The sequence below is a fragment of the Actinopolymorpha rutila genome, from assembly GCF_013407855.1.
Lineage (GTDB): Bacteria > Actinomycetota > Actinomycetes > Propionibacteriales > Actinopolymorphaceae > Actinopolymorpha > Actinopolymorpha rutila.
On sequence record NZ_JACBZH010000001.1, the window covers coordinates 4,646,334 to 4,761,676 of the forward strand.

General features: G+C 71.4%; 101 protein-coding genes, 1 other RNA gene and 2 pseudogenes (2 of these 104 cut by a window edge). 42 read left to right on the top strand and 62 right to left on the bottom strand.

Annotated features, from left to right (window positions below; genetic code table 11):
* Window positions 1–204, top strand: partial view of a sulfatase-like hydrolase/transferase gene (locus F4554_RS20725; RefSeq protein WP_179789105.1) — the 3' end only. 1,569 nt of this gene lie to the left of the window's left edge; only the last 204 of its 1,773 coding nucleotides appear in the window; the start codon falls outside the window, past its left edge; the stop codon is at window positions 202–204.
* Window positions 205–251: 47 nt separating this feature from the next.
* Here the strand turns inward: F4554_RS20725 and F4554_RS20730 are convergent, their stop codons facing one another.
* Window positions 252–1,484 (bottom strand): esterase-like activity of phytase family protein, encoded by a 1,233-nt coding sequence (locus tag F4554_RS20730; protein ID WP_179789106.1) that lies wholly within the window; start codon window positions 1,482–1,484, stop codon window positions 252–254.
* Window positions 1,485–1,802: 318 nt separating this feature from the next.
* Here F4554_RS20730 and F4554_RS31570 point away from each other — a divergent pair, with 318 nt between their 5' ends.
* Both F4554_RS31570 and F4554_RS20740 read left to right on the top strand, forming a co-directional pair.
* Window positions 1,803–3,095: an RNA-guided endonuclease InsQ/TnpB family protein gene (locus F4554_RS31570; protein WP_202889395.1), complete on the top strand. Its 1,293-nt coding sequence runs from the start codon at window positions 1,803–1,805 to the stop codon at window positions 3,093–3,095.
* Window positions 3,096–3,380: 285 nt separating this feature from the next.
* Window positions 3,381–4,022, top strand: coding sequence for an HdeD family acid-resistance protein (locus F4554_RS20740; protein ID WP_179789107.1), 642 nt, complete (start codon window positions 3,381–3,383; stop codon window positions 4,020–4,022).
* A 37-nt stretch (window positions 4,023–4,059) separates the two neighbouring features.
* Here F4554_RS20740 and F4554_RS20745 read toward each other — a convergent pair whose 3' ends face one another.
* Together F4554_RS20745 and F4554_RS20750 are read right to left on the bottom strand one after the other, a co-directional pair.
* A complete protein-coding gene (locus tag F4554_RS20745; RefSeq protein WP_179789108.1) occupies window positions 4,060–4,563 on the bottom strand; it encodes a hypothetical protein in 504 nt (167 codons plus the stop codon).
* Window positions 4,541–5,560, bottom strand: a complete 1,020-nt coding sequence (locus tag F4554_RS20750) for a DUF308 domain-containing protein (RefSeq protein WP_179789109.1) — start codon at window positions 5,558–5,560, stop codon at window positions 4,541–4,543. The genes F4554_RS20745 and F4554_RS20750 overlap by 23 nt, the downstream gene beginning before the upstream one ends.
* A 159-nt stretch (window positions 5,561–5,719) precedes the next feature.
* Between F4554_RS20750 and F4554_RS20755 the strand changes: the two genes are divergently transcribed.
* The 3 genes from F4554_RS20755 to F4554_RS20765 all read left to right on the top strand — a co-directional run bounded on the left by F4554_RS20755 (window position 5,720) and on the right by F4554_RS20765 (window position 7,496).
* Complete coding sequence (locus tag F4554_RS20755) at window positions 5,720–6,280, top strand: flavodoxin domain-containing protein (RefSeq protein WP_179789110.1); 561 nt, start codon at window positions 5,720–5,722, stop codon at window positions 6,278–6,280.
* Window positions 6,281–6,317: 37 nt separating this feature from the next.
* Window positions 6,318–6,839, top strand: a complete 522-nt coding sequence (locus F4554_RS20760) for a flavodoxin domain-containing protein (RefSeq protein ID WP_179789111.1) — start codon at window positions 6,318–6,320, stop codon at window positions 6,837–6,839.
* A 120-nt stretch (window positions 6,840–6,959) separates the two neighbouring features.
* The gene (locus tag F4554_RS20765; protein WP_179789112.1) at window positions 6,960–7,496 is read left to right on the top strand and encodes a dihydrofolate reductase family protein; all 537 of its coding nucleotides are present in this window, start codon (window positions 6,960–6,962) and stop codon (window positions 7,494–7,496) included.
* A gap of 44 nt (window positions 7,497–7,540) precedes the next feature.
* Here F4554_RS20765 and F4554_RS20770 read toward each other — a convergent pair whose 3' ends face one another.
* The gene (locus F4554_RS20770) at window positions 7,541–8,122 is read right to left on the bottom strand and encodes a hypothetical protein (RefSeq protein WP_179789113.1); all 582 of its coding nucleotides are present in this window, start codon (window positions 8,120–8,122) and stop codon (window positions 7,541–7,543) included.
* A gap of 138 nt (window positions 8,123–8,260) precedes the next feature.
* Between F4554_RS20770 and F4554_RS20775 the strand changes: the two genes are divergently transcribed.
* Window positions 8,261–8,848, top strand: a complete 588-nt coding sequence (locus tag F4554_RS20775) for a TetR/AcrR family transcriptional regulator (RefSeq protein WP_179789114.1) — start codon at window positions 8,261–8,263, stop codon at window positions 8,846–8,848.
* A 38-nt stretch (window positions 8,849–8,886) separates the two neighbouring features.
* Here the strand turns inward: F4554_RS20775 and F4554_RS20780 are convergent, their stop codons facing one another.
* Entirely contained in the window at window positions 8,887–9,789 is a 903-nt protein-coding gene (locus F4554_RS20780) for an MBL fold metallo-hydrolase (protein WP_179789115.1), read from the bottom strand.
* Window positions 9,790–9,868: 79 nt separating this feature from the next.
* On the opposite strand from F4554_RS20780, the gene F4554_RS20785 reads away from it, so the two are divergent.
* The 3 genes from F4554_RS20785 to F4554_RS20795 are packed head-to-tail and all read left to right on the top strand — an operon-like array spanning window position 9,869 to window position 10,753.
* A complete protein-coding gene (locus F4554_RS20785; protein WP_179789116.1) occupies window positions 9,869–10,300 on the top strand; it encodes a MarR family winged helix-turn-helix transcriptional regulator in 432 nt (143 codons plus the stop codon).
* Between the two features lie 23 nt (window positions 10,301–10,323).
* The gene (locus F4554_RS20790; RefSeq protein WP_272956112.1) at window positions 10,324–10,542 is read left to right on the top strand and encodes a mycothiol transferase; all 219 of its coding nucleotides are present in this window, start codon (window positions 10,324–10,326) and stop codon (window positions 10,540–10,542) included.
* Between the two features lie 49 nt (window positions 10,543–10,591).
* Window positions 10,592–10,753: a hypothetical protein gene (locus tag F4554_RS20795; protein ID WP_179789117.1), complete on the top strand. Its 162-nt coding sequence runs from the start codon at window positions 10,592–10,594 to the stop codon at window positions 10,751–10,753.
* Window positions 10,754–10,784: 31 nt separating this feature from the next.
* On the opposite strand, the gene F4554_RS20800 is transcribed toward F4554_RS20795, so the two are convergent.
* The 5 genes from F4554_RS20800 to ssrA form a co-directional block, all read right to left on the bottom strand.
* On the bottom strand, window positions 10,785–11,546 hold the full coding sequence (locus F4554_RS20800; RefSeq protein WP_179789118.1) for a GAF domain-containing protein: 762 nt from the start codon (window positions 11,544–11,546) through the stop codon (window positions 10,785–10,787).
* 123 nt (window positions 11,547–11,669) lie between these two features.
* Window positions 11,670–12,689, bottom strand: coding sequence for an MASE1 domain-containing protein (locus F4554_RS20805; protein ID WP_202889396.1), 1,020 nt, complete (start codon window positions 12,687–12,689; stop codon window positions 11,670–11,672).
* 168 nt (window positions 12,690–12,857) lie between these two features.
* Entirely contained in the window at window positions 12,858–13,253 is a 396-nt protein-coding gene (locus tag F4554_RS20810) for a (R)-mandelonitrile lyase (RefSeq protein ID WP_179789119.1), read from the bottom strand.
* Between the two features lie 272 nt (window positions 13,254–13,525).
* Window positions 13,526–14,146: a histidine phosphatase family protein gene (locus F4554_RS20815; protein ID WP_179789120.1), complete on the bottom strand. Its 621-nt coding sequence runs from the start codon at window positions 14,144–14,146 to the stop codon at window positions 13,526–13,528.
* Window positions 14,147–14,498: 352 nt separating this feature from the next.
* Window positions 14,499–14,869, bottom strand: a transfer-messenger RNA (tmRNA) gene (ssrA, locus tag F4554_RS20820).
* A 232-nt stretch (window positions 14,870–15,101) separates the two neighbouring features.
* Here ssrA and F4554_RS20825 point away from each other — a divergent pair.
* From F4554_RS20825 to F4554_RS20835, 3 genes are all read left to right on the top strand, one after another.
* On the top strand, window positions 15,102–16,034 hold the full coding sequence (locus F4554_RS20825) for a phosphatase PAP2 family protein (protein WP_179789121.1): 933 nt from the start codon (window positions 15,102–15,104) through the stop codon (window positions 16,032–16,034).
* A 208-nt stretch (window positions 16,035–16,242) separates the two neighbouring features.
* Window positions 16,243–18,162: an acyl-CoA dehydrogenase family protein gene (locus F4554_RS20830; protein WP_179789122.1), complete on the top strand. Its 1,920-nt coding sequence runs from the start codon at window positions 16,243–16,245 to the stop codon at window positions 18,160–18,162.
* 85 nt (window positions 18,163–18,247) lie between these two features.
* Window positions 18,248–19,264 carry a LacI family DNA-binding transcriptional regulator gene (locus F4554_RS20835; protein WP_179789123.1) on the top strand — a complete coding sequence of 339 codons (1,017 nt, stop codon included), beginning with the start codon at window positions 18,248–18,250 and terminating at the stop codon, window positions 19,262–19,264.
* A 38-nt stretch (window positions 19,265–19,302) separates the two neighbouring features.
* Here F4554_RS20835 and F4554_RS20840 read toward each other — a convergent pair whose 3' ends face one another.
* On the bottom strand, window positions 19,303–20,295 hold the full coding sequence (locus F4554_RS20840) for a GlxA family transcriptional regulator (RefSeq protein ID WP_202889397.1): 993 nt from the start codon (window positions 20,293–20,295) through the stop codon (window positions 19,303–19,305).
* A gap of 131 nt (window positions 20,296–20,426) precedes the next feature.
* On the opposite strand from F4554_RS20840, the gene F4554_RS20845 reads away from it, so the two are divergent.
* Window positions 20,427–21,764, top strand: coding sequence for an MFS transporter (locus F4554_RS20845; protein WP_337796132.1), 1,338 nt, complete (start codon window positions 20,427–20,429; stop codon window positions 21,762–21,764).
* Here F4554_RS20845 and F4554_RS32425 read toward each other — a convergent pair.
* Window positions 21,750–22,889, bottom strand: a pseudogene (locus F4554_RS32425) (MFS transporter); the annotation flags it as partial. The gene F4554_RS20845 and the pseudogene F4554_RS32425 sit on opposite strands and share 15 nt — an antisense overlap.
* A gap of 149 nt (window positions 22,890–23,038) precedes the next feature.
* On the opposite strand from F4554_RS32425, the gene serA reads away from it, so the two are divergent.
* Window positions 23,039–24,259, top strand: a complete 1,221-nt coding sequence (gene serA / locus F4554_RS20850) for a phosphoglycerate dehydrogenase (protein ID WP_179789125.1) — start codon at window positions 23,039–23,041, stop codon at window positions 24,257–24,259.
* A 55-nt stretch (window positions 24,260–24,314) separates the two neighbouring features.
* On the opposite strand, the gene F4554_RS20855 is transcribed toward serA, so the two are convergent.
* The 3 genes from F4554_RS20855 to F4554_RS20865 are packed head-to-tail and all read right to left on the bottom strand — an operon-like array spanning window position 24,315 to window position 29,030.
* On the bottom strand, window positions 24,315–26,804 hold the full coding sequence (locus F4554_RS20855; RefSeq protein WP_179789126.1) for a glycoside hydrolase family 31 protein: 2,490 nt from the start codon (window positions 26,802–26,804) through the stop codon (window positions 24,315–24,317).
* A 32-nt stretch (window positions 26,805–26,836) separates the two neighbouring features.
* Window positions 26,837–28,018 carry an acyl-CoA dehydrogenase family protein gene (locus F4554_RS20860; protein WP_179789127.1) on the bottom strand — a complete coding sequence of 394 codons (1,182 nt, stop codon included), beginning with the start codon at window positions 28,016–28,018 and terminating at the stop codon, window positions 26,837–26,839.
* A gap of 31 nt (window positions 28,019–28,049) precedes the next feature.
* The gene (locus F4554_RS20865) at window positions 28,050–29,030 is read right to left on the bottom strand and encodes a hypothetical protein (protein WP_179789128.1); all 981 of its coding nucleotides are present in this window, start codon (window positions 29,028–29,030) and stop codon (window positions 28,050–28,052) included.
* Window positions 29,031–29,227: 197 nt separating this feature from the next.
* Between F4554_RS20865 and F4554_RS20870 the strand changes: the two genes are divergently transcribed.
* Complete coding sequence (locus F4554_RS20870; protein WP_179789129.1) at window positions 29,228–30,193, top strand: zinc-binding dehydrogenase; 966 nt, start codon at window positions 29,228–29,230, stop codon at window positions 30,191–30,193.
* Between the two features lie 63 nt (window positions 30,194–30,256).
* On the opposite strand, the gene smpB is transcribed toward F4554_RS20870, so the two are convergent.
* The 13 genes from smpB to F4554_RS20935 all read right to left on the bottom strand — a co-directional run bounded on the left by smpB (window position 30,257) and on the right by F4554_RS20935 (window position 45,254).
* Window positions 30,257–30,733 carry an SsrA-binding protein SmpB gene (gene smpB, locus F4554_RS20875; RefSeq protein ID WP_179789130.1) on the bottom strand — a complete coding sequence of 159 codons (477 nt, stop codon included), beginning with the start codon at window positions 30,731–30,733 and terminating at the stop codon, window positions 30,257–30,259.
* Between the two features lie 54 nt (window positions 30,734–30,787).
* Entirely contained in the window at window positions 30,788–32,194 is a 1,407-nt protein-coding gene (locus F4554_RS20880; RefSeq protein ID WP_179789131.1) for a peptidoglycan DD-metalloendopeptidase family protein, read from the bottom strand.
* A 48-nt stretch (window positions 32,195–32,242) separates the two neighbouring features.
* Entirely contained in the window at window positions 32,243–33,142 is a 900-nt protein-coding gene (gene ftsX, locus F4554_RS20885) for a permease-like cell division protein FtsX (RefSeq protein WP_179789132.1), read from the bottom strand.
* A 43-nt stretch (window positions 33,143–33,185) separates the two neighbouring features.
* Entirely contained in the window at window positions 33,186–33,875 is a 690-nt protein-coding gene (ftsE, locus tag F4554_RS20890) for a cell division ATP-binding protein FtsE (RefSeq protein ID WP_179789133.1), read from the bottom strand.
* Window positions 33,876–34,218: 343 nt separating this feature from the next.
* Window positions 34,219–35,340 carry a peptide chain release factor 2 gene (gene prfB, locus F4554_RS20895; RefSeq protein WP_179789134.1) on the bottom strand — a complete coding sequence of 374 codons (1,122 nt, stop codon included), beginning with the start codon at window positions 35,338–35,340 and terminating at the stop codon, window positions 34,219–34,221.
* Between the two features lie 90 nt (window positions 35,341–35,430).
* Window positions 35,431–35,883 (bottom strand): pilus assembly protein TadG-related protein, encoded by a 453-nt coding sequence (locus F4554_RS20900; protein ID WP_179789135.1) that lies wholly within the window; start codon window positions 35,881–35,883, stop codon window positions 35,431–35,433.
* A 5-nt stretch (window positions 35,884–35,888) separates the two neighbouring features.
* Window positions 35,889–36,380 (bottom strand): hypothetical protein, encoded by a 492-nt coding sequence (locus F4554_RS20905; protein ID WP_179789136.1) that lies wholly within the window; start codon window positions 36,378–36,380, stop codon window positions 35,889–35,891.
* Window positions 36,377–36,802, bottom strand: a complete 426-nt coding sequence (locus tag F4554_RS20910) for a TadE/TadG family type IV pilus assembly protein (protein ID WP_179789137.1) — start codon at window positions 36,800–36,802, stop codon at window positions 36,377–36,379. The genes F4554_RS20905 and F4554_RS20910 overlap by 4 nt, the downstream gene beginning before the upstream one ends.
* Window positions 36,799–37,014, bottom strand: a complete 216-nt coding sequence (locus tag F4554_RS20915) for a hypothetical protein (protein WP_179789138.1) — start codon at window positions 37,012–37,014, stop codon at window positions 36,799–36,801. The genes F4554_RS20910 and F4554_RS20915 overlap by 4 nt, the downstream gene beginning before the upstream one ends.
* Before the next feature lie 13 nt (window positions 37,015–37,027).
* Window positions 37,028–37,966, bottom strand: coding sequence for a type II secretion system F family protein (locus tag F4554_RS20920; RefSeq protein ID WP_179789139.1), 939 nt, complete (start codon window positions 37,964–37,966; stop codon window positions 37,028–37,030).
* On the bottom strand, window positions 37,963–38,826 hold the full coding sequence (locus tag F4554_RS20925) for a type II secretion system F family protein (protein ID WP_179789140.1): 864 nt from the start codon (window positions 38,824–38,826) through the stop codon (window positions 37,963–37,965). The genes F4554_RS20920 and F4554_RS20925 overlap by 4 nt, the downstream gene beginning before the upstream one ends.
* Window positions 38,826–40,064 (bottom strand): TadA family conjugal transfer-associated ATPase, encoded by a 1,239-nt coding sequence (locus tag F4554_RS20930; RefSeq protein ID WP_179789141.1) that lies wholly within the window; start codon window positions 40,062–40,064, stop codon window positions 38,826–38,828. Before F4554_RS20930 ends, F4554_RS20925 begins: the two co-directional genes overlap by 1 nt.
* Before the next feature lie 291 nt (window positions 40,065–40,355).
* Window positions 40,356–45,254 carry an NAD-glutamate dehydrogenase gene (locus tag F4554_RS20935; RefSeq protein ID WP_179789142.1) on the bottom strand — a complete coding sequence of 1,633 codons (4,899 nt, stop codon included), beginning with the start codon at window positions 45,252–45,254 and terminating at the stop codon, window positions 40,356–40,358.
* 275 nt (window positions 45,255–45,529) lie between these two features.
* On the opposite strand from F4554_RS20935, the gene F4554_RS20940 reads away from it, so the two are divergent.
* The 3 genes from F4554_RS20940 to F4554_RS20950 all read left to right on the top strand — a co-directional run bounded on the left by F4554_RS20940 (window position 45,530) and on the right by F4554_RS20950 (window position 47,003).
* Window positions 45,530–46,033, top strand: coding sequence for a DUF2505 domain-containing protein (locus tag F4554_RS20940; RefSeq protein ID WP_179789143.1), 504 nt, complete (start codon window positions 45,530–45,532; stop codon window positions 46,031–46,033).
* Window positions 46,030–46,629 carry a DUF402 domain-containing protein gene (locus F4554_RS33730; protein ID WP_179789144.1) on the top strand — a complete coding sequence of 200 codons (600 nt, stop codon included), beginning with the start codon at window positions 46,030–46,032 and terminating at the stop codon, window positions 46,627–46,629. Before F4554_RS20940 ends, F4554_RS33730 begins: the two co-directional genes overlap by 4 nt.
* 155 nt (window positions 46,630–46,784) lie before the next feature.
* A complete protein-coding gene (locus tag F4554_RS20950; RefSeq protein WP_179789145.1) occupies window positions 46,785–47,003 on the top strand; it encodes a hypothetical protein in 219 nt (72 codons plus the stop codon).
* A gap of 19 nt (window positions 47,004–47,022) precedes the next feature.
* Here F4554_RS20950 and pruA read toward each other — a convergent pair whose 3' ends face one another.
* Window positions 47,023–48,648 (bottom strand): L-glutamate gamma-semialdehyde dehydrogenase, encoded by a 1,626-nt coding sequence (gene pruA, locus F4554_RS20955; RefSeq protein ID WP_179789146.1) that lies wholly within the window; start codon window positions 48,646–48,648, stop codon window positions 47,023–47,025.
* Between the two features lie 205 nt (window positions 48,649–48,853).
* Between pruA and F4554_RS20960 the strand changes: the two genes are divergently transcribed.
* Window positions 48,854–50,134, top strand: a complete 1,281-nt coding sequence (locus F4554_RS20960; protein ID WP_179789147.1) for an APC family permease — start codon at window positions 48,854–48,856, stop codon at window positions 50,132–50,134.
* Window positions 50,135–50,183: 49 nt separating this feature from the next.
* Here F4554_RS20960 and ku read toward each other — a convergent pair whose 3' ends face one another.
* The 7 genes from ku to F4554_RS32440 form a co-directional block, all read right to left on the bottom strand.
* The gene (gene ku / locus F4554_RS20965; protein ID WP_337796133.1) at window positions 50,184–51,212 is read right to left on the bottom strand and encodes a non-homologous end joining protein Ku; all 1,029 of its coding nucleotides are present in this window, start codon (window positions 51,210–51,212) and stop codon (window positions 50,184–50,186) included.
* A 48-nt stretch (window positions 51,213–51,260) separates the two neighbouring features.
* Window positions 51,261–52,223 carry an N-acetylmuramic acid 6-phosphate etherase gene (murQ, locus tag F4554_RS20970; RefSeq protein WP_179789149.1) on the bottom strand — a complete coding sequence of 321 codons (963 nt, stop codon included), beginning with the start codon at window positions 52,221–52,223 and terminating at the stop codon, window positions 51,261–51,263.
* Window positions 52,223–53,146: a MurR/RpiR family transcriptional regulator gene (locus F4554_RS20975; protein WP_179789150.1), complete on the bottom strand. Its 924-nt coding sequence runs from the start codon at window positions 53,144–53,146 to the stop codon at window positions 52,223–52,225. The genes murQ and F4554_RS20975 overlap by 1 nt, the downstream gene beginning before the upstream one ends.
* Window positions 53,147–53,379: 233 nt before the next feature.
* Window positions 53,380–55,116, bottom strand: coding sequence for a serine hydrolase domain-containing protein (locus F4554_RS20980; RefSeq protein WP_337796134.1), 1,737 nt, complete (start codon window positions 55,114–55,116; stop codon window positions 53,380–53,382).
* 46 nt (window positions 55,117–55,162) lie between these two features.
* Window positions 55,163–56,545: an exo-beta-N-acetylmuramidase NamZ family protein gene (locus F4554_RS20985; RefSeq protein WP_179789152.1), complete on the bottom strand. Its 1,383-nt coding sequence runs from the start codon at window positions 56,543–56,545 to the stop codon at window positions 55,163–55,165.
* 65 nt (window positions 56,546–56,610) lie between these two features.
* Window positions 56,611–57,624 (bottom strand): glycoside hydrolase family 3 N-terminal domain-containing protein, encoded by a 1,014-nt coding sequence (locus tag F4554_RS33175; protein ID WP_337796135.1) that lies wholly within the window; start codon window positions 57,622–57,624, stop codon window positions 56,611–56,613.
* Complete coding sequence (locus F4554_RS32440) at window positions 57,588–58,460, bottom strand: glycoside hydrolase family 3 N-terminal domain-containing protein (protein ID WP_272955899.1); 873 nt, start codon at window positions 58,458–58,460, stop codon at window positions 57,588–57,590. The genes F4554_RS33175 and F4554_RS32440 overlap by 37 nt, the downstream gene beginning before the upstream one ends.
* A 356-nt stretch (window positions 58,461–58,816) precedes the next feature.
* Here F4554_RS32440 and F4554_RS20995 point away from each other — a divergent pair, with 356 nt between their 5' ends.
* Both F4554_RS20995 and F4554_RS21000 read left to right on the top strand, forming a co-directional pair.
* On the top strand, window positions 58,817–59,242 hold the full coding sequence (locus tag F4554_RS20995) for a response regulator (protein WP_179789153.1): 426 nt from the start codon (window positions 58,817–58,819) through the stop codon (window positions 59,240–59,242).
* A 55-nt stretch (window positions 59,243–59,297) separates the two neighbouring features.
* Window positions 59,298–60,464 (top strand): glycoside hydrolase family 5 protein, encoded by a 1,167-nt coding sequence (locus tag F4554_RS21000; protein WP_337796136.1) that lies wholly within the window; start codon window positions 59,298–59,300, stop codon window positions 60,462–60,464.
* A gap of 269 nt (window positions 60,465–60,733) precedes the next feature.
* Here the strand turns inward: F4554_RS21000 and F4554_RS21005 are convergent, their stop codons facing one another.
* Together F4554_RS21005 and F4554_RS21010 are read right to left on the bottom strand one after the other, a co-directional pair.
* Window positions 60,734–62,422 carry a histidine kinase gene (locus tag F4554_RS21005; protein ID WP_179789155.1) on the bottom strand — a complete coding sequence of 563 codons (1,689 nt, stop codon included), beginning with the start codon at window positions 62,420–62,422 and terminating at the stop codon, window positions 60,734–60,736.
* Window positions 62,419–63,066, bottom strand: coding sequence for a response regulator (locus F4554_RS21010; protein ID WP_092654211.1), 648 nt, complete (start codon window positions 63,064–63,066; stop codon window positions 62,419–62,421). Before F4554_RS21010 ends, F4554_RS21005 begins: the two co-directional genes overlap by 4 nt.
* A 448-nt stretch (window positions 63,067–63,514) precedes the next feature.
* Between F4554_RS21010 and F4554_RS34110 the strand changes: the two are divergent.
* The 7 genes and pseudogenes from F4554_RS34110 to F4554_RS33735 form a co-directional block, all read left to right on the top strand.
* Window positions 63,515–63,931 (top strand): annotated as a pseudogene (locus F4554_RS34110) (GtrA family protein); the annotation flags it as partial.
* A 13-nt stretch (window positions 63,932–63,944) separates the two neighbouring features.
* Window positions 63,945–65,366, top strand: a complete 1,422-nt coding sequence (locus tag F4554_RS21015; RefSeq protein ID WP_337796137.1) for a glycosyltransferase — start codon at window positions 63,945–63,947, stop codon at window positions 65,364–65,366.
* The gene (locus tag F4554_RS21020) at window positions 65,353–66,954 is read left to right on the top strand and encodes an ArnT family glycosyltransferase (RefSeq protein ID WP_337796138.1); all 1,602 of its coding nucleotides are present in this window, start codon (window positions 65,353–65,355) and stop codon (window positions 66,952–66,954) included. Before F4554_RS21015 ends, F4554_RS21020 begins: the two co-directional genes overlap by 14 nt.
* 44 nt (window positions 66,955–66,998) lie before the next feature.
* Window positions 66,999–68,429, top strand: coding sequence for a hypothetical protein (locus tag F4554_RS21025; RefSeq protein WP_179789157.1), 1,431 nt, complete (start codon window positions 66,999–67,001; stop codon window positions 68,427–68,429).
* A gap of 90 nt (window positions 68,430–68,519) precedes the next feature.
* Window positions 68,520–68,963 carry a hypothetical protein gene (locus tag F4554_RS21030; RefSeq protein ID WP_179789158.1) on the top strand — a complete coding sequence of 148 codons (444 nt, stop codon included), beginning with the start codon at window positions 68,520–68,522 and terminating at the stop codon, window positions 68,961–68,963.
* Complete coding sequence (locus tag F4554_RS21035; protein ID WP_179789159.1) at window positions 68,956–70,869, top strand: PAS domain S-box protein; 1,914 nt, start codon at window positions 68,956–68,958, stop codon at window positions 70,867–70,869. The genes F4554_RS21030 and F4554_RS21035 overlap by 8 nt, the downstream gene beginning before the upstream one ends.
* A gap of 58 nt (window positions 70,870–70,927) precedes the next feature.
* A complete protein-coding gene (locus tag F4554_RS33735) occupies window positions 70,928–71,632 on the top strand; it encodes a response regulator (protein ID WP_179789160.1) in 705 nt (234 codons plus the stop codon).
* Window positions 71,633–71,677: 45 nt separating this feature from the next.
* On the opposite strand, the gene F4554_RS21045 is transcribed toward F4554_RS33735, so the two are convergent.
* The 5 genes from F4554_RS21045 to F4554_RS21065 all read right to left on the bottom strand — a co-directional run bounded on the left by F4554_RS21045 (window position 71,678) and on the right by F4554_RS21065 (window position 76,926).
* A complete protein-coding gene (locus tag F4554_RS21045) occupies window positions 71,678–72,172 on the bottom strand; it encodes a DUF6912 family protein (protein ID WP_179789161.1) in 495 nt (164 codons plus the stop codon).
* Between the two features lie 118 nt (window positions 72,173–72,290).
* Window positions 72,291–73,325 carry a patatin-like phospholipase family protein gene (locus F4554_RS21050; RefSeq protein ID WP_179789162.1) on the bottom strand — a complete coding sequence of 345 codons (1,035 nt, stop codon included), beginning with the start codon at window positions 73,323–73,325 and terminating at the stop codon, window positions 72,291–72,293.
* A 36-nt stretch (window positions 73,326–73,361) separates the two neighbouring features.
* The gene (locus tag F4554_RS21055; protein ID WP_179789163.1) at window positions 73,362–74,804 is read right to left on the bottom strand and encodes a WS/DGAT/MGAT family O-acyltransferase; all 1,443 of its coding nucleotides are present in this window, start codon (window positions 74,802–74,804) and stop codon (window positions 73,362–73,364) included.
* Between the two features lie 141 nt (window positions 74,805–74,945).
* Window positions 74,946–76,250, bottom strand: a complete 1,305-nt coding sequence (locus F4554_RS21060) for a CpaE/TadZ family protein (protein ID WP_179789164.1) — start codon at window positions 76,248–76,250, stop codon at window positions 74,946–74,948.
* A gap of 4 nt (window positions 76,251–76,254) precedes the next feature.
* Entirely contained in the window at window positions 76,255–76,926 is a 672-nt protein-coding gene (locus F4554_RS21065) for a hypothetical protein (RefSeq protein WP_179789165.1), read from the bottom strand.
* 358 nt (window positions 76,927–77,284) lie between these two features.
* Here F4554_RS21065 and F4554_RS21070 point away from each other — a divergent pair, with 358 nt between their 5' ends.
* Window positions 77,285–77,518: a helix-turn-helix domain-containing protein gene (locus F4554_RS21070; RefSeq protein WP_238341371.1), complete on the top strand. Its 234-nt coding sequence runs from the start codon at window positions 77,285–77,287 to the stop codon at window positions 77,516–77,518.
* A gap of 80 nt (window positions 77,519–77,598) precedes the next feature.
* Here the strand turns inward: F4554_RS21070 and F4554_RS21075 are convergent, their stop codons facing one another.
* A complete protein-coding gene (locus F4554_RS21075; protein ID WP_179789167.1) occupies window positions 77,599–78,153 on the bottom strand; it encodes a hypothetical protein in 555 nt (184 codons plus the stop codon).
* A gap of 389 nt (window positions 78,154–78,542) precedes the next feature.
* Between F4554_RS21075 and F4554_RS21080 the strand changes: the two genes are divergently transcribed.
* Both F4554_RS21080 and F4554_RS21085 read left to right on the top strand, forming a co-directional pair.
* Window positions 78,543–79,367: a LysM peptidoglycan-binding domain-containing protein gene (locus F4554_RS21080; RefSeq protein WP_179789168.1), complete on the top strand. Its 825-nt coding sequence runs from the start codon at window positions 78,543–78,545 to the stop codon at window positions 79,365–79,367.
* A 46-nt stretch (window positions 79,368–79,413) separates the two neighbouring features.
* Window positions 79,414–80,022 carry an Rv3235 family protein gene (locus F4554_RS21085; protein ID WP_179789169.1) on the top strand — a complete coding sequence of 203 codons (609 nt, stop codon included), beginning with the start codon at window positions 79,414–79,416 and terminating at the stop codon, window positions 80,020–80,022.
* 259 nt (window positions 80,023–80,281) lie between these two features.
* On the opposite strand, the gene secA is transcribed toward F4554_RS21085, so the two are convergent.
* On the bottom strand, window positions 80,282–83,110 hold the full coding sequence (secA, locus tag F4554_RS21090) for a preprotein translocase subunit SecA (RefSeq protein WP_179789170.1): 2,829 nt from the start codon (window positions 83,108–83,110) through the stop codon (window positions 80,282–80,284).
* A 230-nt stretch (window positions 83,111–83,340) separates the two neighbouring features.
* Here secA and F4554_RS21095 point away from each other — a divergent pair, with 230 nt between their 5' ends.
* A complete protein-coding gene (locus F4554_RS21095; RefSeq protein WP_179789171.1) occupies window positions 83,341–84,468 on the top strand; it encodes a GNAT family N-acetyltransferase in 1,128 nt (375 codons plus the stop codon).
* Between the two features lie 295 nt (window positions 84,469–84,763).
* Here the strand turns inward: F4554_RS21095 and F4554_RS21100 are convergent, their stop codons facing one another.
* The 7 genes from F4554_RS21100 to mtrA all read right to left on the bottom strand — a co-directional run bounded on the left by F4554_RS21100 (window position 84,764) and on the right by mtrA (window position 93,152).
* Window positions 84,764–85,966: a DNA glycosylase AlkZ-like family protein gene (locus F4554_RS21100; RefSeq protein ID WP_179789172.1), complete on the bottom strand. Its 1,203-nt coding sequence runs from the start codon at window positions 85,964–85,966 to the stop codon at window positions 84,764–84,766.
* Between the two features lie 74 nt (window positions 85,967–86,040).
* Entirely contained in the window at window positions 86,041–86,463 is a 423-nt protein-coding gene (locus F4554_RS21105; RefSeq protein ID WP_179789173.1) for a response regulator transcription factor, read from the bottom strand.
* A 200-nt stretch (window positions 86,464–86,663) separates the two neighbouring features.
* Window positions 86,664–87,407: a ribosome hibernation-promoting factor, HPF/YfiA family gene (gene hpf, locus F4554_RS21110; protein ID WP_179789174.1), complete on the bottom strand. Its 744-nt coding sequence runs from the start codon at window positions 87,405–87,407 to the stop codon at window positions 86,664–86,666.
* A gap of 564 nt (window positions 87,408–87,971) precedes the next feature.
* Window positions 87,972–88,721 (bottom strand): ComF family protein, encoded by a 750-nt coding sequence (locus F4554_RS21115; protein WP_179789175.1) that lies wholly within the window; start codon window positions 88,719–88,721, stop codon window positions 87,972–87,974.
* Window positions 88,718–90,508 (bottom strand): LpqB family beta-propeller domain-containing protein, encoded by a 1,791-nt coding sequence (locus tag F4554_RS21120; protein WP_179789176.1) that lies wholly within the window; start codon window positions 90,506–90,508, stop codon window positions 88,718–88,720. The genes F4554_RS21115 and F4554_RS21120 overlap by 4 nt, the downstream gene beginning before the upstream one ends.
* Window positions 90,505–92,262 (bottom strand): MtrAB system histidine kinase MtrB, encoded by a 1,758-nt coding sequence (gene mtrB / locus F4554_RS21125; protein ID WP_238341372.1) that lies wholly within the window; start codon window positions 92,260–92,262, stop codon window positions 90,505–90,507. Before mtrB ends, F4554_RS21120 begins: the two co-directional genes overlap by 4 nt.
* Window positions 92,263–92,474: 212 nt before the next feature.
* Window positions 92,475–93,152 carry an MtrAB system response regulator MtrA gene (gene mtrA, locus F4554_RS21130; RefSeq protein WP_179789177.1) on the bottom strand — a complete coding sequence of 226 codons (678 nt, stop codon included), beginning with the start codon at window positions 93,150–93,152 and terminating at the stop codon, window positions 92,475–92,477.
* 76 nt (window positions 93,153–93,228) lie between these two features.
* Between mtrA and F4554_RS21135 the strand changes: the two genes are divergently transcribed.
* Genes F4554_RS21135 through F4554_RS21155 form a run of 5 tightly spaced genes read left to right on the top strand, consistent with a single transcriptional unit; the run spans window position 93,229 to window position 98,917 of the window.
* Window positions 93,229–94,461, top strand: coding sequence for a DUF7847 domain-containing protein (locus tag F4554_RS21135; RefSeq protein ID WP_179789178.1), 1,233 nt, complete (start codon window positions 93,229–93,231; stop codon window positions 94,459–94,461).
* Between the two features lie 37 nt (window positions 94,462–94,498).
* Window positions 94,499–95,191, top strand: coding sequence for a DUF4129 domain-containing protein (locus F4554_RS21140; protein WP_179789179.1), 693 nt, complete (start codon window positions 94,499–94,501; stop codon window positions 95,189–95,191).
* Complete coding sequence (locus tag F4554_RS21145; RefSeq protein ID WP_179789180.1) at window positions 95,188–96,534, top strand: DUF4350 domain-containing protein; 1,347 nt, start codon at window positions 95,188–95,190, stop codon at window positions 96,532–96,534. The genes F4554_RS21140 and F4554_RS21145 overlap by 4 nt, the downstream gene beginning before the upstream one ends.
* Window positions 96,531–97,568 (top strand): AAA family ATPase, encoded by a 1,038-nt coding sequence (locus F4554_RS21150; protein WP_337796139.1) that lies wholly within the window; start codon window positions 96,531–96,533, stop codon window positions 97,566–97,568. Before F4554_RS21145 ends, F4554_RS21150 begins: the two co-directional genes overlap by 4 nt.
* 8 nt (window positions 97,569–97,576) lie before the next feature.
* Complete coding sequence (locus F4554_RS21155) at window positions 97,577–98,917, top strand: DUF58 domain-containing protein (protein WP_179789181.1); 1,341 nt, start codon at window positions 97,577–97,579, stop codon at window positions 98,915–98,917.
* A 34-nt stretch (window positions 98,918–98,951) separates the two neighbouring features.
* Here the strand turns inward: F4554_RS21155 and F4554_RS21160 are convergent, their stop codons facing one another.
* Window positions 98,952–99,953: a stage II sporulation protein M gene (locus tag F4554_RS21160; protein ID WP_179789182.1), complete on the bottom strand. Its 1,002-nt coding sequence runs from the start codon at window positions 99,951–99,953 to the stop codon at window positions 98,952–98,954.
* A 38-nt stretch (window positions 99,954–99,991) separates the two neighbouring features.
* Here F4554_RS21160 and F4554_RS21165 point away from each other — a divergent pair, with 38 nt between their 5' ends.
* On the top strand, window positions 99,992–100,918 hold the full coding sequence (locus F4554_RS21165) for an RDD family protein (protein WP_179789183.1): 927 nt from the start codon (window positions 99,992–99,994) through the stop codon (window positions 100,916–100,918).
* A gap of 134 nt (window positions 100,919–101,052) precedes the next feature.
* Here F4554_RS21165 and ahcY read toward each other — a convergent pair whose 3' ends face one another.
* Complete coding sequence (ahcY, locus tag F4554_RS21170; protein WP_179789184.1) at window positions 101,053–102,501, bottom strand: adenosylhomocysteinase; 1,449 nt, start codon at window positions 102,499–102,501, stop codon at window positions 101,053–101,055.
* 115 nt (window positions 102,502–102,616) lie between these two features.
* Between ahcY and F4554_RS32445 the strand changes: the two genes are divergently transcribed.
* The gene (locus F4554_RS32445) at window positions 102,617–103,141 is read left to right on the top strand and encodes a MerR family transcriptional regulator (RefSeq protein WP_238341373.1); all 525 of its coding nucleotides are present in this window, start codon (window positions 102,617–102,619) and stop codon (window positions 103,139–103,141) included.
* Here the strand turns inward: F4554_RS32445 and F4554_RS21180 are convergent, their stop codons facing one another.
* Window positions 103,142–104,089, bottom strand: coding sequence for a cation diffusion facilitator family transporter (locus F4554_RS21180; protein ID WP_179789185.1), 948 nt, complete (start codon window positions 104,087–104,089; stop codon window positions 103,142–103,144). It lies immediately after the preceding gene.
* A gap of 145 nt (window positions 104,090–104,234) precedes the next feature.
* Here F4554_RS21180 and F4554_RS21185 point away from each other — a divergent pair, with 145 nt between their 5' ends.
* Window positions 104,235–105,596 carry a class-II fumarase/aspartase family protein gene (locus F4554_RS21185; protein ID WP_179789186.1) on the top strand — a complete coding sequence of 454 codons (1,362 nt, stop codon included), beginning with the start codon at window positions 104,235–104,237 and terminating at the stop codon, window positions 105,594–105,596.
* A gap of 3 nt (window positions 105,597–105,599) precedes the next feature.
* Here F4554_RS21185 and manA read toward each other — a convergent pair whose 3' ends face one another.
* From manA to F4554_RS21210, 5 genes are all read right to left on the bottom strand, one after another.
* Window positions 105,600–106,763 (bottom strand): mannose-6-phosphate isomerase, class I, encoded by a 1,164-nt coding sequence (gene manA / locus F4554_RS21190; protein WP_179789187.1) that lies wholly within the window; start codon window positions 106,761–106,763, stop codon window positions 105,600–105,602.
* Window positions 106,764–106,807: 44 nt separating this feature from the next.
* The gene (locus F4554_RS21195; RefSeq protein ID WP_179789188.1) at window positions 106,808–107,857 is read right to left on the bottom strand and encodes an SIS domain-containing protein; all 1,050 of its coding nucleotides are present in this window, start codon (window positions 107,855–107,857) and stop codon (window positions 106,808–106,810) included.
* 6 nt (window positions 107,858–107,863) lie between these two features.
* Window positions 107,864–108,121: a Trm112 family protein gene (locus F4554_RS21200; RefSeq protein WP_179789189.1), complete on the bottom strand. Its 258-nt coding sequence runs from the start codon at window positions 108,119–108,121 to the stop codon at window positions 107,864–107,866.
* 25 nt (window positions 108,122–108,146) lie between these two features.
* Entirely contained in the window at window positions 108,147–109,535 is a 1,389-nt protein-coding gene (locus tag F4554_RS21205; RefSeq protein ID WP_179789190.1) for a phosphomannomutase/phosphoglucomutase, read from the bottom strand.
* Between the two features lie 94 nt (window positions 109,536–109,629).
* The gene (locus tag F4554_RS21210; protein WP_337796140.1) at window positions 109,630–109,983 is read right to left on the bottom strand and encodes a DUF3499 domain-containing protein; all 354 of its coding nucleotides are present in this window, start codon (window positions 109,981–109,983) and stop codon (window positions 109,630–109,632) included.
* Window positions 109,984–110,217: 234 nt separating this feature from the next.
* Between F4554_RS21210 and F4554_RS21215 the strand changes: the two genes are divergently transcribed.
* The gene (locus F4554_RS21215; protein ID WP_337796141.1) at window positions 110,218–110,778 is read left to right on the top strand and encodes a metallopeptidase family protein; all 561 of its coding nucleotides are present in this window, start codon (window positions 110,218–110,220) and stop codon (window positions 110,776–110,778) included.
* A gap of 56 nt (window positions 110,779–110,834) precedes the next feature.
* On the opposite strand, the gene F4554_RS21220 is transcribed toward F4554_RS21215, so the two are convergent.
* Together F4554_RS21220 and F4554_RS21225 are read right to left on the bottom strand one after the other, a co-directional pair.
* Entirely contained in the window at window positions 110,835–112,376 is a 1,542-nt protein-coding gene (locus F4554_RS21220; RefSeq protein ID WP_179789192.1) for a DUF5719 family protein, read from the bottom strand.
* Window positions 112,373–115,343, bottom strand: partial view of a glycosyltransferase family 2 protein gene (locus F4554_RS21225; protein WP_179789193.1) — the 3' portion only. It continues 356 nt past the right edge of the window; only the last 2,971 of its 3,327 coding nucleotides appear in the window; its start codon lies beyond the right edge, outside the window; it ends in the stop codon at window positions 112,373–112,375. Before F4554_RS21225 ends, F4554_RS21220 begins: the two co-directional genes overlap by 4 nt.

A 115,343-nucleotide genomic window follows, 5' to 3' on the forward strand; every position in this document is an offset into this window, starting at 1 on the left:
CACACGCTCACCACGCCGGTGGCCGAGCTGCTGGCCGACCCCGGCGCTGTGGCCTCGATGGAGTCCGCCGTACCCGGCCTGTTGGACAACCCGCGGGTCGCCACCCTCGGCCACCTGTCGCTGCGCGAGCTCGCCGCGGTGGCCCCCGGTGTGCTCGACGGCGAACGCCTGCGGCGGCTGGCGCACGCACTCGCGGCCGGCTGACGTCCCGCAGGGTCAGCGCGGGGTGGCGCAGGGTCCAGTGGGCGGGGTCAGTGGACTGCAAGCGCCACCACCTGGGTTACCTGCGTGGGGTTGAAGTTGTCGTCGGAGACGAACACCAGCGTCCGCTCACCGCTCGGCAGCCGGGGCCCCCAGGCCATCGCCTCCAGGTTGTCCACGTGCGGGAGGCCGGTGCCGGCGAAGTCGGCGAAGTCGACCACCAGGCGCTTGCGCACCGGCCGGTAACCGCCGTCGGCCAGGCTCTGCCGGTGGAGCACGTTCGTCGCGCCGCGGTCGTCGATCTCGTACAACCGGATGCTGTTGCCCACGCCGGACGCGTAGGAGCGTTCCAGGACGAGATAGTGGTGCCGGTCGACGGCCAGGAGCTCGCTGACCCCGTTGTCGGCGGAGCCGGTCGATGGGTTCGGCGCCACCGGGATCGGGTCGAGGGGGTACGCCAGCTGCCGGAACGCCCGGCCGGTGCGCTTGTCGTACCACGTCAGCCGGTTGGCCGCGCCGTGGTCGACGGTCGGCAGCGGGCCGTCCTGGTAGAGCGGACCCTCCATCGACGTCACCAGCCGGCGCCCGTCGGTGGTGAGGGTCATTCCCTCGAACGTCGCGTTCGCCCGGGGCCCCACCTCGCCGACGCTCATCGCCAGGTCGGCCGGGCCGGTGAACTGGCGTACGTACTTCCCTGCCGTTGTCGCCTGGCGTACCCACGGGTCGATCAGCGCGGGCGCGGACCCGTCGGCGGGCACCACCCGCTTGCCCTCGCTGGTCCAGTACAGGCTGCCGTCGCGGGGGTCGACGCGGATCGACTCCGGGTCGGCCACCTCCGGGTCGTCGCCGGCGAACGGCGGGAAGACCGAGCCGTCGGTGCGTTCGAGCGCGGTGGCGCCGGTGAACCGGATCTCCCCCACGCCTGCGCCGGAGACGTCGAACCGGGCGGTGAACATGCGCACCGGGCCGTCCTCGGAGTCGTCGGACAGCAGATACCACTCACCGGTACGCGGGTCGCGGTCGAGGCCGGAGAGCTCGCCGACGGACAGGCCGCCGACGACCAGCCCCTTCGGAACGGTTCGCACACCGAGCAGTCGCGGCGTACCGACTGCCGGGTCGTTGCGGCCGGCACGAACGCCATGAACGACGGCCGCGGACACCACGGGCGGCCGAGCGCCGGCCGCGGTGTTCGGTGCCGCGGCGGCGGGGCCGGTGGTGAGCGCGACGCCGAGCAGCGGCGTGACCAACGCGGCGGACAGGACGAGTGCGGTGGACCTACCCATGCGCGCCATCCAACTCGATCCCATCCGGCCCGGCCATTTGCCACGCCTTCCGATCTCTGTCGACGGCGCAAGTTGGCCAGAAGTTCGCCGTCGGTACGCGGATGCCTTCACTGGTCGCTGACCGCGATCGCTCCTTTCAACCAGCGCACGAGTTCGCCGATCAACACCTGTGGCGCGTACCGGACGGGCGGGTGCACGTGGTCGGGTTCGTCACGGACACCGGATGGGCGTACGACAGGGAGACGCTGTGGCCCTGGTGCTGGTAGTCCGGTCGCGGCGTACCCAAGGCTGTCGGTCCTTTCGTCTACGGTCGGCTGGGTGAGTATTCGGCAGCGTCTCTACCCCGAGCCCGGCCAGGTGGTCGGGTTGGTGGAGCACTGCCATCACGCGCGGTTCGTGTACAACATCGGGCTGGAGCAGCGCGCCATGTGGCGCCGCGACAAGCACGTGCGCGGCGACCGGTCCGCGGCCAAGGTCACCACGAGCACGCAGATGCGGGAGTTGGCCCAACTCCGCGGCGAACTGGACTGGCTACGCGCGGGGTCATCCTCGGTACAGCAGGCTGCGCTACGCGACCTCGACCGCGCCTTCACCAACTTCTACGCCGGACGTGCCAGGTATCCACAGTTCAAGGAGCGCAACGATCGGGAGGGCGGGTTCGTGATCCGCGACCTCACCGTCCACCGCCTGAACCGCAAGTGGGGAGTGGTCACCGTCCCGAAGGTCGGGGCGGTGCGGTTCCGGATCTCCCGGCTCTGGGCCGACGTCGAGGCGGCCAGCAGTGCGCGGGTCACCCGTCGCAACGGCCGCTGGCACATCGCGTTCACCACCCCCACTGCGCCGAAGATCAAGGCGAGCACGGGTGCGGTGGTCGGGATCGACCGGGGCGTGAAGAACACCCTCGCGACGAGCGAGGGCCGGATGGTGCAGGCACCGTCCCTCACGGCTGCCGAGCAGGCCCGGTTCCTGGCGCTGCAACAGCACCTGACCCGCCAGCGAAATGGTTCCCGGCGACGGAGACGGACGCTGGACAGGTTGGCGGTACTGCGCCGCCGTCTGGAGGACCGGCGCACGGACTGGGTCGAGCAGACCACCACCGACCTGGCCCACACCTACGACTTGCTCGCGGTCGAAGATCTGCGTGTGCCGAACATGGTGCGCCGACCGGTGCCGAAGCCAGATCCCGCCCAGCCGGGCGTCTTCGTCCCGAACGGGGCACGGGCGAAAGCAACCCTGAACAGGGCGATCCTGGCCTCTGTGTGGGGCCGGTTCCTCACCCGGCTCGAACACAAGATGCCCGAGGGGGCAGTGGTCCGCGTGGACCCGAAGAACACCAGTTGTACGTGTGCGGCCTGCGGGCACTGCGCACCCGGGAACCGCGAGAGCCAAGCGGCCTTCGAGTGCGAAGCCTGCGGACATCAGGCACACGCCGACACCAACGCCGCCGTCAACATCCTGGCGCGCGGCCTCTCAACCATTCCCGAGGAGTCGGGATATACGGCAGGACACGAGGCGAGGCAACAACCCTCGGGCCGAAAGGCAGCCGTGAACGGGCGTATCAGTCCAACAGCCACATCCGCTGCTGGCAACGCCAACCAACCGGCCGCGTGAGCGGTACGGGAATCCCCAGACTTCAGTCCAGGGAGGATGTCAATTCACCCGATCAGGATGAGCCGCGGACAGATCGCGGGAGACATCGTTCACCTGTACGCCGGAATGGCGTGCGCGAAGCGGAAGGCCGTCCAGGTGTGTGCCGCGGCACAGCCGGACCCGACCCAAGGGGTGGCGATGTCAGGCGAATCCCCAGAGACCCCCCAGCGTCCGCAGCGCGGGACTCCCACGGCACAGGGCGCACAGATTCCGGAACAGACACCACAAGGAACCCGTGCCGAGGAGATGCCCACCAGGGAGGCCCGGATGGGCGGCGAGGCGCCGGGGATGGAGATTGCGGAGTCGGTCAGCAAGCTGTGGTGGGTCTACCTCGCCGTCGGCGTCCTGTGGACGTTGTACGGCATGTTCGTACTGAGCCTGCGCCCGGCGGCGATCGTGACGCTGGCCATCCTCGTCGGCATCGCGTTCATCCTCGGCGGGATCTCGCAGTTCATGCACGCCTCACGCGCCGACAACTGGCGGTGGCTGTGGATCGTGGGTGGCGTCCTGGGGGTCGCGGCCGGGGTCGCGACCTTCGTGTGGCCGGGGATGACGTTGTTCGTGCTCTCGGTGTTCGTGGCGTGGTACCTCGTGCTGAGCGGGATCTTCACGCTCATCGCCAGCCTGGCCTCGGTCCGGCGGCCCCTGTGGTGGGCAGGCCTCATCCTCGGTGCGCTGGAGATCGTGCTGGGCATGTGGGCGATCAGCTCGCCCGGTCGCGAGGTGCTGCTCCTGGTCAACCTGGTCGGGATCGGCATGATCCTGTACGGCGTCACGGAGATCTTCGCGGCGTTCACCGTCCGCAAGCTCCCCGAACTCGTCGGACAGGCCCAGGCCTCCAGCGGCCGGGGCCGCATTCCGGGGCAGGGCCGGTCGGCACCTGTCTGAGCCGAGCGGAGACGAGGAGCCTGATCCTGCGCTGAACTCAGTGCAGGATCAGGCTCTTCACACCGATGATGGCCAGGCCCAGGACGAGGTTGACGAACCCCGACAGCACGATCACGGAGCGGCTCGCGCCGGCCTGGGCGGTGGCGAACACCGCCCAGCCGACTCCGCCGGTGACCGCGACCACGAGCGCCAGCCAGCTTGCGACGTTCGCCGGCCAGCCCAGCAGAGCGCCGGCGAAGGCCAGCGCCGCCGGCGGGAACGCCGCCTGCACGATCGGCCACTCATGCCTCGCCACGGCGCGGATGCGCGCCATGGGCAGGTCCGGCTGGTCGGTGCTGCCCATGAGACGCGCGTAGACGTGCGCCAGCCAGAACACCACGCCGGTGGCCAGTACGGCGACGCCGAGGTCCAGCGGGGCAAGTGGGTGGTCGCCCGCCCCGGCGCCGGCCACGACCGAGCCGGCGAGCAGGGAGCCGTACACCGCGCCGGCGTAGTCGGCCCGCGGTGTACGAGCCGGTTCAGCCGCCTGCCGCGACGCCATGGTCGGCCCGGTCCCGATGCGCCGGCCGGTGGGCCGCCGCGTTCCGGACCTGGAACGCCTGCACGATGGTCAGGACGCCGAGGACGACCGCATATCCGCCGAGGACGTCGGCGGCCACGGTGAGCGAGGCCTCGGGGTACGCCAGCACCGCGATGCTCGCCGCGATCGCCAGCAGGCCGCCCAGCATGGCCGGGCCGCGCCCGGGCCGGGCCCGCCCCACGAACTCCGACAGGGCCGCGATCACCCCCGCCACCAGCCAGAACAGCCCGGCCACCAGGCCGAGCGTGGCCACGGTGCCACCGACGCCACGGACCAGCAGGACGCCCACGACCAGCGCCTCGATGCCGAGCAGTGCCACCAGTACGCGGCGGCCGCCGTCCACGTCCGGCGCCGCCATCGCCCGGAGCAGGTGGCACAGGCCGTACAGCAGGATCTGTGCGCCGAGCAGGACGCCGATCGTCCTCGTGGTGGGGTTCGGCCAGCCGGCCGGCGTCACGTGGATCCACGCGACCACGGCAGCGCCGAGCAGGAGGCTCGCACAGCCGAGGAACAGGACGGCGCCCCAACTGTCCCCCAGGGCGAGCAGGACGGTGGCCACGCCACGGCTGCTGCTGGTGCTGCCGGTACCGCGCCGGCCTCGACCGCGGTGCGGAGTGGATCGCGCGCCGTCACCCGCCTGGGGCGACGGGAGGTCTGGCACCGGGGCGGGAACCTCCGGCGGTTCCAGCGCCTGCGGCGGTTCCAGCGTCTGCGGGGGTTCCGGGATCGGCGACGATTCAGGAGCCGGTGGCTCGGAGGTGTGCGGTGACTCGGAGGTGTGCGGTGACTCGGGAGTCTGCGGTGGCTCGGGATTCTGCGGTGGTTCGGGTGCCTGTGGCGAGCCGTTGGGGGCGGAGCCGGCGGCGCTCGGGTCGGACGGCATCACTGCACTCCCCTCGGCCGGGCCGGACTGGTCCCGCATCAGCAGGCTGACCAGTGAGGTCTGCCTCGACACCACCCGCCGGGGATGAACCCACGCCGTCCGGGTCGTGCCGTAACGGGCCGCCGACGGGACCTCCGCCCCTGTCCCGGTCGTACAGGCGCGGGGTCCGATGGTCGAAGGCGCCGAGGTACGCGGGTGTGCCGGGCGTGCGGGAGTTGACGTGCGGGGAGGTGCATGGTGACGACGCGCGTGCTCGTGGCGTACGCGACCAGGAACCGCGCGACCGCCGGCATCGCCGAGCGGATCGGTGCGGACCTGATCTCGGCCGGGCTGGACGTACAGGTCGCCCCGGCGAAGGCGGTGCACACCGTCAAGGGATACGACGCCTGTGTGCTCGGCAGCGCGATCTACGCCGGGCGCTGGGAACACGACGCCCGCCAGTTCGCCGACCGCTTCGGGGACGAGCTGGCCGGCCATCCGGTGTGGCTGTTCAGCAGCGGACCACTGGACCGGTCGGCTGAGGAACGCGAGATCCCACCGGTGGACACCGCCCGCGCCGCGGCGCAGAAGGTGCACGCGCGCGGCCACCGGACGTTCGGCGGCCGCCTGCGCGAGGACGCGCGCGGCTTCTTCGGCCTGGCCCGGCGGATGGGGCGCCGCGGGGCCGCCGACTACCGCGACGAGCAGGCGATCGACTCGTGGGCGCACGAACTTGCCCGCGAGCTCGGCGCCGACGGGTCACCGACCGACGGGTCACCGACCGGCCGGCCGCCGTCCGACGAGCCTTCGTCCTGACCAGCCCTGCGCAGCTCGGGGATCGGGGGTACGCACCATGGCTGTGGTCCTGATGGCGTACGCGAGCAGGAACGGCTCGACCCGCGGCATCGCCGAGCGGATCGCGGCGAGCCTGGACGAGTACGGCAACCAGGTCGAGGTGCACCAGGTGGGCCGGGCACCGGAGGCCGGCGGTTACGACGCGGCCGTGTTCGGGTGCGGGTTGTACGGCGGCGCCTGGCCGACCGAGGCCCAGGCGTACGTACGACGTAACCAGGCCACGCTGCTGCGCCGGCCGGTGTGGTTGTTCAGCGTGGGTATCGGCGCGGCCGCCGTGGAGCAGGGCTTCCGGTTCGCCGGCATGCTCGCGGGTGAGGGTCCCAAGGTGGTCGGGCAGTTCCAGGACACGATCGGGCCGCGCGACCACCACGTCTTCGCCGGCGCGATCGAGCCGGCGCACCTGTCGCGGGTCGGCCGGCTGCTCTACCGGGGAATTCGCGGGAAGTACGGCGACTTCCGCGACTGGAAGGACGTCGACGCCTGGTCGGACACCATCGCCCGCCAGCTCGCCGACGACTAGCCGACGACCGGGCGACGACCAGCCAACCACCAGCCGAGGCTCACCCGCCTCAGTACCGATGAGTTCCGGTCGCGCGCCTAGTCCATGGAGCAGGGTCCACGTCCATCGGAGGTGCTGAAGGTGCGCAAGGTCGTCGTTTACGAACTGTTGTCCCTCGACGGAGTCGCGGAGAGCCCCGACGGGTTCTTCGCCGACTGGGACGACGCGATGGAGGCCGACCTCGCTGCCGTCATCAAGGCGCAGGACGCGGTCATCCTCGGCCGGCGTAGCTACGAGGAGTGGGCCGGGTTCTGGCCGGGCAGCGACATCGAGCCGTTCGCGACGTTCATCAACGGGGTCGCGAAGTACGTCGCCTCCTCCACGCCACTCGATCGGAACTGGGCCAACGCGACTGTGGTCGAAGGGGACCTGGTCGACTTCGTGCGGGAGCTGAAGAACCAGCCCGGAGCCGACATCGGCGTGCATGCAAGCATCTCGGTCGCCCGGGCACTGCTCGCCGCCGGCGTCGTGGACGAGCTCAGGCTGGTGATCGCACCGGCGATCGCCGGTAGCGGCCGGAAGCTCCTCGAAGGCTTGCCGGCAGTTCGGCTCGAGTCGATCCGAAGCACGACCTCACCGACCGGCAGCCTGCTCGTCGACTACCGGGTCGTCGCTTAGGCGTGCAGCCCGCGCGGACGACCGAGCGGCGCCGCACTCTTCCGTCACGCGCGCCGGCGAGCCCGGCCGGTCAGTGCCTGGCTTCGTGCGGTGCGCTCGGCGAGGCTGGCGAGGTTGCGCAGCTGGGCCCGCATCATCACCAGATCACCCCAACCCAGCAGGGACTGCCGTAGCCGGGCGGCGGGGTGGCGTACCTCCGGCAGGACGAGCTTGACCACCAGCCGGGTCTCCTCCTCACCCGGCCTCGCGTGCTCGTTCGGGCGAACCGCGTACGTTCCCGCCAGCTCGCCGAACATCCGCCGGGCCGCCAGGTCGGTCGACACCAACGTGATGTCGCGATCGTAGGTGAAGTCGGCCAGGGTGAAGATCATGAACGACTGGCCGACCTCCAGGTGCTCGAGCCCTGCCGTGAGCTGACGCGGGCTGCGCCGCCCGGCGTTGTCCACCAGGTCGTAGCTGTACGGCGCAACTTTCAGTTGACACAGCCAGCGGAAGACCGTGGGCACGTCGGCCCGCACAGTGACCGCCCGGAACAACGCCGTCGTGCGACCGGTCATGTATCCGTCGCACGGATAGTCGGCGGTCAGCTCCTCCGGCCGGGCGCCCCACACCTCCGGCAGCCTCATGTGACCCCTCCAACGCTCGGCGTGTTTTGGAGAGCGTACTCCAAAACACGAATGCACTGGAGAGATGTCTCCAAAATCGTCGCCGACTCTCGGCCTGCTCGCGCACGGGGTCAGGTCCAGGCCCTTACACTCACCCGCATGGGCAGACCACCTCGGCACGACGTCGACGGGTTACTGGACGCCGCGGCCACCCTGGTCGCCGACGCGGGGCCGCGCGCGGTCACAGTGGCCGCGGTCGCACGGGCGGCCGGAGCACCCAGCGGTTCGGTCTACCACCGCTTCCCCAGTCGCCCGGCACTCCTTGCCGCGCTGTGGTTGCGTTCGCTGGAAAGGTTCCAGGAGAGCTTCCTGGTCGCGGTCGAGCAGGACACGCCGCTCGCCGCCGCACAGGCCGCCGCCCGGCACGTCGTCGCCTGGAGCCGGGCGAACCCCGCGGACGCGGCGATCCTGCTGTACGCCGCCGCTGACTTCGACGCGCCGGAGTGGCCCGAGGAGGACCGCGACCGGCACCGCCGCGACAACCGCCGGGTGACTCGCGCCGTCGGCGAGATCGGCCGCGGGCTGGGCCGGACCTCCGACCGGGACAAGGAGTTGGTCCGGATGGCGATCGTGGACCTGCCGTACTCCGTCGTACGCCGGCACTACCGTTCCGGGCAGCGAATCCCCCGCCACGCCGAGGATCTCGCCGCCGACTGCGCTGCCACCCTCCTCCGCGACGCCTCCTGATTCGAGCAACGCGACACATCCCGCTGCCCGCGGTCAGGTCACCACTCCACGGTGGGCACTGGCCGCCACGTCGCCTGGCCACCGTCGGATTCGACCCGGCCGAACACCACGTCGGCGAAGTGGTTGCCGTAGCCGATGGTGCCGGGTCGGGTCAGTTCGGCAACGAGGTCGCGACGGCGTTGTACGCCGACCTCGCGATCGTGGTCGTTGACTGCGGACCACTGCGGGTGCGCGACCTGGATCGACGAGTGCATGGCGTCGCCGAACGCCACGACCCGGTGTTCGCCGGCGTTGATGACGTACACCGTGTGGCCGGCGGTGTGCCCGCCGGCCACACGTGCGAGTACGCCGGGAAAGATCTCCTCGCCGTCGGCCACGGTCCGCACCTGCGGCGCCAGGACGGCAAGGATCCCAGCGGTGGTGCCGTCCGCCTCGACCTCGTCGCGCCGACTCCACTCCGTTTCGGCGACGAGGTATGCGGATCCGGCGAGCGCGGGAGTGTCGCCAGCACCCGGCGCAGCCTGCCAGGCCCAGCCGAGATGGTCGGTGTGCAGGTGGGTGAACGCCACCGCCTCGACCGAGGTCGGGTCGCGTCCGATCGTCGCGAGGTTGTCCAGCAGGGCGCCGGAGGTGATGGCACCGATCGGGCTGCCCGGTGTAGCCGGTAGCGAGTGCGGGCCGAATCCCGCATCGATCAGCAGAGCGCGCCCGTCGCGTTCGACCAACAGCGCGCCGAGGCTGGCGACGAGGTTGCCGGAGTCGTCGAGGTGTTCGGGATGGGCCGCCCACACTTCGTCGGTCGTGTCGGGCAGCCAGCCGCGGGGACGCAGTTGCGCCGTCCCGTCCGGCACGTAGGTCAGGGTCGTGTCGCCGAGCCGCAGCGACCGGAGCCGGGCCGGTCGGTGAAGACGGTCGCAGTCGACGGGAAGTGTGTTCGCCATGATCTCGACGCTAAGCTTCTAGTTAGAAACATTCAAGCTCGAATTATGCGGGTTCTACGCAGCTGGCTAGGGTGGCTCCATGAAGTCGACGCCCACCGACCAACAGTCCGTCGCCGAGCGGGAGTTGTGCGGGTTGGTGAACGGCCTGGCCCACCAGATCAGCGAGCACGTACGCGAACGCGCGGTCAGGCTGGGCCTCACCGCGGCACAGGCAACCGCGTTGCGGGAGCTGGCCGGACCCATGACCATGCGCGACCTCGCCGAGCGGATGAGCTGTGAGCCGTCCAACGCGACGTTCGTCGTCGACAAGCTGGAGAAGCAGGGGCTGATCGAACGCCGCCCGCACCCGACCGACCGCCGCGCCAAGCAACTGGGACTCACCACCAAGGGCGGAAAGCTGCGCGAGCAACTGCTGGAACTCCTCGTGGAGGACTCGCCGCTCGCCGGACTCTCTCCCAAACAGCAGGGCACCCTGCACGATCTCCTGGAACGCGCCCTCACCCGCCGCTGACCTGCGCCACCAACAACCTGGACCTGGCCGACACCGGGACACGCTGGTCCGGAGAGACCATCTCCCTGGGGTACGCGCTCACCACGATGGTCGGGGAGACTGCGCGCCACGCCGGGCATGCCGACATCGTTCGGGAACTCCTCGACGGAACCATCGGCGCCTTCCGCGAGCAGCCGTACGCTGACGGCAGCGCCACGGAGTTCTGGCGGGACTACCTCGCCCGCATGCAAAGCAGCGGTTGACAGAGGCGACTATTCAGCTGGGAGCGGATCGCGTCGCTACCAGTCGTGGATGGATCCACCAGCAGGGCATGCGTACGCCCTGAGGTTCGGGCGTCCGCAGGACAACCCCACCCGGGTGTCTGTCGGGATGCTCGCGCTGAACCTCGCCCTGTTCTCGGCAGGCGTCGCCGTTGTCAGGTTGGGAGCCCGCCGCCTTCGATCCCACCTGTGACCGGTTGGCCAACTGGTCAGGTGGTGCCGGCTCAGGGCATGTGTCGTTGCAGGGCCCAGGCGGCCGCACTGGCCACGACATGGAGCAAGGGCGCCACGCGGCTCGTCAGCGTGCGGTCGGCGCGATAGTGGCAGGAGAAGACCCCGAGGAGTTGCTTGGTGGAGCTGAGCAGAGGAATCGACTGCACCGCGCAGATTCGGGCGTCGAGGATCACCCGCCTGCTCGCGTCGTCGAACAGCGGGCTGTGCAGGACGTTGGGAACGACGACCGCCGCGCGCTCGGCAGCCGCGACCGCGCAGGCCGAACCATCGCCGTCGACCCACTCGAAGTAGTCGAGGAAGGGGCGTTCGAATCCTCGGTGGGCGGCTATGTACAGGCCTTTCCGGTTCGGATCCACCAGTTGTGCGTTGGCCGCGTCGGCACGGCAGTGAGTCAGTGCGGCGTCCACCAGCGTGCCGAGCAACGTCTGCTGGTCCGCCGTGGTGAGAAATTCGCGGTTCAGAATGTCCGGCTTGACCGACCGACGCGGATCGTTCGACTCGCCCAGTGGCTCGACCGGCAACTCGCGTGCGTTTGCCGAACGCTCCCGCAGCCAGGCCCCGCACCGACGGCACCGCGGCGGATGCCAGAATCCGTCGAGGGTGGAGGAATCGGCGCGATCCAGCCGTCGACGGACCACCTGGTCGATTTCATTGGCTCGCGAGACATGGGGACCGGCGTACCGAGGCAGGTTGGCCTTGGAACGGCACACGGCACAAAAGCCGTCGATCTCGCTCTGCGGGCCCTGCATCATCTCGCCTCCGGCTCCGGCACCTTCCCGCAACACACTCGCCTGGCAAGCGTGTACGACACTACGCCGCTCGCCGGCTCCCCACGCCGATGAATGGCGCACGTGACCGGCCGGTGCGGAAGTGGGTCAGGATCGGCCCTTCGGAGCGGCTTGTTTCTCCTCCGCCCAGTGCCGGAGAGGGGACGCCCTGTCCGGTCGCATGGCGCGGTCGATGTGCTCGATGACGTCTCCGAGTCTGGCGCAGGTGCGTTCGAGTTCCACGCGCGTGCGGTTGCGTTCGGTGATGGCTACCGACAGCAGGAGCCCGGTCAGGGCGATCGATCCGTTGAAGGTCTGCAGTATCAGCATCTTGTAGAGCAGGTCGTGGCCGGCGAACGAGCCCGTTCCGTACACCGCGGCATGAATGGCCACGGCAGAGACGAGTAGGCCGACCGGGGCCGCGCCCGGCAGTTGGAAACGCCACGCGGCCAGGACCAGCAGCGGGAACGCCAGAAACGACACTCCCAGCACTTTCTCGCCAACCAGCATGATTCCGACGGAACCCACCATCAGGAGCGCGATCTCCATGAGCCGTTCGGAGTCGACGTAGCGATATCGGCGCCACGGAAGCTTGATCAGGGTCAGCAGTAGAGGGGTCACGATGAGCACACCCATGACGTCCCCGGTCCACCAGGTCAGCCAGACGGGAACGGCGGAGCCGAGGGACACTTGGCCGCTGAGGAGCATCAGCGCGACGCCGACCGTGGAACTGACGAGCATCGCGCCGAACGCGGCGAGGAACACCAGCGCGAGCGCATCGTTCAGGCGGTCCAGCTCGACCCGGAAGCCGATCCGGCGCAGCGCCCAGTACGCGGTCAGGCAGGCCAACGTCGTACCTGCCGCGGTGGGAACCGCCGTAGCGGCGGGGCCGGTGAACACGTTGACGATCCCCGAACCGAGCAGGATCCCGGGCCACATCTCAGCCCCCAGCACAAGCACGGCGGCCACGGCGATCCCGGTGGGTGGCCAGAACGGGCTGATGGGCCCGCGCTCCAACCCGATCACGAGGCCGATCTGCGCAGACCCGTACAAGACGGCCGCCAACCCAAGGTTGAGCAGGACCACCAACAGTGGGCGTCGGAGCAGTCGCCCCTCGTAACGGTCCACCAGACCGACGCTAGGACGGCCCCCCGAAAGTCCAAAACGCCCCAGGGCTCTCACAGGCAGGTCGACCTACGCGAACGTACGCCGAAGTCAGTTCTCAACCATGCGCTCGGGCTTGACCGGCCTGGGAATGTCTCCTCGACATTGGTGCCCGTCCTCGGGTCGCCAGCGTCAGGCGCGGTACTCCTCGTCCGTGACGTGCTCCAGCCAGGTCACGACCTGTCCGTTCTCGTCGGCCTCCTGCATGGCGATGTGTGCCATGTACCGATCGGGGGTCGCACCGTGCCAGTGCTCCTCACCCGGCTCGATGTAGACGACGTCGCCGGGACGGATCTCCTGAACACCGCCGTCGCGAGTGGCGACCAGGCCGATTCCGTCGGTGACATAGAGGGTTTGGCCCTTGGGGTGGTGGTGCCATGCGGTGCGGGCGCCCGGTGAGAACCGCACGTGCGCGCAGCCGATTGCCGACTGCTCGTCGGGGTTGCGGACGCCGTCGACCTGGACGGTACCGGTGAACTGGGCACGCGGTCCGGCAACCGTCTGGCCGCCGCTCCGGGTGTACCTCATCGTGATTCTCCTTTGGTTGTTGGCCTTGGTGACGTCTGGGGTCGCGGCAGCCGACTGCCTGCGATCGTGGCGACCAGCAGCACTGCCGCGGCGAGCAGCAGGCCGTCGCGCAGGCCGTTCATGAAGGAAAGCGCCCGCTTCGGGGTCGACCGGCCACGTCCATGCCCCGATCAGGCGTGACGAATGCGCTCGGCCGGCCCGTTACTCGGCCGGCGTCCACAGTCTCCAGCGGCTATCGCCGGCGATAACTGAACCGTAAGCCAACTTCGGGGCTAGTTCAGATGGCTGGTCTCGTTCAATCGGGTGATCTGATGGCTGTAGATGCGGTCGTCCCTGCGAAGGTGGGTGATGCCGCCGGATGAGACCCGGAAGTGTACGCGGCCGGTTGCTTCCAGGGGCATGCCGATCCACGCTGCCAGGAGGAAGGTAGTCGTGCCACCGTGCGTGACAACCACCTGGTTCTCCATGGCAGAGGCTTGGATCCGCTTCATCGCTGCATACGCCCTCACAGCAAGGTCCATCCACGTCTCGCCGTTGACACCCTCGTTGTGACGTAGCCGATCGCCGAACTCCGGATGGGGAATGCGGTGTTTCTCCAGCCAGGCTTGGGGCCGGCCACCCGCCTCGCCGTACGATCGCTCCCGGAGATCCGGGTCAAGCACCAGATCGCCACCGAGTCGTTCGACGATGATCTCCGCGGTCCGTTGCGTGCGGCTCAGATCGGATGAAATCGTCTCGACGGCAGCCCCGTTCAGGCGTTCTGACAGTGCCATCGCAATCGCTTCGGCCTGCCCTATGCCCCGGTCGGTCAGCTCGGAGTCGAACCATCCACCGACCAGGCCGTCGATGTGATGCGTTGCCTCAGGGTGCGTGACGACGTAGATGTTCTTCACTGGATCGTGAGCTCCTTCGCCTCGGGGCCCGCGGGGGCATCCTGAACCTCGCGGCGTAGGCCGTCGTGGATGGACTCGTCGAGTTCGCGGATGCCGCGGGTGGTTCCCGGTGACCGTTGTCGCGCCGTCGGATGGCCAGGACCCGTCCAGGCGGGTCGAGGACGGCGGCCGCGACGCGCGGCGTCGCCTCGGCAGAGGCTGCGAAGGTGCTGCGGCGATGAGGTTGACGGCTCCCGGACGCTCGCTGCCGTACGTGTCCGGGATGCGACCGACCGTACGTAAAGTGGTCGTAAGGTGGTCGCGCGCATGCGAAAGCCCCTGGTCAGATGGCTCTGACCAGGGGCTCTGCTGTTGGTGGAGGTGGCGGGAATCGAACCCGCGTCCTTCGTCGATGTTTCAGGGCTTCTCCGGGCGCATCCTGCTAGACGTTCTACTCGGCCCCGGCGCTCTCACAGGCAAGTCGCCGACGGGCCCAGCCACCGTTCATTTCCCCGTACGGCCCAGTGGCCAGTCCGTACAGGTGAGCCCTCTTGATGAGATCAGGACCCGGGCCGAAGGCACTCCCGGGCTGACCCTTCGTCAGCTCGCCTCAGGCGGCGAGAGCGAAGTTAGTGCGCTTGGAATCGGCACTTATTGGTTTCCAGGGATCGTTAACGAGACGACCCTGGGTCCTCGGCCCGCTTCACCTGAAGCGATCGCACGAAGTCGAAACCGTTCACCCCCATGTTGAGTTGTCAAGGTTGTACCGCTCGCGCCGGATCGGGGCGTACCCGACCGACCGCGACCACTGTACTGCCCAACGCCCGCGTAGGTCATCCGCATTCCGCGGGCAGCTCCGGCGCCCGTTATGTGAGACATGCCCGGGACGCTCCGGCGGGAAGCCGGCCACCGTCCGTTGGGGATGAGGCCGCTGGGATGCAGTCGGCCACCCAGGGTGAGCAGTTACCGTGACCGCATGCCGAGCCGCTCCCGTGGAGTCACCGCGTCCTGGCTGTTCACCCTGACCCTCGCCTATGTCGTCGCACTGGGGGCCGTGTGGTGGATCTTCATCCACACCCACCACGGCCAGTTGCTGGACTCGGTGGCGCTCGCGGGCAACGTGGTCGGCCAGACCCATGTGCACACGCTGGTGACCCGGGTGCTGGACGTGGTCTCGGTGGCGTCCCTCGCGGCCGCGACCCTGCTGATCGGGTTCATCGCGCTGGCCAGACGTCGGGTGCTGCTCGCACTGGTGGCCACGCTGGTGGTCGCCGGCGCCAACCTCACCACCCAGGTGCTCAAGCACCTCGTGATCCAGCGCCCCGACCTCGGCATCCAGGGTGAGACGGCGGCCGGGCTGAACAGCCTGCCGAGCGGGCACACCACGGTGGCCGCGTCGGTGGCGGTCGCGTTCGTCCTGGTGCTGCCGCCCGCCCTGCGCGGCACGGCGGCCGTGCTCGGCGCCGGCTACTCCGCACTGACGGCGGTGGCCACGCTGTCCGCCGGCTGGCACCGCCCCAGCGACGCCGTGGCGGCGCTGCTGATCGTCGGCGGCTGGGCGGCCGGTGGTGGGTTCTGCCTGGTCCTCGCCCAGTCCCGGTTCGCCCGGGCCACCACCCGCGAGGCACATCCGTACGCCGTCTCGCTGCTCGCGGTGGCCGGTGTCGTCCTGGTGGCCGGCGGCGTGCTCGCCGTCGCGGTCGCCGATCCCGGGCTGTACGCGAACATCGACGGGCTGACCCGGCGTCGGCTGTTCGTGGCGTACGCCGGAAGTGCGGCCGGGATCTGTGGCACCGCGTGCCTGGTGATGGCGCTGACCCTGGCGACGGTGCACCGCGTGGTGCCGCGCATGGAGCGGCCCCTTCCGCCGTGGTCGCCGAGCCGGGAATGGACGTCAACCGACGCCTGACAGGCTCCAAAGCTCGGCCTGACAGGTCGCCTCCGCAGGCTTTCCCCTGCGTACACAGGCTTCGTGGACCGTCCGCGATCCGCACCAACCGCTGTCAACGGCAACTTTCGGACCACTCGCCCAAGCTGTCGGTCCCTTTTCCGGTTCCCCTGGCACGTCTCTTACTGGCGAGTAACACTGGCCGGTAGTACCGGCGAAAGGGTGAGCCATGAGCCAGACCGGCCGCGTCACCGAAGTGGAGGCTCGCGCTGTCGCCGAGGCGGCCCGCGAAGCTTCCTGGGTCAAGCCGAGCTTCGCCAAGGACCTCTACCTCGGGCAGCTCCGCCTCGACCTGATCCACCCCGCCCCGCGTCCTCCCGCCGACAAGATCCTCCGTGGCCGGGAGTTCCTGGGCCGCCTGCGCGCCTACTGCGAGACGCTGGACGGCCAGGTCATCGAACGCGAGTCCCGCATCCCCGACGAGTACGCGAAGGGCTTCGCCGCCCTTGGCGCGTTCGGGATGAAGATCCCGCAGGAGTACGGCGGCCTCGGCCTGTCGATGGCCGACTACGGCGCCGGGCTGATGCTGGCCAGCTCGGTCCACCCGAGCATCGGCGCGCTGCTCTCGGCGCACCAGTCGATCGGTGTGCCCGAACCGGTGCGGATGTTCGGCACCGAGGAGCAGAAACGGGAGTACCTCCCCCGCTGTGCCCGCGGCGCCATCAGCGCGTTCCTGCTCACCGAACCGGACGTCGGCTCCGACCCGGCCCGGCTGGGGATGGCCGCCGTGCCGAGCGCGGACGGCTCGGAGTACGTCCTGGACGGCGTCAAGTTGTGGACGACGAACGGCGTCGTGGCCGAGCTCGTGGTGGTGATGGCGCGGGTACCGCGCTCGGAGGGCCACCGCGGCGGCATCACCGCGTTCGTGGTCGAGGCCGACAGTCCCGGCATCACGGTCGAGAACCGCAACTCCTTCATGGGTCTGCGCGGTATCGAGAACGGCGTCACCCGCTTCCACCAGGTCCGGGTCCCGGCGGCGAACCGGCTCGCCGAAGAAGGCATGGGCCTGAAGATCGCGCTGACGACGCTGAACGCCGGACGGCTGTCGATCCCCGCGATGTGCGCGGGCGCGGGCAAGTGGGCGTTGAAGATCGCCCGCGAGTGGTCCGCCGAACGCGAACAGTGGGGACGCCCGATCGGCCGGCACGCAGCGATCGCACACAAGATCTCGTTCATCGCGGCGACGTCGTACGCGCTGGAGAGCATCCTCGAACTGTCCGCCGGCATGGCAGACGAGGGCTCGCTCGACATCCGGCTGGAGGCGGCGCTGGCCAAGCTGTACGCCAGCGAGAAGTCCTGGCAGATGATCGACGAGCTCGTGCAGATCCGGGGCGGTCGCGGCTACGAGAGCGCGGAGTCGCTGGCCGCGCGCGGTGAGCGGGCCGCGCCCGTGGAGCAGATGCTGCGGGACATGCGCATCAACCGCATCTTCGAGGGCTCCACCGAGATCATGCACCTGATGATCGCCCGCGAGGCGGTCGACACCCATCTGCAGGCAGCCGGCGCGCTCGCCGACGTGCACGCCGCCACCGGCGCGAAGGCGAGGGCTGCGGCCAGGGCGAGCGGCTTCTACGGCCGCTGGCTGCCGCGGCTGGTCACCGGCAAGGGACACCGGCCCTCGTCGTACGCCGAGTTCGGTGACCTGGCCCCGCATCTGCGGTTCGTGGAGCGCGCCTCGCGCAAGCTGGCCCGCAACACCTTCTACGGCATGGCGCGCTGGCAGGCCAAACTCGAACAGCGACAGGGATTCCTCGCCCGGGTGGTCGACATCGGCGCGGAGCTGTTCGCCATGACGGCGGCCTGCGTGCGGGCGGAGCGGCTGCGGCAGGAGGACCCCGAGCGGGGCGCGGCGGCGTACGAACTGGCGGAGGCGTTCTGCGTACAGGCGCGGACCCGGATCCGGGAGTTGTTCCGCCGGCTGTGGGTCAACGCGGACGACAGCGACGACGCGCTGGCCAAGCAGATCCTGGCCGGTCGCTACACCTGGGTGGAGGAGGGCGTACTCCACCTCTATCCCGACGGCCCGTGGATCGCCGGATCCGCCAACGGCCCGTCGGGCAAGGAGAACCTCGCCCGCCGGATGATCTGACCCGGGCGGGCACACGACGCGGGGCGCTCTCGTCCGACCGGGACGGACGAGAGCGCCCTGCTGTGTCCTACGCTGAACCACCACCATGGCCACGATCTACGACGTCGCCCGCCGCGCGGGCGTCTCCGCGTCCACCGTCTCCCGGGTGCTCAACGGCAAGCAGACCGTCGACGCACAGATGGCCGACCGTGTCCGTGCCGCCGCGACCGAGCTCGACTACCGGCCCAACGCGCTCGCCCGCAGCCTGCGCCGCAGCCAGACCCACCTGTGGGCGGTGCTCGTCTCCGACATCAACAACCCGTTCTTCACCGCCCTGGTGCGCGGGGTCGAGGACGTCGCCCAGCAGGCGAGGTACTCCGTGGTGCTCTGCAACAGCGACGAGAGCCCGGCCAAGGAGGCCGACTACATCGCCGCGATCCTGGCCGAGCAGATGGCCGGGGTGATCGTCTCCCCGACCAACCAGCCGGGTCACCTGGCCCGGCTGGTGTCGGCCGGCGTACCGATCGTGGCGATCGACCGGCGGGCGGAGGAGGTCGAGGTGGACACGGTGACGGTGGACAACACCAGCGCCGCCGAACTCGCCACCGCCCACCTGCTCGACGAGGGGTTCACCCGGGTCGCCTGCATCACCGGGCCGCGTGCCGTCAGCACCGCCGAGGAACGCCTGGAGGGCTACCGCCGCGCGCTGCGGGCGGCCGGCCGTAAACCGGACCGCCGGCTGGTACGCCACGCCGACTTCCGCGAGCGGGGCGGGTACGCCGCCATGGGCGAGCTCCTCGACCACACACCGCGCCCGGACGCGGTGTTCGCCACCAACAACCTGCTCACCGTCGGGGCACTGGAGTGCCTGGTGGACCGGGGCCTGCGGGTGCCCGCCGACGTGGGGATCTTCGGGTTCGACGACGTGCCCTGCGCGACGCTGATCCGGCCGCCGTTGTCCACGATCACCCAGCCCACGTACGAGATCGGGCGCACCGCCGCCGACCTGTTGCTGCGGCGGGTCGAGGATCCGGCCCGCCCGCCGTCGGTGACCGTGCTGCCCACCGAGTTGCACGTACGAGCGAGTTCGCTGCGGTCGCGTACGCCGGCAAGCGCTGGTTGACAGCGACCGTGCGGGGTGAGTGGCGCCGGCTCCGCTGCTCAGTGCTGGGACGCGCCGCGGAAGGTCCGCCGGTACGCCAGCGGCGAGACGCCGACGACCGCGTGCAGGTGCTGGCGCAGCGACGCGGTGGTCGCGAACCCCGCCGCCCGGGCCACCGCGTCGACCGGCAGGTCGGTGGACTCCAGCAGGTGCCGGGCGTGTTCGATGCGCTGCCGGCCCAGCCAGCCGCCCGGGCTCAGGCCGGTCTCCTCCCGGAACCTCCGGGTGAACGTCCGTACGCTCATCCGCGCGTGCCCGGCGAGCGCCCGCAGGTCGAGCGGGTCGGCCAGGTGGTCCAGCATCCACCGGCGGGTGGGTTCGGTGGTGGTGCCGGCCGGTGAGGGAACCGGGCGTTCGATGTACTGCGACTGCCCGCCGTCGCGCCAGGGCGGCACCACACAGCGGCGGGCCGTGCTGTTGGCCACCTCGGCGCCGTGGTCGCGGCGAATGATGTGCAGGCACAGGTCGAGCCCGGCGCCCACCCCGGCCGAGGTGAGCACCTGGCCGTCGTCGACGAACAACACGTCCGGGTCCAGCCGCACCTTCGGATACAGGTGCCGGAACCGCTCCGCGTGCGCCCAGTGGGTCGTCGCCGGGCGCCCGTCCAGCACGCCGGCAGCGGCCAGCACGAACGCACCGGTGCAGATCGACACCAACCGGCGCCCGGTCGCCACCACCTCACGCAGGGCCTGGCCGACCATCGGGTCGATCGTCCCGTCGGTCATCGCCGGGCCGCCGTGCACACCGGGAACCACCACGGTGTCCGCCTCGGCCAGCAGTTCCGGGCCGTGCTCGGGGGTGATGTCGAAGCCGGCGGCCGTTCGCACCGCCGCTCCCCCGGGCGTACAGACCCGGACGACGTAGTGCCGCCGGTCGTCGTCGTCACGGGCGGAGCGGAAGACCTCGGTCGCCGTGCCCAGGTCGAACGGCACGACGACGGGCAGGGCCAGCACCGCGATCCGGTGCCGCGAACCGGGGGCGGGAAACGGCATGGCCCGATCCTTGCACATGTTGGCCTTCAGGCCACTCGTTCGCGCCCGGCGGAGCCCGAAGACTGGTTCCCGTGCCAACGCCCACCGTGCCAACATCCGCCGTGCCAACGTCCGCCGTGCCAACGTCCGCCGTGCCAACGTCCTCGAAGTCGCCCCGCCTCCACCGTGCCTGGCTCGTCGCGGGCGTCTCGATGCTCACCCTGGTCGCCGCCGCCGGATTCGGTGCCACACCGGGCGTCCTCGTCACTCCCCTGCAGGAGGAGTTCGGCTGGTCGCGCAGCACGATCTCGCTCGCGATCTCGGTCAACCTCCTCCTCTACGGCCTGACCGCGCCGTTCGCGGCCGCGCTGATGGAACGGTTCGGGATCCGACGCGTCCTGGTCGCTGCGCTCGCGCTGATCGTGGTGGGCAGCGGCCTGACGGTCTTCATGACCGCCAGCTGGCAGCTGGTCCTGCTGTGGGGACTGCTCGTCGGCCTGGGCACCGGGGCGATGGCGCTGGGGTTCGTGGCCACGATCACCGGCCGGTGGTTCGTACGTCACCGCGGCCTGGTGACCGGTGTCCTCACCGCCGGCGGCGCGACCGGCCGGCTGGTGTTCCTGCCCGTACTCGCCACTCTCGCCGTCGGCTCGGGCTGGCGCAGCGCGTCCTGGACGGTGACGATCGCCGCCGTGGCGGTCATTCCGCTGGTCGTGCTCTTTCTGCGCAACCGGCCGAGCGACGTCGGTCTCGCGGCGTACGGCGCGACCGGCAACGAACCCGCCGAACCGGTCCAGCACCCGGCCGCCGGCCGGGCCCTGGCCACGCTGGCCGCCGCCGCCCGCACCCGGCCGTTCTGGCTGCTCGCGGCGGGCTTCGCCGTCTGCGGCATGTCGACCAACGGGCTGATCCAGATCCACCTGATCCCGGCCGCCCACGACCACGGCATGTCCGAGCCCCTCGCCGCCTCGCTGCTGGCCCTGGTGGGTGTGCTGGACGTGGTGGGGACGGTCGCCTCCGGCTGGCTCACCGACCGGGTTCCGGCGCCGCTGCTGCTCGGGTTGTACTACGCGCTGCGGGGCGGCTCCCTGCTGCTGCTTCCGTCCCTGCTCGCGGCCGAACCGCACCCGAGCCTACTGATCTTCATCGTGTTCTACGGGCTGGACTGGGTGGCGACCGTGCCGCCGACGATCGCCCTGTGCCGTACGCATTTCGGTACCGCGGGACCGATCGTGTTCGGCTGGGTCTTCGCCTGCCACCAGATCGGCGCGGCGATCGCCGCGACCGCTGCCGGCGTGATCCGCGACGACCTGGGCAGCTACACCCTCGCGTTCACCGGCGCCGGCCTGCTCTGCTTCCTGGCCGCCGCCGCGTCCATCCGGATTCCGAGCCGGCCGGCGGCCGACCACGACGAGGGCGAGCGCGCCGACCAGGCTGGTGAGGGAACAGACGACCATGACCGGCGTGTAGCTTCCGGAAGCGGTGCGTAGCCAGGCCGCGCCCAGCGGGGCGAGTGCCTTGGTGACCATGAGGATCGCGGCCATCAGCCCGGCCATGGTGGCGTAGTCGGCGACGCCGTAGCGCTCGGCCACCATCGCCGGCCGGGCGATCGTGCTCACCCCGAAGCCGATCCCCACCGCGAGCACGCAGGCCACCGCGCCGACGACGCCGTGGCCGGCCCACGGCAGCAGGGCCAGCCCGGCGGCCTGCACCACGAAGATCAGCGCGACCACGGCATCGACCCGGAACCTCCGCTGCGCCGCCGTGGTCACCACCCGGCCCGCGACGGACAGGACGCCGAGCAGCCCGGCGATGCCGGCCGCCACCGTCGGCGGGTTGCCGAGTTCGCGCAGGTACGCCACGAGGTGGACGCCGACCACGAAGACGCCCACGCCCTGGGTGACGAACGCCGTACTGATCAGCCAGTAGTCCGGGTCGCGCAGCGCCATCCGGATGACACCGCCGCGGCGGCGTGGCGCCCGCGCCGGTGTCCGCGCCGTCGGCGTCCGCGCCGGTGTGCGCCCCGCCGACCGGTGGAGGGCACGCGGCGAACGTACGACGGCGTGCAGCGGCACCGTGAGCACGCCGTACACCAGCGCGAGTACGACCAGCGCCTGCCGCCAGCCGTACCACTCGACCAGCAGGCCGGACAGCGGGATGAAGATGGTCGAGGCGAACCCGCCGACGATGGTGATGGCGAGCATCGCCGTACCCCGCCGACGGTCCTGGAACCACGTGACCACCACCGCGAAGGCCGCCTCGTACAACACGCCCGCCGTCGCCAGGCCGAGCCCGACCGACACCGCGTACAACTGCACGACGTTGTCCACCCGCGACCAGGCCAGCACCAGGGCGGTGGCGGCGAGCGAGCACCCCACCATCAGAGCCCGGCCGCCGTGCCGGTCCAGCCAGCGCCCGGCCGGGACCGCGGCCACGGCGGCGGCCAGCAGGCAGAGGGTCTGGGCGGCCGTGATCGCCGTACGGCTCGCGCCCAGGTCGTGCTGCATGGGGACGAGGAAGACCGCGAAGGCGTACGACAGAACGCCGTACCCAGCGGTGGTCGTCACGGCGAGGGCGGCGACCAGCCACCACCGATATGAGCCTGTTGGTCCCATCCTCCATCCATATCGGGCCACGTCCTCGTCCGTCGCGCCGGGCTCGCCCCACGCATCGCGTCGGCAGGGCCGGTCGCGAGCCGGCCCGGGCGTATCGCACCCTGGACCCGGGTGTGCCCGCTCGGGGCGAAGGGGGCACCATCTTTGCCATGGCCCCGACCGGAGACGACAAGATCAACGTCCTGCTGCTGGAGAACATCCACCCCGACGCCACCGAGCTGCTCTCCACGGCCGGCTTCCACGTGGAGACCCACGACGGTGCACTCGGCGAGGACGAGCTGGCCGCACGGGTCGGCGGCGTACACCTGCTCGGCATCCGATCGACCACCCAGCTCACCGAGAAGGTGCTCGACCAGGCCGACTCCCTGCTCGCGGTGGGCGCGTTCTGTATCGGCACCAACCAGATCGACCTGCCGGCGGCGACCCGGCGCGGGGTGGCGGTGTTCAACGCGCCGTTCTCCAACACCCGCAGCGTGGTCGAGCTCGCCATCGCCGAGATCATCGCCCTCACCCGGCGGCTCACCGACAAGAGCCGGGACATGCACGCCGGGATCTGGGACAAGTCGGCCGTCGGCAGCCACGAGGTGCGCGGGCGCCGGCTCGGCATCGTGGGGTACGGCAACATCGGCAGCCAGCTGTCGGTGCTGGCCGAGACCCTCGGCATGTCGGTGTACTTCTACGACATCAACGACAAGCTGGCCCTCGGCAACGCGGTCCGCTGCTCCTCGATCGAGGAGCTGCTGGAGTCGGTCGACATCGTGACGCTGCACGTCGACGGGCGTCCCGGCAACAGCGGGATGTTCGGCGAGGCGGAGTTCGCCCGGATGCGTCCCGGCTCGATCTTCCTCAACCTCTCCCGCGGCTTCCTCGTCGACCACGAGGCGCTGCGCCGGCACATCGAGTCCGGCCACCTCGCCGGCGCGGCCGTGGACGTGTTCCCGCGGGAGCCGAAGCGCCGCGGTGAGTCGTTCGAGTCGGAGCTGCGCGGGCTGTCCAACGTCATCCTCACCCCGCACGTCGGCGGGTCCACCGAGGAGGCGCAGCAGGACATCGGGCGGTTCGTGGCGTCCAAGCTGCGCCACTACACCGACGACGGCAACACGTCCCTGAGCGTGAACCTCCCCGAGCTCGCCCTGCCCGAACGGGTCGGCGCCCACCGGCTCGCGCACGTGCACGTGAACACGCCGGGAGTTCTCGCCACCATCAACGGCGTCCTCGCCGAGCACGGCGTCAACATCGAGGGGCAGTTCCTCGGTACGCGCGGCGAGGTCGGCTACGTCATCACCGACATCGGCGCACCGGCTGCGGACAAGGTGGCCCAGGTGCTGCGGGAGATGCCGGAGACGATCCGCCTCCGCCAGCTCTCCTGAGGGCCTGTCTCGCTGACCGGTCCTCCGGCTCTCGTGCTGGAGGACCGGTCGGCGATCATCGCCGGTCGGGTGCCACCCGCCAGTCCACGTCGTACGGCAGCGAACCGCCCGGCCCGGAGTAGCGCACCTCGAGCCTGCCGTCGTCGTCGCGGCCGATCGTGAAGCGCTCCTCCACCGGCTCGTCGAACCCGTCGCCGGCGTCGGTGACCAGCATCCCGCCCGGGCCGAGCCCTTCGCCCGCATCCGTCGCGCCAGGCCGGCCGACGTCGTCCGGGCCGGGCGGGTAGACCTCCAGCACGATCGAGCCCGCCCGCTCCACCGGAAGCACCGTCCCCGCCCGGACGAGCACCGGCGTCGAGTCCAGCGGCGCCGGCACGGTCACGTGCCCGGGTCCGTCGTGGGCGGCGCCGGTGCGCCGGTCGTACCACCGCCCGGCGGGCAGCCGAACGGTCCGCTCGCGAACGCCCTCGGCCAGCACCGGTGCCACCAGCAGGGCGTCGCCCAGCAGGAACTGGTCGTCCTCCCAGCGCAGCGCGGCGTCGGCCGGATCGGCCCAGAACATCGGCCGGGCGTAGGGCGTGCCGGTGCGGTGCGCGGCCCAGGCCAGGGTGTACCAGTACGGCAGCAGGGCGTACCGCTCGGCCAGCGCCGGCCGCACCTGCCCGAGGACCTCCGGCCCGAACGCCCACGGCTCCCGGTGCGGCAGGGACGCGGCGCAGTGCACCCGGAAGAACGGGAGATACGAGGCGAGCTGGAACCAGCGGACGTACAGCTCCGCCGACGGGTGCGCGTCGAAGCCGCCGATGTCGGGGCCGGAGTACGGCATTCCCGAACAGCCCAGCCCGAGAGTGAAGCTGAGACTGATCCGCAGGCCCTCCCACGCGGTGCCGATGTCGCCGGACCAGGTGCCGGCGTAACGCTGCAGGCCCGCGAACCCCGACCGCGACAGGAGGTAAGGGCGCCGGCCCGACCGCAGCCGCCGGACGCCGTCGAATCCCGCGTGGTTGAGCAGCAGGGCATAGACGTTGTGCGCCTCGCGGTGGTCGCCGCCGCGGCCGTCGAGGTCGTGCCGGGTGGTCAGCGGAAGCGTCCCGTCGCCCCACGCGGCGAACGACGACGGCTCGTTCATGTCGTGCCAGAAGCCGGCGACGCCGGCGCTGACGTAGGTCTGGTAGAGCCGGCTCCACCACTCGCGGGTCCTCGAGGCGGTGAAGTCGGGAAAGACCGTGGTGCCCGGCCACACCACTCCGGTCGCCAGTCCGCCGTGTTCGTCCCGGCAGAACGCGTCGGCCGCGAGCCCGCCGGCGAACACGGGGTCGCGCCGGTCGGTGACGACGCCGGGGTCGGCGATGGCCACCAGGTGGATGCCGCGCTCGGCCAGGTCAGCGGTGAGGGTGGCGAGGTCGGGGTAACGCTGCGGATCGACGTTGAACGGGCGGTTGTCGACCAGATGGTCGATGTCCAGCCAGATCACCGACAGCGGCAGGTCGCGCTCGGCGAACTGGCCGACGATCCGGCGGACCGCGGACTCGCTGCCGTACCCCCAGCGGCTCTGGTGGTAGCCGAGCGCCCAGCGCGGCGGCAACGCCGGGCGCCCGGTGAGCGCGGTGTAGGCGTCGAGCGCCCGCGCCGGGGTGCCCGGGAAGACGTAGTAGCGCAGCGGGCCGTCGGCCAGGCGGGTGACGACCTGCTCGCCGACCTCGACGGTGCCGTCGAAGCTGGTGTCGTGGAACGCGAGGTGCGTGCCGGCGTCGGCGACCACGAGGTAGACCGGGATCGACAACGACAACGGGTCGTCGCCCAGGGTGTAGGTGCCGCCGGGGTCGGAGTTCCACAGCCGGTAGGTGCCACCACGCCGGTCGAGCGGTGCGCTGCGGCCGCCGAGCCCGAGCACCGCGGCGTCGCTGTCCAGCGTGCTGCGGTGGGTCCAGGCCGCGCCGTCCCAGCGGGGCGGCAGGTCCTGGCGCAGCGGCGGAGCGTGCCCGTCGCCGCCGGACCGGAACGTCAGGCCGCCGAAGGGATGGACGGTGACGCTCAGCTCGCCGGTGCCGACCGTCCAGTCGTCACCGGCCCGGGCGAGCGTGGTGCCGTCGGCCGGAGTGGGAGCCTGCTCGGACTCGAAGTCGGCCAGCGCGTAGGACGGCGTGGGCCCGGCACCGTCCCAGCCGACGAAGACGCCACCGGCGGCGAGGAACCGCACCTCCAGGCTGAGGCCGGTCGAGGAGTCACCGGTCGAGGACCCGCCGGTCGGCGCGAACGTGAACCGCGCTCCCCCGGCGACCGGCTCCGCGGCGGTCAGCCGGCCCGGCACGCGTGGCGGAGTGCGCGACGGATGCTCCAGCCGCCGGTCGAGCCAGGTGCGCCGGGCGGCGTAGCGCACCGCCCGCAGGCTGTTCTGCCAGCCGATCAGCTGGAACGCGCCGGCGAGGGCCTTCGTGCGGTCGATGACGTTCTCGCGCGAGCGCGGGCGCAGGTGCCGCAACCAGCCGCCGAACATCGGCGGGGTGACCGGATCGTTCCCGGGCAGGGACCTGCTCAGCCGCATGTCCTCTCCGTTCTCGCGGGTGGACGGCCACCCTAGAGTGATCCACCGACATCGGCGGCGCCAGTGGATGCCGTGCCCGGATCGCCGGCCCGGAGGTCGGCCAGGACATCGCTTCCGTCGTCGGTTCGGCCGTCGCTTCGGTCCTCGGCCCAGTGCCGGAGCTGTTCCTCCCTCGCCGGTCGGGTCTGCGCCTGCACCAGCAGGAACGCCGCCTCCCGGGCCAGCCGCTGGGCCGGGTCGGTCAGCGTCATCGACCTGCCGCCGCCGGCGACGACCAGCGCCGTGGTCGCGTCCACCAGCAACGTGCCGACCCGCGCCCTGGTGGCCAGCCGGACGTCGTGCTGGTCGTCGGGGGGTACGTCGTCGAAGAGCCGGTCGGTGTGTTCGCGCAGCCGTTCCAGTCGTTCGGCGAACCGGTCGGCGGCCTGCCCGGCCGGGGTGAGACCGGTCTGCTCGGCGACCTCGTGCAGCCGGCGGACGGCGGTCGCGACCAGCCCGAACGCGGCCGGGTTGGGCATCACGGTGTTGCGCCGGTCGGTGTGCAGCCAGCGGTCGACCGGGACCCGCGCCACGATGTGGGAGTCGGGTACGAAGAGCCCGTCGAACCGCAGTCGCACCGTACGCGTCGCGGTCATCGCCGCCAGCCGCAGCGGCTCGGAGGCGACCAGCCCGTCCCGCGGCCGTGCGGGCACGATGCCGAACACCACCTCGCGGTCCGCGGTCGCGCCGCCGAGGGAGAAGACGTCGTTCAGCTCCCAGCCGGTGTACCACGGCGCGACACCGCCGAACCGCCAGCCGCCGGCGACGCGTTCGGCCTCCACCGGCCGGTCCGGCCAGCGGCGCAGGTGTGCGAACGCCGTGCCCGCCACGAGTTCGCCGCGGGCCAGCCGGGGCAGCAGCTCGGCCCGGGCCGGCGCGTCGCTGTCGGCGAGCAGCCGGACGGGGCCGTGGTGCTGGGCGCCGACGAACCAGGTCGCCGCGTCGGCGCCGGCCAGCACCTCCTGGATCCGGCGCTGCAGCCGTGGTGGAGCCGCGCTTCCGCCGTCGGCGACCGGTGCGGCCAGGCCGAGCAGGCCCGCCCGCCCCAGCGCGTCCAGGTGCGAGCGCGGCACCGTGGTGGTGTCCACGTCGGCGGCGTTCGGGGCGAGCAGGTCGGCGGCGAGTTGGTGGGCGGCCCGCAGCAGGGGCGAGCCTGTCGTGGCGTCGGCGGTCACGCCGCGATCCTGCCATCAACTGCCGGTCCGGTCAGCCGATGACCCGTCCGCGCCGCCGATGTCCGGGCAACCACCGGCAGGCGGGCTCGGATTCGGCCGGCGCACCACGAACGGCCCGCCACCAGGTCGCCGCCCCTGCGTCCCGGTCGGCGAGTTCGCCGGGGTCGACGGCCCGCATCCCGGCCACCAGGCGCGCCGCCTCCTCCTCACCGACCTCGCCGTGGTCGAACTCCAGGCGTACCCACTGGCTGCCCACCCGGGTGAGGTAGCGAGGCGAGGAGCGCCCGCCGAGCCGCCGCAGCGCGGGCCGGACCGCTCCGGCGAGGACGAGTTGCCGCTCCGACTGGGCGGGTACGAGGTCGCGCTCGGGCGCGTGGTCGAGCGGCGTCAACTCGACCGACAGGGAGTTGTCCGCGGCCGAGTTGTCGTACCCCACGCTGATCGACCGGCCGTCGGGTGCCACGTAGACGTAGTCCAGCCGCCAGGACGGGTCGTCCACCAGCAGCGGGCGCAGCCCGGTGGCGCGGATCTCCTGCCGCTTCACCGCCACGTCCAGGCGCTCGGCGAGCACGTGCTCGACCACCGCCACCACGCCCAGCCCTGCCAGCACCATCAGACCGGCGACGCGGGTCGGCCACGGACGTCCCGGAGCACCCGCCCAGCCGGCCCAGCCGCCGACGAGGGCGGCGAGGACGGCCAGCGCGAAGGTCGGCGTCAGGCCGAGCGCATCGGCGAGGAGGAAGAACGTACGGGCCAGAGCGACGTGCACGACCAGCACGGCCGTGCCCGCCACGAGCGGGGCGAGCACGGGGCGGTCCGTCCGCAGCGCCCAGAGCACGAGGGTGGCGGCGGTGCCACAGGCGACGGGCACCGCGACGACGTGCAGCCACTCCTGGTTGTTTCCGGGCGACCACCTGCCGGTGCGGACGGCGTCCGCCAGCGCCGTCCGAAGGGACGGCACGCAGAGGACGGCGCCGCCGCACATCATCGCCGCCAGGACCACATCCCGCATCGGCGTCCTCCGTCTTCGTCGGAAGCCTTGTAGGAACCACCCTGCACCCGCGCCGGGCCGGGCCGCCTGAGTACGTGGGCCCAAACCGGCCGCGTCGGCGTACTCATCAGGTGTGCGGTTTGCGGATTCCCACCCCACCCATAGGTTGGAACTCGAGGCCTGAACGACCGGGCGACGACCAGGAAGGGGTGTTCCGGGTGCGAGCTGTGCAGGTGACCCGAACCGGCGGACCGGAAGTTCTCGAGGTGGTCGACCTCCCGACCCCCGAGCCCGGGCCGGGCGAGGTGCTGGTCGACGTCGCCGCTGCCGGCGTCAACTTCATCGACACCTACCGGCGCTCCGGCGCGTACCCGATGTCCACGCCGTTCGTGGCCGGCAGCGAGGGCGCCGGCACGGTCGCCCGGCTCGGTCCAGGCGTGACGGAGGTGGCGGTGGGCGACCGGGTGGCCTGGAAGGAGGCGCCCGGCTCCTACGCCGAGCAGGTGTGCGTCCCGGTGGCCGAGGTCGTCCCGGTCCCGGACGCCGTCTCGGACGAGGTGGCCGCCGCGACGATGCTGCAGGGGATGACGGCGCACTACCTCGCCACCTCCACCTACCCGGTCGGCAAGGACGACTGGACGCTCGTGCACGCCGCCGCGGGCGGGGTCGGGCTGCTGCTCACCCAGATCGTCAAGCTGCGGGGTGGACGCGTCCTCGCCACCACCTCCACGCCGGAGAAGGCCGACCTCGCCCGCGGTGCCGGCGCGGACGAGGTCACGTCGTACGACGACTTCGCCGGCCGGGCCCGTGAGCTGACCGACGGCGAGGGCTTCCCCGTGGTGTACGACGGGGTGGGCAAGGCGACGTTCGACCGCGGCCTGGACGCGCTGCGGGTGCGCGGGCTGATGGTGTTGTACGGCGCGGCCAGCGGGCCGGTGCCGGCGTTCGACCCGCAGACGCTGAACGCCAAGGGCGGGTTGTTCCTGACCAGGCCGAGTCTGGCGTACTACACCCGGGACCGCGCCGAGCTCGTCGACCGCACCGAGGAGCTGTTCGGCTGGATCGGCGCCGGACAGCTGGACGTACGGATCGGCGGACGCTACTCGCTGGCCGAGGCCGGCCAGGCGCACGAGGACCTGCAGGGGCGCCGGACCACGGGGAAGCTGCTGATCCTCACCCGCTGACAGCGGCTGGCCAGGCCGGCCGCGGCGAGCGGGCGGCCGCCGGGGTGGTGCCCGTTGGGCTGCTCAGCCGTGGCTGCGGTTGTGTTCGGCCAGCTGCCGGGCGGCGTCGCGGTCGGCCTCCCGCTTGGCGAGGGTCTGCCGCTTGTCGTACTCCCGCTTGCCTCGGCCCAGGCCGATCTCGATCTTCGCCTTGCCGTCCTTGAAGTACAGCGCCAGCGGGACGATCGTGATGCCGCTCTCCCGGGTGGCTGCGCCGATCTCGGCGATCTCCTTGCGGTGCAGGAGCAGCTTGCGCGTGCGCCGGGGCGCGTGGTTGGTCCAGGTGCCCTGGGAGTACTCCGGGATGTGCACCCCCTGCAGCCACACCTCGTCGTTCATCACGACGGCGTAGCCGTCCACCAGCGAAGCGCGGCCGGCGCGGAGGGCCTTCACCTCCGTACCGGTGAGGACCAGACCCGCCTCGAACGTGTCGTCGATGTGGTAATCGTGCCGAGCCTTGCGATTCTGCGCGATCACCCGGCGCCCGCGCTCCTTTGCCATCCCTCTATCTTCCCGGACCGGTGCAACCGCGTTTCCGCTGGGGACCGGGTCCGGTTACAACCACTTCATGGGATTCGTCGTGGATCCGTTCCGATAGACCATGAAGTGCAGGTGGCAGCCGGTGGAGTAGCCCGTGGTGCCGACGTAGCCGACGACCTCGCCCCGGCTGACCCGCTCGCCGACGTGCACGGCGTACCTCGACATGTGGTTGTACGCGGTGACGATGGAAGCCCCCCGTATCCGCCCGTGCGAGACCAGCACGCGGTTGCCGTAGGCGCCGTTGTAGTAGCGGGCGATCACCCGGCCGCCGGCCGCCGCGTGGATGGGAGTGCCGCACGCCGCGCCGAAGTCGGTGCCGTCGTGCAGCTTCCACCGGTGCAGGATCGGGTGGAACCGCATGCCGTACGGCGAGGTGATCGAGGCCTGCACCGGCCGGGACAGCGTGCTGCCGCCGTTCCCGCCACCGCCGCCGGAACCCCCGCGGGAGCCGCCGCCACCGTGGTCGCCGCCGCGGGACCCGCCGCTGTCGTGGCGCTCGCGCTGACGTTCGCGACGCTGAAGCTGCTGCCGTTGGAGCTCCTGGCGCCGGCGTTCCTGCCTGGCCTCCTGGCGGGCCTCCTGGCGGGCCAGCTCCTCCAGCATCCCCCGGACGCGGTTTCGCTCGGCGACAAGCTGCTGGTAGCGGCGCAGGTCGTCGGCCTTGGCGCGCTCGGCCGCGGCCCGGGCGGACTTGCGCTCGGCGACCAGGCTCCCGATCGACGCGGCGGTCGAGGCGGCCTGGTGCTCAAGCTCACTCACCCGGGCGAGGTTGGCCGCGGCCGCGTCCCGCTTCCGCGAGACCACGCGCTCGGCGGAGGCCAGCACATTCCGCTTGGCGGCCAGCTGGGCCCGGGCGGCGTTCAGCCGGTTCAGGGCACCCTGCTGGGAGTCGGACACGCTGCTGACCAGCTGCGCGCGGTCGAGCAGCTCACCGGTGGTCTCGCTGGTGACCACCGCGGTGAGCTCGCTCACGCCCGGCTGCTGGTACGCCGCGGCCGCGAACGCCCCGATCTTGTTCCGCTGGGCACGCACGCCCGCCTCGGTACGGCCCAGCTCCGACCTGCTCCGGGCAACCGCCGCGCGCGCCTGGCCCAGGTCGGCGGCAAGTGCCGCGTCCTTCGCCTTGGCGGCGGCGAGCTGTCCCCGAACCGTCGCCAGCCGGGTCTGCGCCGTCCGCAGCCGGGCCTGTGCCTGCGCCAGGGCGAGCGTCGCCGAACGCAGGCCGGCCGAGGACTCGTCCAGGTCGCCCTTGGCGTCGTCCAGCCGGCGGTCGACCCGGCGTTTGTCGTCGTCGGGCCCGGCCTGCGCCCGCTGCAGGCCGGGACCCAGCGCCGCGGTGGACGCGAGAAGCGCCACCAGGCATGCCACCGCGAGGGCGACGTACGCCGCGCTCCGGCGCACCGAAGGGGTCAGACGGGACACGGAGGTCCCCTCTCTCTCGGAGGTCTTACCGAGAGTAGGAGATACCCATCACACCGTGAGGTATTTCCTCAGTGTCACGAACGAGGCGACGATGGCCAAAAGTGCACCCAGCACCACCAACACCGGCATCGTGGCAAGAGTCTCCTCCCACCCGATCCAGGGAATGGCCCGGATGTCGGTGCGTAAGCGGGTGGTGAGCATGGGCGTCAACGCGAGCGTTCCGCAGGCCAGCGCGGCGCCTACCAGCGCCGCGACGACGCTCTCCACGATGAACGGCAACTGGATGTAGAGGTTCGACGCGCCGACGAGCCGCATGATGCCTATCTCACGTCGTCGACTGAAGACCGTGAGCCGGATCGTGTTGCCGATCTGCAGCACCGCCGCCACCAGCAACCCGCCGGCCAGCCCGATCGAGATCCACTGCAGGCCGTTCAGTCCCTTGAACAGGGGTTCGAGCAGCTTGCGGGAGTCCTGGACGCTGAACACCCCGGGCAGGCCCTGCACCGACGAGACCACGCCCTGGTACTCCTGGGGGTTCTTCAGGCTCACCCGGAACGACTCCGGCAGGTCCTTCACCTGCACCACCTTGGAGGTGGCGGAGTCCTTGTAGATCTCCTGGTAGCGCTTGAAGGCCTGCTGCTGGCTCTCGTGGTAGACCTTGCGGACCTCGGGGCTGGAGCTGAGTGCCTGCTTGATCTCCGACCGCTGCCCGGCGCTGACCGTTCCGTCGGCACACTGCGGCGAGGACGACACGCCGTTGCAGAGGAAGACCGCGATCTCCACCTTGTCGTACCAGAAGCCCTTGACCATGCCGACCTCTGAGCGGATGAGCATCCCCATCCCGAAGAGGACGAGCGAGATCCAGACGGTGACGACGACGGCCACGGTCATGGTGACGTTGCGGCGAAGGCCCGTGCCGAGTTCGGAGAAGGCGTACCTGATCTGCATGGTGTCCTAGCGTGTCGGGGTCGTGACGTCGGGGCGGGCCGGGCTAGGTCTGGTAGCCGTAGACGCCGCGGGTCTGATCGCGGACCAGCTTGCCGCCGTCGAGTTCGATGACGCGCTTGCGCATCTGGTCCACGATCGACGCGTCGTGGGTGGCCATGATGACCGTGGTGCCGGTCCGGTTGATCCGGTCCAGCAGCTTCATGATGCCGACCGACGTCGACGGGTCGAGGTTTCCGGTCGGCTCGTCGGCGATCAGGATCTTCGGCCGGTTGACGAACGCCCGGGCGATCGCGACCCGCTGCTGCTCGCCGCCGGACAACTCGTCCGGCATGCGGTTCTCCTTGCCGTCCAGTCCGACGAGCTCCAGGACGACCGGGACCTCCTTGACGATCTGGGAGCGCGAGCCACCGATGACCTGCAGCGCGAACGCGACGTTGTCGAAGATCGTCTTGTTGGGCAGCAGCCGGAAGTCCTGGAAGACGGTGCCGATCTGGCGGCGCAGCCGCGGCACCTTCCACGACGAGAGCCGGTTGAGCTCCTTGCCGGCCACGAAGACCCGGCCCCGGGAGGGCCGCAGCTCGCGCAGGGCGAGCCGGAGGAACGTCGACTTCCCCGAGCCCGACGTGCCCACCAGGAACACGAACTCGCCCTTGTCCACCTCCAGGGAGAGGTCGGCGAGCGCGGGCCGGGTCTGTCCGTCGTAGATCTTGCTGACGTTTTCGAAGCGGATCACTGCATGCTTCCTGACCTGGGTCGGGGGGCCGGGGTCCTTGCTCGGGCTCCGGCACGGATCGGGGGCATGGGTCTGGCGGTCGGTCTCGCGGTCGTCTGGGTCGGCCAGTCGTTGAGTGTACGACCCGAATCCTGCCCAATCGCCAGACTCCCCAGCAAGCCGCAAATGTCACGCTCCGCGCCCATTCGGGGACGGCGTACCTCAGGCGGTCCAGGAACGTGCACAACGAGCTCGGCGCCGGGCGCGCAGCGTCAGGAGTGGCAGGCAGTCAGGCAGCAGCCCCGGTGGCTGGGCAGGCGAGGGCAAGGGCCCGCAGGGACGGCTGCCCGCGGAAGAGCGCTGGTCAGGCGGTGGCGGCCGCCGCGCCGCTGGTACGGCGCCAGCGGATGCCGGCCTCGATGAAGTCGTCGAGCTCGCCGTCGAAGACGGCCTGCGGGTTGCCGGTCTCCTGCTCGGTGCGCAGGTCCTTCACCATCTGGTATGGGTGCAGGACGTAGTTGCGCATCTGGTCGCCCCACGAGCTGGTGACGTTGCCGCGCATCTCGTCGATCTTGGCCCGCTCCTCCGCCTTGCGCAGGGCGAGCAGCTTCGCCTTGAGGATCGTCATCGCGGTGGCGCGGTTCTGGATCTGGCTCTTCTCGTTCTGGCAGGAGACGACGAGCCCGGTCGGCAGGTGGGTGATGCGCACCGCGGAGTCGGTGGTGTTGACGCTCTGACCGCCCGGACCCGACGAGCGGTAGACGTCGATGCGGATCTCTTCCTCGGGGATGTCGATCTCGTCGGTCTGCTCGAGGACCGGAACGACCTCGACGCCGGCGAAGGAGGTCTGCCGCCGGCCCTGGTTGTCGAACGGCGAGATCCGGACCAGCCGGTGGGTGCCCTGCTCGACCGAGAGCGTGCCGTAGGCGTAGGGAGCCTTCACCGCGAAGGTGGCCGACTTGATGCCGGCCTCCTCGGCGTAGGAGGTGTCGTAGACCTCGCTGGGGTACTTGTGCCGCTCGGCCCAGCGGATGTACATCCGCATCAGCATCTCGGCGAAGTCGGCGGCGTCCACTCCGCCCGCGCCGGAACGGATGGTGACCAGGGCCTCGCGGGAGTCGTACTCGCCGGAGAGGAGGGTGCGGACCTCCAGCGCGTCGACGGCCCGGCGCAGGTCGGTGAGCTCCTTGTCCGCCTCCGCCCGGGTGGCCGCGTCGTTCTCGGCGTCGGCGAGCTCGACCAGCACGGCGAGGTCGTCCAGCCGCTGCCGCTGGCTGGTCACCCGGTCCAGGTCGGCCTGGCGGGCGGCGAGCCGGCTGGTCACCCGCTGGGCGTTGGCCTGGTCGTCCCACAGGTTGGGTGCGGACGCCTGCTCGCTCAGCTCGGCGATCTCCCCGCGCAACTGGTCGAGGTCGAGCACCGCCTCGATGCTGCGCAGCGTCGAGTCGAGTGCCTTGAGTTCTGCTTCGAAGTCGGGTCCGGCCACGATCCCCAAGCGTACGCGCCCGGTACCGGCGCCGGTTTCGGGCATCGACCACCCGATTTGGACCACGATGTCCGGGCGGAGGACAGGACCCTAAGGTGTGGCGAAGGTCTCGGCGTTGGCCCGTACGGTGATGTCGACCCGGCCCTGGCCGCCGGACACGGAGTTGGTGATCGGCAGAACCACGGTGCCGCCACAGGTGACGCTGACCTCCGCGGCCGTCATCGCGGTCACGCCGCAGTTGACGGTCCTGTATCCACCCTCGGCGACATACCTGTCGACCTCCTCCTGCGCCAGTTGGCGGCTGAGCACCACCCGGTCCTCCACCCCGCCGCGGTAGATCGCCGCCTTGTCGATGCCGTTGGTCGCGGCCAGCGCGGCGCCGTCGGCGATCCCACTGAGGGCACGGCGGTAGACGAATGCCTGGGCGGCGTCGAAGACGACCGCGCACAGCAGCATCACGATGATCCCGAACCCGATGATCAACGGAATCAGCGAGCCACGCTCGTCCGGTCGGGAACGAGACCTACGCGGTGGTCGGGCCACCGGCCTCACCCTTTCGACTCGCGGTAGTCGCCGTAGGGCGTGCGGTGCGTGCTGCTGACCGGGATCGACGCGAGCGGACCGCCGATCGCGTCGGGTACGAACGGCAGCGGAACGGTGTAGCTGATCCGGACGGTCACCGCGGAACCTGCCTGCAGACAGCCGCCGTCGCACTGGTAGGAGAAGCCGGAGCCGAGCTGCAGGCCCTGGTCCGCCATGGCGATCTGCGCGGCCTGCCGGGCCCTGGCCTGCGCCGAGCCGACGTCGGGCGCCAGCACGAACGCACGGCCGGCGTCGCGGGCCGCGGCCGACGCGCCGTACATCGCCCGCTGCAGGTCGAACACCGCGAGCATGACGTAGACCAGCGGGACGAGGAACAGGATCCCCATCATGCAGAACTCCACGATGGCGTTCCCGCCCTCCCCGCGCGCCCGCCGGCGAGCAAGCGCAGCAGGAGCGGCGGCGACGGCACGGATGGCACGGAGCGGCCGCCAGGTCATGGCGTCGGCTCCTTCACCGCGTGCCCGGCCACCGTGAAGCCGAACGTCGGGCCCCACAGACCCATGGCGGGCATCCTGGCCCGCACCCGCATCTGCACCACCTCCTGGCCGCCGGCACTGGCCGTGCCCGGCGTCACCGCACCCGCCATGCCGGCCGACAGCGCACCGGAGATGCAGTCGCGGGTCACCGCCACACCCTCCGCCGGCGTCCCGTCGTAGTTGGCGGCCTGGCGGGCACCGTCGTGCGCGCAGGCGGTGAGGGTGTTGCGTACGTGCAGGAACAGACCGAGCTGGAGCACGCCGAGGAACAACGGCAACAACACGATCAGCACCAGCACGAACTCCACCGGTGCGGCTCCCCGCTCCGAGCCGAGGGTCCGCCGGAGGCCGAGGCCACGTCGGCGGCCCTCCTGCGTGCTCATCCGGGGACGGAGCCCCGGGCCTTGTTGAGCGCGTCCTGCAGCATCGACTGCAGCTGCGGGCCGAGAATCGCCCACAGCACCGCGATCAGGGCGGCGGTCATGACGGTGATGAGGATCCAGCCCACCATGTCACCGCGGTCACGACCCCCGGTCAGCAGGCGAGCGTGCGTGCGCACGAGCGCTGCTGTGAACTGCTCCGTGGCGGCGATCATTGTCGGTCCTCTCTCATGGGGACACCATCTGTAGGCCGATGGCGCCCGGGAAAAATGCGAACAGTACGGTCACGGGCAGGACGAGGAAGACGATCGGCACCATCATCCCGATCTCCTTGCGACCGCCGGCCTCGATCAGCTCCCGTTTGCCCGCCTCGCGTACGTCGGCCGCCTGCGCGCGCAGAACGTCGGCGAGTGGGGTGCCGCGTTCGACCGCGATGGCGATGCCGTCGACGAAGCGGGCCAGGATCGAGACGTTGGTGCGGTCGCCCACGCTCTCCAGCGCCTGCACCAGGGTTGCGCCCGTACGTGCCTCCGACAGGGCGAACCGGAACTCCCGGGCCAGCTCGCCCTTGCTGACGTTCGCCACGCGTTCGAGCGCGGCCACCGGTCCCTCGCCCGCGGTCACCGACAGCGCCAGCATGTCGGCGACGGTCGGGAACTCCGCCATCATCCGGACCTCGCGCCGCTTCACCTGGTCGACCAGGCGGCGGTCGCGCAGCAGCACACCGATGACGAACGCCGCGATGCACAGGACCAGCAGCGGAATCGGGTTGGTCCCCCGGCTCACCAGGAGCAGCAGCGACACCGCGAGAGCGGCGGCGAACGCGCCGGCTCCCCAGATCAGCTGCTCCACCCGGAAGTCCTCCACCCGCATGTCCAGGCCGGCCTGCTGCAACCGGCGGCGGATCACCGCACCGCCTCCGAGCACCCGCTCGAGCATGCCGGCACCGCTGCGGAAATAGGGCCGCAGGATGCGTTCCAGGGTGGGGAACGGCGTGAAGACCCGGTCGGACAGGTCGTACGCCGCGGGCCCGGCCGCGTCCCGGATGTAGGGCGCCAGCCGGTCGTCGAGCTTCGGCCGGCGCAGCACCGGCATCCGGAAGATCGCCAGCACCAGGCCGAGGCCGGCGAGGAGGCCGAGCAGCAGGCCGTACCAACTGATCGTCATCGCAGCACCCGCTGTTCTTCGGGCAGGCGGCCGATCCGCAGCATCAGTCGGTAGGCGACGGCACACAGCACGGCGCCCGCGACCAGCACGAAGAAGCCGAGAGGCGTGTTGTAGCGGGAGATGACCTCGCGCTGGAACGACATGAAGCCCAGCACCAGCCAGGGCGCGGCGACCGCGAGCCGGGCGCCGTTGACGGTCCAGGACTGCCGGGCCTCCAGCTCCGCCCGGGTGCGGACGTCCTCGCGCAGGAACGACGACAGTGTGCGCAGCAGCCGGCCCAGGTCGCTGCCGCCCACCTCGCGGGCGATCCGCAGCGACTCCACGATGCGGTCGCCCACCGGGTCGGCGAGGTTGCGCTTGAGCTGGTCGAGGCATTCGTTGAAGCGGCCAGTGGCGCGGTAGTCCTCGGCGAACCGCTGGAACGGCCGGCGCAGCGCCTCCGGCCCGCGGATGCCGATCTGGGTGAGCGCCTCCGCCAGCGACAGGCCGGCCCGGACGCTGGAGGCGAGGTTGTCCACGACGTCGGGCCACAGCTCGCGCAGCTCCTGCCGCCGGGACCTGGCGCGGAACCGCACCAGCGCCAGCGGAGCGTAGGCGGCGAACGCGGCGAACGCGAGCGCCACCGGGAACGCGCCGGAGATGACGAACATGACCAGGAAGACGAAGATCCCCACGCCGACGCAGGCGCCGAGCAGTTGGCCCGGGGTGACCGCCTCGATCCCGGCCTGGGCGAGCAGGTCCTCCAGTCGTTCGCGGAGCGAGGGCCCGGACTTCGTGGTCGCCTTCGGCGTCGGCTTGAGGAACGACCTGATGATCAGCACCAGGCCGAGCCCCAGCATCAGGCCGAGGAGGATTCCCATCAGGCGACTCCCTCGAAGCGGGGCGCCAGCAGGCGGGACAGGTCGTAGCCGATGCGTTCGAAGCGGTCCGGGTGCGGCGGGTAGCCGTCGGCGCGGACCAGCCGGTCGCCGCGCAGGACGAAGATCGGCTCCAGCTCCACGACGTCGCCCTCGACCCGGCCCGGCACCGCGCAGATCTCGCGTACGCGCCGCCGGCCGCTCTCGATCAGCTGGGTGTGCACCACGATGTCCACCGCGCCGGCCACCGTCGGAACGACGAACCGGGAGCCGATGTTCTCCCCCGCGAGCAGCGGAAGCGTGCACATCTTGGTGATCGCCTCGCGGGCGGAGTTGGCGTGGATGGTGCACATGCCCGGCAGCCCGGAGTTGAGCGCGATCAGCAGGTCGAGGCACTCTTCGGCGCGAACCTCGCCGACGATGATCCGGCTGGGCCGCATCCGCAACGCTTCCTTGACGAGGTTGCGGAGCCGGATCTCGCCGGTGCCCTCGAGGTTGGACTGCCGGGTCTGCATCGGCACCCAGTCGGGCAGCGGGATCTTCAGCTCGAAGACCTCCTCGCAGCTGACGATCCGCTCCCGTGGCGGCACCGCCGCGCCGAGGCAGTTGAGCAACGTGGTCTTGCCGGCCTGGGTGCCGCCCGCGACCAGGACGTTGAGCCCGGCGACGACGCAGGCCTCCAGGAAGTGCGCGCCCTGCGTGCTGAGTGTGCCCAGCGCGACCAGGTCCTCCAGGTGGGTGGCCCGCACCACGAACTTGCGGATGTTGACCGCCCAGTGCGTGCGGGTGATGTCGGGGATCACCACGTGCAACCGGCTGCCGTCGGGCAGCATCGCGTCGACGAACGGAGTGGAGAAGTCGATCCGGCGCCCGGTGGTCTTGAGCATCCGCTCGACCAGGTCGCGCACCTCGTCGCTGGTGAGCACCGTGGTGGTGAGCTCGGAACGGCCGTTGCGGGCGATGAACACCTTCGAGGGCTGGTTGATCCAGATCTCCTCGATGGTGGGGTCGTCGAGGTATTTCTGCAGCGGGCCGAACCCGGCGATGGCGTTGAACACCTCGCGCGCGACCTCGCGCTGGTCGCCCAGCGGAGGCAGCGTGGCCACCAGTGTGCGCTCGTCGTAGCGAAGGATGACCTGGTCGATGATGCGGCGAATGGCGCCCGGCTCCTTGAGGGGGTCGAGCCCTTCCCTGCGGACCTTCTCGCGCACCTCGGAGTCGATGATGTCGACCGCACTCATGTCTTCCCAGCACCCCGCGCCACTAGCACGTCTACATCCCGGTCAGCGGTCTTGATCTCAAAGCCGCTCGTGGATTGTGTCATGTGCCGAACGGGACCGCGAACGGTTGTCCACAGGCCCTCCGGACGTACTGCGAACCGTCACCGTGCGGTCGCCGGCTGGTCCGCGAACAACGTCCGAGCCAACTGTGCAGCCCTGCGTGCCCGGTCGGCGGACCGCCTCGGTCGGCGGACGGCCTCAGTTGGCGGACAGCGCCTAGTTGGCGGACAGCGCCTAGTTGGCGGACAGCGCCTAGTTGGCGGTCGGGAGCAGGCGGCGGACGACGCGGAGCCCGACCGACAGCCGGGCCAGGTCGGCGACGTCGCCCTCCACGATCTCGCCGAGGGTCGACCGGGTGCGGGTGACCAGCGCCCGGTCGCGTTCTGCCCAGGCCGCCACCCGCTCTTCCGGCTCGGCGTCGTCGGGCGTCACGGACAACGCGTCCAGGGTCAGCTGGGCGTGGACGTTGTGCAGGTCGTCGCGCAGCGTCGCCCGGGCCGTGGTCTGCCAGCGGTCCGGCCGGGGCAGGGCGAGGATGCGTTCGAGCAGCCGGCCCAGCTCCAGGCGTTCGCCCAGGATGAAGTGCACCCGGGCCACGTCCATCAGGTCGACGCCGGTGCGTTTGGCGGTCTCCACGATGCCCAGTCCGGCGTACGTCGGGGCCAGCGCGGCGACCCGGGTGGCCAGCTCCTCCGGCACCCCCGCCTCGACGTACCCGTGCAGCCGGCCCTCGAACAGCGTCCGCTCGCGACCGGTCAGCACGTCCGGCAGCGTCTCCGAAAGCTCGCGCATCCCCGCGGCGAAGAACTCGATCGTGGCCGCGACGTCCATCGGCGGCCGGCGGTTCTGGACGAACCACCGGCTGGCGCGTTCGGCGATCGTGCGCGCCTCCAGCCGCATGCGCACCTGCATCCCGGACTCGATCCGGTTGTCCAGCCGCTGGATCTCGGCGAAGATCTCGTCCGCCCCGAAGATGGCCCTGGCGGCCACGTGGGCGCGCGCCAGCTCCTCCGCCGGCGCACCGGTCTCCAGGGACAGCCGCGGATAGAACGTCATCCCGGCCATGTTGACCATCCGGTTGACCACCTGCGTGGTGATGATCTCCCGGCGCAGCGGGTGCTCGGCCATCTGTGCCTGGAAGCGTTTCCGCATCGGCTCGGGGAAGTAGGCCACCAGCTCGGCGTTGAGGTACGGGTCGTCGGGCAGCGAGGTGCCCAGCAGCTCACTCGCCAGCACGACCTTGGTGTACGCGAAGAGCACGGCGAGCTCGGGCGCGGTGAGCCCGCCGCCCTGCGCCTGGCGTTCGCGGAACTGCTTGGGGTTGGGCAGGAACTCCAGCTCCCGGTCGATCAGCCCGAGTTTCTCCAGCCGGCGGATCCAGTCGGCGTGCACGTGCATCAGCGCCTTGGAGCCGGCCGCGGCGTTCTGCAGGGCGACGTTCTGCTGGTAGTTGTCGTCCAGGACGAGCTGCGCGACCTCGTCGGTCATCCCGGCCAGCATCTCGTTGCGCTGCTTGCCGGTCAGGTCGCCCTCCTGCACCAGCCGGTCCAGCAGCACCTTGATGTTGACCTCGTGGTCGGAGGTGTCCACGCCCGCGGAGTTGTCGATGAAGTCGGTGGTGAGCTTGCCGCCCTGCTGGGCGTACTCGATCCGGCCGAGCTGGGTGAGGCCGAGGTTGCCGCCCTCGCCCACACAGGCGGCACGCAACTGGCGGCCGTTGACTCGAACCGCGTCGTTGGCCTTGTCGCCGGCGTCGGCCTGGGACTCGGCGGACGCCTTGACGTAGGTGCCGATGCCGCCGTTCCACAGCAGGTCGACCGGCGCGGTGAGGATGGCGCGGATCAGCTCGCTGGGGGTGAGCGCGTCGACGTTGCGGGCGATGCCGAGCGAGGCGCGGACCTGCGGGCTGAGCGGGATCGACTTCGCCGTCCGGCGGTAGACCCCTCCCCCGGTGCTGATCAGGTCGCGGTCGTAGTCGGCCCAGCTCGACCTCGGCAGGTCGAACAGCCGCCGGCGTTCGTCGTAGGACGTGTCCGGGTCGGGATCGGGGTCGAGGAAGATGTGCCGGTGGTCGAAGGCCGCGACCAGGCGGGTGTGCCGCGAGCACAGCATGCCGTTGCCGAAGACGTCACCGGACATGTCGCCGACGCCCACGCAGGTGAAGTCCTCGTGCTGGCAGTCCCGCCCCAGCTCGCGGAAGTGCCGCTTGACCGACTCCCACGCCCCGCGCGCGGTGATGCCCATCGCCTTGTGGTCGTAGCCGTCGGAGCCGCCGGAGGCGAACGCGTCGCCGAGCCAGAAGCCGTAGGACTTCGCCACGTCGTTGGCGATGTCGGAGAAGCTCGCGGTGCCCTTGTCGGCGGCAACCACGAGGTAGGCGTCGTCGCCGTCGTGGCGTACGACGTCGGCCGGCGGGATCACCTCGCCCCGCCGGAGGTTGTCGGTGATGTCCAGCAGCCCGCTGATGAACGTGCGGTAGGACGCGACCCCTTCGGCCATCCAGGCGTCGCGGTCGGCCGGGTCGGGTAGCTGCTTGCAGAAGAACCCGCCCTTGGCGCCGACCGGCACGATCACGGTGTTCTTCACCATCTGCGCCTTGGCCAGGCCGAGCACCTCGGTACGGAAGTCCTCGCGACGGTCGGACCAGCGCAGCCCACCACGGGCCACCGGGCCGAACCGCAGGTGCACGCCCTCAACCCGCGGGGAGTAGACCCAGATCTCGTACTGCGGCCGCGGCTCGGGCAGCTCCGGGTTGGACCGCGGGTCGAGCTTGAACGAGATGTACGGCTTGGGCTCGCCGTCGGTGTCACGCTGGAAGTAGTTGGTCCGCAGCGTGGTGCGGACGAGGTTGAGCAGGGAACGCAGGATGCGGTCGTGGTCCAGGCTCACCACGTCGTCCAGGCCCGACTCGATCCGCTCGACCAGCTCCGTGGCCTGCTTGTCGCGCGCCTTCGGGTCCTGGTCGGCGCGCGGGTCGAACCGCGCCTCGAACAGGCTGACCAGCAGGCAGGCCAGGTCGACGTTGGCGGTGAGGGCGTCCTCGATGTAGCTCTGGCTGAACGTCGACCCCGACTGGCGCATGTACTTCGCGTACGCACGAAGGATGCTCGCCTGCCGCCAGTCCAGCCCGGCCCGCAGCACCAGCGCGTTGAACCCGTCGCTCTCGGCCCGGCCGGACCACACCGCGGCGAACGCGTCCTGGAACAGCTCCCGGATCGCCGCGGCCGGCGCCCCGACCACCGCGGCGTCGTAGACCAGCCCGAAGTCGTAGATCCAGGCCCGCCGGTGGTCGGCGGTCTCGATCTCGTACGGGCGCTCGTCGATGACCTCCACGCCCATCCGGGTGAGCCGGGGCAGTACGTCGGACAGCGACAGGCTCTGCCCCGTGCGGTAGATCTTGAACCGGCGTTCGTTCGACGCGGCGTCGACCGGCTCGTACAACGACAGGCCCAGGCCGCCCTCGGCGGGCAGCTCCTCCAGCCGGAGCAGGTCGGCCACGCCGGTCCGGGCGGGGAAGTCGTCGCGGTAGGCGACCGGGAACGCCTCGTCGTAGCGGTGCAGCAGCCGCGCGGCCTCCGCCTCGCCCACCTGGTCGTTGAGCGCGTCGGCGAAGTCGTCGGACCAGGTGCGGGTGGCCTGGGACAGCTGCTCCTCCACCTCGGCCACGTCGAGGTCGGGGATCACGGCGCCGCGCGGCATCCGGATCACGAAGTGCAGCCGGGCCAGCACCGACTCCGACAGCCGCAGCGCGAAGTCGATGGTCTCCCCGCCGTAGGCGGAAAGGAGGAGCCGCTGCAGTTCCAGGCGTACGTCGGTGGAGAACCGGTCGCGCGGGAGGTAGACCAGGCAGGAGACGTAGCGGCCGTAGTCGTCGCGGCGTACGAACAACCGCAGCCGGCGGCGTTCCTGGAGGTACAGGACGGCCATCACGGTCGGGAGGAGTTCCTCCGCCGACACCTGGAACAGCTCGTCGCGCGGATAGGTCTCCAGAATGTCCAGCAGCACCTTGCCGGAGTGGGAGTCGGTGGAGAAGCCCGAGCGCTCGAGCACCTCCGCCGTCCGGGCCCGCAGGACGGGGATGCGGCGCACGCTCTGGGTGTAGACCGCGGAGGTGAACAGCCCGAGGAAGCGGCGTTCGCCCACCACCTCACCGGACTCGTCGAAGGTCTTGATGCCGATGTAGTCGAGGTAGGCCGGCCGGTGCACCGTGGAGCGGGAGTTGGCCTTGGTGAGGATGAGGAGCCGCTTCTCCTTGGCCTTGGTGCGCACCTCCGGCGGCATCTGCCGGAACGACCGGGTCGAACGCGGGTCGGAGCGCAGGATGCCGAGCCCCTTGCCGGGGACGGCACGCATCACGGAGTCGCCGTCCGGTGTCTCGTGCAGGGTGTACTCGCGGTAGCCGAGGAAGGTGAAGTGGTTGTCGGCCAGCCAGGTCAGCAGCTCCCGGGTGTCGGCGATCTCCTGCTCGGGCAGCGGCGGCGGGTTGGTGGCGAGGTCCTCCACCACCTCCAGGGCGCGGGCCTGCAGCTTCTCCCAGTCCTCCACCGACTCGCGTACGTCGTTGAGGACCCGGCGCAGGTCGGCCTCGATCTGCACCAGGTCGTCGGGGTCGCTCACCCGGTCGATCTCGACGTGGATCCACGACTCCGCCACCAGGTCGGGCTCGCGCCGGCCGGGCGCGGTCGCCGGGGTGCCGTTGTAGCCGCCCTCGACGCCGAGCAGCTTGCCGGTGATCTCCCGGTGCACGGTGACCTGCGGGTGGACGACGAGGTGGATGCCGTGGTTGCGCCGGGACAGCTCCATCGTCACCGAGTCGACGAGGAACGGCATGTCGTCGGTGACCACCTCCACCACGGTGTGGCTGCACGACCAGCCGTGCTCCTCGACCGTGGGGGTGAAGACGTTGACCGCGGCGGTGCCCTGCGGGCGCTCCTGCGCCAGGCGGTAGTGGCTGCGGGCGGCGCCATAGACGTCCACCGGGTCGCGGTGGAGCAGGTCCTCGGCGGAGACGTGGCGGTAGTAGATGGCCAGCAGCCGCTCCACCTGGTCAGGTGGCAGCGCCCCGGCCGAACGACTGTGCTCGGCGACCTTGGCGGCATCGGCCAGGATCGCGTCCTTGGCGTCGTCCCACTTGCTGCCGGTGACGGTCATGACCTCGCCTTGCCCATCTGTCCACCGGAGCCACGGCAGGCGCCGGGGCCGTACTCCGTCGTACGGGCCTCTCCGACCCTAATCCCTGACCGCTCCGGCCGAGGAGGCATGGGGCGGGATGAATCCGGCGGACCGCGCATCGCGGGCGTACAGGTCGGACAAAGGGGGCTCCGGTCGCCCCTCCACGTGCCTCGTCGTGCCCTCGTCGTGCCCTCTATGTGGCTCGTGGTGCCTCGTTGTCGGCATTGGCACCGATCTTCGTGTTGGATCTCACCATGGACCTTCATCGGGAATGCAGCTACGCGGCTCCGCCGGACACCGTGTTCGCCATGCTGACCAACGAGAGCTTCATCCGGCACCGGGTGGAGAAGGCGCACGCGCTGAGCTACGACATCGACGTACGCGACGGCGACGGCGGCGGCGCCCGCACGACCACCCACCAGGAGCTGCCCGCGAAGGTGCCCGACTTCGTCCGGAAGTTCGTCGGCGAGCGGATCGAGCTGGACGAGGTGATCGACTGGGGTCCCCCCAGCCCGGACGGGTCCCGCACCGGCGACCTGAAGGTCGACATCGCCAACGCGCCGGTCTCGATGCGCGGCAAGATCCGGCTGGTGCCCGACGCGGGCGGTTCGTCCACCAAGCAGATCGTGGAGGCCGACCTGAAGGCGACCGTCCCGATCATCGGGAAGAAGATCGAGCAGGCCGCCGCGCCCGCGGTGATGGCCGGCCTGGACGGCATGGAGGATCTCGGCCGCGACTGGCTGGCCAACCAGCGGTGACGTCGGAGACGTCCGAGACGTCAGGGACGTCCGAGACGGCGACATCCGGGACGGCGGGTGGCGCGGATCCGGCGGAGTCGATCCACCCGCCGCACCTGGAGACCTACGACCTGGTGGCCGGGGTCAACGTCGACCGCGACGGCATCCCGCGGGCCCTCGACACCTGGCGGGTCACCGACTTCGGGCTGTACTTCTCCCGGCCGCTGACCGGCCACCCCACCATCGGCTGGATGCAGTCGTGGATCCTGCCCGGGCTGCACCTGCGGGTCAGCGACTTCCGGGCACACCCCGGCATGGTCCGGTCCGAGGACCACTACGTCGACGTCATGGCCACGACCGTCCGGGGCCAGGTGTGGCGCACCGTCGACCACTACCTCGACATCCTGGTCCGCACCGGGGTGGACGCCCGGGTGGTCGACTCCGACGAGTTCGTCGCCGCGGTGGGCGCCGGCCTGCTCGGACCGGCCGACGCCGAACGCGCCCTGGAGGCGAGCTACACCGCGTACGCCGGGATCGTCGGGCACGGCCACGACGTGGACGCCTGGCTGCGAAGCCTCGGGATCGACCTCACCTGGGCGCCGCCCGAAGCAGGGTGAGCCTGCACCGCGGCCCCCGCCCCGGCGGCCCGGTGGCCCCGCGCCCGTCACGCAGAGTCGGTTCGCGATCAGTACGGCGTGTCGACTCGGCGTCGACGGCCCTTGCTGCGAACGTGAGTTCCGCCCGGATTCCACCGACGTGGGGAGGCCCGGCCATGACCGACGCGACACGCGAGACGACCTACCAGTGCCCGACCTGCCGGCGGCTGGAGCTGTTCGTCCAGCCGCAGTGCGAGGAGGGCCACGGTGAGGGCTGCCCCGACTGGGCGTGCGTGATCTGCGGGACGGCGTTGTTCGTGGACACGTCGTTCGCCGACGGCGAGCAGGTCGAGGTGGAGAGGGTACGCGGCAGCAAGGCTCCGCGGGTCGCCTGACTCCCCACCCGCCACAGCTCTAGCCCATGTGCGGGTAGCGGTGGTCGGTGGGCGGTACGAAGGTCTCCTTGACCGTCCGCGGGCTCACCCAGCGCACGAGGTTCCAGACCGACCCCGCCTTGTCGTTGGTCCCGCTGGCTCGAGCTCCACCGAACGGCTGTTGACCCACCACCGCACCGGTCGGCTTGTCGTTCACGTAGAAGTTCCCGGCGGTGTAGCGCAGCCGCTCCCCCGCGGTGGCGACCGCCTGACGGTCCTGGGCGATCACCGCGCCGGTGAGGCCGTACGGCGACGCGGTGTCCAGCGCCCCGATGACCTGTTCGTACGCGCTGTCCTCGTACACATGCACGCCGAGGATCGGCCCGAAGTACTCCGTGGTGAAGATCTCGTCGGTGGGGTCGTCGCAGGTCAGGACCGTCGGCCGGACGAAGTAGCCCACGCTGTCGTCGAGCGTCCCGCCGGCGACGACGCTGATGGAGTCGGCCGCCTTGGCGCGTTCCAGCGCGGCGGCGTGCTTGGCGAACGCCCGCTCGTCGATGACCGCACCCATGAAGTTCGACAGGTCGGCGACGTCGCCCATCGTCAGCGCCTCGGTCTCGGCGGCGAGCTCGTCGGCGATCCGGTCCCACACGCTGCGTGGCACGTAGGCGCGGGAGGCTGCCGAGCACTTCTGTCCCTGGTACTCGAAGGCCCCGCGGATGAGCGCGGTGCGCAGCACGTCGGGGTCGGCGGAGGCGTGGGCCAGGATGAAGTCCTTACCACCGGTCTCGCCGACGATCCGCGGGTAGTTGTGGTAGCGGTCGAGGTGCTCGCCGACGCCGCGCCACAGCGTCCGGAACGTCGCGGTAGACCCGGTGAAGTGGATGCCGGCCAGGCTCGGGTGGGCGAGCGCGACCCGGGACACCGCGAGCCCGTCACCGGGCAGCAGGTTGATCACACCGGGCGGCAGGCCCGCCTCCTCCAGCATCCGCATCGTGAAGTACGCGGCGAACGTCTGGGTGGGCGACGGCTTCCACAGGACGACGTTGCCCATCAGGGCGGGCGCGGTCGGCAGGTTGGCGGCGATCGCGGTGAAGTTGAACGGCGTGACCGCGTAGACGAAGCCCTCCAGCGGCCGGTAGTCGAGGCGGTTCCACACCCCGGGCGAGGAGATCGGCTGCTCGGCGTGGATCTGCCGGGCGAAGTGCACGTTGAACCGCAGGAAGTCGATCAGCTCGCAGGCCGCGTCGATCTCGGCCTGCTGGACCGACTTGCTCTGGCCCAGCATCGTCGCGGCGTTCAGGGTGTCCCGCCAGGGACCGGCGGCCAGGTCGGCGGCCTTGAGGAAGATCGCGGCGCGGTCGTCGAAGGACATCGCCCGCCACTCGTGCGCGGCGTCCTGGGTGGCCTTGACCGCGTCCTCGGCGTCCTGCTCGGTGGAGTTGTGCAACGTACCGAGCACGTGGGCGTGGTTGTGCGGCATCACCACCGGAACGGGGTCGCCGCTGCCGGCGCGGGTCACCCCGCCGATGGTGGCGGTGAGCTCGACGTGGTCGCCTGCCAGCTCCGCCAGCCGGCGGGACAGGCTCGCGCGCTCGGCGCTCCCGGGTGCGTAGGACTTGACCGGCTCGTTGGCCGGCGGGGGTACCTGCGTGACGGCATCCATCGATGGCTCCCGCGTCTTTGTGGGCGTGGACCAGGTTGGGGTGGGCCTCCCGGTCGGGGAGGTCCCAGCGCCATCGTCCCACCCGGAGTCCGGCCGCGGTCGGGGCGGGGACGAAGAATCGCACCGCCCGATATCGTTCCCCCGAATCGATCAGTCCACAGCTCAGCCCACAGCTCAGCCCACAGCCTTCCGGAGGACTCCGCCGATGAGCGGTTCGGACAACACCGCCGGACCCGACCGGCTGGCGCGCCGGCTGGGTGTCGGCGACGCGGTCGTGATCGGGCTGGGTTCGATGATCGGCGCGGGCGTCTTCGCGGCGTTCGGCCCGGCCGCGGCCGCCGCAGGCGCGGGACTGATCATCGGCCTGGTGATCGCGGCGGTGATCGCGTACTGCAACGCCACCGCGTCCGCCCAGCTGGCTGCCGCCTACCCGACCTCCGGCGGCACCTATGTGTACGGACGGGAACGCCTCGGCCACTGGTGGGGCTTCGTCGCCGGCTGGGGGTTCGTCGTCGGCAAGACCGCGTCGTGCGCGGCGATGGCACTGACCTTCGCGGCGTACGCCGTTCCAGGACCGTGGTGGGTGCAGCGGATCGTGGCGGTCCTCGGTGTGCTCGGGCTCGCCGCCCTGAACTACCGCGGAGTCACGCGGACGGCGCAGGCTACCCGCGTCCTGGTCGCGTGCACGCTGACCACCCTCGTGGTGCTGGTCGCCGGCATCTGGCTGGGTGGGCACGCCTCACCGGACCGGGTGGGTGGCTGGGACGCGCTGACGGCAGGCGGGGCGTACGGCATCCTGCAGGCGGCCGGTCTGCTCTTCTTCGCGTTCGCCGGCTACGCCCGGGTGGCCACCCTGGGCGAGGAGGTTCGCGACCCGGCGCGCACGATCCCGCGAGCGATCCCGCTGGCGTTGGGGATCACCGTGGTGGTCTACGTCGTGGTCGGCCTGTCCGCGTTGTTCGCCGCCGGTCCGGAGCTGCTGGCCCGGTCGGCCGCGCCGCTCGCGGCGACGGTGCAGGCCGCCGGAGTGGGCGAGCTCGCACCGCTGGTCCGGGTCGGCGGAGCGCTGGCGAGTCTCGGCGCGCTGCTCGCGCTGATCGCCGGGGTGGGACGCACGACGCTGGCGATGGCGCGCAACCGCGACCTGCCCGGCTGGCTGGACGCGGTCCACCCCCGCTACCGGATCCCGCACCACGCCGAGTTCGCGGTGGCGGCCGTGGTCTGCGTGCTGGTCCTCACCACGGACGTGCGCGGTGTGATCGGCTTCTCGTCGTTCGGCGTACTGGTCTACTACGCGATCGCCAACGCGTCCGCGTTCACCCAGCCGGCCGGCCAGCGGCGCTGGCCACGTGCGCTGAACGTGCTCGGCGTCGTCGGCTGTGTGGTGCTGGTGGCGGCGCTGCCGTGGACCTCGGTGGTCGCGGGCTTGGTGATGTTCGTACTCGGCCTCGCGGGCCGGGCGGTCGTGCTACGCCGCCGGGCCTGAATCCCCTGCCAGGCCAGGCCGACCACGCCGACCACGCCGACCACGCCGGCTACGCCGACTTGCGGGCCGGCGTCTTCGCGGTCTTCGCGGCGGGCTTCTTCGCGGCCTTCTTGGTGGTGGTCTTCTTCGCGGCGGCCTTCTTGGTGGCCGTCTTCTTCGCCGCCGCCTTCTTGGCCGGTGCCTTCTTCGCCGACTTCGCCGCCCCAGCCGCGCGCCCGACACCGCCACCGGCCGACTCACCGCGTTGCCGGCGCGCCTCGTCCACGCTGGCCTGCAACGCCGCCATCAGGTCGACCACCTCACCCTTGGCGGGTGCCGCGGTCGCGGGAGCCTCCACCTCGTGCCCGGTCGCCTTGGCCTCCAGGACCACCTCGAGGGCGGCGCGGTACTCGTCGTGGTAGCGGTCGGGATCGAAGCTGGTCTCCAACGTCTGGATGTAGGACTCCGCCATCGCCACCTCCTGCGGGCGGACCTCCACCTCCGACGCGGGTGCGGCGAACGACGCGTCGCGTACCTCGTCCGGCCACAACATCGTCTGCAGGACCAGCACGTCCCCCTTGGGGCGCAACATGGCCAGTGCCTCGCGGTTGCGCAAGGCCACCTTGACAAGGGCGGTCTGGCCGGTGCGCCGCAGCGCGTCGCGCAACAGGACGTACGGTTTGGCGGCCGGCCCGTCGGCCTGCAGGTAGTAGCTGCGGGAGACGTAGATCGGGTCGATCTCCTCTGCCGGAACGAACTCCAGCACCTCCACCACGTGCCGGGTCGGCAGCGGAAGATCGGCCATGTCGTCCGCGGTCAGGATCGCCATCTCACCGTCGGGAAGCTCGAATCCCTTGGCGATGTCGGAGTACGCCACCTCCTCGCCGTCGACCTCGCAGATGCGGCGGTACCGGATGCGGCCACCGTCGGCGGCGTGAACCTGACGGAACGCGACATCCTTCTCCTGGGTCGCCGCGTATACCTTGACGGGGATCGTCACAAGGCCGAAGGAGACCGAACCCTTCCATATCGCCTGCACAGGGACCTCCGACACGTCTGGGCGCGCCGAAGAGGGAAGAGACGCACCTGGAACCTCCACACTGCGTGGTTCTCTACCCCTGGTGCAAGACCACAACCGGACAGGTGTTCACACCCCGCGCACGTCGGCGAGCGCGGCGTGGACGTGCCCGTCGGCCCGCGTCAGCGCGGCTCGGGCCACCCCCGACGTGACCCCGCCGAGCACCGCGACCAGCGCGGTCTTCAGTTCCCCGCCGGCGTCGGTGAGCGCCCGGGCACAGGTCTGCTGGTCCTCCCCCGTCGCCTCGCCGAGGATCTCCAGCATCCGCCCGCGCAGCTTGGCGTTCGTGGCCATCAGGTCGACCATCAGATTGGAGTACGTCCGCCCCATCCGCACCATCACCGCGGTGGAGAAGGCGTTCAGGATCAGCTTCTGCGCGGTGCCCGCCTTCATCCGCGTCGAGCCGGCGACCACCTCCGGGCCGGTGTCGACCGCGACGAACACGTCGACCTCCCCACCCACTGCCGCCGACGGGTTGGCGGTCACCAGGACGGTGGCCGCACCGAGCCGGCGGGCTGCCCGCAGAGCACCGACGACGTACGGCGTCCGGCCGCTCGCGGCGAGTCCGACGACCACGTCGCCGGCCACCGCCGACTCGGCGATCTCCGCCGAACCGGCCTCCTCGTCGTCCTCGGCTCCCTCGATCGCCCGCAACAGGGCGGTCGGGCCGCCGGCCGCGTGGGTGACGAACCAGCCGTCCGGTACGGCGAACGTCGGCGGCAACTCCGCGGCGTCCAGCACCCCGAGGCGTCCGGAGGTGCCGGCTCCGACGTAGTGCACGCGGTGTCCCTCGTGCAGTGCCTGCACCGCGAGGTCGACCGCGGCGGCGAGGCGGGGCAGCACCGCACGGACGGCACCCGCCACCTGCTGGTCCTCGTCGTTGATGAGTTCCAGAACCTCGAGGGTGGGCACCCGGTCGATCTGCGTGGTGCGCGGATTGCGCGCCTCGGTGGGTGATTCCACGCGTACGAAGTCCTCGATCACCGGCCGGGTTCCCTTCTCCTGACGCGGCTCACTCCGCGACTCACCCATCAACGTCGTCCGCGCGAAGCCGCCACCCGGCGCCCGCTGATCGCGTCGAAGGTCACCTCGAGCGCGCCCATGGTCTTGTCGTAGTGGCGCCTGGCCACCGCGACGAACAGGCAGTCCACCACGGTGAGCTGGGCGATCCGGCTGGCGGTGGCGCCGGAACGGAACGTCGTCTCCCGCGCCGCCGTGGTGAGTACGTAGTCGGCGACCTCCGCGATCGGGGACCGCGGGAAGTTGGTCAGTGCCACCGTGGTCGCGCCCCGGTCGCGTGCCTGGGCGAGCACCTCGATGGTGTCGCCCGTCATGCCGGTATGGGAGATGCCGACCGCGACGTCGCCCGGGCCGAGCAGGGCGGCGCTGGCCAGCGCGGCGTGCGTGTCCACCCACGCGAACGCCAACCGGCCGATGCGGTGCAGCTTCTGCTGGAAGTCCAGGGCCACGAACGCACTGGCGCCCACCCCGAAGAGTTCGGTGCGCCGCGCGGCGGCGAGCACCTCCGACACGGTCTCCACCACCTCGACGTCGAGCTGGCGGGCGGTCTCCTCCACCGCACGTGCGTCGGCGAACGCGACCTTCTCCACGATCTGTGCCATCGAGTCGTCGGGACCGATGTCGCTGCCGACGACCCTGCCGCGGTCGCCGTCGCGGGCGGACTCCCGGGCCGACTCCGCCGCCAGCCGAAGCCGCAGCTCCGGATAGCCGGGTAGCCCGAGAACCTTGCAGAACCTGATGACCGTCGTCTCCGACGTGCCGGCCGCGCGGGCCAACTCGGTGATGGTGCGGGCGGACGCCCCCTCGGGATCCTCGAGGACGAGGCTGGCCACGCGGCGCTCGGCCGGTGACAACGAAGGAGCGAGGGCCCGGATCCGGATCACGACACCTTCGGCCACCGGGTCGGCCTCAGGAATCTTCGAATTCTTGCCCATGATGGAAAGTAACTTACCCTCGCAACCTGGGAGCGCGTGTCCAGCCACGCTCGCGGACGCCACCTCGCCGAACCTCGTTCCGATGCGCCGGAACGAGCTTCGTTACCCGACCGCCCCACCATCGCCGTCGACCATCCGGCGAGCAGGTAGCCGGACACGTGCCGGTGTTCCCTGCCGCGCCGCTACGGTGCCGTTGCCGTGCCCATACCGTGCACTGTCGGTGACGAAACGGTTCAGCGCGTTGCCTGTGACCAGCCGTCCGCGAGGAAGCGATCGGCTTCCCGCTCCCCGTTGAACAGCGTGCCCTGCGCGTCACCCAACCGGACCTCATCGACGTAGACACCGCGACCCTGGTAGAGCGGATCGGTGACGTATCGCCAGCGAATCTGGACCTGACCTGGCGATTCGTCGACCTCAGCGTACGCCTGCTGCCAATGTCGTCCGGTGAATCCGGAGATAGAACCGTCGTGGTTGGCGATCCGTCCGCGACTCGACACGATGTACGGCAACGGCGACCACGTAGTGCCACCGTCGCGCGACAACTCCAGTGTCAGGACGTCTGCGACTTCGGTGTCCACGAACAGGTCGAAGCCAAGTCTGGTGTGTTCCTCCCGCAACGTCACCGGCAACGTCAGCGTCGCCGTGACGTCGTCCGCGTGACCGGCATACCACGCGGTGCGACCACGTCGCGGTGTGACGTCGAGCGCGCGCGCCACGTGGTCGGCGACCGTGCGGCGTGCGACGTTGACGCTGCTCCACTCCCTGCGTGGGTGGACCCGGTTGGTCGTCAGGACGGCGATGGAACGCGACAACAGGTCGATGACCACCGACGTCCCGGTGAAGCCGGTGTGCCCGGCTGTGCGCGGAGAGGACAACGCACCCATGTAGAACCGCTGGTCGAGTTCGAACCCGAGCCCGTGTGCGTGACCGGGGAAACCTTCGTTCAGGTCGGTGAGCATCGCCGTGACCGTCTTCTCCCCAAGGACACGGCGACCCGCGTAGCTACCGCCGTTCATCATCGCCTGCGCGAGGATCGCGAGATCGGACGCGGTGGAGAACACCCCGGCATGTCCGGCGACACCCCCCAGGGACCAGGCGTTCTCGTCGTGCACGCTACCCCGCACCATGCCCCGGTCGGGGTCGGACTGGAACTCCGTGGCAGCCACCCGGTGCAGCTTGTCCGCCGGCGGGTTGTAGCCGGTGTCGACCATGCCGAGCGGCTCGGTGATGCCGGCGCGCACGAGTTCGTCGAGGCCGCGGCCGGTGACGCGTTCGACCAGGATGCCGAGAGTGATGAGGTTGAGGTCGGAGTAGACGTACGTCGTTCCTGGCGGCGCGCTCGGCTTGACCGCGAGCACCGCAGCGATCCGGCTCGCCCGGTCCGGGTAGGGCCGCCACAGGCGCATCCATGACGGCAGGCCAGAGGTGTGCGTGAGCAACTGGCGTACGGTGATTGGTTCCTTGCCGTTGGTTGCGAACTCCGGGAGGTAGTTGGCAACCGGCGCGTCCAGGTTTACCCGCCCGGCCTCGACCTGCTGCATCACGACGATCGACGTGAACAGCTTGGAGATGCTGGCCAGGTCGAAAATCGTGTCCGGCGTCATCGGCGCCTGCTGGTGCACGGGGAGCTCGGCACCGGACGCGTCGGCGTACTTCACCGCCTGGCCCATCGCCTCGTGCACGACGACCTTGCCCTCGCGGGCGACCAGGACGACCGCACCCGGGTAGAGCGGATGCCCGTCGCCCTGCGGCCGGAGGTATCCGCGCAGGTCCTCCACCATCGTGGTGAGTTCGGCGGCGTCCAGACCGGCCTCCTTCGGTGTGCCGGCACGAAGTCGGGTGCCTGGCGGAGCGAAACCTTCATACGGATGGTCGAAACCACGACTGCGTGCATCGGCGCGGGCGGGCGGTGGTATCGATGCCAGTACGGCGACGAGAACCGTGCCGACCAACGCGATCGTGGCGACCACCCGTACGCTAGCCCGCCTTCTCCACCCGTTCATCGCCAGACCTGTCCTAGGCCCGTCGTCCCGGATACAGGAGGTACTGCCGACGGCGCGCGTCGAACTCCTTCACCTCCTCACTCCACGCACCGACCACCTCGGTCACCGACGCGCCCGCGTCGATCATGGTGCGCAGCCGCGGCGAACCGGACAGCTTGTCGATCCAGTGCGGCCGTTTCGGGTCGTAGGTGTCGTAGCGCCACTGGAAGTCCGCGTACCGGCGGGCCTCCACCAGCATCGCCACCGCGGCAGGGATCGGCGCGAACGCGCGTACGTCGGTGACGTGCACCTGCACACCCGCGCAGGTCTCCCCGACGTACTTGTTGAACGTGGGGACGAAGTACGCCTCGCGGAACTCCACACCCGCAAGGCCGTGGGAGTTCAGCCGGTCACCCCAGTGGTAGTCGAGGTACGGCGCGCCGACGAGTTCGAACGGCCGCGTGGTGCCGCGTCCCTCGGAGATGTTGGTGCCCTCGAAGAAACAGGTGCCGACATAGGCGAGGGCCGAGTCCGGGGTGGGGATGTTCGGCGAGGGCGGCGGCCACAGCGGGCCGTACTCCTGTGCGCGCGAGTCCGGCCGCCAGCCCCTGACCTCCACGACCTCGAGGTCCACCGGACGACCGGCCTCCGCGGGCAGCAGTTCGCCGTTGAAGAACCGCGCGAGCTCCCCCACCGTCATCCCGTGCTGCTGCACGATCTCCTTGGCGCCGACGCCGGAGGTGTAGTCCGGTGTCATCATCGCGCCGTCCACCCGGCCGCCGATCGGGTTCGGCCGATCGAGTACGACGTACCTGAGGCCCAGCCGGGCGGCCGCGGCCATCGAGTTGTACATCGTCCAGATGTAGGTGTAGAAGCGCGCGCCGATGTCCTGGATGTCGAAGACCAGCGTCTCCACACCGGCCTTGGTGAACAACTGACCGAGCTTCGCCTGGTTGGCGCCGTACGCGTCGTAGACCGGTATGCCGGTCCGCGGGTCACGGCTGTCGCCCTCCGAACCACCCGCCTGCGCGCTGCCGCGGAAGCCGTGTTCGGGCCCGAACGCGCCGACGATCGTCAGGTCGTCGTGTTCGGCGAGGTCGTCCACGATGTGGCGGGCGTCGGGCAGGATGCCGGTCGGGTTGCTGAAGATGCCCAGCCTGGTGCCGCGCAGCACCGCCCAGTCGCCGGCCGCCGCGACCTCGGCGCCGGTGAACACCCGGCCGCCGCTTCGCTGGTCCGCCGAAGCGGTGGCCGGGTGTTCCTCACGATCGGCGGCACGATCGGCCTGCCCGTCACCCGGGCGCTCGGTGGTGGCGGCGGCCGAGCCGGACAACTGCAGGCCGGTGGTCACCACCGCGCCGGAGGCCAGGGCGGAACCAAGGAGGGTGCGCCGGGACGGCGAACCGGTGCGGGTCATCGCGTACTCCGTTCGTTTCGCGGATTGGTGTTCGCGGGTTTCGTGTTCGCGGAAAGGTGGTCCGGTCACCACGTGAGGCCGTGGCCGTACGGATACAGCACGCCGGTGCCGTCGGCGGTGGGGATCTCCACCGGCAGCCGCCCACGCGGGCCGACCTCGTCGCACAGCACCCGGGCGAGTGCGCGCATCGTCACCGCGTTCGGTGCGTACGCCGCCACGCCCGCCGGCGCGCCGTCGACGTACGCCAGGTCGTAGGGGTCGGCGACCGCGACCACCACGACCGGCCGCCCGGTGCCGAGGAGTTCGTCGACCAGTAGTTGCTGCCGGGCCTGCGGGTCGGTGACGTCGGTGTCCCACGCCTTGGAGGTGAGCACGAACGTCAGGTCGGCGTCGGCGGCGGCACCGACCGCGGCGGCGATCGCGGCGTCGGAGGGCCCGGTGCCCGTCGAGACGGTGCGGGCCTCCGCGCCGCGGTCGGCCAGTGCGCCGGCGAGGTGCTGCACCGCGCTTCCGCCGGCGCCGGCGACCAGCACCCGGCGCCCGTCGACCCGGGCCGGGAGCAGGCCGGCGGCGTTCTTCACCACGGTGGTGGTCGTCTCGGTGATCCGGTCGGCCCGGTCCAGGTGCGAGGGCGTACCGACGGTGTCCTCCACGGCCGACACGTCCACCATCGGGTGGTGGACGATGCCGTTGGCCAGCTTGAGCCGGATGATCCGGCCGACCGCCTCGTCCAGCCGGTGCCGACTGATCCGGCCGTCACGCACCGCGGCCAGCAGTGACCGGTGGGCCAGGTCGAAGGCCGGCGGCCGCAGCAGCATGTCCACACCGGCGTTGACCGCGAGGACCACCACCTGGTCGTCGCCGTACTTGTCGCGTACGCCCTTCATGCCCAGGGCGTCGGTCACCACCAGGCCGGTGAAGCCCAGCGACCCCCGGAGCAGTCCGGTCACGATCAGGTGGGACAGGGTCGCCGGGTCACCGGAGGGGTCGAGGGCGGGAAACACCAGGTGACCGGTCATGATCGAGTCGATCCCCGCCTCGATCACGCCCGGAACGGCGGTGCGTCGAGGCGTTCCCACTCCTGCCTGGTGTGGCGGATCTCCGGGATCCCGGTGTGGCTGTCCACCTTGGTGTCGCCGTGGCCGGGGAAGTGTTTCGCGGTGGCGGCGATCCGGCCGTCGCGCTGGTAGCCGAGCACCTGGGCGGCGGCCAGCTCGGCGACCAGCCCGGGGTCGGAGCCGAACGATCGTACGCCGATGACCGGATTGCCCGGGTCGACGTTCACGTCGGCGTCGGGCGCGTAGTCGTGGTTGATCCCGAGTGCGGCCAGCTCGGCACCGGTGATCGCGGCGGCCTCCCGCGCCGCGGCCGCGTCGCGGCCCGCGCCGAGCGCCATGTTTCCGGGGAACTGCGCGGCCGGCGGGCCGATCCGGGCGATCGTGCCCTGCTCCTGGTCGGTGGAGATCAGCAGCGGCAGGCCCGCGCCGGTGCCGGTCGCCGCGGTCTGGAGTCCGTTGGACAGCGCGGCCACCCCGGGCAGCGGGCCGACGTTGCCCGACCAGGTGAAGTAGCAGACGCCGCCAAGGCGGTATTTCGCCACCACCTCCGCCGGGGTGGCCACGCCGTACTCCGCGGTGTTGCGGGCGTCGGCACTGTCCGCGGCCACTCCATATACATGCGTCACCAGTAGCTGGCCGACCTTCTCCTCCGCCGGCATCCGGGCCACGGCCCGGCGGATCCAGGCCTGCGCCCGCCGGCCGGTCCGCTCGGCCGGCGGGGCCGGCGTGCCCGTGGTCGCGGCCCCGGCGGTGGCCCGGCCGCCGAGCACGGCGACGGCACCGGCGGTGCCCAGCAGGACGGACCGGCGGGCGGGGCGGGACGAGGGACGAAAACTTCCTACGTCAGCGGGGGCCATGTGCGGAAGCTACCTACGTAGCCCGGTGAGGTCAACGGGTCACGCGGGGTTCCCGCCGGACCGGTTCTGGCCCGCCTGACATGGGCCGCCGGGGAGTGGGACGGACGGCGGCCAGGCGGTGGATTCGCCGGCGCCCCGCGAAAACCCCGCCCGCGTCGTCCAAACGAACTACTCCGCTCTCGGCCAAACGAATCAACCGCCGGGCGCAGTTGGCCGACATTCATCTGGACTAGTCGCCGGCCACATTTGAGCGACCAGAAGTTCGACCGCGCGTACGACGACTCACCCGCTTCGGCTCACTAGGTTTTTCAGCGTTCGGATCGCCATTGCCGGGAGGAGTCATTCGAAGAACTCGTGTGGTCGTCGTCGGCAATCATCCGGAACTGGTCGATGCACTGGTCGACCTACTGACCGATGAGCCAGACCTCGAACTGCTCGGGGTTGCCGGCAACAGCGAGGAAGTACTCGCACTGGTGCAGGCACCACGCGCACCCGACGTACTTCTGTTCGACATCGAGTCGTACATGCAAGTGGACATCGAGTCGCACAGCCAGTCGCACATCGAGTCGAACGCAGAGTCGACCGGCAGCAAAGATGCTCCGGTCGTCAAAGACCTAAGCCGCCGTCTACCGAATACCCGATTAGTAGCGCTGTCGAACTACGACGACATCGCCGCCGTTAGACAGACCCTCGAAGCCGGATTCCACCGACACGTGAGTAAGCGGTTCGTCGAGCAGGATCTGGCAGCAATTCTTAAGGAGGAGCATGCTAACCTGGGTTAGTTCTCGTTACCGAAAGACCTCCAAGCGTGGTCGAGTCGCCGTATTGTTGGTCCCCGTGATCGTGTCGTTGATCGTTGGTGTGGTCGCGGCGTTCGCGCCAAAGCCCGGAACTGCTCCGGGGGCTGACGATGCCACCGCAGGCGGTAGCGCCAAGATCCAGACCCCGTTGCACACGGACGGACCGAACATCGTCGACGCCAGTGGCAAGAAGGTCAATCTGACCGGTGTCAACTGGTTCGGCTTCGAGACGGAGACGTTCGTGCCGCACGGTCTGTGGGCCCGTAACTGGAAGAGCATGCTCGACCAGATCCGGTCCACCGGTTTCAACACCATCCGGTTGCCCTACTCCAACCAGATGTTCGACAAGGAAAGCAAGCCCACCGGGATCAACTACAAGCTGAACCCGGACCTCAAGGGGCTCAAGGGCCTTCCGCTGATGGACAAGATCGTGAAGGGCGCGACCGACCGCGGCCTCATGGTCCTGCTCGACCGGCACCGTCCGACCGCGCAGGCGCAGAGCGAGCTGTGGTACACCCCGCAGGTCAGCGAGAAGCGCTGGATCGACGACTGGACGATGCTCGCCAAGCACTACAAGAGCGACCCGCGGGTCATCGGTGCCGACCTGCACAACGAACCGCGTGGCCAGGCCACCTGGGGCACCGGCGTGAAGAGCACCGACTGGCGCCTCGCCGCCGAGCGGGCCGGTAACGCCGTCCTGAAGGCCAACCCGAACTGGCTGGTCGCCGTCGAGGGTGTCGAGTCCTACAAGAACGACTACTACTGGTGGGGCGGCAACCTGGCGGGTGCGAAGCAGAACCCGGTCCGGCTGGCGAAGAACGACAAGCTGGTCTACGCGCCGCACGACTACGGCCCCGGTGTCTACCAGCAGAAGTGGTTCCAGGCGCCCAACTACCCGAACAACCTTCCGGGTGTCTGGGAGAAGCACTGGGCGTTCCTGAAGGACAAGACCCCGCTGCTGCTGGGTGAGTTCGGTGGCAAGTCGGTCAGCCCGAAGACCACCGAGGGCAAGTGGCAGCACGCCACGGTCGCCTTCGCCAAGAAGCATGGCCTGAACTACACCTACTGGTCGTGGAACGCCAACTCCGGTGACACCGGCGGTGTTCTGAAGAACGACTGGAAGACCGTGGACAAGGCCAAGCTCCAGATGCTGCGGCAGTACCAGGCGCCGCTCGCGGAGGTGCCCACCGCCGACAAGCGGTGATCTCCGCGGTACCGAACGGCCGAACCGGTCAACGGTAGGGCCAGACAGGCTCAGTAGGTACGCGAAGTAGGGAACAGCGGCGGGTCCCGGGCATCACAGCCCGGGACCCGCCGTCTGTGTCTGTGCGGTCCCGGGCATCACAGCCCGGGACCCGCCGTCTGTGTCTGTGCGGTCCCGGGCATCACAGCCCGGGACCCGCCGTCTGTGTCTGTGCTCCCGGACGTGAGTGCGTCCGGGACCGCCGTCGTACCGGAACCCTGCTGCCCTGCTCACGGCCACAGGCCGGTCGGCGCCCGGGCCACGATCCGGGTGCCCTCCCCCGGCGCACTGTGGATCTCCAGCGTCCCGCCCAGCTCGCTGACCCGTTCCCGCATCGACCGCAGGCCGAGGTGTCCCGGGTAGGACGCGCCCGGGTCGAAACCCACACCGTCGTCGGCCACCTCGAGGGTGAGCGCCGTGGGGCTGGCCTCCAGGCGTACGAGCACGTTTCGCGCGTTGGCATGCTTCGCGGCGTTCTGCAACGCCTCCTGGGCGATGCGGTACAACGTCTGTTTCACCTTGAACGCCCCGGCCGGCTCGTTGCCCAGAACGGCTCGCGTCCGGACACCGTGGCGCACCCGGAACGCTGCCAGCTGCTTGCCGAGCGCGGCCACCAGGCCCTCCTCGGCCAGTGCCTGTGGGCGCAGCTCGAAGATCAGTGCCCGCATGTCGGCCAGGCCCGCCTCGGCCAGCTGCAGGACGTAGGCGAGCGGCTGGTCGATGCGCTCGGGCTCCTGACCGATCGACTCCCGCGCGGTGCGGGCGCCGAGCGCGATGCCGTACAACGCCTGCGACACCGAGTCGTGGAGCTCCCGCGCCAGCCGTTGCCGCTCCTCCTGCGCGGCCTTCTCCTGCGCCGAGGCGACCAGGTGCGAGCTGTCCACCGTCATCGCGGCCTTGCCCGCCACCATGGACAGGTACGCGAGTTCCCGGCGACCGGGGTAGGACCCGGCCGGGCACAGGCAGCACAGCACCCCGAGCACGACACCGCGCGACATCAGGGGCACACACACCAGCGCCGTCGTCCGGCGGTGCGCACCCACCCCACCCCCGCCTTCGGAATGGACGTGCTGGTGCACGATCGGTGCCCTGGAGGCGACGGCGGCCTGGGCGACGTTCGGCGCCGCGCCGGCGGCGCTGTCCTCCAGCAACTCCGTCGGACCGGCACCGGCGGCCCGGCGCAAGGTGAGGTTGTCGTCCAGCAGGTAGATCGCCGCCGCCAGACCACCGGTGCCGGTGAGGGCGGCCGCGCTCAGCTGTCGCAGCGTCTGGGGCAGCGGTTCGCCGCCAGCCGCGCCGAGCACCGCCGCCGCCAGCTCCAGCTCGGCGCTGGCCCGGTCGTGCTCCACGGCCATTCCTGCCGCGCCGGCGAACAGACCTGCCGTGCGCACGTCGCCGGGCCCGTAGCGGCGGCTCTCGGTGCTCTCCGTGGTGCCGGTGCTGTCGGTGCTGCCGGTACCCGCGACGTCGGCCACCTCGATCACGCCGCCGGGACGGGCGCGGCCCGGTATCGGCACCACCAGCACCGGGCCGAGGACCGAACCCGACCAGGCGGTCGCCTGCCCGGAGTCGGCGATCACGGCCTCGCACCGGCGCAGCGCCTCGCCCGCCAAGGAGTCCGTCACCGGCACGCTGGTGCCGACAAGGTCCGGTCGCACCCGGCCGTCGGCCGCCCGGACCACCAGGGTGCCGTCGCGTTCCAGGGTCGAGACCGCGCAGGCCGTGGCGTCCAGACCGCGCCGCACGCCGCGGGCCACCAGCCGCAGCACCGAGTCGCGGTCGAGCTCCCCGTGCAGCAGGGCGTCGTTGACATCGGCGACGTCGGCTGCGGTCGCGGTGGGCACCGCGGGTGGTGCCGTCGTCCGGGCCGCCTCCGGTGCGACGCCGGCGACTCCGCTGACCACCGTGGGACCGGTCACGCCTGCGCCAGCTCGTGGGTGGACACCAGACCGGTCTGCACCGCGTACAACGCGGCCTGCGTCCTGCTCTGCACGTCCAGTTTGCGAAGAATGCTGCTGACGTACGTCTTGACGGTCTGCTGCCCGATCGACAGCTCGCGCGCGACCTCCTTGTTGGACCGGCCGCGGGCCAGCAGGATCAGCACCTCCACCTCGCGCCGGGTCAGCGGTCCGGGCGCGTTCGTCACCCGCATGTCGCGCACCAGCCGGGCCGCCGCGGCCGGTGACAGGTGGACCTGCCCGGCGGCCGCCGCACGCACGGCCCGGCGCAGCCCGTCGGCGTCGGTGTCCTTGAGCAGGTAACCGATCGCGCCGGAACGCAGTGCGTCCACCACAAGGTGGTCCTCGAGGAAACTGGTCAGCGCGACCACCTCGACATCGGGCAGCTCACGCCGGATCGCCGCGGTGGCACTGATGCCGTCCATCACCGGCATGAGCAGGTCCATCAGCACGACGTCCGGTGTGACCTTGTGTGCCAGTTCGACGGCCTCACGTCCGTTTCGCGCCTCCCCCACCACTTCGATGCCGTCGTCCAGCTTCAGGAACATCATCAGTCCCTGCCGCACGACAGCGTGGTCCTCCGCGATCAGCAGACGGACAGTCATCGGCCCCTCCCGCCCCCAGGCGATGCCGTTCCTACCTCCACGGTACGGCCCGCACGGGGGACGTGAGCCCTGCCGGCGTAGTCCCCCGCACGCCCGGTTGCCAGATCGACAGCGTACCGTCCCGGCACCTCACGGCCGGGCGGCTTCCGCGGCGGCGAGGACCCTCCACAGGCGATGCGCGAACGCCGCGAACCCGCCCCTGCCCGGCGTCAAGAGCGCCTTGCGCCGCACCTCGCCCAGGCCCCTACGGCGATGCTCCGGAGGCGTTCTTGTCCGGACTTCTCCTGACCTGGTGGGCGTTCGCGACGCCCGTCACCGGGAGGAGGGAGGCATGGACTCCCCCGAAGGGGGGTGGCGATCGCGGATGGCCGGGGGAGGTGCGTGGCGCTGCGTCAACAGAGGATTGCGATGGACGAACCAAGCGGACCGTCATGGGGGGCGGCGCCTCATGTGCGCCCACGGGCTTTCTCTTACGCGTGCGTACCAGCGATGTTGGCGACGCGCCGCCAGGCTGATCCTCGATCCGAGGGTATGGCGGTTCTCCGTCGTCGGGCTGGTGGGAGCGGGCGTGAACACGCTCGCCCTTCATCTGATCCACGGCGTCCTCCGCGTGCCGCTCGTCCCGGCGTCGGTGATGGCCACCGAACTGGCGATCGCCAACAACTACGTACTGAACGAGGTCTGGACGTTCGGCTCCAGGCAGGCGTCCCTCCTCCGCTTCACGAAGTTCAACGCCACCGCTCTGGTCGCCCTCTCCGTGAACGTCACGGTCGTGTGGGCACTGGACAGGTTCGGGATCTTCTACCTGGTCGGAAACGTCGTCGGCATCGCGGCCGCGATGGGCATCAACCTCGCCGTCAGTGCGACATGGATATGGGGTGGCAAGAAGGATGGAGTCGTTCATCTTCGCGGGCCTGGTGGGGATCTCTCTCCTGCTGAGCGTCCAGGCGGCGCACACCTTGTACCTGATGATCTACACCTGGGACCAGCCGCCGAACGAGAGCAACGCGGCCCCCGAACATTTCGCCGCTCCGGCCCTGTCCTTCACCGCGATTCTTCCGGCCCGGCACGAAGAAGAGGTCATCGCGACGACCGTCGACCGGATCGTGCACAGTAACTACCCCATGCACCTGCTGCAGGTGCTGGTGGTGTGCTCGGCCGACGACACCGGCACCATCGCGGCGGTGCGCGGCAAGATCGAGGACCTGCGCTACGAGGGTATCGACAACGCCTCGCTCGTGGTCTTCGACGACCAGCCGATCAACAAGCCGCACGGGCTCAACTGCGCGCTGCGGCAGGCGCGCGGTGACGTGCTCACGATCTTCGACGCCGAGGACGAGATGCACCCGGACATCCTGAGGGTGGTCAACACCGTGATGGTGCGCGAACGGGTCAACGTGGTGCAGTCCGGCGTGCAGTTGATGAACTACAGCACCAACTGGTACTCGACCTTCAACGTGCTGGAGTACTTCTTCTGGTTCAAGAGCCGCCTGCACCACCACGCGAAGCACGGTTCGATCCCGCTCGGCGGCAACACCTGCTTCTTCAACCGGAAGCTGATGGAGTACCTCGGCGGCTGGGACGAGACCAACCTCACCGAGGACGCCGACATCGGCCTGCGGGTCTGTGCGATGGGCGAGCCGATCCGGGTGATCTACGACGACAGGTACGTCACCAAGGAGGAGACTCCCCCGACGCTCGGCAGCTTCGTCCGGCAGCGCACCCGCTGGAACCAGGGGTTCATGCAGACGCTGCGCAAGGGCACCTGGAAGAAGCTGCCCACCCGGCGTCAACGCTTCCTTGCGTGCTACACCCTGGCCTTCCCGTACGCCCAGGCCATGCTCGGCGTCTACACCCCGCTCGCGGTCGGGATGATGCTCTTCCTGCACGCCCCGGTCGGGGTGGCGCTGCTGTCCTTCCTGCCGGTGTTGTTGCTGGCCGCGCACTTCCTCACCGCCGTGGTCGGTCTGCACGAGTTCACCGAGGCACACGGCATGAAGCCGAGCCCCGCACTGACGCTGAAGATGGCGCTCACCTGGATCCCGTACCAGTTCGTGATGGCCTACGCCTCGGTGCGAGCGCTGCGCCGGCAGATGGCCGGACGCGGGGACTGGGAGAAGACCCAGCACGTCGGTGCCCACCGCGGCGCCGGTCCGGACCGCACCCGGCCCGCCGGCACCGCGGACGCGTTCGGCAACCCCGGCGCGGTCCGGCGCTCGCGTGACCCGGGCGCCGCCCGGACCGCCGACCTGCCGGCCGTCGAGACCCCGAGGAAGGCGATGCGCAGTGGCAGCAGCTGACGTCGCTACGGCGACCCCCAAACCCGCGCTCGGGGAACGGATGCGGCAGCGGCCCAACCTGTTGCTGCTGATCTCCCTGGTGAGCGGGGCGATCACGCACGCCTACCACACGTTCCTCTATCCGCTGTACATCACCGACGAGGGCATCTACACCCAGCAGGCATGGGCCGTACTGCGCGAGCATGCCCTGTCGCCGTACACCTACTTCTACGACCACGCGCCCTTCGGCTGGCTGGTGATGGCGGCCTGGGCCAACGTCCTTCCCAACCAGTTCGAGGCGTTCGGCAACCCGATCAACACGATGCGGGTGCTGATGGTGATCGCGCACGTGATCAGCACCGGCCTGCTGTTCGGCATCGTCCGCAGGTTCTGCGACAGTTCGGCCGGCGCGTTCCTCGCCTGCTTCATCTTCAACTTCTCCCCGCTCGCGGTGTACTACCAGCGCCAGGTCCTGCTGGACAACCTGATGGTGGTCTGGGTGCTGCTGGCGGTCTATCTCATCGCCCGCAAGGGCGACCGGGTGGTCACCGCGGTGTCGGCCGGCCTGGCGTTCGGCCTGGCGATGGTCACCAAGGAGAACGCGGTCTTCTTCCTTCCGGCGCTGGCCTACATGGCGCACAAGTACTCCAAGGACAGCCGGAGCCGGAGGTTCCAGACCAGCTTCTGGTGGTTCGGCGCCGGCATCCCGGTGGGGTTCTACCTGTTGTTCTCCGCGCTGCGCAACGAACTGCTGCCGAGCGGGATGAACTTCAACCTGAACGCACCGCAGGCCAAGCACGTGTCCTTGCTGTACACGATCTGGTGGCAGTCCAACCGGACCGGCATCTCCGGCCGGGAGCTGTTCGTCCGGCTGCTGGAGAACTCCTGGATGTCGCGCGACTCGATCATCCTCATCGGCGGGGTGATCGCGGTCGTGGTGGTGCTGATCCTCTGGTCGCAGGACAAGTCCCGCACCGGCTACCTCGTGGCCGCGTTGATGGCGCTCGGCTACGGCGTCTACATGGCCCGCGGGAGCGTATTGCTGGACTTCTACATCGTGCCGATGATCCCGGTGCTCGCGATGAACGCCGGGCTGGTGTTCGGCACCCTGATGAAGTCGGTGCCCCGCCCGCTGCAGGTGGCCACGACCACCGCCATCGTGGCCGCGGCGCTGGTCATCCCGGGTGGGTACTTCCTGTCCCACAACACGCAGGGACAGGTCCAGGTCCACGACCTGTACCACCTGCAGGTCACGCCGCTGCAGAACCAGCAGGTGGCGTGGGTGCGGGCCAACATACCGGCGAACGCCCGGATCATCATCGACGACGACATCTGGACCACACTGCACGACGTGCCGCCGTACTTCCCGCGCGCGCACTCGCACTTCAAGGCGGCCTCGGACCCGGCCGTCCGCGACAAGTTGTTCCGGAGGAACTGGGCGAACATCGACTACGTCGTCATGTCCAACAAGATGCGACAGGCCATGGAACGCAACAACACCGGTGGCCAGGAGCAGTGGATGCTCGACGCGATCGACCAGCACGGCGAACGCGTGTGGGACCTCAACCGAGGCAACATCCATCTCTCCGTCTACCGGATCGTCAAGTGACCACCCGCCCTGCTGGGGGGCGCTGGGTGAAACGGGAGTGAACGATGAACATGTCGAAATGGACCTGGAAACAGATCCTGATCGTTACGGTCGTCGCGTTGGCCGTCATCTCGATCGCGCGGTCGATCCTCCCTTCGTCCGGCGGCAAGGGAGACGCCGTCGACCTCACCGGTCAGGGCTCGGGCAGGACCACCGAGGTGAAGGTACCCGAGGTACGCCAGCCGACGAAGATCGTGCGGTTCAACGGCCACAAGGTGCCCGTCGGCGCCGGGCCGGTGGCGGTCCTCAACCCGGCGCTGGCCAAGCCGGGCGGACAGGTGGGCGTCAACGGCTCGGGCTTCGACAAGGGCGCCCGCGTCGACGTGATGCTGTCCACCGGCGCGGCCAAGGCCACCGGCAAGGGCAAGGGCAAGGGCAAGGCGAAGGCCCAGGCCCTGAACAAGGGAAGGGTGGTCGCCTCCGCGCGGGCCAACCGCGACGGCGTGGTCAACGCCAACTTCACCTACCCGGTCGGCGTCGCCAACCAGGGTGGCACGCAGACCGTCACCCTGGCGCAGGTCGGCAGCCCGACCAAGGTGGCCAAGGCACAGCTCAGCGCACAGTCCGGCGTCGGGCTGATGGCGCTCAGCGACGAGGTGGGAACGCCGGGAACGCAACTCCAGGTTGACGCCGAGGGCTTCGCACCCAACGAGCCCATCAAGGTCTACTGGGGCCGGATCAGCGGCGTTCCCAGCTCCATGCTGCGGGCCGACCCGGCGGGCCGGCTGTCCCACGCCTCGCTGCGGGTCGGCGTGGGTGCGGTCGGCCAGAACACCGTCATCCTGGTGGGCGCGAAGAGCAAGACGACCGCGCTAGCACCGTTCCAGCTGCTGCGGCAATACCCCATGGTGCTGACCAAGCCGTTCACGGCAAGGGCCAACCAGACGATCAACCTGACAGGTAAGGGTTTCGCGCCGAACGAACGGGTGCTCGGCTACTTCAACAGCCCGCAGGGCATGCCGGTGATGACGATGCGGGCCGCGGACAACGGCACCATCGGCGGAGTCGGGTTCAAGGTGCCGTACGGACTGTTCGGCCGGCAGTCGCTGGTTTTCGTGGGTGAGCAGTCCCGCGCCGCCACCAAGGCCGGGTTCCTTGCCCAGAAGTACATGCCGAGCGTTCGCGCCAGCACCTGGGGTGGCCTGCCGGGCACGATGCTGAACTTCTACGCGAAGGGCTTCGCACCGAACGAGGCGGTTCACGTCTTCGTGCAGGGTGAGCTCGTCGCGGCGTTCCGCGTCAACGAGAAGGGTTCCGCGCTCGCCTCCGGCACGTACACGATCCCGGCGGACGCCCAGAACAAGGTGGTCTTCAAGCTCGTCGGGGCCCGAAGTCAGGGCGTGGGCACGGCCACCGTCACCGTCGACAAGTCCGAGGGCAAGGTGCAGTTGCCTCCGCAGAAGAAGTACCGGCTGCCGGCGGACCTGAGGTACTGAACCGGCCTGGCCCGGCGGCAGTCGCCGGGCCAGGTACCTGGACCCGAACAGGAACCAGGCAGGAACCGGGCATGAGGGAGGTGCGTCGGCATGACCGACGTCTTCGGGCCCAACACACGCGGGGTACTCCACCTGATCTCGCACCTCAACCGCGTCACCGGTGCGCAGATCGACGAGGTGGTGGCCGCCTGGCGGCGGCAGTCCCGGTCCGAGCGGGCGCTGGCGTGGGCCTCGCTCGGGCACGGGACGACCCCGGCCGAACGCCGGGCGATCCTGGACGCCGCGGTCCAGGCCCGCCGGGACGCGATGGCGGCGGCCCAGCGCCACCAGCGCACGGAGTGGGCGTTCTGGGCCGCCGCGTGGGACGCCGCCGCCGCGGTCGCGGCGGGTGACCGGATGGAGGAGGAGAACTACCGCGTCCTGGTCGAACCGCTGGCCGCCGCGCTGCCCTGGCTGCGCGGCCGGACACCCACCCGGCTGAGCCGGTCCGGGCTGCAGGCCACGATCGCCTCCTTCGGTGGCCGCGATGGCTGATCAGTCCGTCCGGGTCGTCATCGCCGACGACGACCGCGCGCTGCGCGACGCGCTGGCCGACCTGATCTCGATGCAGTCCAACCTGGAGCTGGTCGGGCAGGCGGTGAGTCATCCCGACGCCGTACGCCTCGCGCTGCGGGACCGGCCGCGGGTCGTGGTGCTCGACGTCCGGATGCCCGGAGGCACCGCGCCGGCCAGCGTGCGCTCGATCCTGGACGGCAGCCCGACCACAGCGGTGCTGGTGCTGTCGGCGTACGAGGATCCCGGCAGCGCGGTGGACGTGCTGGCCGCCGGCGCCAGCGGCTACCTCGTCAAGGGCATCCCCGACGAGGAGATCCTGGAGGCCATCACCCGGGCCGCCCGCGGCCAGCTGAGCATCTCCGTTCCGCTGGCGCGCGAGTGCATCCAGGTGTTGCGCCGCAACCTGGAGAACGAACGCCGTACCGGCGCGGCGACCCTGCAGAACGCCAACACCCTGCGCCAGCTTCTGGACCGGGTGGGTGCGGCGGCGGTGCTGGTCGGCCCGGACGGCACCATCGAGACGGTCAACGCCCGCGTCCAGGAACTCTTCGGCTACCGCCGGATGGAGGTCGTCGGCGAGCCGATCACCAAGCTCGTACCGGCGTCGGGGTACGGCGAACCCGCCGACGAGGTGATCCACCGGCTGCTCGCCCGCGGCGGTGGTGAGGAGCAGGCGGAGGTGCACTTCACCGCGTCCGGGCGCCGCAAGGACGGCAACACCTTCCGGGTGGAGGTGTCGGCCAGCTCGATGGCGCACGGGCATCGCGGCGTCGCGGTGTTCCTGCGCGACATCACCGACCTCAGCCTCGCCGAGGCGCAGTACCAGCAGCTGTTCGAGTCCTCACCGGACGCCACCCTGATCGTGGACAGCTCCGGGGTGATCCGGCTGGTGAGCGCGGCGGCGGAGCAGATGTTCGGCTTCGCCCGCGAGGACCTCGTGAACCAGTCGGTGGACGTGCTCCTCCCCGACCACCCGGTGACGATCTACCGCCGGGAGACCGACGAGCCCCCGCACCGGGCCGGTGAGCCCACGGCACCGGAGGGCATGGAGCTGACCGGGCGGCGCCGCGACGGCACCGACTTCCCCGCCGACGTGAGCTTCGCCTGGATCCGTACCGAGGACGGCCCGCGGGTGATCCTCTCCGTACGGGACATGACGGAGTCGGCGGGATCACGCGCGGTCCTCGAACGCAGCGTGGAGGCCCTCCGCGCGGCCGGGCAGGAACACCGGCACGTCCTGGTCGACCTGGTGGGCGCGCAGGAACGCGAACGGCTGCGGATCGCGGCCGGCATCCACGACGACAGCCTGCAGGTGATCACCGCGGCGGCCCTGCGCCTGCAACAGCTCCGGCGCCGGCTGCGCGACCCCGAGGACCTGCGGGTGCTGGCCAAGCTGGAGGAGACGATCCGGCTGGCCGCCGACCGGCTCCGCCGGATGATCTTCGACTTCCGCCCGCCCGCCCTCGAGCAGGAGGGCCTGATGGCGGCCATGAACGTCTATCTCGAGCAGTTGCGCGCCGAGACCAGCCTGCGGTGCGTACTGGAGAGCCGAATGGAGGTGGAGCCGCCGCAGGAGACCCGGGTGCTGATCTACCGGATCGCCCAGGAGGCGTTGATGAACGTACGCGTACACGCCGAGGCCACCGAGCTGCGAGTCCGGCTCTCCGACGTGGAGGACGGGGTGCTCGTGGAGATCATCGACAACGGCGTGGGCTACAACCCGCTGGAGACCGAGGCCAAACCGGGGCATCTGGGACTGACGCTGATGCGTGACCGCGCCGAGATCGCCGGTGGGTGGTGCCGGGTGGAGAGCGCGCCCGGGTCCGGGACTACCGTGGAGTTCTGGGTCCCGCGGGAAGCGGGAATGACCGGAGGCGACCAGTGAGCGCGATGCCCGCGAGAACAACCCGTGCCCCAGAGCGTGAAGAGCCCGGGGACGGCCGGTGACCACCGAGCCGGACTCCGGGCCCGTTCAGGTCCTCATCGTCGAAGACCACCAGGTCGTCGCGGAGGGCCTCTCCGCGCTGCTCGACGAGCACCCCGGCCTGCACGTGCAGGGCTGGGCGCCGACGGTCGCCGACGCCACCCGCTCGGCCGAGCAGGAACGCGTCGACGTCGCCGTCCTGGACTTCTGGCTGCCCGACGGCAGCGGCGTGGACGCCGCGGCGGGCATCCGTCAGCACCGCCCCGAGGCGGCGGTGGTCTTCGTCAGCGCCGACGACAGCGACCAGGCGATGATCGCCGCGATCGAGGCCGGCGCGTCCGGCTACCTCATCAAGACCGCGAGCGGTGAGGAGATCGTGGAGGCGGTCCTTCGGGCGTCGGCCGGCGAGATGCTCATTCCCGCGTCGAAGCTGCACGAGCTTCTCACCCGCAGTCGCGAGGCCACCCGCGAACGCAGCGGCCGGGCGCAGGCGCTGGCCAGCCTCACCACCCGCGAGCGCGAGATCCTGGCGATGATGTCCAAGGGTCTGGACAACCGCGAGATCTCCACCCGGCTCAACATCGCCTACCCCACGGTGCGCAGCCACGTGCGGAAGGTCCTGGAGAAGCTCGGCGCCCGGTCGAAGCTGGAGGCGGTGGTGAAGGCGGCCGCGGCCGAGGAGCCCGAGGGCGCGCACCTCGAGGACGAGTCGCCCGCCGACTGACGTACCGGCGCCGTACGGACGTACGGACGCACCGGAGTACGAACGTCACTCCCTCAGCAGGTCGGCGATCTCCTGCCGGGCGTACCACAACAGCTCACGGCCCTCGGCCTCGTCCACCGCGAACCCGGCGTCCTCGTCACCGGCGTCGGCCTTGGCGACCGCCTCCGCCGCCGCGGCCACGACGTCCGCGGCCTCCACCTCGTCGACGTGCACGGCGGCCACCTTGTCCATCGGGATCGGTGCCTGCACCACGACCGCCGCGCGGCCACCGGCCCGGTCGGGAAGCACCAGTCCGTCCGGCGCGTCGGCGGCCACCACCACCCGGCGGCGCGGCGTGTCCGGGTCGAGGTACAGGCGCCGCAGCGACTCCCGGGCGGCTTCCATGGTCGCGGCGAACTCGAGCTCTTCCAGGTCACCCTCGGCGTACCACTCCCGAAGCTCCGGGGTGACCGCCGCGGCGGCCAGCGGTGGCGGGCCGAAGCCGCCCTGCGCGACGGCGCCCGCCAACTCGGTGAGCGTCACTCCGAGATACACCCGCATGCGCTGCGTCCTTCCTCTGCGCCGTCCGCCCGGGCTGCCTGTCCGAGCGCTCCGGCTGTCCGGACGAACGTAGCGTTATTGTCGGCCGAGCTGCCGGTCCGGGTGCGCGCGGGCGCGGTCAGGACCGGTCGCGGCGCCTGGCCTCCGACGCGTCGGCGTGGCGCTGCAGGTCTCGGTGCTTGCGGACGGGCCGGCCGTTGGCACGGTTGGTCCGCCGGCGGCGCATGCCCTGCACCGCGACCCGGCTGGTGCGCATCGAGGTCTCCAGCACGTCCAGCCGGCGGTGCTCGTCCATCGGGTTGGTGCCGAGCTTGGTGAGGTCCTCAGCGGTGGGGGCGATGACGGTGACCTTGGTGCCGTCGGCACGCAGCGCCTCGACCTCGCGGTTGAGCTGCCGGGTGAGCGAACGCCGCCAGTGCTGCAGCATCCACATCGACGGGCCCATCGACTCCGGGGACGCCATCCAGGCCAGCGGCGCGAGGACGAACACCTCGTCGAGGCGATGCCCGACGGCGAGGTCGACCGAGGCGATGGAGGACGTGCCGCCGTCGACGTATACCCGGCCACCGATCTCCACCGGGGCGAACCAGCCGGGGATCGCACAGGAAGCGGCCACCGCCTCCGAGGGGGTGGTGGCGAACTCCGAGTCGACGCCCAGGGCGACCCGGGCGCCGGCGTGGTAGTCCATGGCGACCACCTTCAGGTCTGGCTTGCGGGGCCACTCGGGGACGATCCCCGAGACCAGCCGGAGGAGTTCCTCCACCGAACCGCGGCCGCGCGGCACCAGGCCGGCCAGCACGACCGGTGCGCTGAGCAGGCGGCGGTCGCGGACCACCGAGGCGAGCAGCCGGGCCGAGCCCACCCCGGGCCAGGGTGTGGGCGGGCGGCCACCGAACGCGTAGTCGAAGTTGACGTCGTTCAGCAGGCTCCCGTCGAGCACCTCACCGCGCTGGTGGGCGCGCTGCTCCTCCGGGGTCACTCCGGCGGCGAGCAGGGCCGCGACCACCGAACCGGCGGACGTGCCCAGCAGGAAGTCGACCCTCGTCGCCTTGATCCCGGTCTCTTCCTCCAGCGCACAGAGTGCGCCGATCGTCCAGGCCGCGCCGAGGACGCCGCCGGCCCCGAGAACCAAGCCGCGTCGTGGGCCACTCATGGCGACCTCCTCACCCTGGCTCCGCGTCCTCATCTTTCAGTGTGCCTTTCCCCGCCGACGCTCGGGCTGAGTTGGCGGGGGCTCAACCAGGTCAACGGTCTCAACCAACTCGGCCAGGGCATCGGGGATGCACTGCGCGAGTACGTCGAGATCGGACATCGCGTCCCGGTCGCCGTTCAGACCGAAGCACACAGCGCCGTTGTACGAGGTCAGACCGATGGCCAGCGCCTGCCCCTTGGCAAGCGGAACGACCGGATACGTCCCGGTCATCGGCGTACCCGCGACGTACAGCGGGCTCTGCGGACCCGGGACGTTCGTGACCACCAGGTTGAAAATACGCCGGGACAGCGAACTCGCCACCCGGGCACCCATGGCGTGCAGCGTCGGCGGCGCGAAGCCCGCCATGCCCGCGAGCGCCCGGGCCCGCACGGCCCGTCCCGTCTCCTGGTGTGCCTTCATGGCGTACGACACCTGGTGCAACCGCATGGCCGGACTGCCCTCGCCGACCGGAAGGTCCACGATGTACTCCGCCACCCTGTTCTGTCCCTCGCCGGTGAGCACGCTCATCGGGACCAGGGCACGCACCGACGTGGTCGGCGGCACCCGCACTCCCCTGGTGAACAACCACGACCGCAGCGCACCGGCGATCGTGGCGAGCACCACGTCGTTGACGTCGCCACCCAGCCGGGCGCGGACGGCGCGATAGTCGTCCAGCGAGGTGTCCACGGTGGTGAACCGCCGCTGGGAGCTGATCGGAACATTGAGCGGGCTGCCCGGCGCCGGCCACGCGGCGGTGCTGAGGGCGGTGACCAGGCTGCCGGCAGCACTGCCGAGCCCGCGCACCAGTCGCCCGCCGGTGAACGGCAGCTCGGTCACGGTGTGCCGGGCGGTCTCCAGCAGGTCGGTCGGCCGGGAGACCGCGGACGCCACCGCTCCGGCGAGGAGTTCCAGGGACGTCGGCTCCGGGCTCGGCACCCAGTTGTCGGCCGGCGCCTCCGGCGCCTGCGGCTGCGGGTCCAGGACGACCTGGCCGATGTCGACGGCGCTGATCCCGTCGATGACCGCCTGGTGGGTCTTGGACACCAGCGCGAACCTGCCCTGCTCCAGGCCCTCGACGAGGTACATCTCCCACAGCGGGCGCTCGCGGTCCAGCGGCCGGCTCATCAGCCGGGCGACCAGCTCGTGCAGCCCGTCGGGCGTGCCCGGACGGGGCACCGCGGACCGGCGGACGTGGTAGGTGAGGTCGAAGTCCTCGTCGTCCACCCACACCGGGTTGGCGAGGTTGCCCGGGATCCGCCGGATCCGCTGGCGGTAACGGGGTACGTAGGCCAGGCGTTCGCGGACGAGGGAGAGCAGGGTGTCGTACCCGAACCCGTCCTCGGGTGTGTCGAACACGCTGACACTGCCCACGTGCATCGGCGTGGTCGGCTCCTCGAGGTAGAGGAACGACAGGTCGAGCGCGCTCAGCCGGTCCGGCATGGGCGTACCTCCCGATTCGTCAAGCCCCTCATCGTGACACGCCGACCGGCCCGATCGTGGGCCGGACGCCGCGGCACGCGGCGGCGACGCCGGGAACTCGGGCTCGCCGGGTCGCGGCCAGGGCCAGGGGGTGTTGCACCCCTAGCGCTTGCGCGCCCGCCGGCGCTGCTTGGGCATGGTGATGCCCATCAGGTCCGCGGCCAGCGCGCGCAGCGGCACGCGGGCGGGCGACTTCGCGGCCACCTCCGACAAGGTGCGGCCCTGGGCCAGCGCGGTGTCGAACGAAACCCGGTCGTACGGAACGCACACCACCGAGTCGACGCCGACGTAGCGCCGCAGCGCGTCCCGGATCTGGCTCTCGGCGTCACCGCCCACCGGCCCCTTGCGTACGCCGTTGACGACCACCCGGATCACCGCGCCCGGCACCACCTCCCGCAGCTCCTCGATCCCCCGGATCAGCCGCTGCAGGCCGATCGGGTCGGCGGCGCCGACGGCGACGACGGTGTCGCAGAGCTCCAGGGTGGTGAGGGTCGCGCCGTTGCGGCGGGGAGCCGCGGTGTCGAAGGAGATCTCCTCGTCCTGTTCGAGGCTGAACCCGCAGTCGACCACGATGGCCGCGGCAAGCTGGCGGGACAGGTCCCAGACCTGCTCCAGCGCGCTGGCCCGCAGCTCCGGCCAGCGGTCGGCACGCTGGATGCCGGTGAGCACCCGCAGCCTGGGCAGCACCTCCCGCGCGTGCCGGGCCAGCGCGGGCAGGTCGAGGGTGCCGTTGTTGGCGGACCGGCAGGCGGCGGCGAGGCCGGGTGCCTCGTCCAGCAGGCCGAGGGTCTGGGCCACCACGCCGCCGTAGACGTCGGCGTCGGCGAGCAGGGTGGGTACGCCGAACAGCGAGAGCTCGGTGGCCACGGTGACCGCCACGGAGGTCCGGCCCGGCGCTCCGGTGGGTCCCCACACCGCGAGGAGCTGGCCGGTGCCCGTACCGGTTTCGTACGCCGGCACCTCCTCCGTAGGAGGCAGCGTCGGCATCGACCGGTGCGGGTCGGACATCCCGAACTCCGCCACCGGCACCGGCCCCGCGGTCTGCGCGACCTCCACCGCCTCGGCCACCGCCCCGGCGAGTACGTCGGCCGGGGCGTCGGCCGGGACGACCCTGCTGATGCCGAGCCGGCGCAGCCGGTCCTCCCCCGCCAGGTCTCCGGGCGTCACCACGCCCACCACCGCCACGCCTCCGGCCATCAGCTTGGCGACGGCGTCGCGGTCGAGTCGGCGCAGGTCGGCCGACAACAGCACGGCGCGGGCCTGCCCGGACTGGGCGGTCGCGAGCACGTCGGGCAGGTCGACGCAGCGCCGGACGACGTCCAGCCCGAGGGAGCTGCCTTCCAGCGCCGAAACGAGGTCGGACTCCCACTGTGCGCCGGTGACGGCGGTGAGGACGGGAAGGCTCACGGTGTCACCTCTTCGGTGCGACGTGCTTGACGAGGACGGCCCTGCCGCCGGAGACGTCGCCGACGAGCTGGTCGAGGGTGAACCCCTTGCTCATCTGGTCCAGCGCCACCCGCACGGTCGCGCTGGCGTCGCCGCCACCGCCGAACCCGCCGCCGGTGGGCAGGTCGACGACGATGACGTTGCTGGCGGCGAGGATGCCCTTGTCCGGACGGAACTTGTCGTCGTTGGCACGGACGACGTAGATGTCGACCCGGTCACCCTTGTGGATCGACTTGGGCAGGCCGGCCGCGGTCACCGGGATCGGCGTGTCCAGCAGCTGGTCGTCGGGGTGGTCGGTCCAGGCGTCCCGGGGAAGGAACTCACCCGGCCCGACCTCGCGGACTATCCGCGCACCGTCGGGGATCTGCGCGGTCGCCGAGACGTAGCGGTCGGCGTCGGACTGGCTGGTGAAGCGCACCTTTCGGGCCACCAGCTGACTCTGGGTGAGCGTGGCGGTCGGCGCCAGGGTCACGTCGTCCTTCACCGCCCAGATCTCGGCGGTCTTGTCCGACTGCGCGATCACCCGCGCGCCGAGCGCCATCGACGCGAGCACCAGCAGGATGCCGAGAAAGAGCTTGGGGTCGAGCCATCTGGGCCGCGACTGCCGAGTGGCCTTGGGCGACGGCGCATCCGACAAGGGGTTCCTCCGGGGTCATGGGTGCCGCGACGTCAGGTGGCCGCACATGCAGGGGCGGGCGCCGGCCGACGATCAGATGCCGATCGCATTGCCGACAGAACAGTACGACACCGATTGTCACGGAAGTACGGGCACACCTGCTCCCAAACCGGGCACACCTGTGGACAACCGGCCGGCCACCTCCTGGGCTGGCCTGAACCGGGCAGAAGGCGGCAGATCCCGTCACATGCGTGATCAGTCCGCCACAGCGTGGGGTATGGGAAGTGGGAACGCTCCCATGGACCTGTGGACAACCGAACGCAACCGCAAGCAAACACGTGGCAGACTGACAAGGCACCAAGCCCGGAAGGAGAACGCGTTGCCTGGCACGACAAGGTTCCTGCAGCTGGCCGATGTTGCCGAAGTGCTCAACATCTCGTCCGCGCAGGCCTACGCGTTGGTGCGCAGCGGCGAGCTTCCGGCGATCAAGGTCGGCGGCCGGGGCCAGTGGCGGGTCGAGGCGACCGCCCTGGAGACCTACATCGAGCGGATGTACTCCGAGACCCGCGACTTCATCACCACTCATCCCTACGGCAAGGCCGACGAGTTGTAAGGCGAGACCCGTTCCCCGGCAGTGCCCCCGTCCGGAGCGGCTGTCGCATCCGTCCGGCCGGACCGCCGGCGTTCAGCGCCTCACGAACGGCGAACGAACGCGACCCCACCGAACGGCACCGTCCGCACGCCCCTGACGTCGCGGGCGCGGCGGATCTCCGACGGGCCGTGCTCGGCCATCTCGAAGAAGTCCGCACCCACCCGGTCGATCGTGCCGGTGACCGTCGTGGAGTCGCGTAACGCGACCGCCACCGACGACCGGTCGCGCGCCACGCCGCGCAGGGCGTGGCCGAGCGTCAGTCGCGCCGCGACCTTCCCCTCGCTTCCCGGTGCGGCGGTGAGGTTGCCGAGTCCGGTGATGCCGGTGATGGAGTCCAGCGGCAGCAGCACCTCGAAGCGGAAGTCCTCCGCGACCAGCAGCCAGTCGGCACCCACACCGGAGACGTGCCCCGCGACCTTGCCGCCGCCGAGGGTGAAGACCGTCACCGGGTGACCGAATGCGGGTCGCAGTCGGTCGACCAGGCGGAACAACGCGACCTCGCGGCGGGTCCGGTCGGCGACCTCGGAGGCGAGTTCGGCCGCCTCCAGCTCCTCCATCTGGGAGTCGAGGTCGGCGAAGAGACTTTCCCAGCGCACGCGCCCCACCGTACTTCCTCGCCGGCCGGTGATGATCGCGACCCGACCGAGGCCCCTTCTCGGAGCCCGTTCGGCGCGAACAGATCCCAGTGCAAGCAAACACAAGCAAACGAAATCAAGTTCCGGCCAGTACGGCGTAATCGAGGCTGGCCGAGGCGTCCGGAGAGGGTCACACCGCACCAATCCGGGTGATTTTTCCGATCGGTCCCGGCCTCCTCCCTACCCCGTCTCCAGGCGTGCCAGTGCGTGAAAGCGCAGGTCAGAGCGTCATCAGCAAGCCACGATCATCCCGAGGTGGCCGCTCGGCGGCCTGCACGCGTGTTGACAGCCCAGCGAACCGCAGAGTATGAAAGCAAACGCAAGCAAACGAATGCTTCGGAGGCCAAGTCATGCGGATCGTCCGCCGGGTCGTCTCGCCCATCGGCGTGCTGCTCGCCTTCCTCGTCGGCGCCTGGGCCCTTCGCTGGCTCACCGCCGGCAGCCTGACGGCGGTGCGAGACGGTGCCCTGACGTTCGACGCGCTCCTGGTCTTCGTCGTCGCGGTGCTCGCCTGGGCCTGCTTCGCCTGGCTGGCGTTCGGCACCGTGCTGATGGCGCTGTCCGCACTGCCCGGCGCGATCGGGGCCGCCTGCGGCTCACTGGCCGAACGCGTCACCCCGGCCTTCTACCGGCGGGCGGCCCGCGTCGCGCTCGGCCTGTCCGTGGCCGCCGGCCCGGTGCTCGGATCGCTGCCCGCCAACGCAGCCACGGTCGACCAGCCCACCCAGGCCGCCGCGGCCGCGCAGATGCTGCCCGGCCTCGACCGTCCCGGCACCATCGACAGCCAGCTTCCCGGCGGCATCCAGCTGCCCGACCTCGACCGCCCCGGCGGCACCGACATCCGCAACTCCCAGCTCCCCATGCCGGACCGCCCGAGCTCCGCGAGTTCCGGCCGGATCGGTTTCGACCGGGCCGGGCTGCCCAATCCCGACCGGCCGGCGACCGCCGACCCAGTCACCCGGGCACCGGTGCGCGGCGCCGACACCCGGCAGCAGATCGTCGTCAAACGCGGCGACAACCTCTGGAACATCGCCAAGCAGCACCTGCCCGAGAACGCCAGCAACGCAGAGATCAACCGCGAGTGGCACCGGTGGTACGACGCCAACCGGCAGGTCATCGGGGACAACCCCGATCTGATCCAGCCCGGTCAGATCCTTTCCCCACCCCAGTCCTGACCACGGCCCGACCACCACACCTCTCACATCGATCGGGGGACCCACGATGATCGCAACCCAGCAGCCGCTGCCGGTCGCGAGGGAGACCGTCCGGCCGTTGCCCCGCCGGATCCCGACTCCCTCCACCGAGCCCGCCTACGACGACGAGCACGCAGCCGACCGGGCAGGTGGCCCGCTGACCCACGGGGCGCTGGCGCTGGACCTGGCCGTCGCCGACCGGGCGGCTGCCGCGACGCGCCACCTCAGCGTCGTCGGCGGCCGGCACACCCTCCGCGACCGCGACGACCCGTTCTTCGCTCCCCAGCAGACCCCGCGGGTGGCGCTACCCGACCCTCGGTCATGGTCGCGACGGTTCGTCCAGGCACTGGTGGAGGTCCTGTCCGGTGACCGGCCGGCCTCCCAGCTGCTGCGGTGGACCGACCACCGGGTCTACAACGACGTCCTGAACCGCGTGCGCGCGCTCTGCCCGCCCGGTTCGGCCCAGCGCGGCGACCGCGGCCGGGCGATGGTCCGTTCGGTGCACGTGTGCGAACCCCGTGACGGGGTCGCCGAGGTGGCCGTGCACGTCAACCACGGCGGACGGTCACGCGCGGTGGCGGTTCGGCTGGAGGGGCTGGACGGCCGCTGGCGGTGCACCGCACTCCAGCTGGGCTAGGGCCTGCCCTGACCAACCGGCGCACCTCACCATGAGCCCGCCGGCTCCGATGCACGGGGGAACCAACCAAAGCATCGGGGCCGGCGGTTCCACGTCCGCTCACATTCCGGGTACGCGCGCACGGGGGTTCCAGGCCCGCGCGCAAACAGTGGTCTTCCGGCCCGCACCAACGCCGGACGCCGCGCACCCCCTCCTCCGAATGGAGTGCGCGGGTACGCGGCGTCGGTCAGGGCGTCGCGTCAGGGAGTGTCTCGGCGGCTCAGTCGTTCATCCGGGCGCGAGCCTTCGGGTCACCGTGGCAGCGCTTGTACTTTCGGCCGGAGCCGCAGGGGCACATCGCGTTGCGCGACGTACCGGCGTACTCGAGGTCCGCGCCGGAGCCGTTGCCGGTCGCGCCGTTACCTGCAACCCTCCCGCCGGACTCGCTGCGCTGCTCCACGCCACCCTCGCCGTCCACCGTCGGCGCGGTGTAGTTGAGCCGGGTCGGCCGCTGCGGTGCGGACAGGCCGCGGGCCACCACGTGCGGGTGCTCCTCGACCTCCGCGGCGGCCGCCTCTTCCAGGGCGGCTTCCTCGGCGGTCGGGGCGGTGGGCTCGGCGACCTGCACCTCGAGGTTGAACAGGTAGCCGACGGACTCCTCCTTGATGGCGTCCATCATGGCCATGAACAGGTCGTAGCCCTCGCGCTGGTACTCCACCAGCGGGTCGCGCTGGGCCATCGCCCGCAGCCCGATCCCCTCGCGGAGGTAGTCCATCTCGTAGAGGTGCTCACGCCACTTGCGGTCCAGGACCGACAGGATGACCCGGCGTTCGAGCTCGCGCAGCACCTCGGCGCCGAGCTCGCTCTCCCGGCGGGCGTAGGCGTCGTGGATGTCCTCGCGTAGCTGCTCGATCAGGAACTCGCGGGTGACCCCGCCACGGCCGCCGCAGTCCTCCTCGATGTCGGCCACACTGACCCCGACCGGGTAGATCTGCTTCAGGTCGGTCCACAGCTGGTCGAGGTCCCAGTCCTCGGCGTATCCCTCGGTGGCGCCGGTGACGTAGGACTCCACCGTGTCGTCGAGCATCGGGCCCACCTGGTCGTGGACGTCCTCGCCCTCGAGCACCCTGCGGCGCTCGTCGTAGATCACGTGCCGCTGGCGGTTGAGCACGTCGTCGTACTTCAGGACGTCCTTGCGGATCTCGAAGTTCATCGACTCGACCTGCGCCTGGGCGGAGGCGATCGCGCCAGTGACCCGCTTGTTCTCGATCGGCATGTCGTCGGGGATCTTCAGGCTGGTGAGTACCCAGTCGACCCAGTCGGACTTGAACCGCCGCATCAGCTCGTCCTCGAGCGAGAGGTAGAAGCGGCTCTCCCCCGGGTCGCCCTGACGGCCGGACCGGCCGCGCAGCTGGTTGTCGATCCGGCGGGACTCGTGCCGCTCGGTGCCGAGGACGTACAGTCCGCCGACCTTGGTCACCTCGTCGTGCTCGGCCTGCACCAGCTTCCGGTGCCGCTCCAAGGTGGGGCCCCACGCCTGTTCGTACTGCTCGGCGTGCTCCACCGGGTCGATGTCGAGGTCGCGCAGCTCGGCGTCGGCCAGGAACTCCGCGTTGCCGCCGAGCATGATGTCGGTGCCGCGCCCGGCCATGTTGGTGGCCACGGTGACCGCGCCCTTGCGCCCCGCCTGGGCCACGATCGCTGCCTCCCGGGCGTGGTGCTTGGCGTTCAACACCTCGTGCGGGACACCGCGCCGCTTCAGCAGTGACGACAACAGCTCGGACTGCTCGACGCTGGTGGTGCCGACGAGGACCGGCTGACCCTCGGCGTTGCGTTCGGCGATGTCGTCCACGACCGCGGTGAACTTCGCGTCCGCGGTGCGGTAGACGAGGTCGCCCTGGTCGGCCCGGACCATCGGCTTGTTGGTCGGGATGGGCACGACGCCCAGGCCGTAGATCTTGTTGAACTCCGACGCCTCCGTCATGGCGGTACCCGTCATGCCGGAGAGCTTGTCGTAGAGGCGGAAGAAGTTCTGCAGCGTGATCGTGGCGAGAGTTTGGTTCTCGTCCTTGATCGGCGCGCCCTCCTTGGCCTCGATCGCCTGGTGCAGGCCCTCGTTGTAGCGGCGGCCGTGCAGCATGCGGCCGGTGTGCTCGTCGACGATCAGCACCTCGCCGTCGACGACGACGTAGTCCTTGTCCCGGGTGAAGAGCTCCTTCGCGCGGATCGCGTTGTTGAGGAACTGCACCAGCGGGGTGTTGGCCGCCTCGTAGAGGTTGTCGATGCCGAGGTTGTCCTCGACCTTGTCGATGCCCGGCTCCAGCACGCCGACCGTGCGCTTCTTGATGTCGACCTCGTAGTCGACGTCGACCCGCATCCGGGTGACCAGCCGGGCGAACTCCTCGTACCACTTCGAGCTCTGCTCTGCCGGGCCGGAGATGATCAGCGGCGTGCGCGCCTCGTCGATGAGGATGGAGTCGACCTCGTCCACGATCGCGAAGTGGTGGCCGCGCTGGACGCACTCGTCCAGGCTCCAGGCCATGTTGTCGCGCAGGTAGTCGAAACCGAACTCGTTGTTGGTGCCGTAGGTGATGTCACACGCGTACGCCTCGCGGCGCTCGGCCGGGGTCATGTGCGCCAGGATCACGCCCACCGTCAGTCCGAGGAAGTGGTGGATGCGGCCCATCCACTCACCCTGGTACTGCGCGAGGTAGTCGTTGACCGTGATGATGTGCACGCCCTCGCCGGGCAGCGCGTTGAGGTAGGCGGCCAGCGTGGAGACCAGCGTCTTGCCCTCACCGGTCTTCATCTCGGCGATGTTGCCGAGGTGCAGCGCGGCTCCACCCATGACCTGCACGTCGAAGTGACGCTGCTTCACGGTGCGCTGGGCGGCCTCGCGCACGGCGGCGAACGCCTCCGGCAGGATGTCGTCGAGCGTTTCGCCGTCCGCGAGCCGGCTGCGGAACTCCTCGGTCATGCCGCGCAGCTCGGCGTCCGTCATCGAATGGAAGTCCGCTTCGATGGAGTTGACCTGTTTGGCGATCGACTGCAGCTTCCGGAGGGTCTTCCCCTCACCGGCGCGCAGGATCTTGTCGAGCAGGGCAGGCACGGACTCTTGACTCCTCGTCGTTGCGGTGTCGCCTACATTCCGTCAGAGGTTGTGTCGTAGGTGTGCATCCAACACCCGCGACGCGCCTTTGGCCATCGTAGGCGACGCTCACGGCCACGGTAGGCGACGGCCGCCGCCGCGCCGCACCCGCCCGCGATCGTGCCGGACGGCATTTCCCCGACTTACCCCACTTTGCCCGCCCCCGCTCTCTTACACCAGGATCGTCAGCCATGGATCCCGTGCGTCTTCCCGCCGGCCCGGTCGTCCTTCGTCCGCACCACGACGACGACATCGCCGGCGTCCTCGACCAGTGCACCGACCCCGAGACCCAGGCCTGGACCACGGTGCCCTCCCCCTACACCGCCGCGCACGCCGGGCAGTACGTCCGCGAGTCGGTGCCCGCCGGGTGGCGGGAGGAGTCCTACCTCGCCCTCGCGGTCGCCGACGCTCGGTCCGATGAGTTCCTGGGGTCCGTCGACCTGCGCCTGGACGAGGCCGGCGGCGCGGAGGTGGGCTTCGGGCTGCGCCGGTCCGCGCGCGGGCGTGGGGTGATGACGGCGGCCGTACGAGCCGTGCTGCAGTGGGCGTTCGCGTCCACCGGTCTGGACCTCGACATCGTTCACTGGCGGGCGCAGATCGGCAACTGGCCGTCCCGCCGGGTCGCGTGGCGGTGCGGCTTCCGGGTCGAGGGCACGGTCCGTGGCCTGTGCGTGGCACGGGGACGCAGGTACGACGGCTGGATCGGCTCACTGCGCTCGGGTGACCCGCGCGAGCCGGGCGCACCCTGGTATCCCGTACCCACCCTGCGCGGTGAACGCTGCGTGCTGCGGCGCTTCCGGGACACCGACGTGCCCGCCGTCCTCGCGGCGTGCTCGGACCCGGTGACGCAGCACTGGCTCGGCGCACTCCCCCGCCCCTACACCGTGGCGGCGGCCCTCGGCTACATCCAGAGCCGGGAGGAGGAGCACGCGAGCGGGCGCGGCATCTACTGGGTGGCCGCCGACCCGGACACCGACGAGTGCGTGGGCTCGTTCGGGCTGATGGACATCGACCGGACCACCGGCAGCGGCGAGATCGGCTACTGGGTTCACCCCGCCGCGCGGGGACGCGGAGTGGCCACCGAAGCGACCCGGCTGATCGTGCGGCACGCGGCCGTGGCAGCCGAGGACGGCGGGCTCGGACTGCGGCTTGTGACGTTGCGCGCCGCCACCGGCAACACCGCCTCGCAACGAGTCGCCGAACGCGCCGGCTTCCGCCGGGCGGGAGTGTGGCGGGCGGCCGAACGACTCGGTGACGGCAGCTTCGACGACCTGGTGGGCTACGACCGGCTCACCGACGAGGTGACGGCCCCGAGATGACGTGCTGGGAAGGCGGCCCTGAGATGGCGCACCGAGCTGAGGCGCTGAGATGCCGCGCTCGGCGGACCGAGGAAATGCGAGGGGCGGCCGTACCCACGCCGGACGGCCGCCCCAAGTGATCCCGGTGGCCTTCGTCGCCGGCACCCCCTCGTGAGGTCGGCCACGCGACGTGGCCCCGCCGAGTGCGTGTCCGAGCATGCCACCACCCCGGCGCGTTGGGGAAGCCGGGGGGACGATTCCGCGACTCAAAAACGGCCGTACCGCCGAACGTCCTTCGCGGCCGGCAGTGGCCGGGTCAGGCGAGCAGCGCCTTGCGCAGTGGTGTGGCCAGCTCGCCCTGCTCGTGAACGTCGACGTCCGAAAGCCCGAGCCACGCGGCCATCGCGGTCAGCTCGGCGGCCAGCTCCGGTGCGGTGTCCGGTGGTGCGTGGTCCTCGGCGTGGGCGGAACGCACCCGCAGCACCCCGGCCGCGCGGTCGGCCTTGAGGTCGACCCGGGCCACCAGCCGGTCGCCCAGCAGGAACGGCAGGACGTAGTAGCCGTAGACGCGTTGCGGTGCCGGAACGTAGATCTCGATGCGGTAGCGGAAGCCGAACAGCTGCTCGGTGCGGGTGCGTTCGAAGACCAGTGAGTCGAACGGGCCGACGAGAGCGCGGGCGCGGACGCGGCGGGGCAGTCGCGCCTCCGCGTGGAGGTAGGCGGGGCGGTTCCAGCCCTCCACCCGGGCCGGCAGCAGCTCGCCCGCGTCCACGAGCTGGCCGACCGCGACGCCGGCCTCGGCCGCGGACAGCCGGAAGTAGTCGCGCAGGCACTGCAGAGTGGCGACGCCGTAGGCGCGGGCGGCGATCCGGACCAGCTCCCGGTGTGCCTCCTCCACCGAGGGTGTCGACGTGGCGATCACCGCCGCCGGAAGCACGCGCTCTGGCAGGTCGTAGACCCGCTCGAACGCGGAATTGCGGCGCGCCGAGGTGATCTCGCCGCAGTAGAACAACCACTCCAGCGCCGTCTTGACCGCGCTCCAGTTCCATCCCCAGTGGTCCTTGCGGCGGGGCACGTCGTGCTCGATCTCCCGCGCGGTGAGCGGGCCACGGTCGCGAACCTCGGAGTGGACCCACTGCACGAAGTCGGGCTGCTCGTCGGCGATGCGCCGCACCGATCCCCAGGCCTGGGAGCTCGCGCGGTCCATCCGGAACCGAAGCGCGGGCTGGGTGGAGACCGGGACCAGCGACGCCACGTGCGCCCAGTACTCGAACAGACGCCGCGGCGCCCGGCCGCTCGCCCGGTCGAGCAGGCTGGTGGGGTATGCCCCCAGGCGGCTCCACAGCGGGAGGTAGTGGGCCCTGCTCACGACGTTGACCGAGTCGATCTGGAGCAGGCCGATCCTGCGCAGCACGCGGTCGAGGGAGCGGGCGTCGGGAACGCCGCGCGGTCTGGGGTCGGCGAACCCCTGGGCGGCCAGGGCGACCCGCCGGGCCTGGGCAACGGTGAGGTGTTCCACGGCAGCACATGCTGGCACGCACCACCGACAACCGACCAGACCGATACCGGCTCAGGCGGCGGTAACGGACCGGCTCAGGCGGCGTCGCGGTTGGCCACCGCCCGGATCACCGCGGCCACGTCGTCGACCGGGCTGTCCCGGGGCACCTGCCCGTCGGTCCCGGCCGAGCCGGTGACCTCGGCGAGCTCCGACGCGGACAGCACCGCACCCTCGGTGAGCAGGACGATGCGGGTGGTGGGAAGCAGCGACTTGAGCCGGCGGCACACCTCGCCGACCGCCCGGGACCCGCGTCGCAGAAGTACGACGTCGGGCAGGCGTTCGGCGACGGCTCGTTCCGCCGCCCGGCCGTCGCCGGCCTCACCGACGACCTCGATGTCGTGTTCCTGGTCCAGCAGCAGTCGTAGACCCCTGCTGAGCAACTCCTGGCCGTCGACGAGGAGTACCCGAAGAGGACTCGGGACCCCCGTCCCGGCCACCAAGCGTGCGGCGGTGGTCACCGAGGCATGATGACATGGCATCTCGCCGCTTTCAGCACCTTTTGCTACGAACGTTCCGTCCATCACAGGACTCCGCATGTGTCTCGGCTGGGTCTGGGCCAAGAGCGCGGCACGTGCTGCGTCGGCGGCACCTGTCTCGCGCCCGGCCGGCCCCGGGGTCCGGGGCCGGCCGCAAGATCCGCGTGGCGACTACGGCGCCCTCAGGATCGGCGTTCGGCCGCGGCGACAGCCGCGGCGGCGTGCTCCTCCTCCAGTCGGATCACTCCGTAGTCGTAACCCCGGCGACGGTAGACGACGCTCGGGCGCTGGCTGTCGGCGTCGATGAAGAGGTAGAAGTCGTGCCCGACCAGCTCCATCTCGTACAGCGCCTGGTCCAGGGCCATCGGCACGGCCGCGTGTTCCTTCACCCGGACCACGAGCGGTCCGTCGCCGGTCACCTCGATGCCCGCGACGACCTCGGTGTCGGACCGGCCGTCGGCCTCGCCCACACCGTTGGGTTCGGCGTAGCGGATGTAGTCCTCGTCGGACTCGTCCTCGGCGGCGGACCTGCTTCCGGAACGCCGGCCGTTGAGCTCGTGCACCGCGGCCGTCTGCTCCATGGCGGGTCCGGTCGCCTCCGCGACCGACATGGGGGTACGGGAGCCGTGGTGCACCCGTCGCCGGTCGGCCGCCTTTCGCAGCCTGGCGAGCAACTTGTCGAGTGCCAGATCGAGTGCGGCGAACCGGTCCGCGGCGGACGCCTCCGCGCGCACCAGTGGGCCGCGCGAGTAGACGGTCAGCTCGACGCGTTCGGATTCTCCCGCGCGCGTGCGCTCCTTGCAGACCTCGATCTCGATCCGACTGGCCCGGGCGGTGAACCGCTCCAGACGCGTCAGCTTCTCCTCGACGTGACGACGGAACCGATCGGTCACCGCGCAGTGCCGACCAACGACCACAACGTCCACGTGAACCTCCCCAACTGTCGTACTGCTCCGGGGTTCTGCACCTCACCGGCCTACCGTTGGGAGGACCGGTAAGGCGTGTTCAGGTCATACCCGCTCCAGGTTGCGAATATGACGATGGATGGGAACTGGATGGGATCTGGGTGTTGTGTGGAAGGCACCCGCCCGGCCGACCTGGTCTTCGTCCCCACATCCGCCTGCGGAGGGTTTCGCGGCGGCGAGTTTGCTGGATGCCACTACTCCCCTTCTCCCGGTTCGGAGGGCATCTGACCCTCCGTCGAGGCAGGGCTTACTTCTAAGCCGCACCGTGATCGGTCGACGAGAAGTCGCCTTACGTGGGCCGTTTCGCCTGCGGCTGGCATCGGCTTGCCGGAACGCGGCCGACGAGTCGACCTGTCGTCCGGCGCAACCACGGACCCGGGCGGGTGCCATGTCGAAACGCTAGCGCTCCGGGCCGCTTCCCGGAACCCGGGAAACTACGGGTATGTCACGAGGTGCGGAGTGCGACCACGACACTCCCCGGAACACGTCCCTCGACACGCACCGGGACACGCCCGGGATGTGCGCTCAGACCGGACCTGGTCCGGGGACGGCGGCCGGCCGCCGGCGTCTGGTCGCCGCCACCACGGCGGCAGCGCGGACGTGCACCCCGGTCGCCCGCAACACCCTGGTCGCCTCCGCGAGGGTCGCGCCGGTGGTGAGTACGTCGTCGACCAGCAGGACGGTCCGGCCGGTCAGCAGGTCGCGGGCCCGGGACCGGACGACGAACGCGCCGGCGAGGTTGGCGCGGCGGGCGCGGGCGTCCAGTCCGGCCTGGTCGGCCACTCGGCGGCCGACGGCCAGCGCGGACCGCACCGTCACCGGCAGCCCTGCCCGCCGGGCCGCACGGGCCGCCCGGCCCACGATGCGTGAGAGCGGGTCGTGGCCGCGGCGGCGGGTGACGGCGGTGCTGGACGGGATCGGGACCAGTACCACCGGCCGGCGCGACGTGGCGGCGGCCACCGCGGTCGCCAGGGCCGCTCCGAGCGGGCCCGCGAGGCTGGTCCGGCCGCGCTCCTTGTGCGCGAGCAGGGCGGCCCTGGGCACTCCGGCGTACGACGCGACGGCCCAGACCGGCGGTAGACCGGGCGGCACGGGGTCGGGCTCGGTCGCGAACGCGGGCGCCCGCAGAGCGGGCGCGCACCGCACGCACAGGGCCCGGCCCGGGCGGCCGCACCCCACGCACCGGCAACCGAGGACCAGATCGGCCAGATCGTCGCGAACCAACCGGTCGGCGTAGGCGAGCAGGCGCGCGGCGGGCGGCGGGTGACCGGTCATCCGGGGTAGGCCGGGCAACGGCCCGCCCCCTGGTTGCTCCACATGTACGTCTTGTCCTCCCGCTGCAGCACCCCGTCGCTCCCGGCCAGCAACACCGACTGGCCGGGTGCGGCCGCCAGGGCCGTGGAGTCGGGGCCGGTGAGCGGGGTCACGGAGTAGCCGTCCACGCTCACCTGGATGGCGCGCGAGGCGCCTGCCTGGCCCTCCGAACCGATCACCGTCACCTCGTCGAGCTGGGACCAGGCGAGGTCGGTCATCCTCGTGAGGTCCAGCGGAAGCTCGCGCAGGCCGCGGATGGCAAGCCCCTCGCCGCGCTCCACCCGGCCCACCATCAGGACGGTTCGTTTGCCGTGCTGGACGAGCACGGCCGCCCGGGAGCCCTCCCGGGAGATCTTCAGCGCGCGGACGTCCTTGCCGTTGAGCCCGGGCGCGTCCACCGCGCTGAGGCGGTCGCGTTCGTCGAGGACCTCGATCCGGGCGCGGCCGCGGTTGCGGTCGACCATCCACAGCTTGCCCGTACGGTCCCAGGACGGCTCCAGGATGTCCCGCCCCTGCCAGGCTGTGCGTGGCAGGGAACGGTTGGCGCCGTAGAGGTTGACCTTCCTGCCGTCGGTGGACACCGCGGCCAGCCAGTCGGCCGAGCTGCGCGGGTCCTCCGGACCGAGGCCGCCCGGTGAGCTGCGCTCGCCGAAGATCCCCACCGCGATCGAGCGGGCCCGGACCTGATGGCCGGCCAGGCTGCCCACCGGCACCGTCCGGTCGGAGCCGACGAGGACGACCTTGCGGTCGTTGAGGGCGTACGCGCCCGTGGCCGCACCGGCCACCTTGGGGTCGTAGGTGGCCCACTGGTCGGCGCTGGTGGTGTTGGAGCCGCCGTTGCCGCTGATGCTGAACGGCGCCCGGCCGGCCGTCACCTCGATCTTCCTGACCTGTGGCACCTGGTCGAGGGTCCAGCTCAGCTGGGCGAGCAGATAGCGCCGCTGCGGCTCGTACAGACTGTCGACCCGCGGGTCGAGGTCGACGGTGGCGACGTTCCCGTCGACGGTCACCGACGGGGCGGCGAGCGTGGTGCGTTCGGGGAACGCCGTTCGCACCGACGGCTTCAACCACACGGAGGGCCCGCGCAGCAACGCGTTGACCAGCAGGGTCTCCACGTGGCTACGGATCGGCAGGTAGATCGGGTCGGGAACGAGGATCTCGAAGTTGGGGTCGAAGAAGTACAGGTTGTAGGAGTCGTACTCCCGCTGGAAGTTGTAGATCGACATCACCAGGGCGCCCGGCGGACGGCCGACCCGCCACTGGCCGGCCACCTTCGTCATCCCGAGGTCCAGCCGCAGCCGTTCACCGGGGCGCGCCGACGTCCAGTCGCCGTTGACGCCGAGGCCGCCGATCTTCCGCACGTCGATGGACACCTTGCCGGACTTCGGCTCGGCGAGGGGCACGGGGGTGCTGTCGTAGACGAACACCTGGTTGGGCTGCCAGCGTTCGCTCATCGCCGGCGTGAGGTACTTGCGGGCGACGGGCTGGCCGGCCTGGTAGCTCGCCATCGCGTCGAGGAAGCCGCGGGCGACCTGCTGGGGGCTGTCGCCGGGCTCGGGGCCGTTGACCAGAACGGGCAGCGAGGTCTCGGTGGCCGCCTGGGTGCCCATCGGCTCGAACATCACCGGGCCGCTGCTCGGAACGGTCGAACAACCCGCGACCAGGGCGACCAGCGACACCGCCAGCGCGACCGCCCCGGCCATGGAGAGCCGGTGTCGACGGCCCGGCCGGCGCGCCTCGGCCGTCACCGGGCACCTCCCCCGGTGCCGCCGGACTGCGTCGACGACGGCGCGGACGAGGAGGACGGCGACGTCGTTGACGTGGCCGAGGTCGAGGAAGGCGGCGCAGCCGGCGGGGACGAACCCGGGCCGAGCGCCCTGGGGGTGGCGGCACGCGCGAGTCGCGGCGGCCCGCCCTCCCCGGGAACCAGTGCGATCGGTGAGTGGTCGAGCGTGTCGCCGACCGTGCGCGGAAGCGTGAGCCGGAAGTGGGCACCGCGCCCTGGCTCACCCCAGGCCTGCAGCCAGCCGCCGTGCAACAGGACGTCCTCGAGCGCGATGGCGAGACCCAGGCCGGTGCCTCCGGTGGTGCGTGCCCGGGCCGGGTCGGCCCGCCAGAAGCGTTCGAAGACCATCGCCGACTCCCCCGGTTTGAGGCCGATGCCGTGGTCGCGGACGGACACCGCGGCCGCCTCGCCGTCACCGGCGACGCTTACGACGACGTCCCGGCCCTCGCCGTACTCGATCGCGTTGATGACGAGGTTGCGGAGCACGCGCTCGATACGGCGCGAGTCCATCTCCGCCACCACCGCCGTGTGCGGCAGATGCAGGTCGAGCCCGCTGCCCTTGCGTACGGCGATGGGCCGGGCCGCGTCGACCACCCGGCGGACGATCTCGCGCAGGTCGGCGTCCTCCAGGACGAGCGCGGCCGCTCCGGCGTCGAACCTGCTGATCTCCAGCAGGTCGCCGAGCAGCGCCTCGAACCGGTCCAGCTCGGCCTGCAACAGCTCGCTGGCCCGGCCCACGCCGGGGCCGAACTCCTTCCTCGCCTCGTACAGCACGTCGGCGGCCATCCGCACCGTGGTGAGCGGTGTCCGCAGCTCGTGGGACACGTCGGAGACGAACCGGCGCTGAACGCGGGACAGCTCCTCCAGCTGGCGGATCTGGCGCTGGAGGCTGGTCGCCATCTGGTTGAAGGAGCCGGCGAGCCGGGCGAGGTCGTCCTCGCCGCGCACCCGCATCCGCTGGTCGAGCAGGCCGGCGGCGAGGCGTTCGGCGACCTGGCGGGCCAGCCGGACCGGCGTCACCACCTGGCGGGTGACGAACCACGCCACACAGCCGAGCAGGACGACGATCAGCACACCGACCGCGACCAGCGACCGCCGCAGGAGGTTCAGGGTGTCCTGCTGTTGCTGGAGGTCGAAGAGGTAGTAGATGTGGAGGGTGGCCCCACTGCGCGGCTCCACCAGCTGGGAACCGACCGCGATGCCGGGGCTGTCCGGCTCGTTTGCCCGCCGGATCATGGTGTAGCGGTAGGCCACCTTGCCGCTCTGGACCTGGGCCCGCAGGTCGGCCGGGACGCTGCTGGGCAGAACCGTCGCCCGGGTCGAACGCGCCACCGTCTGCGATCCGCCCTCGGCGGGCAGGACGTCGAGCACCACGTCGTACAACCCGCCGGACGCACCGCGCAGCGCGATGTCCTGGGCCAGCTGGGTGGTGAGCTCGCTCGGGTCTCCGCTCGGCTCGGCGGCGTCGATCGCGGCCTGGGCGGACCGGAAACCCGCGGACGCCTCCCCCACTGAGGCGACCACCTTGGCGTGCACCACGCCGTCGGTCACCTGGCGCAGCAGGATCCACCCGACGAACACGGTGACCAGCGCCGAGAGAACCAGCGTGCCGGTGACCACCCTCAGGTGCAGCGACCGGCGCCAGACACCGGCCGGCCGGCGGGCGAGGCGTGCCGCCGGTCGGAGGATGCTGGCCAGGGTCTGCATGCGGGGCATCCAGGAAGGCTCGAAGGGCTGCGCCGTGCGGGTGACGGGCAGGTGGCGCGCGGAGAGTCACCGTGACACAGTGGTGCGCCGCGGTGACAGGTGGTCCGCCCGGCGCCGGGGTCGGCGGCGGCCGGCGAACCGCTCCGATGGTACGTCCGGGCGCCGACAGCCCCGTCGGCACGCGCCTACGGCGAGGGCCTCCCACGTGGTTGGAACACGGCCTACGAAGGACCCGCCTTGTAGCCGACGCCGCGGACGGTCACCACGATCTCCGGGTGCTCGGGGTCCTGCTCGATCTTGCTGCGCAGCCGTTGCACGTGGACGTTGACCAGCCGGGTGTCGGCGGCGTGGCGGTAGCCCCACACCTGCTCCAGCAACTCCTCCCGGCCGAACACCTGCCAGGGCTTGCGGGCCAGGCACACCAGGAGGTCGAACTCCAACGGGGTCAGGGCGAGCGACTCGTTGCCCCGCTTGACCGAGTGGCCGGGCACGTCGATCACCAGGTCGCCGATGTGCAGCGTCTCCGGCACCGCGCGGTCCGACCGGCGAAGGCGGGCGCGGATCCGGGCCACGAGTTCCTTGGGCTTGAAGGGCTTGACGACGTAGTCGTCGGCACCGGACTCCAGGCCGAGGACCACGTCGACCGTGTCCGTCTTGGCGGTGAGCATCACGATGGGCACGTCGGACTCGGCCCGGATCTCCCGGCACACCTCGATGCCATCCTTGCCGGGCAGCATCAGGTCGAGCAGCACGACGTCGGGTTTGGTCTCCCGCACCTTCGCCAGCGCCCCTTCGCCCGACTCGCAGAACACCGCGTCGAGACCCTCCGAGCGCAGCACGATCCCGAGCATCTCGGCGAGTGCCATGTCGTCGTCGACGACCAGAATGCGACCTTTCATGAGTCCATGGTCCCACTGCGCGTGGCACGATGGCTCGACACGACCCGCGGGATACCCCAGACGTGAGGTGCGCCAGATGACCGACACCGGGACGCAGCCTGGTGGACCCCCCGGCGAGTCGCCCGGCGGCCGGCCCGGCTGGGGCGACGGCCAGGGCGGTGGCTGGGGTGATTCGGCCCCGCCTCCGGCCGCTCCCGGCTGGGGTGCCGCCCCGCCGCACTGGGGCGGTGGTCAGCCGTGGGGCACCGCGCGCCCGCAGGCGCCGAAGCCGGGTGTCGTTCCCCTGCGCCCGTTGGGTTTCGGGGAGGTGCTGGACGGCGCCTTCACCACCGTGCAGCGCTACCCGAAGATCATGCTGGGGCTGTCCACCGCGGTGATGGCCGTCCTCACCGCCGCGTACTTCCTGACCCTTTTCGTGGGGTTCGGAGGGATGGTCGCGCCGACGCCGGACGAGCTCACCCGGATCAGTGACGCGACGTGGGTCGGCCTGGCCGCCAGTGGCGTCGCTCTGGCACTGGCCTACTGGGTGGCCCAGTCGGTGCTGACCGGCATGATCACGGTCACCGTCGCCCGCGGCGTCCTCGGCCGGCCGGCGAGCGTCGGCGAGGTGTGGAGAGTGGCCCGGCACCACGTGCTCCGCCTGCTCGCGGTGACCTTCCTCATCGCCCTGGCATACCTCGTCGCGCTGGCGGTGGTGGTTCTGGTCGTGGTGCTGGCGTTCGTCACCAGCACCGCACTCGGGATCGTCGCCGCCGTCGTCCTGGGCCTCGGGCTGATCTTCGCCGGGGTCGTGTTCGGCACCCGGACCGCACTCTCCTCTGCCGCACTGGTGCTGGAGACCCAGCCGGTGGACGCGACGCAGCCGTACGCCGGCCAGCGGCCGATCTCCGTGGTGTCGGCGATCCGGCGCTCCTGGGGCCTGGTCCGCGGGCGAACCCTTCGCACGTTCGGGATCCTGTTCGTCGCCAACGTGGTCGGCTCGGTGGTCTCGTCGGTGATCCAGACGGCGTTCACCCTGCTGGCCACCGGCCTGGGGCTCGGACTCGGCGACTCCTTCCGGGGCGGGCAGTTCCTCACTCTCGTGGTCGCGGGCATCGGCGGCCTCGCGGCGTCGGTGCTCCAGATCGCCTTCCTCGCCGCGGTCACCGCGCTGGTCTACGTCGACGCCCGGATGCGTGGCGAGGGACTGGACATCACCCTCGCGCAGTACGCCAGCGCGGATCCGGTCGGCTCTGGCGGGCCCGCACCGGGCGCGGCGGTGTCGCCGATGCCGGGTGCCGAGCCGCCGTCCCCGTGGGCCACCCGATGACGGATCCACCCCGGTGAGTGGTGGGGTGAGTGGTGGGGTGAGCGCTCTGGTGAGTGGTTCGGTCGGGCGGTTGCCGGGTGAGCCGCCGATCGACATCGGGGGTGCCGACGCAGCCCGCGCGGCGCGGGACGAGCTGACGAAGGGCATCTACCACCGCGACGAACCAGGCCTGGTGTCCCGCGTCCTCGTCTGGGCGCGCGACTGGCTGGCCGACGTCTTCGGCCGGATCGCCGCGGTGTCGCCGGGCGGCTGGTGGGGACTGGTCGCCCTGGCCGCCGTCGTCGTACTCGCGGTGGTCGTGGTCCGGTGGCGGGTGGGCGCGCTGGCCAGGACGCGCGCCCGCACCGACGGCACGGTCTTCGCCGGGACGGTTCGCTCGGCGGCCGAGTACCGCGAGGCGGCGCGCGCGGCCGCCGCCCGTGACGACCACGAGGCCGCGGTCCGGGACGGCTTCCGGGCCCTGGTGCGTGAACTCGAGGAGCGGACGTTCCTCGACGAGCGCCCGGGCCGGACCGCCGACGAGGTGGCCCGGGAGGGTTCGGTAATCGCACCGGAGGCCGCGGCGTCGCTGCGGACGGCCGCCCGGGAGTTCGACGAGGTCTGTTACGGCGGGCGGGTAGCGACGGTCCGGGCGTACGACGAGATCCGGGCCGCCGACGATGCCGTACGCCGGATCCGCAGACCCGCGGGCGCTGCCGGCGCCGTCCCGGTGGGTGGGGCACCTCGGTGAGCGCACCCACGAAACCGCCGGCCGTCTCGACGTACGCCGGCCCGAGTCCGGACCCCGGCGCCCCGGCCGGGCGGTCCGTCGAGCCGACCGCCCGGCAGCGGTGGCGTCGCTCGCGGGGAACGCTGGCGATCCTCGCCGTGCTGGTTCTCGGCGGCCTGGTCTCGGCGGTGCTGCTCGGCCGTACCGAGGGCGGCGACCTCGACCCGGCATCCGCACGTCAGTCCGGTGGCCGGGCGCTGGCCGTGCTGCTCGACGACCGCGGTGTCGGGGTGCGCCGGGTGGACAACCTCGACGCAGCGCTCCGGCTGGCGGCCCGCGGCACCACCCTGGTGGTCGCCCAGCCCGACCTGCTGACGCCCGCGCAACTCGACCGGCTGGTGCGGGCCGGCTCGGGCCGGCTGGTCCTGTTCGCTCCCGGCGAGCAGGTCCTGCGGGTGCTCGCGCCGGACGCCGTACGCGCCGGGGAGACGTTCGCCCCGGCCACGCGTACGCCCGGATGCTCCCTGCGGGCCGCCCGCCGGGCCGGACCCGTACGCGTCGACGGGCCGATGTACCGCGCGTTGCCCGGCGCGAGCGCCGTCGGCTGCTACGGCGACGGCAGCCGCTTCGGCCTGCTCCGGCTCGCACACCAGCCGACCACCCGTCCCGGCGGCCGCGCGGACCCCGGCTCGACCGCTCGGGTCCGCGGCGGCCGGACCGTCGACGTCGTGGGCCCGGCCACGTCGTTCGCCAACTCCCGGCTGGCCGAGGACGGCAACGCCGCGCTGGCCCTGAACCTGCTCGGCCCCGAACGCGAGCTGGTCTGGTACGTCCCGTCACCGACCGATCCGTCGGCCGCGCCGCCCGGCACGCCTGGTGGCGGCGAGCAGCGGAGCCTGACCTCGCTGCTGCCGGACGGCGTACGGTTCGGCGCGGGCCAGGCCGCGGTCGCCGTCGCCCTGCTGATGCTGGCCGCCGCCCGGCGGCTCGGCCCGGTCGTACCCGAACCCCTTCCCGTCGTCGTCCGCGCGTCGGAGGCGGTCGAGGGGCGGGCCCGGCTCTACCACCGCGCCCGCGCGCGAGCCCGGGCCGCCGACGCGCTCCGCGCGGCGACCGCCGCCCGGCTGGCGCCGCTGCTCGGCCAGGAGAGTCCCGGCTCCGGTCGGGCCACGGGTCGCGTCCTCGGGCAGGGACCGGACACACTGGTCGCGGCGGTCGCCGGCCGCACCGGGCGTGACGGCGGGCAGGTGCGCCGCCTGCTCGCCGAGTGCGCCGCCGGCGGGCAGACCCCCGAAGACGACGCGGCCCTCGTCCGGCTGGCCGCCGAACTCGACACGCTGGAGCAGGAGGTACGCCGATCGTGACCGACCAGGCGACCGTGCCCGACCACACCGACGACGCCGACCACACCGACGGTCCGCCCACCGCATCGCCCAACGGACCGCCGGCCGGCGACGCGCGAGCGGCACTCCTCGCCGTCCGTGCCGAGGTGGCCAAGGCGGTGGTCGGCCAGGACTCGGCCGTCACCGGGCTGCTGATCGCGTTGCTGTGCCGCGGGCACGTGCTGCTGGAGGGGGTGCCGGGCGTCGCCAAGACGCTGCTGGTGCGATCTCTGGCCGCCGCACTGCGCCTGGACAGCAAGCGCGTGCAGTTCACGCCCGACCTGATGCCCGGCGACGTGCTCGGCTCGCTGGTCTACGACGCCCGAACGGCCGCGTTCGAGTTCCGCGAGGGGCCGGTCTTCACCCACCTGCTGCTGGCCGACGAGATCAACCGCACCCCGCCCAAGACGCAGGCCGCCCTGCTGGAGGCGATGGAGGAGAACCAGGTCTCGGTCGAGGGCGCCGCCCGGCGACTGCCTGAGCCGTTCCTGGTGGCGGCGACGCAGAACCCGATCGAGTACGAAGGCACCTACCCGCTGCCCGAGGCCCAGCTGGACCGCTTCCTGCTCAAGCTGCACCTCAACCTGCCCTCGCGGGAGGAGGAGGTCGCGGTGGTCGGCCGGCACGCGCACGGGTTCGATCCGCGCGACCTCGCCGGCGCCGGACTTTCCCCGGTGGCCGGGGTGGACGACCTGGCCGCCGCGCGCAGGGCAGTCGCCACGGTCTCTCTCGGCGAGGAGGTGCTGGGGTACGTCGTCGACGTGTGCCGGGCCACCCGCGAGTCGCCGTCGCTGCGGCTCGGCGTCTCCCCGCGCGGAGCCACCGCCCTGATGCGGGCGGCCCGCGCCTGGGCCTGGCTGTCCGGCCGCGACTACGTGACGCCGGACGACGTGAAGGCGCTGGCGCTGCCGACGCTTCGCCACCGGGTGGAGCTGCGGCCGGAGGCGGAGCTGGAGGGCGTGTCCGCCGACGGTGTGCTGGACGGGATCCTGGCCGCCGTTCCAGTCCCCCGGTAGGTCCGCCGATGACCCTGACCTACCGCGCCGCGCTGCTGGCCGCCGCCGGGGTGCTCGTGGTGGCGTTCGCCGTACCCTCCCGGGCCGGCATCGCGCTGGTGACCGCCGCCGTCGTGCTGGCCTCCCTGGTCGACGTCGCGCTGGCCGGCGCGGTCCGGTCGCTGACGTTCCGGCGGGAGGTCACCGGCGACGCCGGCACGCAGGCGGGGGCCGGGGCGTCCGGCGCGGTCAGCGGCGTCCGCCTGGGCGAGACGGCACAGGTGTCCCTGCTCGTCACCAACCCGGGCGGGCGGCCGGTACGCGGCACCCTGCGCGACGCCTGGCCGCCCTCGGCGGGCGCGGCCACCCAGCGGCATCCGCTCGACCTGTCACCGGGCGAACGCCGCCGCGTCACCACGGTCCTGCGCCCCACCCGGCGGGGAGACAAGCACGCCCACCGGGTGACCGTGCGCTCGCTCGGGCCGCTCGGGCTGGCCGGCCGCCAGGGCTCGCACGAGGTTCCCTGGACGGTGCGGGCGCTGCCGGCGTTCGAGAGCCGCAAACACCTCCCCTCCCGGCTGGCCCGGCTGCGCGAGCTCGACGGGCGGGCAAGCGTGCTGGTGCGCGGCCAGGGGACGGAGTTCGACTCGCTGCGCGACTACGTGGTGGGCGACGACGTACGGTCTGTCGACTGGCGGGCCACCGCCCGGCGCGGCGGCGTGGTGGTGCGCACCTGGCGGCCCGAACGCGACCGGCACGTCCTCGTCGTCCTGGACACCGGCCGCACCTCCGCCGGCCGGGTGGGCGACGCGCCCCGGCTGGACCACGCGATGGACGCCGCGCTGCTGCTGGCCGCGCTGGCGACCAGGGCCGGTGACCGCGTGGACCTGCTGGCGTACGACCGGACGGTCCGCGCCGACGTACGCCGGGCCGCGCCACGCGAGGTTCTGCAGCGGTTCACCGCCGCGATGGCGCCGCTTTCCAGCGAACTCGTCGAGGCCGACCACCGTGGGCTCGCCGCCGCGATCGCGATGCGGGCCACCCAGCGGTCGCTGGTGGTTCTGCTCACCGGGCTGGACACCGCCGTCGTCGAGGAGGGCTGGCTACCGGTGCTCGGCGCGCTGACCCGCCGGCACGAGGTGCTGCTCGCCGCCGTGGCCGACCCGCGGGTGGCCGAGCTCGCGCGGGGACGCGCCGACGCGCGGGAGGTGTACGCCGCGGCGGCCGCCGAGCAGGCCAACGCCGAACGCCGGCAGGTCACCTCGACCCTCGAACGCCTCGGCGTCACCGTCGTCGACCGGCCCCCGGACGAGATCGCCCCCGCGCTGGCCGACACCTACCTCGCACTGAAGAAGGCCGGCCGGCTGTGAAGCAGGGATCCGACGACCGGAAGGGAGGACGAGGTCAGGCGGCGGTGGGCAGCAGGTCGCCGCGTTCGTCGGCCGCGACGTCGCCGGTCTCCCCCGCACGCACCGCCCGCCGGCCGAGCCAGAAGACGTACGTCAGGAACGCCACCTCGGCCGCCACCCCGATGCCGACCCGTGCCCAGGTGGGCAGGCCGGACGGCGTGACGAACCCCTCGATCACCCCGGACACCAGCAGCACCGCGGCCAGGCCGAGGGCCATCCCGATCGTCTCCCGCCCGGTCTCGGCCAGCGCCCGCAACCGGGTGCGCGCACCGGGCGCGACGACGGTCCAGCCGAGCCGGATGCCCGCGCCGCCGGCCACGAGAACGGCGGTGATCTCCAGCAGCCCGTGCGGCAGGATCAGCCCGAAGAACACGTCACCCCGGTCACCGGCCACCATCAGTCCGGCGGCCACGCCGACGTTCGCGGCGTTCTGCCACAGAATGTAGGCCACAGGGACGCCGAGCAGGACACCCAGTGCCAGGCTGCCGGCCGCCACCCAGGCGTTGTTGGTCCACACCCCGAACGCGAACTCCGCTGCCGGGGCCGAGCTGTAGTAGTCGGCGAAGTCGTGCTCGACGAGCTGGTCGACGGCGGCCGGGGGCAGCAGCGCCGCGCGCACCAGCGGGTGCGTCGCGACCCACCAGCCGATGCCCGCGCAGACGGCGAGGAACGCCGCGGCCGTGCCGAGCCACCAGGGCGCGCAGCGGTAGAGCGCCGCCGGGAACGACACGGTGAAGAACCGCCCCACCTCACGCCAGGCAGGGGTGTGGGCGCCGGTCACCGCGGCCCGCGCCCGGCCGACCAGCGAGGACAGCCGGCCGACCAGCACGACGTCGGGAGCGCTCGACCGGACGACGGACAGGTGGCTCGCCACCCGCTGGTAGAGCGTGACCAGCTCGTCGGCCTCAGCGCCGGTGAGCCGGCCCCGGCGGCGGACCAGGGCGTCCAGCCGGTCCCACTCCGCCTGGTGTGCGGCGGCGTACGCGTCCACGTCCACGCTGGCACACTAATGGCACCGATCCGAAGGGACCACACGTGAGCGAACCCGTCACCGGCGAGGCCGTGGTCCTCGACCTGCGGCTGGCCCGGCCGGCGACGAGGGCGCTGGCCCTGGGCATCGACCTGCTCCTGGAGCTGCTCCTCTTCGGCCTGCTGATGATCCCGGCGGCGCTGGTCACCGGCGACGACGCGAGCGAGTCGCTGATCGCCGGGCTGGTCGTCGCCTGTGGCGTGCTCACGTTCGTCGGCTACACCACGACGATCGAGACGCTCACCCGCGGCAAGAGCGTCGGGAAGTACGCCCTGGGGCTGCGGGTCGTGCGCGACGACGGCGGGCCGGTGCGGTTCCGGCACGCGTTCGTGCGCGCCCTGTGCGGGGTGTTCGTCGACTTCTTCGTCACGTCCGGCTGCGTGGGGTTCATCACCGCGATGCTCTCACCGGGCGGAAAGCGGGTCGGCGACATGCTGGCCGGCACCCTCGTCCTCCGCGACCGGGCGCCGGCGGCACCCTCGGCCGTGCCGGAGCCGCCGCCCGGGCTGGAGGACTGGTCGGCGCGGCTCGAACTCTCCACGCTGCCAGACCAGTTGGCGCTGTCCGCCCGGTCGTTCCTCGGCCGCTACCACGAGCTCACCCCCGCCGCCCGTGAGGAGTTGGGTGGACGACTGGCCGCGTCGGTCGCGCGGTACGTCGCACCCGCCCCGCCGGCCGGGCTTCCGCCGTGGGCCTACCTCGCCGCCGTACTCGCCGAACGCCGTCGCCGGGCCTTCGGCGAGCAACCAGGTCCCCAGCCGCCGTACGGCCGGCAGTCGTACGGCCAACCGCCGTACGGCCAACCGCCGTACGGCCGGCAACCGACCGCCCGACAGCCGTACGCACACCAACCGGCCGCGCAACAGCCGACGGCCCCGCAGCCACCGGCCGAGGAGCCACCGGCCACCGGCGGCTTCGCACCGCCCCGCTGACCAGCCAGCCGCCCACGAGGACGTGAAAACGCCCGGCGGGCGGCCTCGCGATGGAGACCGCCCGCCGGGCGTTTCCGACCGGACGAAGAGCCCGGTGCGAACGCGTGCTACTTCAGGATCGGCTCAGAGCCGGCTCAGTAGCGGTAGTGGTCGGACTTGTACGGCCCGGCCACGTCGACACCGATGTAGGCGGCCTGCTCCTTGGTCAGCTCGGTGAGCCTGACGCCGAGGGCGTCGAGGTGCAGGCGGGCGACCTTCTCGTCCAGGTGCTTGGGCAGGACGTAGACGCCGATCGGGTACTCGTCCTTCTTCGTGAACAGCTCGATCTGCGCGATCACCTGGTTGGTGAAGCTGTTCGACATCACGAAGCTCGGGTGGCCCGTGGCGTTGCCGAGGTTGAGCAGCCGGCCTTCCGACAGCACGATGATCGTGTGGCCGTCGGGGAAGCGCCACTCGTGCACCTGCGGCTTGATCTCGATCTTCTCGATGCCGGGCAGCTTCGTCAGGCCGGCCATGTCGATCTCGTTGTCGAAGTGGCCGATGTTGCCGACGATGGCCTGGTGCTTCATCCGGCTCATGTGGTCGGCGGTGATGATGTTGAAGTTGCCGGTGGTGGTGATGAAGATGTCGGCGGTCTCCACCACGTCTTCCAGGGTGAGGACCTGGTAGCCGTCCATCGCCGCCTGCAGCGCGCAGATCGGGTCGATCTCGGTGACGATCACCCGGGCGCCCTGCCCGCGCAGGGACTCAGCGGCGCCCTTGCCGACGTCGCCGTAGCCCGCGACGACCGCGACCTTGCCGCCGATCAGGACGTCGGTGCCGCGGTTGATGCCATCCACGAGCGAGTGGCGGATGCCGTACTTGTTGTCGAACTTCGACTTGGTGACCGAGTCGTTGACGTTGATCGCCGGGAAGCGCAGCGTGCCCGCCCGGTGCATCTCGTACAGCCGGTGGACGCCGGTGGTGGTCTCCTCGCTGACGCCCTGGATGCGCTCGCCAATGGTGGACCACTTCTTCGGGTCGGCCTCGAACGACCTCTTCAGCAGGCCGAGGACGATCGCGAACTCCTCGGTGTCGGCCGTCGAGGGGTCGGGCACCGCGCCGTTGGTCTCGTACTCCGCACCCTTGTGAACGAGCAGGGTCGCGTCGCCGCCGTCGTCGAGGATCATGTTCGGGCCGGCTTCACCGCCGGGACCGGCCGGCCAGGTGAGGGCCTGCTCGGTGCACCACCAGTACTCCTCCAGCGTCTCGCCCTTCCAGGCGAACACCGGGACGCCCTGCGGGTCCTCGGGAGTGCCGTTCCGCCCGACGACGACCGCGGCGGCGGCGTGGTCCTGGGTGGAGAAGATGTTGCAGCTCACCCAGCGCACCTGCGCGCCGAGGGCGGTCAGTGTCTCGATGAGCACCGCGGTCTGCACCGTCATGTGCAGCGAGCCCATGATCTTGGCACCGGCGAGCGGCTGGGCGGCGGAGTACTCCTCGCGCAGCGCCATCAGGCCGGGCATCTCGTGCTCGGCCAGGCGGATCTCCTTGCGGCCGAACTCAGCCAGACCCAGGTCCTTGACCTTGAAGTCGAACGTCATGGGCGTTTTGCACCTCCGTATCGGATGGAACCCAGTTCGGCGAGCCTAGGGGGCCTTGCCGCTTCCTCGCAGGCCGGACGCGCGTTCTTGACACAAGTTTGTCAGAATGAGCGCCATGCGGATCAGCCAGGCCGCTCAGGCCCTCGGAATGTCCCCCCGGATGCTGCGCTACCGCGAGCAACTGGGTCTGGTCCCCCGCGGCCGGACCGACTCGTGGTGGCGGCCGCGCCCGGACGGCGCCGACTTCACCCCCCTCCAGCCGCGGAGCCAGAGCCGGAGCCGACCGCAGGGTCAGGCCAAGAGTCAGGCCAAGAGTCAGGCCAAGAGTCAGGCCAAGAGTCAGGGCAGGACCCAGGAGCGGAACCATCCCGGCCACCGGCAGTACACCGAGGAGGACCTGCGCACCATCGCGCTGGCCGCGCAGGTGGAGGAGAAGTACGACGTCACCCCGCTCGCGGTGGCGTTCGCGCTGCGAGCCTTCTCCGAGCCGGCCGTCGGCGCCGCTGTGCGGGAGCTGGGTGAACGCCTCGGCCGGCTGCCCACGCCGGCGGCCCGGGCCGGCGAGATCGACAAGGAACGTGCCCTGCGCTGGCTCGGCCGCAGCGGTGTGCTCCAGCCGCCCCGGCCCAGGCCGCGCTGATCAGCGCGGCCTGTCGGGCCCGGACTCGCGCTGCAGCGTGCGGTCCAGGTCGGGTTCGAGGTAGATCAGCCGGGCGATCGGCACCGCGTCCCGGATCCGCGCCTCGGCCGCGTCGATGGCGTGGGCGACCTCTGCCGCGGAGTCGGTGGGGGTGACCGCGATCTTGGCCGCCACCAGCAGCTCGTCCGGGCCGAGGTGCATCGTCTTCATGTGGATGATCCGGTCCACCAGCGGCTCGGCCGCGAGCGCCTCCTCGATCCGGCGTACGTCCTCACGAGTCGCGGACTCACCGACCAGCAGGCTCTTCATCTCCGCGGCCAGCACGATCGCCACGCATACCAGCAGCAGCCCGATCGCGATCGACCCGAGGCCGTCCCACACGCCGTTGCCGGTGGCCAGGGTGAGCAGTACGCCGGCCAGCGCGAGGGCCAGGCCGACCAGCGCCGCGGAGTCCTCCAGCAGGATGACGGGGAGTTCGGGGCTGCGGGCACGGCGGATGAAACCCGGCCAGCTCACGTCCCCACGGACCTGGTTGGCCTCGTGGACCGCCGTACGGAACGACAGTCCCTCCATCACCAGGGCGGCCACCAGAACGGCGACCGGCACCCACTTCCAGCTCTCGATGCCGTGCGGGTCCTGGATCTTGTGCCAGCCCTCGTACAGCGCGAACAGCCCGCCGACGGAGAACAGCACGACGGCGACGATGAAGCCGTAGATGTAGCGCTCCCGGCCGTGCCCGAACGGGTGCAGCGGCGAGGCGCCACGCCGCGACTGCTTCTTGCCGAGCAGCAACAGTAGCTGGTTTCCGGAGTCGGCGACGGAGTGGATCGACTCCGCGAGCATCGACGAGGACGCGGTCAGCAGGAACGCCAGGAACTTCGTGACCGCGATCCCGAGGTTGGCCAGCAGGGCCGCGATCACGGCCTTGGAGCCGCCTTCTGCGCTCATGAACGATTCCTGTCGGGAAGGGCTGGTGGGAGGTCCCTATCCTGCCCTGCCCGGGAGCGGTCCGCTGAGCCGGTCCGTGGCGGGACCGGGCAGGACGGACTCTAAGCTCGCCGCCTGAGGTGAGCGGGTCGGTGAAGGAGGCACCATGCGACTGGCGCACGGAAGCATCAGCGACGCCCGGCTACCGGACGTCGGCATGCGGGCGGTGTTCGGCCTGGACGCCCGCCGGCAGCGCTACCTGGACGTCGAGGCGGAGCTGGCGCGGGCACAGGCCGAGGTCGGCCTCGTGCCCGGGGACGCCGCCGAGGCCATCGCCGCGAGCGCCCGGCTCGAGCTGCTGGACCCGGACCGGCTGGCCGCCGAGCAGGATCGCACCGGCCATCTGATGATGCCGATCATCGCCGAGCTGTCCAGGGTGACCGGCGAACCCCACGGCGGCTGGGTGCACTGGGGCGCCACCACACAGAACATCCAGCAGACCGGCGACGTACTCGGCGTCCGCTCCGCGCACGCCGTCGTCACCGACCTGGTGCTCGACGTGCTGGCCACCCTGGCCGACCTCGCCGACACCCACGCCGACACCGTGATGGCGGGACGTACGCACGCACAGCAGGCGGTGCCGATCACGTTCGGGTTCAAGGTGGCGGCCTGGATCGACCCGATGTTGCGCCACCTGGAACGCCTGGAGCAGCTGGGCGACCGGCTGTTCACCGCCATGGCCGGCGGCGCCACCGGGACGTTCGCCGCCATGGGACCGCAGGGGCCGCGGGTCCAGGAGGTACTCGCCCGCAGGCTGGGGCTGCACAGCATGCCCGTGCCGTCGCGGAACATCGCCGACCCGTTCGCCGAACTCGTCTCGGTCCTGGCGCTGCTGTCGGCCACCGGCTCCGTGATCGCCGAAGAGATCGCACGGCTGGCCGCGGTCGAGTTCGGTGAACTGGCCGAGACCCTTCCGCCCGGCGACGTGGGCAGCTCGACCATGCCGCAGAAGCACAACTCCAAGCTGTGCATGGACATCGTCACCATCGGCGGCCAGCTACGGGCTCTGGTGCCGTTGGCTCTGGAGGCGATGATCCATCCGCACGAGGTCGACGGCGCACGGGTGGCGATGATGGACGAGGCCGTCGAGCAGTCGCTGTTCCTCACCGCCGACGCCCTGGTCCGGCTGCGCGACGTCCTCGGCGGGCTCCAGGTGTTCCCCGACCGGATGAGCCGCAACCTCGGGCTCACCGGCGGGGCGATCATGGCCGAGGCGGTGATGATGGCCCTCGCCGACGCGCTCGGCCGGCAGCGCGCGCACGACGTCGTCCACCACGCGGCCGGGGTGGCGGCCACCACCGACCGTACGTTCGCCGAGGTGGTGGCGCAGGACCCGCGGGTCGGCGGTCGGCTCACCGAAGCCCGGATCGAGGCCCTTCTCGACCCGGGCACGCACACCGGACACAGCGGTGAGATCGCGCGGCGCACGGCGGCCCGTGCCCGGACGGTGATCACGACCCGGCGGTAGGAGTCAGCCGATGCCGGCGGTGGCCCGGAACACGACGCCATCCCCGGCCAGGGTGACCGGCCCCTCGGCGGCACCGGCCCAGGCCGACCGGCCCGGCGTGAGGTCGACCTTGCCGGTCTCTCCGCGGGCGGCGACCGCGCCCTCGACGCACAGCAGGATCTGCGGACCGGCGGGGTCGAGGGTGACCTCCGTACCACCGGTGACCACGTGCCGGGACAGCCGGAACTCGTCGGCCGGCGTGGCATAGCGGCCCTCGTCGTCGGCGCGGAGGATCTCCGCCGGCCGGGGCGTGAAGTCGAGGATCCGCAGCAGCTCGGGAAGATCGATGTGCTTGCTGGTCAGCCCGCCGCGCAGGACGTTGTCGGAGTTGGCGAGGATCTCCACGCCGAGCCCGTGGACGTACGCGTGCAGGTTGCCCGCCGGGAGGTACAACGCCTCACCGGGGGCGAGCCGGACGTGGTTGAGCAGCAGCGCGGCCACCACCCCGGCGTCGCCGGGGTACCTCTCCCCCAGGCGGGAGGCCAGCCCGGCGGCCGGCTCGGTGCGGCCGGCGCAGGCGGCCACCACGGCGTCGACCACCGCCCGCCGGCGGTCGGCCGGCGCCGTCATCAGCATGGTGAACGCCGCCCGGACGCCCTCCTCGTCGGGCTGCTCGCGCAGCTGGGCCAGGAGGGGTTCGAGCTCGCGGACGCCGAACGCGCCGACCACCTCCAGCGTCTCCGCCGGCGGCCGGAACCCGACCAGCGCCTCGAAGTCGGTGAGCGCGCAGATCAGCTCGGGCTTGGCGTCGCCGTCCTTGTAGTTGCGGTGCGGTGCCGACAGCGGGATGCCGTCGGCGTTCTCGCGTTCGAAGCCCGCCTTGGCCTGCGCGGGGTCGGGGTGCGCCTGCAGCGACAGGGGGTTCTCCGCCGCCAGCACCTTGAGCAGGAACGGCAGCCGCGGCCCAAACTCACGTACGCAGGGCGAACCCAGCTCGCCCTCCGGGTCGGCACTGATCAGGTCGAGGAGGGTCTGCGCCTTCCCGACCAGACCGGACGGCGATCCCGGGTGCGCGCCCATCCACAACTCGGCCTGTGGCTCACCGGTCGGCTTGACGCCGAGCATGGCGGGGATCGCGGTCGGCGAACCCCAGGCGTACGGACGGATCGGGTTGTCGAGCAGCTGCATGACGTCCTCAGGTAGTGGCCGGTCGAAGAGGGTGCCTGGCCGGCTCAGGTGGATGGGGAGTAGCGGCCCAGGCCGACCGCGAGATAGACGGCGGCGTAGGTGCCGAGCGACTGGAGGGCGGCGTACCTCGCCACCTCCGGTCCTTCGTTCCAGCGCAGGGTGCGCACGTGGAGTCCGCGGGACTCGGCAGCGGCGAGCAACCGGCCCCGGGCCTCCCGGATCGAGGGCTGCTCGGCTCCGTCGTCGAGCACGAACAGCGCCGGGCGCAGCGCGGCCGTGCCCCCTTCGGCGAACGGGTCGCTGAACGGGTCGGCGAACAGGTCCCGCGGCTCTGCACCCTCCAGGACCGGCATCAGGTGGTCGGCATCGGCCGCCAGCGCCGGCCGGTTGGAGGCCCGGCGCAGCGTCTCCACCACCCGGCGGGCGGCACGGGCCGCGAGCACGGAACCACCCCAGATGAGCGGCAGGGCGTCGGCGAGCACGAGGGCCAGGTCCTTGGCGGGGTTGGCGGCCAGGTCGGCGTGCGGCGAGCAGCGCGACGCCACCTCGTCCAGCGCCAGGGCCACCGACTCCGCCGACACCTCGGGGCCTAGCTCGACCACGTGCAGAAGCTGGAGTACGACGACGGCCAGGGCCAGCGGGTCGCCGGTCTGCGCGGGGATCAGTGTGGTGTCGCGGCCCTGCCCCGCCTCGGCCAGCGTCGACTCGCCCGGACAGGCCAGGAAGACCGTGGTCCCCCGGCGTACGGCGTCGTGTACCGCCGAGGCCGTCTCGGCGTCCCCACCGCGGGGAGCGAGCACCACCACGAGGTCCAGCGCACCCACCCAGCCGGGCAGGCCCGGGCCGGGCCAGGCGACGAACGGCACCGGGCACCACGGCTCCAGCACGGCCCGCAGCAGGCGGGCGTCGGCACCGACGGCGACCACGGCACGCGGGCGGCCGGCGCCCCGGAGGCGGTCCTCGACGCCCTTGGCGGCCTCGGCCTCCCGGCGGACCCGGGCACCGGCCTCGGCGAGGTCACGCAGCGCGGTGTCGGCACGGGCCAGCTCCGCCTCGTCGTCGAGGAGGCCGTCGTCGAAGTGTTCGGCGCTCACGTTGGTTCAAGCGTCGGTGGCCGTCGGGGAGTTCCCGTCGGTGGGGCCGGCGTCCGAACCGGACTCGCCCGCGGACGCGCTGGCGCCGGAGTCGGGCCGGCGGGCCTCGTCGACGAGCAGCACCGGGATGTCGTCGCGCACGGGGTAGGCCAGCCCGCAGGCGGCGTTGGTGCAGACCAGCTCCGAAGCTGCGTCGTCGGGGTGCAGCGGGGAACGACAGGCCGGGCAGGCCAGGATCTCCAGCAGCGCGGGGTTGAGATTCACCTGTGGTCCCTTCGGTGGTGCGGCCTCACGCGTTCACGGTGCCGCGGACGAGGCCGAGGACCCCGTCGCGCAGGCGTTCCATCGTCGCCTGGTCGGCCGCCTCCGCGTTGAGCCGGAGCACCGGCTCGGTGTTGGACGGGCGGAGGTTGAACCACCAGTCGGCGTGCTCAACCGTAAGCCCATCCAACTCGTCGACGGTCACGCCCACCCGGTCGGCGTAGGCGGCCTTCACCCGCGCCATCGTGGCGGCCTGGTCGTCGACCCGGCTGTTGATCTCGCCGGAGGCAGCGTACCGCTCGTACTCGTCCAGCAGGTCCGACAGCGGCCGGTCCTGCTCCCCCAGCGCGGCCAGCGTGTGCAGGGCGGCGAGCAGCCCCGAGTCGGCGCGCCAGAAGTCCCGGAAGTAGAAGTGCGCGGAGTGCTCGCCGCCGAACACCGCACCCGTACGCGCCATCGTTGCCTTGATGAAGGAGTGGCCGACGCGTTCGCGCACCGGCTTGCCGCCGTGCTCGCGGACGATCTCCGGCACCGCCCGGGACGTGATCAGGTTGTGGATGATCGTCGCCCCGGGCTCCCGGGCCAGCTCGCGGACCGCGATCAGGGCGGTGATCGCCGACGGCGAGACCGACCGCGCGTTCTCGTCGATCACCCAGCAGCGGTCGGCGTCGCCGTCGAACGCCAGGCCGATGTCGGCGCCCACCTCGCGCACCTTTGCCTGCAGGTCGAGCAGGTTGGCCGGCTCGATCGGGTTGGCCTCGTGGTTGGGGAACGTGCCGTCCAGCTCGAAATACATCGGCACCAGGTCGATCGGCAGCCCCTCGAACACCGCGGGCACGGTCAGCCCGGCCATGCCGTTGCCGGCGTCGACTGCGACCGTGAGCCGCCGGATGCCGGACAGGTCGACCAGCCCGCGCAGGTGGCGGGCGTACGCGGAGAGCAGGTCGCGGCGCTCGACCTTCCCGGCCGGTACGACGTCCCCGTCCAGGTCCTGGTCGTCCTGGTGGCCCTTCCGGGCCTGCTCCACCAGCGACCGCAGCCGGGCCAGCCCGGTCTCCTGCCCGACCGGCGCCGCGCCTGCCCGGCACAGCTTGATCCCGCCGTAGTCCGGCGGGTTGTGGCTCGCGGTGAACATCGCACCGGGCAGGTCGAGGTGGCCGCTGGCGAAGTACAGCTCGTCGGTGGAGGCCAGGCCGATGTCGACGACATCGCAGCCGCGGCTGGTCACGCCCGCGGCGAACGCCTCGGCCAGCTCCGGTGAGGCCACCCGCATGTCGCGGCCGACCACCACGGCGGCCGGCCGGTCGAGCACCTCGACGTAGGCCTCGCCGATCGTCCGCACGAGGTCGGCGTCGAGGTCGTCCGGCACGACTCCGCGGATGTCGTACGCCTTGAAGATCTTCTCCGGGTCAGACACCTGGCCACCATAACCGCGCAAACCGGTGCCAGGGGTGTAGCGCGCCGGTCACCCTGCGAAGTCTCCGACTGGGCTGTCCTCGGTGAGTGCCCGGTCAGGTGTTGTCGGGATTGCGCAGCACGCGCAGGTGGCCCCGCCGGCCCAGCTCGGCCGACGGCTCCGGAGCCGTGTCACGCGGGCGGGCCGCCTCGCGGACGGCGTTGGCCAGGGCCTCGAGATCGTCGGCGGAGGGGCGCAACGACTCCGGGTCGGGGGCGAGCCGGATGACCTCCCAGCCGCGCGGAACCGTGAGGCGTTCGGAGTGCTCGGAACACAGGTCGTAACAGTGCGGTTCCGCGTAGGTGGCGAGCGGCCCGAGCACGGCCGTGGAGTCGGCGTAGACGTAGGTGAGCGTCGTCACGGCAGGGCGCGAGCACGCCGTACGAGAACATTTCCTGAGCGTGCCCACGAGGTGGGATCGTACCGGTCCCCCGTCTCGGCGGACCACCTAACACGCTCATACCTGTCACAGACCGGCAAACCGGCCGGTTGCCGCCGGTCGGTCGGTACCGGACCGGGCATTTCCGGTCACTGTGCGTCGTACCGGACCGGAGGCGGGTCCCGCCGGCGCTGGGACCACGGCGAACCGGGCTCACCTGCGCGCCCCGGGACGCGGCCGCGGGACACGCCCTAAGCTCGGATCGTGAGCGCACCCGAGGCACCAGACGACGCCGGTGCCGGCCGATCAGTACCCCCCACGGACCCGCCCGGATCCCCGCTACCGGCTGCCCAGGCCGAGTCCGACGCTCCCGCGGTCGGCGGGGCGAACGGACGGCCCACACGCCGCCGGGACCGGCACGGACGGGGCATGCGCGGCCCGATCGCCGTACGCGGGCCGCTGGCGCCCGGCGGAGTGCCGATCGCCCGCAGTCGAGCCGAGCGATTCGACGAGTTCGTCCTGGACGCGGTGGAGGAGCTCGAACGCCGCTTCGCCACCGAGCTGGACGGCGTGGAGTTCGCGGTCGAGGACGTTCCGGACCCGCGCCGCGACCACGGCCTGGTGGACATCCCGCTCGGCGCGGTGCTGGCGTCGTCCGAACGCGACGAACCGGCCCGGATCGTGGTCTACCGCCGCCCGATCGAGCTTCGGGCGGTCGGGATGTCGGAGTTGTCCGAACTCGTTCACGACGTCGTGGTCGAACAGGTCGCGGACCTGCTCGGGCTCGGGCCCGCCGACGTCGACCCGGACTACGGCGAGGAGTAGCCCGGGAGGCCCCGCGGACGTGCCCTCGCCGGAGCGCGGCGGCGACGCCCGACCGGCTACTGGAACATCGGGTCGACGGTCTCCCGGACCCCGATCCCCGCGCCGATGTCGGACCGTGCCGCCGGGCGCACCACGGTGGACTCGGCGGAGGTCAGCGGCCACGACGACGCCATCGGCCCGTCCGGGTCGTCCTCCACCCGCAGCCTGCTCCCGAACAACGGGCCGCCGCTGTCGGGCGTGACCACCACGGTGTAGCGGCTGACGTCCTTCGGCTCCAGCTTGGTCTCCACCGTGCTGCCGGGGCGAACCGTCACCTTCGTCGAATCCACCTCGCGGCCGTCGTCGGAGTACAACCGCACCGAGGCGTTCACCGCCTGCTGGGAGGGGCTGGACAGCAACAGGCTGGCGGACTTGCCCTGGCCGGCATCGGTGGACGGCACCACGGCCGGCCCGGCCAGCGGACTGGACGCCGAGGAGTACGCCACGTCGTGCGGGTTCGAGCCGGAGCCGAAGACGCTTCGGACCGAGGCGGTGACGGGTACGTCCGACTCCACCCGCACCGCACCCGCCTGCTTGCGGAGTGCCTCCTGCAGGGGGATCTCCGCGACCGTGCCCGGCTTGACCTCCAGGTCGCCGAGCCCGGACGGGCGGAAGGTGCCGTCGGGGCCGAGCACGGAGAGGTTGACGCTGGCGGTGGAGTCCGCCGGGGCCACCACGCTGAGGACGCGATCGCCGTCACCGGGAGCGATGCCCGGCACGACCACCTGCTTGGCCGGTGACGTCGCCGAGGGAATCCAGTCGACACCCATCGCGGTGTCGGCGTTCTGCGCGTCGTTGCGCAGTGCCGCCGCGACCCGGCCGCGCTGGGCCACGACCTCGACCGCGAGCCGCTTGCTGGTGGGTGCCAGCTTGTCCAGTTCGACGACGGTCTGCCTGCCCGGCGCCACGGTGAGCCCGCGGGCGGCGTCGGCATCGACCTGGCCCTTCTCGTCGTACAGGCGCAGGTCGACCTGAGCCGAGCCCTCGTCGGAGTTGGTGAGGTAGAGGCGGCCGTGCTGGCCCAGCGCGCTGCCGGTGCCGACGAACCAGAACTGCGTGCCGGGCTGGGTGCACGGTGCCTCCGCCAGACCGCGCAGCGGGCCCGACCCGGACCGGGTGAGCTGGCCGGCGGCGGCTCCGGGGGCCACCGCACCCTGTGCGCGCACCAGCAGCGGCGGTGTGCCGTCCTTGCGAACGGAGTAGTCGGCCAGGCGTTCGCGCTGGTCGACCGAGGTCAGTGGCTTGGCCGAGCCAAGGGGTAGCAAGGCGAGCTTGCCGGGGGTGGCGGCGGCCCGCCGAGCGGCCTCCGCGCCCACGCCCGGGGCGTTTATCCGCGCCGGCGCGGACACCGCGGCCACTTCGGTGGCGCTCTCCGAGCGAACGTAGCGGGACTCCGGACACACCAGGGTCGCGCGGTCCACGGGGACCCGGGTGGGCCGGCCGGATGCCCGGGCCGGCTCGTCGGCCGAGGTCAGCGTCGGTCCGACCAGCGTCGCGCCGGCGACCAGTGCGGCCGCGGCGACCACGACGCCGCCGAGCCGGACGAAGGGGTTGCTCATTGGTTTCGGACCCCCTCACGAGGTCGGTCAGGGTCTCGTGGACCGGCCGAGGTCCTGCCGGTCGGGGTGGCTGTCGGGGCGGTTCCGGTCAGGGTGCTGCCGGTCAGGGTCTCGCCCGCCGTGGCCGCACCCGGTGGTGCGCCGGCCGCGGCCGACCGCCTGCCGGGCCGTCCGTCGGTGCCGAACGAACCGCCGACGCGCCGGCCGCCCGCCGGCTCCATCGGCACCGGGTCCCGCCGCGGCCGGGTGGGCAGCGCGAGGATCAGGAACACCAGCACCAGGAACCCCTGTACGGCGAGGAGTTCACCGTGCAGCTTCGGTGTGGAGTCGAGCACCAGGCGGCCGCCGCTCGCGGGCAACTCGAACGCCTGCGCCCACCCGTCGTAGCGCACCGGCTTCAGGTGCTCACCGGCCAGGCTGGCCCGCCAGGACTGGTCGTAGGCCTCGGCGAGCACCAGCAACCGGCCTTCCTGACCGTTCGGCACCGTTGTCGCGGCGCCGCCGGGGTCGACTCCGACGACCTTGGCCGACGAGGCGGCACCGGCGCCGCCGGCCGCGCCCCGCGGGTCGAGGATCCGCAGCCGGCCGACTGGCAGGTCCACCGTCCAGGCCGCCGCGCCGTCGGGCGCGCTGGACCGGACGAGACCCGGGGTCGCGTCCAGGCGTTCGGCCGACGCCGCGTCGGCGGGGGCCGGGAGATAGACGTACCCGATGTCGTAGGCCGCCAGCCGGGCGGCGGTTGCCTCGCGCTGGCTGTCACCGAGCAGGTCGCCGACGGTGGCGTCCAGGCGGTCGAGCGTGCGGGCGGGAGTGCCGGTCTGGGCGTCACCGAGGCGTGCGGCGGCATCGCGCAGCAGGGCGTAACGGACCGCGCCGTCGTCGGCCTGAACGACCAGCGCCCGGGGGTGGGCGGCGGACTTCTGCGCGGCCCGCATATATGCCGGGATCGCGGGCCCGGCGTCCCGGTTGACCGGGCCGTCCGCGCCCCGGATGATCCACCACCCGGCGACGAGCACCGGAGCCAGGACCGCGACCACGACGGCCACGCCGATGCCGGGCTGACGCCAGGAGAAGCTGCGCTGCCGGAAGACGCGGCGGGCGCCGTCGGCGCCGTGCACGATCGCGAGAATCCAGCCGGCCAGGACGAGCACCGACGCCAGGCCGGGCCAGGCCGGGACCCCGACCGGGACCCAGTCGGTGACGACCGTGAGCCTGCTCTGCACCAGGCCGAGCGCGAGCCCGGCCAGGCTGAGCCCCCAGGCCGCGAGGACGCCGCGTGCCCGGTCACGGCGCAGCAGCGCCACCAGCGCCACCACACACAGCAGGCCGAACATCCACGCCGGTGCCACACCGGGGCCGCCCGGGATGCCGAACGCCAGGCGCAGCGGAGCCAGCGGGGACTCGGCCAGCCCAGGCGCCGCCAGCCCGGCCTCGCCCAGCAGAACACCAGGGTCACGGGCCACGACCGGAAGCCAGGGCAACAGCGCCAGCGGCGGCACCGCGAGCGCCACGACGATCCGGCCGACACTTCCGGGCTTGCGCAGGGTGGGCAGTGCGATCGCCACCAGCCCCAGCAGCAGTGCCGCGACGTAGCCGATGGGGACGAACGCGGTGAGGACGGCGAGCAGCAGGCCGGCGGCCCAGGCGGCGCTCCAGGTGCCGACGGTCACCCCCGGTCCGTACGCCCGCAGCACCGCCAGCGCCACCAGGGGCAGGACCACGATCGCCACGCACGTGCCGATCCGGCCGGCCGCGACGGCACCGGTCACCACCGGCAGCAGGGCGTACGTCGCCGTCGCCCACAGGCGCAACGGCCGGGTCGCCACCACTGGCCGCATCAGCAGGTAGCAGGTGATCGCGGCCAGCGGCACCGAACCGAGCAGCAGCACGTCGACGGCCAGCCAGGCCTTGCCGAGGAACAGCGAGCTGACCAGGGCGAGGACGGTGAGGTAGGGCGGCGCGGCCCGGCCGCTGCCGAGCTCGACCGGGTGCCAGCCTTCGTACGCGCGCCGCCACAGGTCGGCCGCGCCGTCGGGAGCGGGCAACAACGCACCACCGCCGAGCTCGCCGGCGCCGAGCAGGTTGCGGCACGCGACCAGCGTCACCACGGTGACCGCCAGCACGACCAGCAGCGCCGGCCGGGCGACCAGCCACCGCCAGACGCCCGGGGTGTCGTCGTCGAGCTCCTCGGTCTCCTCCGCGACCGGACCGGTCTCGATCACCCGGCGTGACCGCCGGCCGGTGCCGACGTGAGTGCCGGACCGGGCCGAGACCAGCGCCATCAGCCCGTCGAAGGCATGCTGCAGACCGATCCACGGCGGGGGACGCAGCCGGCGGACGGCACCACTGCCGACCTTGGCGTTCCGTGCCCGTCGGCGCCGGGCCAGCAGGATCAGGTCGAGCCGGGAGTAGGCACCGACGAAGGCGCGGAACTCGTCGTAGGCGGCGTCGGGCCACTTCGCGACCAGCAGGCCGAGCACCCGCAGCAGCGACCCCACGGCCAGCCGGACCAGGAGGAAGGGGACGCGCCAGGCCGCGGAGTTGACCAGCAGCGTGTAGAGCGCGTTGCGGCGGTCGGTCAGCCGCGGCCGATGGGGCACGGCATCGAGTCGGCGGTAGCGGCGGTGGCCCGCCTCCGCGTGGTGCACGACCGCGTCGGCGCAGGTCAGCACCTGGTAGCCCGCGCGGACGACGCGCCAGCCGAAGTCGACGTCATCGCGGAAGAGGGGCAGCTGGGGGTCGAAGCCGCCGAGGTGCTCGAACACGTCGCGGCGGACGAACATACCGGCGGTGCTGACCGCCAGGACCTCGCGTACGCCGTCGTGCTGGCCCTGGTCGTACTCGCCGAACTCCAGGCCGGTCTCGCGGGCGCCGCTGCCGGCGATGGTCACCCCGACCTCGAGCAACCGCCGGCCGTTGGGCCAGTCGCGCAGCTTGGGGCCGAGGACCGCGGCCTCGGGGGCCGAC

Coding starts and splice junctions, on each gene's coding strand:
- F4554_RS20730 (WP_179789106.1), bottom strand. CDS start 1,484: ATGGGTAGGTCCACCGCACTCGTCCTGTCCGCCGCGTTGGTCACGCCG.
- F4554_RS20740 (WP_179789107.1), top strand. CDS start 3,381: ATGCCCACCAGGGAGGCCCGGATGGGCGGCGAGGCGCCGGGGATGGAG.
- F4554_RS20745 (WP_179789108.1), bottom strand. CDS start 4,563: ATGGCGTCGCGGCAGGCGGCTGAACCGGCTCGTACACCGCGGGCCGAC.
- F4554_RS20755 (WP_179789110.1), top strand. CDS start 5,720: ATGGTGACGACGCGCGTGCTCGTGGCGTACGCGACCAGGAACCGCGCG.
- F4554_RS20760 (WP_179789111.1), top strand. CDS start 6,318: ATGGCTGTGGTCCTGATGGCGTACGCGAGCAGGAACGGCTCGACCCGC.
- F4554_RS20770 (WP_179789113.1), bottom strand. CDS start 8,122: ATGAGGCTGCCGGAGGTGTGGGGCGCCCGGCCGGAGGAGCTGACCGCC.
- F4554_RS20775 (WP_179789114.1), top strand. CDS start 8,261: ATGGGCAGACCACCTCGGCACGACGTCGACGGGTTACTGGACGCCGCG.
- F4554_RS20780 (WP_179789115.1), bottom strand. CDS start 9,789: ATGGCGAACACACTTCCCGTCGACTGCGACCGTCTTCACCGACCGGCC.
- F4554_RS20785 (WP_179789116.1), top strand. CDS start 9,869: ATGAAGTCGACGCCCACCGACCAACAGTCCGTCGCCGAGCGGGAGTTG.
- F4554_RS20795 (WP_179789117.1), top strand. CDS start 10,592: ATGGATCCACCAGCAGGGCATGCGTACGCCCTGAGGTTCGGGCGTCCG.
- F4554_RS20800 (WP_179789118.1), bottom strand. CDS start 11,546: ATGATGCAGGGCCCGCAGAGCGAGATCGACGGCTTTTGTGCCGTGTGC.
- F4554_RS20810 (WP_179789119.1), bottom strand. CDS start 13,253: ATGAGGTACACCCGGAGCGGCGGCCAGACGGTTGCCGGACCGCGTGCC.
- F4554_RS20825 (WP_179789121.1), top strand. CDS start 15,102: ATGCCGAGCCGCTCCCGTGGAGTCACCGCGTCCTGGCTGTTCACCCTG.
- F4554_RS20830 (WP_179789122.1), top strand. CDS start 16,243: ATGAGCCAGACCGGCCGCGTCACCGAAGTGGAGGCTCGCGCTGTCGCC.
- F4554_RS20835 (WP_179789123.1), top strand. CDS start 18,248: ATGGCCACGATCTACGACGTCGCCCGCCGCGCGGGCGTCTCCGCGTCC.
- F4554_RS20840 (WP_202889397.1), bottom strand. CDS start 20,295: ATGCCGTTTCCCGCCCCCGGTTCGCGGCACCGGATCGCGGTGCTGGCC.
- serA (WP_179789125.1), top strand. CDS start 23,039: ATGGCCCCGACCGGAGACGACAAGATCAACGTCCTGCTGCTGGAGAAC.
- F4554_RS20855 (WP_179789126.1), bottom strand. CDS start 26,804: ATGCGGCTGAGCAGGTCCCTGCCCGGGAACGATCCGGTCACCCCGCCG.
- F4554_RS20865 (WP_179789128.1), bottom strand. CDS start 29,030: ATGCGGGATGTGGTCCTGGCGGCGATGATGTGCGGCGGCGCCGTCCTC.
- smpB (WP_179789130.1), bottom strand. CDS start 30,733: ATGGCAAAGGAGCGCGGGCGCCGGGTGATCGCGCAGAATCGCAAGGCT.
- ftsX (WP_179789132.1), bottom strand. CDS start 33,142: ATGCAGATCAGGTACGCCTTCTCCGAACTCGGCACGGGCCTTCGCCGC.
- F4554_RS20905 (WP_179789136.1), bottom strand. CDS start 36,380: ATGACCTGGCGGCCGCTCCGTGCCATCCGTGCCGTCGCCGCCGCTCCT.
- F4554_RS20910 (WP_179789137.1), bottom strand. CDS start 36,802: ATGAGCACGCAGGAGGGCCGCCGACGTGGCCTCGGCCTCCGGCGGACC.
- F4554_RS20915 (WP_179789138.1), bottom strand. CDS start 37,014: ATGATCGCCGCCACGGAGCAGTTCACAGCAGCGCTCGTGCGCACGCAC.
- F4554_RS20920 (WP_179789139.1), bottom strand. CDS start 37,966: ATGACGATCAGTTGGTACGGCCTGCTGCTCGGCCTCCTCGCCGGCCTC.
- F4554_RS20925 (WP_179789140.1), bottom strand. CDS start 38,826: ATGGGAATCCTCCTCGGCCTGATGCTGGGGCTCGGCCTGGTGCTGATC.
- F4554_RS20930 (WP_179789141.1), bottom strand. CDS start 40,064: ATGAGTGCGGTCGACATCATCGACTCCGAGGTGCGCGAGAAGGTCCGC.
- F4554_RS20935 (WP_179789142.1), bottom strand. CDS start 45,254: ATGACCGTCACCGGCAGCAAGTGGGACGACGCCAAGGACGCGATCCTG.
- F4554_RS20940 (WP_179789143.1), top strand. CDS start 45,530: ATGGACCTTCATCGGGAATGCAGCTACGCGGCTCCGCCGGACACCGTG.
- F4554_RS20950 (WP_179789145.1), top strand. CDS start 46,785: ATGACCGACGCGACACGCGAGACGACCTACCAGTGCCCGACCTGCCGG.
- pruA (WP_179789146.1), bottom strand. CDS start 48,648: ATGGATGCCGTCACGCAGGTACCCCCGCCGGCCAACGAGCCGGTCAAG.
- F4554_RS20960 (WP_179789147.1), top strand. CDS start 48,854: ATGAGCGGTTCGGACAACACCGCCGGACCCGACCGGCTGGCGCGCCGG.
- murQ (WP_179789149.1), bottom strand. CDS start 52,223: ATGGGTGAGTCGCGGAGTGAGCCGCGTCAGGAGAAGGGAACCCGGCCG.
- F4554_RS20975 (WP_179789150.1), bottom strand. CDS start 53,146: ATGGGCAAGAATTCGAAGATTCCTGAGGCCGACCCGGTGGCCGAAGGT.
- F4554_RS20985 (WP_179789152.1), bottom strand. CDS start 56,545: ATGACCCGCACCGGTTCGCCGTCCCGGCGCACCCTCCTTGGTTCCGCC.
- F4554_RS32440 (WP_272955899.1), bottom strand. CDS start 58,460: ATGGCCCCCGCTGACGTAGGAAGTTTTCGTCCCTCGTCCCGCCCCGCC.
- F4554_RS21010 (WP_092654211.1), bottom strand. CDS start 63,066: ATGACTGTCCGTCTGCTGATCGCGGAGGACCACGCTGTCGTGCGGCAG.
- F4554_RS21025 (WP_179789157.1), top strand. CDS start 66,999: ATGAACATGTCGAAATGGACCTGGAAACAGATCCTGATCGTTACGGTC.
- F4554_RS21030 (WP_179789158.1), top strand. CDS start 68,520: ATGACCGACGTCTTCGGGCCCAACACACGCGGGGTACTCCACCTGATC.
- F4554_RS21035 (WP_179789159.1), top strand. CDS start 68,956: ATGGCTGATCAGTCCGTCCGGGTCGTCATCGCCGACGACGACCGCGCG.
- F4554_RS21045 (WP_179789161.1), bottom strand. CDS start 72,172: ATGCGGGTGTATCTCGGAGTGACGCTCACCGAGTTGGCGGGCGCCGTC.
- F4554_RS21050 (WP_179789162.1), bottom strand. CDS start 73,325: ATGAGTGGCCCACGACGCGGCTTGGTTCTCGGGGCCGGCGGCGTCCTC.
- F4554_RS21055 (WP_179789163.1), bottom strand. CDS start 74,804: ATGCCGGACCGGCTGAGCGCGCTCGACCTGTCGTTCCTCTACCTCGAG.
- F4554_RS21080 (WP_179789168.1), top strand. CDS start 78,543: ATGCGGATCGTCCGCCGGGTCGTCTCGCCCATCGGCGTGCTGCTCGCC.
- F4554_RS21085 (WP_179789169.1), top strand. CDS start 79,414: ATGATCGCAACCCAGCAGCCGCTGCCGGTCGCGAGGGAGACCGTCCGG.
- F4554_RS21095 (WP_179789171.1), top strand. CDS start 83,341: ATGGATCCCGTGCGTCTTCCCGCCGGCCCGGTCGTCCTTCGTCCGCAC.
- F4554_RS21115 (WP_179789175.1), bottom strand. CDS start 88,721: ATGACCGGTCACCCGCCGCCCGCCGCGCGCCTGCTCGCCTACGCCGAC.
- mtrB (WP_238341372.1), bottom strand. CDS start 92,262: ATGCCCCGCATGCAGACCCTGGCCAGCATCCTCCGACCGGCGGCACGC.
- mtrA (WP_179789177.1), bottom strand. CDS start 93,152: ATGAAAGGTCGCATTCTGGTCGTCGACGACGACATGGCACTCGCCGAG.
- F4554_RS21135 (WP_179789178.1), top strand. CDS start 93,229: ATGACCGACACCGGGACGCAGCCTGGTGGACCCCCCGGCGAGTCGCCC.
- F4554_RS21155 (WP_179789181.1), top strand. CDS start 97,577: ATGACCCTGACCTACCGCGCCGCGCTGCTGGCCGCCGCCGGGGTGCTC.
- ahcY (WP_179789184.1), bottom strand. CDS start 102,501: ATGACGTTCGACTTCAAGGTCAAGGACCTGGGTCTGGCTGAGTTCGGC.
- F4554_RS32445 (WP_238341373.1), top strand. CDS start 102,617: ATGCGGATCAGCCAGGCCGCTCAGGCCCTCGGAATGTCCCCCCGGATG.
- F4554_RS21180 (WP_179789185.1), bottom strand. CDS start 104,089: ATGAGCGCAGAAGGCGGCTCCAAGGCCGTGATCGCGGCCCTGCTGGCC.
- F4554_RS21185 (WP_179789186.1), top strand. CDS start 104,235: ATGCGACTGGCGCACGGAAGCATCAGCGACGCCCGGCTACCGGACGTC.
- manA (WP_179789187.1), bottom strand. CDS start 106,763: ATGCAGCTGCTCGACAACCCGATCCGTCCGTACGCCTGGGGTTCGCCG.
- F4554_RS21220 (WP_179789192.1), bottom strand. CDS start 112,376: ATGAGCAACCCCTTCGTCCGGCTCGGCGGCGTCGTGGTCGCCGCGGCC.